This window comes from Haladaptatus sp. R4, assembly GCF_001625445.1.
Lineage (GTDB): Archaea > Halobacteriota > Halobacteria > Halobacteriales > Haladaptataceae > Haladaptatus.
In genome coordinates this window covers 779231-887987 of record NZ_LWHG01000021.1, presented here as the reverse complement: position 1 = coordinate 887987, position 108757 = coordinate 779231, and the positions used below count along the sequence as shown (strand labels likewise).

The window sequence follows — 108757 nt, the reverse complement described above, 5'->3', positions numbered from 1 at the left end:
TTGCTGTCCGGTATCGCGCTGACGGTCGCCGTCGTCATCGTCGTGTTTGCTGGGTATCGTCGCGGGAAGAACCCGGATACGCTCGTCGGTCCGCTCGTGACGACGACGGGCGACGTGTTCGGCATCTCGTTTCTCCTGCTCGCGGTCAAGATAGTCCTCGCACTCGGGGGTGGATAGATGCCGACGCGCTGGACGGTTCGAGCCATCATGCGAGCGATGCTGCCGGTGTTGCTCGTTCTCACGGTCGTCGAACTCGGGAGCGGACTCGTCCTCGGGTCGTTCCAGCAGACGCTCCTCCAGTATCCCACGCTGCTCGCGCTGGTGCCAGTGACGATCGGCACCGCGGGCAACCTCGGTAGCATCCTCGCCGCTCGCCTCTCGACGGCGTTCCATCTCGGAACGCTCTCGTTCGGTCGGGAGGACGAAGTGCTCGCGGGGAACGCCGTCGCCACGGTCGCCCTCGCGATCACGATTTTCCCCGTCGTCGGCTTCGGCGCGTGGGCGTTGACGTGGTTCATCGGCGGAACGGAACTCGGGTTGGGAACGGTCGTCCTCGTCTCGCTGACCAGCGGTATCGTCCTCGCGTTCGTCGCAGTGCTCGTCACGCTCGTCGCCACGTACGTCGCCTATCGGTTCGAACTCGACCCGGACGATGTGGTGATTCCGGTCGTCACGAACGCCTGTGACGTGCTCGGCGTGATCGTGTTGTTCGCCGTGGTGGAACTGCTGGTGTGAAAAATCGTTCCGCTACCGGTCCCGGTCGCTATTCGTCGCCGTCTATCGGTTTTCCGTCCTTCGTCGGCGGGGCGACGTAGTCCACAAACGATTCCACGTCCGGGTCGTGGACGTCCATCCGAACGTGAATCTCGCCGAGTTCGTCGGGGTTGCCGACGGCGAAGTTGACGACGCCTTGGAACGCCGCCTGCTTTTTCAGGTCGAACGAGAGGGTGTCCCCGTCCTGTCCGGAGAAGAACTCCCCGCGTGCCGTGTCGAGGATTTCCTGCCGGTGGAGCAGTTCTGAGAAGTGTTCGACGCTGTGGGCTTCCGCGACGAGTTCGCCCTCGTCCGACGTCACCTTCGCGCCGGGAAAGACGTTCTCGATCGCGTCCTCGATTCGTGCTCCGATTTCCGTGTCGTGCACGGGTGCCGTGATTCGAATATCGACGCTGTAAATCATGGTTCGTCAGTCGCCTCCACGTTTTCCAGTCCCGCCACTCCGTCCTCGAACAGCGCTCGGATCCGACGGCGAAACGCGTCGAGCGAGCGCGTGTTGTCGATGACGGCGTCGGACCGCGCCATCGCGCGGTCGAGTCCGAACCCGAGTTCCCGGTCGTCGCGTTCCCGAAGTCGTTCTTCGTCGGCGTCGGAGTGGTCGCGCCCGCGTTCCCCCAGGCGGTCGGCCCGAACCTCGAACGGCGCTTCGATGCTCACCAGTACGAAGTCGTCGCCGAACGCCTCCTCGAACCGTTCGACCTCCACGCCGGAGCGGATGCCGTCCACGAGGACGGTGTCCGCGCCCGTCAGCGCGTCGTCGATCTTCGGCAGCGACGCCTGCGCGATGGCGTCCGGGCCGTTCTCCTCGCGGAGCGCTTTGGCGATCTCGCCGTGGTGTTTCGCCGGATCGAGACCCCGGTCACGGCAGGCGGCGCGGATGACGTCACCCATCGTGACGACGGGAATCCCCATCTCCTCGGCGACGGTGGCGGCTTCGCCTTTGCCGCTCCCCGGAAGGCCGACGGTTCCGATTACTCGCATCGTCTTGGTTTTGTCGTGAACCGTGCTTAAGGTCTGTGTTTACGGGACAGAATCCCAATCCCTTATGAAGGCTGACGAATAACGGAATATCGAGGGCACGTAGCTCAGTCTGGATAGAGCGTCGGACTTCTAATCCGACGGCCGTGGGTTCGAATCCCATCGTGCTCGTGCAGCGAGGAGCAACGCGACGAGCAAACGAGTGCGAAAGGGGATTCGAATTAGACCAGTCACAGCCCGCGGAGTGAGAATCGGCGCACTGCGCCGATTCTCACGAGCAGGAATGTCTGGGCGTAGTTCGAATCCCATCGTGCTCGTCAACCTTTTCCTGCGCTCACTTCGTTCGCTGGCAAAATGTTGATGAAAAGCTCTGTCGTTCGAAAATCGAAGAGCTGATGACGAGAGAGCTTTGCTCTTTCGAACCACGTCACCCCCTCCGGGGGTTCCTTGGCCCGCTCGCTTCGCTCACGGTTCTTTTTCTTGAGAATACCGCCACGTCACCAAACGTCACCGCACACAGCAACACAACCGCTTCCGAATCGCAACGACCCCTCACAACCGCTTCCGCACCGCGACAACCCCTCACAACCGCTTCCGCACCGCGACAACCATCGAACTACCGCGAATCCTGTCCAGCATCAACCCGGAATCCACATCACCGAAAAAGCAGGTCACGGAGTGGAGAGGAGGCCGGGAGGGCTATGGGTCGTGACGTCGTGGCCTAGTCGAGCATGGAGTACGAAATCACGAACCAGCCAGCGTTCGCCGAACTCGTACTGACACTGGAGGCAGGTGAGGAAGTACGGGCCGAGTCAGGGGCGCTGGTTAGCTACTCGGGAACGGTGGAACTCTCGCCGAGAACGGACGAGACGCCGGAGCACGCTTCCCTCGGCGAAGGGACGCCGTTTTCCACGACGTTCGCCGCGGATCAACCCGGAACCGTCCGCCTCGCGCCGCCGTTTCCGGGCGACATCTTTCGCTACGAACTGCGGGACGAATCGCTGTACGTCCAGTCCTGTTCGTTTCTCGCCGCGGAATCGGGTATCGACTTCCAGACGACGTTCGACGGCGAGGAGACGTTCGTGAAATGTGCCGGGGATTTCCTCCTCGAACTGTCGGGCGCGGGTCTCGCGTTCCTATCGAGCTACGGGTCCGTCTCGGTGGTGAGTCTCGACCCCGGCGAGCGATACGTCGTGGACACGGGGCACGTCGTCGCGTTCGAAGGCCCCGTCGATTTCGACGTCCACCAGGTCGATGGACTCCGATCACCCGGCGACGGGCGGGGTGGTCTCCTCGCCGAGTTCGAAGGTCCGGGAACGATCTGGTTACAGTCGAGGAGTCCGGTGGCGCTGCTGTCGTGGCTGCTCCCGAACATGCCGGGCGAGCACTCACAGCGATAGTTGTAACTGTCAACGACAAGAGGCGGAATTTGCGCCCCGCACGACGCTTATTTATGGGGAGGTAGAACGGGTGAGTATGCGAGAGGATTTCCTCTTACTCAACCCGGGTCCGGTACCCCTCGCTCGCGACGTTCGACAAGCGATGAGCGAACCGATGGTCTCACACCGTTCTGCGGAGTTCGAATCCGTCTACGAGGACGCCCAGAACGGCCTCGATTACGTCTTCGAGCGTTCGTCGCTCGACGGGACGCCGACGACGGAGTCCGACGGTACCAGCCTCATCTTCAACGGAACCGCGACGATGGCGATGGAAGCCGCCGTTGCCAACCTCGCAGGCGCAGACGACGAGGTGGTTTCGGTCGTGAACGGCAAGTTCGGCCGTCGCTTCAAGCGAATCGCCGACCGCTACGCGAACGTGACGCCGGTGGCGTTCGACTGGGGCCAATCCATCGACCCCGAGGCGGTCGCGGAGGCCGTCACCGACGACACGAAGGTCGTGACGATGGTCCACAACGAGACGAGCACCGGCCTGCTGAACCCCGTCGCCGAAGTCGGTGAAATCGCGGCCGAACACGACGCCTACTTCGTCGTGGACGGGGTGACCTCCCTCGGCGGCGACGAGTTCCTCATCGACGAGTGGAACGTCGACGTCGCGGTCACGGACGCCCAAAAGGCCCTCGCGGCCCCGCCGGGAACGAGCGCGATGTACGCCACGCCCCGCGCACAGGAGGCGTTCGACGGCGAAAGCGCACCCTTCTACGAGGATTTGGAGTGGCACCTCCGAAAGGCCGACTCCCACCAGACGCCGTTCACGAGCGCGGTTCCGCTGTTCCGCGGCCTCGCGCTCGCCGTCGGCCACATCGAGGACGAGGGAATGCCCGAGCGCATCGCCCGCCACCGCCGTCAGTCCAGCGCGTTCCGCGCGGCGTTCACGACGATGGGTCTCTCGATGTTCCCCGAGCGAAACGACGCCTCGGAGTACTCGAACACCCTCACCGCCGTCTCGCTCCCGGCGTCCGTCCGGGAGAACCCGACCGACTTCTTCGACGCCGTCACCGAACGTGGTGCGAGCATCAGCGGCGGGCAGGCCCACCTCGGCGGCGAAATCTTCCGCGTGAGCAACATGGGCAACCTCTCCGACGAACAGATCCTCCGCGGCGTCCGCACCATCGGAGAAGCGTTTCTCGAAGTCGGCGCGGACGTGGACGTCGAAGCCGGAATGGCCGCGGCCCGCGAACAACTCCGCTAGCGAACCGTACTCGATCTATTTTCCGTCGACTCGTTCGTCTTCGTCGTGAGTGCAACTCCCGAGTCGTGGATGTTGCAACGCCAAAATCGAGGTGCTCCCGTAGCGAACGAGAAGAGGAATTGAAACGTCAAAAATCGCTATCCGTCGTTCACGACCGAAGCCGCGATTCGTCGCCGGTGCCGTCGGTCAGCGCGCTCGCGACGGCACCTTTCAGGACGACTTCGTCGCCGAGGGTCGTCACCTGCACGTCCGGAACGTTGTTGAGCAGGTGGTTGCCGACGCGTTCCCGGATCGGGTCCACGACGAGTTCCTCGTTGTTGAGGACGACAGCGCCGCCGAGGTAGACGACGATGGGCGCGTAGGCTTGGACGACGTTCGCCACGCCGACGGTGTTCCAGTGGGCGACCTGTTCGATGACGTGGTCGGCGAAGGCGTCGAGACCGGCATACTCGAACACGTCCTTTGCCGAGAAGTCGGGGTCGTCGAGTGGGAGGGACGTCTCCACGCTCTCGTCTTCTTTCGCCAACATGCGGGCGTACTCGGGGATGTTGTTCCCCGAGCAGTAAGCTTCCCAGTGGCCGTCCTTGCCACAGCCACAGGTTCGCCCGCCGTGGGGATCGACCAGCATGTGTCCTACTTCGCCCGCGTTGCCGTCCCACCCGGTGAGGACGTTTCCATCGACGCTGACTCCGGCACCGATACCGCTCGAAATAGTGATGTAGACCATGTCGTCGGGGTTGCGGTCGCTGTAGAATCGTTGTCCGATAGCGCCCGCATTGGTGTCGTTGTGGAGGAATATCCGGTCGCTCCCGATGAGTTTGCTCACCGGTCCGGTCAGCGGAATTCGACCGATGGTGTCCGGCAAGTTTGCCGGGCCATCGACCGCTCCCTCCGCGAGGTCGAGCGGACCGATACTGCCGATTCCCGCCGCCCGGAGTTCCCTCGGATCGACGCCCGCGTTCGTACACGCCCCTCGAATACTTTCGAGCACTGCCTCGGTAACCGCAATGCCGTTCGGTCCTCGTGGCGTGCCACGGTCGTACGTGCCGATGACGTTACCGTCCCCGTCGGCAACCGCCGCCCTGACGTTGGTCGCCCCGAGGTCTACACCCGCGTAGTAGGCCATTCAGGTGAACTAACGTCGTCCGTCCCACTTAACTACAGGCATTTACTCGTGGACGAGTTCTCCCGACTCGACAGGTCCGGGTGTCAATTCTGACGGGTCGGGTTGTCGAAGTTAACTGGTTCGGCGTCGTGTATCGATGCATGACCGAGGACTCCCCCGACGACCTCTCGGACGACCGTCTCGACCTCGACGACGAAACCGAGTCCGCGCTGCACCAACTCGAACTCGGTATCGAGGGACTTCGTAAGGCACACGGCTACCTCGTCCAGTTTCACCACGTCACCGGCCACGCGATGGAGCACTTCAGTGAGGCCGAAAACGACCTCCGTGACGCTGGTCACGACGACATCGCCGACCACATCCGCGACGAAATCCTTCCGTGTGGCGTTCTCGGCGGCGACCGCTGGACCTACGAACTGGTCGAATCCTTCGAGACGGGATTCCTCCACGATATCGAATCGTTCGAACGCGCCACCCGCGAGGAGATCGCGGACGGAGAGCGTCACGTCCGCGAGCGACGGATGCAACGGGAGTGGCAGGAACGCGCCGAGGAATAACTGACGACGATCCGGAGATGCTAACCGAACGCTCACCGATACTTGGATCGGGTGCGGTCAGGTGACTGTGACCCGCTCAAAAGAGCCGAAAATTCTCGGGGGCGCTCAGTCCTCGCGCACGAACGTCACGGGACAAGGTGCCGAGAGCATGACTTCCTGTGCGGTGCTGCCGAAGACGGCCTTCCCGGTCGGCGAGCGTTTGCGGCCGCCGACGAAGATGCTGTCGGCGTTCACGTCCTCGGCGAGTTCGACGATGGTTTCGCCGTGGTGGCCGATGGACCCACGAACCGAGTAACCGATGTCTTCGGCGTCGAGCGCATCCGAGAGCGATCGGATCGTCGCGTGTCGCGCCGCCACTTCGTCGGAGTTCGGTTGCCCGGCCGGGTCGTAGTCGAGTTGCTCGACCACGTCCTCGAACTCGTCGTCGGTGAATACGTGCGCGAGCACGACTGTCGCACCTGTCGGTCCCGCCACGTCGATGACGGCGTCAGCGAGTTTTCCGGTACGGTCCGCGTCGCCCGGTCCTACGGCGAGAAGAATCGTCTCAATTCCCATGGTATCAGGTCTCCATGCAGAATATTAAAGATAGGGGGGTTCACTCATAATTGGAGAAGGTCGCGCCTCGGACGGAATCCCGACCCCATTGGCATCAAACTAATCCGACCCGTCGACATCAAACTAATTGGGACTGCACCGCGAAGGTCGCCCATGATAACACCCAACCTCGATGGGCGGGTCGCGCTGGTGACCGGTAGTTCGAAGGGCGTCGGCCGGGAACTCCTCCTTTCACTCGCCGACTGCGGGGCCGACGTGGCCGTTCACTACCACTCCAGCAAGGACGTCGCCGAGGACGTCGCCGACACCGCCCGCACGCACGACGTCGAAGCAATAACCGTCAACGGCGACGTCACCGACCCGAACGAAGTGGACGACCTCTTCGGGACCATCGAAGCCGAACTCGGGAGCGTCGACGTGTTGGTGAACAACGTCGGCCCGTTCGCGCCCGACCACTGGGAGGACATCTCCTTCGACCGCTGGAACGCCGTGTTGAACGGCAACATCAACGGGACCTACCTCTGTTCGAAGCGGGCGCTCCCGGAGATGCGAGCGTCGGGATTCGGTCGCATCGTCAACATCGGCTACGCGAGCGCCGAGAAGGGACTCATCAGCCCCAAAAACGCCCCGTACTTCATGGCCAAGGCGAGCGTCCTGATGTTCACCCGAATGCTCGCGGCGGACACGCAGGACGACGGCGTGACGGTCAACGCGATTTCTCCTTACGTGGTCGAGAACTCCGACGTGTTCCCGGACGATTTACCCCGCGACCGCCCCGCCGAATTCGAGGACATGGCACAGGCGCTGCGATTCTTCGTCGACGACGACAGCGACTACCTGAGCGGCGTGAACGTCGAAGTCGACGGCGGTTGGTTGCCGGAGAAAGTCTGACTCCGATTTCGGACTCAGTTCCCTTCCAACGCGTCGATGGCGATTGCGGCCGCGACGAGTGCGGTCTTGGATACCGCGTTCGACTCCTCGACGCTGATATCGTACACGTCGCGGAGCGAAAACCGTCCCTCGATTTTTCCGATGGAGTTCCCGTCCGGTCCCGAGATGGTATATTTGTGTGGCAGGAACGAGAACCACGTCGAGAACGACCGGAGCGCTTCGATTATCGCGCTTCTGGATTCGACTTCCGCGACATCGGTTCCGTCGGGCGTCTTTATCGTCCAGTGATGATGGAAGATAGTGAAGTCCTTCGAGAGGACGATAACCGGTTCGTCGGTTCGTTCGTCCACGAGGACGTAATCCCCGGCGATGTCGAGGACGTTCTTCGCCTTCACGCGGAACACCGTGTTCCCGTCCGCGTCGAAGAACGGGAACTGCTCTTTCATCTTGAACAGCTTTTGTTTCGATTTCAGGACGAGATTCCCGCCCTCGTCGTACACCTTGTACTTGTTCCGAAAGTAGCTCTGTTTGACCGTGTATTCGTCGTCGTCGAGGGTCACGCCGCCGATGTCGTGTCGCTGCGTTGGGGGTTCCATTGACCGCCATTTCTCACGTTCTCATATTTAAACTTGAGGCCGGAGGGTCGGGAAGGGAGCAGAACGGAGGGTGGACGGGATCACTCCCCGCCGTCGGTCTGTGCATCCGCCCCTTCGGTCTCCCCTCCGTCACCCACGTCCTCGATTTCCGACCGGCGCTGGATCGCTCGTTCGATGAACTCCCTCGGGAGGTCTTCGATCTCCCCGGCTTGCACGTGCCAGAGGTTCGCATAGAGACCTCCGAGCGTCAGCAGGTCGTCGTGGGTGCCGCGCTCGACGACCGTCCCTTCGTCCAAGACGACGATTTCCTCGGCGTCCTTCACCGTCGAGAGGCGGTGGGCGATGGCAAACGTCGTCTTCTCGGCCATCAGCGAGGCGAGACTACGCTGGATGAGCGCCTCCGTCTCGGTATCGACGTGGCTCGTCGCCTCGTCCAACACGAGGATGGCGGGGTCCTTGAGAATCGTCCGCGCGATGGACAACCGCTGGCGTTGGCCACCGGAGAGTTTCACGCCGCGCTCGCCGACCATCGTGTCGTAGCCGTCGGGCAGGTTGCTGATGAACTCGTGTGCCTCGGCGGCCTTCGCGGCTTCCTCTATTTCCTCGTCGCTCGCGTCGAACGAACCATACGAGATGTTCTCTCTTACCGACCCGTAGAACAGGAACGGCTCCTGACTGACGTAGCCGATGGCCCGCCGCAGACTGCGGAGGTTCACGTCGCGGATGTCGGTTCCGTCGATGCGAATGGCTCCCTCGTCCACGTCGTACATCCGCAAGAGGAGTTTGAGGACGGTCGATTTTCCGGCTCCCGTGGGGCCAACGAGGGCGAGCATGTGCCCCCGCTCGGCGCGCAGGTCGATTCCCTCCACGACTTCCTCGTCGCCGTAGCCGAAGCTCACGTCGTCGTACTCGACGGTGCCGTCGGTCACGGTCATATCGGGAGCATCGGACGTTTCGTCCAACGTCCCGCGTTCGTTCATCAGGGTGTACACGCGGTCGCTCGACGCCTCCGCGCGCTGGTAGATGTTGATGATCTGACCGAACTGCGCCATCGGCCAGATGAACTGCTGGCTCAGGATGACGAAGGTGACGAACACGCCCGGTTCGAGCGCGCCGGTGAGCGGTCCCGGCGCGCCGGAGAGGAGCCAGAACCCGCCGATGCCGAACGTGACGGCGTAGCCGATGCCGGTCAGCAGGCTCAGGCCGGGAAAGAACGTGATGCGGGTCGTGATTGCGTCCCAATTCGTATCGTAGTACTCCTGTGACGCCTCCTCGATGCGCCCTGATTCGTACCTCTCGGCCGTCTCGGATTTGATGACGCGAATGCCGCCGAGGTTGTTCTCCAGTCGGGAGTTGAGCGCGCCGACGCTGGCCCGCATCGCGGCGTACTTCGGCTGGATGGTCCGCACGAACAGGTACGTGAAGGCCGCCAGCAGCGGCACCGGCAGGAGTGCAACGACCGCCAGCGACGGGTTCAGCGTGAACAGAATGCCGCCGATGCCGACGATCATGACGCCGATGCGGAGCGCCGAACTCAGCCCGTCGTTCAGAAACGTCTCCAGTTGGTTCACGTCGTTGTTCAGAATGGACATCAGTTCGCCCGTCTGTTTGCCGTCGAAGAACGTCATGTCCAGCAACTGCATCCGGTCGTAGGTGTCCACCCGGAGTTCGTGCTGGACGCCCTGCGCGAACGCGTTCCAGCCCCAGCCTTCCACCCACGAGAATAGCGCCCCCACCAGAAACGACGCGAGGACGATACCGATGGAGAGCCAGAGCTGTCCGGTCGGCGTGGTCGGGAGCCACGCCGAGGGAATCGGCCCGAGACGGAACGCCTGTTTGTTCAGGAATATCGCGTCGATGGCGATGCCGAGGACGACCGGCGGTAGGAGGCCCGAGAGGCGTCCGAGCACCGTCCCGACGAATCCCGCGACGAACTGCGGGAAGTAGCCGCGGCCGTACTCCGCGAACAACCGCCACATCGTGTGTCGCTCCTCGTCCCCGTCGAATCGTGTGGTGTCGTTAGTCGTGCTGAATGAAATCACCTGATCCGAACAGAGTAGGCGCTCAGCGGTTTTGTGTGTTTAGATGGTGGACGTGAGTGTCGGGGTGGACGTGAGTGTCGGGGTGGACGTGAGTGTCGGGATGGAGTGTGCGAGTGATGGCTTTTGATTCCACTTTCACTTTCACTCCGCTTTAATCTGCAACCGACAGGCATACCCTCATTCGGTCGCTGTCTGAGTCTAGATGAGCAAGGACTACATCGAAGTGCGGGGGGCCGAGGAGCACAACCTCAAAGACCTCGACGTGAAGATTCCGCGCGAGGAGTTCAACGTCGTCACCGGCCTGTCCGGGTCGGGGAAGTCCTCGCTCGCCTTCGAGACGGTGTACGCTGAGGGACAGCGACGCTACATCGAGAGCCTGTCGGCTTACGCCCGGAACTTCCTCGGGCAGATGGACAAGCCGCAGGTCGAGAACGTCGAAGGCCTGTCACCCGCCATCTCCATCGACCAGAAGAACGCGGCGAACAACCCGCGTTCGACGGTCGGAACCGTGACCGAACTACACGACTATCTGCGACTGCTGTATGCGCGCGTCGGCACGCCACACTGTCCGCAGTGTGGCCGCGAAGTCGGCGAACAGAGCGCCCAGAACATGGTCCGCCGTGTGTTGGGCTTGCCCGAGGGAACCAAGGCGAAAATCGCCGCGCCGGTCGTCCGCGACCAGAAGGGCGCGTTCGCCGACCTGTTCGACGAACTCGTCTCGGACGGCTACTCCCGCGTGGAAGTGGACGGCGAGGAGTTCGACCTTACCCTCGACCGCCCGGAACTCGACAAGAACTACGACCACACCATCGACGTGATCGTCGATAGGGTGAAGGTCAGCCCGGAAGCGCGAAGCCGCATCACCGACAGCGTGGAGACCGCGCTGGAGGAGGCCGAGGGCGTCATGAAACTCATCGTTCCGGACCCTCCCGAGGACGTGAACCTCGGTTCGGAGTCCCGCTCGACGGGCGATCTGGCCGGAGACGGCGACGAGCGACTCGTCGTGGAGTTCTCCGAGGAACTCGCCTGCACGCACTGTGGCATCGACTTCCGGGAAATCGAGACGCGGAGCTTCTCGTTCAACAGCCCGCACGGGGCGTGTCCCGAGTGTGAGGGTATCGGCGAGACGAAGGAAATCGACGAGGACCTCGTCGTAGAGGATCCGAGCAAACAGTTGAAACACGTCTTCGAGCCGTGGAGCTACCAGCGGACCTACTACCGCCGACAGCTCGATTCCGTGGCGAAACACTTCGACGTTAGCCTGACGACCCCGTTCGAGGACCTCGACGAGGACGTCCGGCAGGGATTCCTCTACGGCACCGACGAGGACGTGCTGTTCAAGTGGAACACGAAGAACGGCATCCGACGCAAGGAGGAACCGTTCGAGGGCGTCATCCCGAACCTCGAACGACGGTACATCGAGACCGACAGCGACCGGGCGCGGAACCACATCGAGGAGTACATGGCCGTGACGGAGTGTCCGGCTTGTGACGGCACGCGACTGCGCCCGGAGAGCAGGTCGGTGTACGTCGATGGCACGTCGATCTCGGAAGTCAACGGGATGTCCATCGGGGACGCGTTGGAGCACTTCGAGAACCTCGAAGCCAACCTCACGGAACGGCAGAACCGCATCGCCGAGGAGATTCTCAAGGAGATTCGCGCTCGACTCGGCTTCATGGAGGAGGTCGGCTTGCAGTACCTCACCCTCGACCGGGAGGCTTCGACGCTCTCGGGCGGCGAGAGTCAACGGATTCGGTTGGCGACCCAAATCGGGTCGGGACTGGTCGGCGTGCTGTACGTGCTGGACGAACCCTCGATCGGACTCCACCAGCGCGACAACGACCGCCTGCTGAACACGCTGTGTGAACTCCGCGACCTGGGGAACACCCTCATCGTGGTCGAACACGACGAGGAAACGATGCGACGGGCGGACAACGTCATCGACATCGGTCCCGGTCCGGGACGGCGCGGCGGCGAAATCGTCGTGCAGGGTGACGTGGACGAAGTGATGGCCCACGAGGACAGCATCACGGGCGACTACCTCGCTGGCCGAAAGGAGATTCCCGTTCCCGACGAACGACGCGAGAGCGAGGACGACATCACGATTCGCGGTGCACGCCAGCACAACCTCAAAAACCTCGACGTGGACATCCCGGTCGGGAAATTTACCGCCGTCACGGGCGTTTCCGGGTCGGGCAAATCCACGTTGATGCACGACATCCTCTACAAAGGATTGGCCCGCGAGATGAACGACAACACCTCGGTGGACCCCGGCGAGCACGATTCCATCGAGGGGATGGAACACATCGAGAAGGTGCGACTCATCGACCAGTCGCCCATCGGTCGGACGCCGCGCTCGAACCCGGCGACGTACACGGGCGTGTTCGACTACATCCGGGAATCGTTCGCCGAGACGAAGCTTTCCAAACAGCGCGGCTACGAGAAGGGGCGCTTCTCGTTCAACGTGAAGGGCGGGCGCTGTGAGGAATGTGGCGGACAGGGAACCGTCAAGATCGAGATGAACTTTCTCTCGGACGTGTACGTCCCGTGCGAGGAGTGCGGCGGCGCACGCTACAACGACGAGACGCTGGACGTGACCTACCGCGGTGCGACCATCGCGGAGGTGCTCGACATGTCCGTCGAGGAGGCCCACGAGTTCTTCGAACACGACTCGCGCATTCGCCGTCGTCTGAAACTGTTGAAGGACGTCGGTCTCGATTACATGAAACTCGGCCAACCGTCCACGACGCTCTCGGGCGGGGAAGCCCAGCGCGTGAAACTCGCCGAGGAACTCGGCAAGAAGGACGCGGGTGAGACGCTGTATCTGCTGGACGAACCGACGACCGGTCTCCACCACGAGGACGAGCGCAAACTGGTCTCGGTGCTTCAGCGACTGACGGACAAGGGGAACACCATCGCCGTCATCGAGCACGAACTCGACCTCGTGAAGAACGCGGACCACGTCATCGACCTCGGTCCGGAGGGCGGCGAGAAGGGCGGTCAAGTCGTCGCGACCGGCACGCCGGAGGAAATCGCGCGGACAGAGGAGTCCTACACTGGCCGGTATCTTCGGGATAAACTCCCTGCGATCGACCTCGATGGTCCACGTGCCGACAGGCCTGCACCGGCAGCGATGGACGACTGAAAATCGGCGCGTAACCACTGTTTCTCCCTCGATAATGGCGTCCTTACCGCAGAGAATCGAACGCTTATACCTCTCAATCGTAATTAGTTTGAAAACTCCTGGCGGCTAAGCACTGGATAACAAAGTGTCGTCCGCGGTAACAACGCAGTCGTGTTACGTCCGGGTGGCGGTGGTATAGCCGAAACAACCGATTGCGACTTACCGGTGGCATGAGTTCGACTGATGGAACCCCACAAGAACTGTCCGAAGACCTCATCTTCGACGTTCTGAAAAATCGACGACGACGATACACGCTCCACTATCTGAAACAACAGGGGCGACCAGTGGAACTCAGCGAACTCGCCGAACAGGTGGCCGCGTGGGAGAACGACACCACGGTGGAAGGCCTGTCCGCGAACGAGCGCAAATCGGTGTATACGTCGCTGTACCAGACTCATCTTCCGAAGCTTTCGGATGCCGGTATCGTGGAGTACAACCAGAGTCGAGGTATCGTGGAACTCTCCGATAACGCCGCTCAACTGGAGGGGTACTTGCGTCCGCAGGACGAGTTCCCGTGGATTCGCTACTACCTCGGTCTCGCGATAGTGAGCGCGGTCCTCGTATTGGCCGATTTCCTCGGTATCCCGCCGTTTTCGGCCATCCCCGACAAAATCTGGGGTGTCCTCATCGTCGCCCTCTTCGCGTTTTCGGCGTTGGTTCATTACCTTCGCCGTCGGCAACTCGGGACGGGCGAACGGCCGCCGTCGGCACGGTAACGACCCGAAACGAGAAACAAGCTATTTGACGGACGGGCCGTAATCGAGGATAATGCACGATTTCGTGGTAGTCGGTGCGGGGCCCGCTGGGTCGCGGTTTTCACGACGGGCTGCGAACGCGGGACACGACGTTCTCGTTCTCGAACGTGGACGAGTGGGGACGCCACTCGCGTGTTCCGGCCACGTCAGTACCGACATTTGGAACTTTACTCCCGATGGAGCACGCGACGAGCTTCTGCAAAACGAAGTCTACGGGGCTCGGTTCCACGTCGATGGACCGGGTTCGGCGGACCATCCGTTCTACAAGAAGGAAGTCATCTCCAACGTCATCGACCGGGTCGGTCTCGACCGGACGCTCGCCCGCGCCGCCGAGGATGCCGGAGTCGATCTGCGCGAGAACCACAGCGTCTCGGGGGTCGAGGAACACGGCGAATACGTCGATGTTACCGCGAACACGCCGGACGGAACCGAGACGTTTCGCGGGAAGATGGTGGTCGGCTGTGACGGCCCCGCCTCCCGCGTCCGACGGGAACTCCACCTGCCGGAACCGGACGAGAAGCTCCAGGGCGTGCTCGGTTTCACGACCGAAGACGACGGCGGCGATTTCGTCGACGTTCACCTCACCGCGCCCAAATTCTTCGCGTGGCGAATTCCCCGTGGAGCGGAGGGCGTCGAGTACGGTCTGGCCGCGCCGCCGGGCGAGAGCGCCCGCGAGTTGTTCGACCGATTTACGGCGGACTACGGCGTCGAAATCGGGAATTTCTGCGCCGGGATGATTCCCATCGGTCCGGCACCGCGCGTCACCGCACATCGAGGGTTCCTCATCGGCGACGCCGCCGCGCAGACGAAGCCGTTCACCGGCGGTGGAATCCTCTATGGGATGACTTCGGCCGATCACGCCGCCGAAACGGTCGATCCCGACGACCCCGGAACGCTCGCCGATTACGAACGCGCGTGGCGGCGGGAACTAAAGAACGAGATCCGACTGGGCCACTGGGTGCGGCGGGCGTACTCGCTCCCGAAACCGCTCCAAACGGTCGGTCTCTCGGCGATGGAGGGCGAAATCGGCGTCCACATGGACAAACCCTCGTCGTTCTTCTCGACGGATCACCTCCGGACGTTGCTGAAACGCACCTCGTAGGCACGGACTACCCGAAATAGCGTGTGATGCCGTCTCGATCCTGCCCCGATTTTCCGTTTTCATAATCCCCGTAACGACACGCTGGTTTCCCGTGGAACAGCGAGCGACGGATCGTACCGTCGTCCGCTTCCGATTCGTCGTGACGAACGTGCGGTAAACTGGTAGTTTCGCCTCCGATATCTAAATACACGGTCTATTAACTATTAATTTACAAAATTACTAGAGAAAATATTTTAAATGAGTTCTTCTTTTGGATGAATGGAACATGCCATCCAGACGTAACTTACTCAAGACGATCGGTGCGGCAGGCACGGCGGGACTCGGTGCGGTTGCGTTCAGTGGAACTGCGGCGGCCAAGCCGACGGTCCATTGGCAACCGGCCGATTCGAGCAACTACACGGCGGCGGACCGTGGTGCGGGACTGATCGACTGGGTCATCATCCACACCGTGCAGGGGTCGGCGAGCAGCGCGGCCAACTGGTTCCAGGACCCCGATGCGGACGTCAGCGCACACTACATCGTCGCCGAGGACGGCTACAAATATCAGAGCGTCAGCGACATCAACATCGCGTGGCACGCCGGTGACTGGGACTACAACAAGTACTCCGTCGGCATCGAACACGGCGGCTACGTCAGCGGGACCTACGAGGAAGCGCAGTACGAGGCGTCGGCCAAACTGGCCAGTTGGCTCTGTGACCAGTACGGCGTGCCGAAACAGCACCCGACGAGCGTCCCGAGCGACGCCGCGAACCCGGCCAACGGCGGTATCATCGGGCACTCACAGGTCCCCTCCAGCAGTCACACCGACCCCGGTTCGAACTGGGATTGGGACCACTACATCGACCTCGTCAATTCCTACTGAAGTGAGCAGTCGAACGACCCGTTTTTTCACCGCTCGTCCCGGGCCATCCGTTCGAATCGCCGGACGAGATACCGAATCGACACGCCGAACGAGAGGACTCCAAGAAAGAGGAAGGCGACGAAACGAAGTCCGATCCCGTCGCTGACTCCCACGACGAGCGCCTTCACCGGCCAGTAGAGCGGCACGATTCCGACGGCGTACTGCCACGGTTCGGGGAGCAACGCGATTCCCGCGACCGGCACGATCAACAACAGGCCGAGCAGTTTGTTGATGACCACACCCTCGATGGAGTCGCGTGGCAGCCCCGCGAACAGGAACGCGATGGCTGGTCCAGCGAGCGCGACGACGACCGTAACGGCCACGAGCACGAGCGACGGTACCCGGACGAGGCCGAACAGCATCACGGTCGGAATCGTCACAACCGCACCGACGAGATACGCGGTCGCGCCGCGGTAGCGAAGGTAGCCACGGCCGGTCAGGGGCGTCGTCCAGAGCGCGGCCAGCACGCCTTGCTCGCGGTCTTCGAGCACGAAGAAGCCGACCACGAACCCGTAGATGTAGGGCGGGAACGTGATGACGAATCCGAGCACCAGCGGATAGTACGGAACGAGCGAGATGGTCGGGAGATAGTGCCCGTTGAGGAAGGGGAGTGCAACGTGAGCGAGCAAGGCGAGCAGTAGCGGGCCGGTTCCCGCGACGAGGAGAAGCGGGTCACGGAACCACTTCTTCCCGTCCGTGAGCGCCAAGCCGCCGACGGGCCCCAGATCACGAACCGCTCCGAGGCGGGACGATTTCGATCCGTTCGATCCGTTCGTTTCGCTCCGCGACGGACGGTGCTGTACGATGTGGCGATGGAACTCACGCTCCGCCACGGCGAACGCGAGGAGGCTTCCGAGCGACAGGTAGCCCACCGCGTACACGAACTCCACCGACCCAATCCCGTGAAATGCGCCGTCGATGAGTATCAGGGCGGGGCGGACGGGAAGCAGGTAGAAAACCGGCGTGTCGAAGAGACCGAAGAACGACAGCAGCGGTGCGTACAGTACCGCGCCGTACAAAAGCGCGCTCAGGAAGTAGTCGTTTATCGAGTCGAACCGGGCGACGCTGACGAATCCGACGAGGACGAAGGGAATCGACGTGAGCGCCACGCCGAGCATCAGCAGCGGAACGTTCACGCCGCTCGGATGCACGACGAGGGCGAGCACCGTCGCCACGACGACCGCGAGGAGGGTCAGGGACGCGACTTTGGAGACGAGGTAGCCCCGGACGCCGAGCGGCGAAACGACGAGGGCGTCGAGGACGCCCTCGCGTTTCTCGATGAGGACGAGCGCGGCGATGAAGTAGAAACCGAGGACGGCCGGGTCGGAGAGGACGACGAACACCAGCGCACGCCGTGTTACCGCCGCTGGCAACCCGAAACCGACGAACGCGACGACGTAGAACGCCGTCAGCACTGCGTAGACGGTGTAGAAGCCGTATCGACGCTGAAGCCGTACGTCCCACCGAATCATCGCGGCGACTGGATTCACTCTAACCGTTCCCCCGTCACTTCGAGGAAGACGGTCTCCAGTGTGGCTTCCTCGGTGTGGAGCGTTTCGATGTCGTTCTCCGCGAGCAGCGACCGGAACTCCGGGTTCCCGTTCAACCCGTCGAGCGCGAACCGCGCGGTTCGCGGGCGGTTCCCATCGTGGTACTCCACCCGAACCGTCCGCGACCCGTACTCCCGTTTCAACGCCTCGGGTTCCCCGACGAGCGGAATCCGGCCGTTCACGATGAACGCTACCCGGTCACAGAGTTGGTCAGCGACGGTCATGTCGTGGGTCGTCAGGAACACCGTCGTGCCGGCGTCGCGGAGGTCGGCGATGGCCGTCTTGATCCGCTTCGCGTTGCCGGGGTCGATACCGCTCGTCGGTTCGTCCAGAAAGACGAGTTCGGGGTCGTGCAGGAGTGCGCGGATGAAGTTGAGACGCATCGCCATCCCCTTCGAATAGGTGCCCACGCGCCGGTCGATGGCGTCCGCAAGCCCGACGAGCGAGAACAGTTCCTCGATATCCCTCGTTTCGGTCCGGTGGAGCGACGCGAACAGTTCGAGGTTCTCGCGGCCGGTGAGTTTGGGATACTGGTTGGGGGATTCGGCCGAAACCCCGATTCGGTCGTAGTAGGTACCGTCCCAGTCGCGGACCTCCCGGTCGAACACGCGGACGGACCCGCGGTAGTCGTCCAGCAGTCCGGTGAGGATTTTCTGGGTCGTGCTCTTTCCCGCCCCGCTGGGACCGAGGAAGCCGAATATCTCGCCCGAATCGACCGCGAAAGAGAGGTCACGAAGCGTGTCGTTCTCGGCGTTCGGGTACGCGAAATCGAGGCTGTCAACGCGAATCATCGGTAGTGAGTAGGATGGAAAATCGACCGCTGGAACGGCGATTGTCGTGTGTCATTCGTCGAATGGTGGTTGGGTCGTCGGCTCCGAGTACATAGACGGTCACATGTAGCCTTATTTATATCGGGTGCGGAAGGAGAGCCGATGGCCTCCATTCGATTTCGCGTGACCGTGCCCGAGCGGCTATGGATCGGAAAGATATCGCGCGAATACGACACCGCGGAATTCCGCATCCTCTCCGGTATCGGCGGCGACGAGCGTGCGAGTGCGCTCGTGGAAACGACCGGCGTCCCGGTGGACGTCCTGCGGGAGAGCGCGGAACGCGACCCCTCCATCGACTCGTTTCGGGTCGTCATGCACGGCGACGGAAAGACCGTGTTCCGGAACGAGGCCACGTCGCACGAGACGTACGACATCTTCCGCGACACCGGGACGATGCCGGAGTATATCCGGTGACGGTCCGGAACGGGTCCGTGGACGTGACCGTCACGGAAACGCGGGAGCGGGTCGTCGAACTGAAACGGGCGCTGGAGGGGATGGGTGCCACCGTCGAAATCGTCGCCGTTCGGACGACGGGCGATTCGAGCGGATTGCTCACCGAGCGCCAGGCGGAAATCGTGGACCTCGCCGTGGAGGAGGGGTACTACGAGATGCCACGACGCTGTTCGATAACGCGGCTGGCGGAACTGCTCGACGTGTCGAAATCGACCGTGAGCGGGGTGCTCCATCGGGCGGAGTCGAGACTCGTGCACGAGTATTCGGCCGCGTCGGCGGAGTCGTGAACGGAAAAATCGAAAACGAATTGGCGTCTATTCCAGGTCGTACAGCGCGCCGTACTTCTCGTTCACGTAGTCGAGGAAGTAGTCGGCGGTGAAGCTCTCGCCGGTCGCGTGTTCGATGAGGTCGTCGGTGGTGTACAGACACCCGTACTGGTGGATGTTGGTGGTCAGCCAGTCGTGGAAATCGTCGAACTCGCCCGCTCGAATCTGGTCGTCGAGGTCGTCGATGTCCTCGTCGGCTTTCGCGTACAGTTGCGCGGCGAGGACGCTTCCGAGCGAGTAGGTCGGGAAGTAGCCGAAACTGCCGTGGCTCCAGTGGATGTCCTGTAGGCACCCCTCGGCGTCGGTGTCGGGGCGGATGCCGAGGTACTCCTCGTACTTGTCGTTCCAGAGTTCGGGCACTTCGTCAACCTCTATTTCGCCGCGGATGAGTTGCTTCTCGATTTCGAAGCGTACCACGATGTGCATGTGGTAGGTCAGTTCGTCCGCCTCGACGCGGATGAGGTTGTCCTCGTGGACGCGGTTCGCGGCCTCGTAGATTTCCTCGACGGAGACGTCCTCCGCGTCGGAGAAGCGCTCCTTGACGAGCGGGAGGAAGTTCTCCCAGAACGCACGCGACCGGCCGACGTTGTTCTCCCAGACGCGGGACTGGGATTCGTGGACCGTCAGGTCGCGCGCCTGACCGAGCGGCGTGCCGTACTGGTCGTCAGGCAGTCCCTGCGTGTAGGTTGCGTGGCCGAACTCGTGGACCGTGCTCATCAGCGCGCCGAGCGGGTCGCTCTCGTCGAAGCGCGTCGTCACGCGGGCGTCGAACTGCGTTCCGCTGGAGAACGGGTGCGGCGCGGTGTCGAGACGGCCGCGGTTCCAGTCGTAGCCGAGCGTGTCGAGCACGTCGCGCGAGAGCTCTTCCTGAATTTCGGCGTCGTAGGTGCCCTGGAACGGCGTGGCGAGTTCCACGTCGCTCTCGCGCACGGCGTCGATGAGCGGGACGAGTTCGTCGCGGAGTTGCTCCAGCGTCTCCTCGGCCGTGTCGATGCCGAGGTAGGGTTCGTACTCCTCGAACAGCACCTCGTAGGGGTCCTTGTCCGGGTCGATGTGCTCGGCGTACTCGCGCTCCAGTTCGACCAGTTTTTCGAGCGTCGGCGCGAAAATCGAGAAGTCGTCCTCCTCGCGCGCTTGTTTCCACTTCGGTAGGGCTTCGGACGTGGTGCGCGAAATCTCCTCGACCAGTTCGCCGGGGACGCGGGTCGCCCGTTCGTACTCCCGCCGAACCTCGCGGACGACGGCGGCCTGCTCGTCGTCCAAGTCCTCCGATTCGAGTGTGTCGAGCATCTCCCCCATCTCGTCGTCGGTCAACAGTTCGTGCGAAATCGCGGACAGCGCCGAGCGCTGTTGTGACCGGGCGGGTGTGCCACCTTCGGGCATCACGACTTCTTGGTCCCAGCCGAGAATTCCAGCGGCGTTCTGGACGTTCGAAATTCGCTTTACTTCCCCGAGAAACTCCTCGTACGTGGATTCTGTGGTGGCTTCAGTTGCCATCGTCGGATGTTTGGTGTCACCGATTATCAATGAATGGGTTTCGGTACGAAACTAGGGATGACGAGCGATAGCGAGGAGTCTTCGGGACTCGTTTCTCGGTCGCTACGATTACGGAACAATCACAATCACGTCTCCGTCCTACCGTTCGTAGGAGGCGACGGTCTTGCCGTATCCGGCGATCACCGAATTGTCGCGGATGAGGGGCCGCATGGTGGACCGGTCGGGGAGATCGTATTTGGCGAGTCGTTTACCGCCGGTGGCAAAGACGGAGAGATATTTTCGGAGTTCCCTTTTTCCGCGATCGGTTTCGACTTCATCCACGGTCTCGACGCCGATGGCGTCCTCGGTGACGGTGAGGGGGGTTCCGTAGTTGACGCGGGTGCGCCAGCGCTCCGCACCGGACGCGTGATAGGCGACGAGATACGTCTCGGTTGCGAACATGTTCCGGTGGTGGGTCGAGTAGAGGGTGAGGAGGGTGTAAACGGTCGAGTCGGCGACCGCGGGGACGCCGTTCACGGAGGCGATCCAGTGGCTCTCGGCGAGCCAGAGATGTGTTCCGTCCGTCGAGTCGAGTGCGACCAATCCCCTGTCGGTCGCGACGAACACCGTCCCGTCGTGGTACGTCAATCGCGCATCGCCTCCGACGTGGGTCTTCCAAATCGTCGCACCGTCGTTCGCCGAGTAGGCTCTGACGATGCCCGAAGGGGATGCGGCGAAAACGTGATCGCCGTCGGTGGCTATCGACGCTTGCATGCTGCCGAACGGACGAATCCACCGGACCCGTTCGGCCTCCAAATCGATGGCGAAGACGGTGTATTTCTCGAATTCGTCGTTGTAGCCGATGCCGAACAACCGCGACCCCGAGACGACCGGTTCGTAGCGACCGAGTGACAAGTAACCGCTGTGAATCTGCACCGGGTCGCCGCCGTCGAGCGGAATGGAGCGGATGGTTCCATCGGATTCGACGAACGCCCGGTCGTCGTAAACGACGGGGGCGGTGGTGATTCTCGACAGGTCGGCGAGTCGTTCGTAGTCGCCCGAAAATCGAAGGTGGCCGAGTTCGCCGTCCGGGGTGAGCGTCGTCGCCAGAACGAGGCCGTGATCGGCGATGGATCTAGCCCGCGCTGGCATCCCGTCGAGTTCGACGGACCAGTTCGGCCGTTGCCGATCCGGTTGCGCTTCGAGCGTGTTACAGCCAGCACTCACCACCGACAAACCGAGGCCGATAGCACCCAGAAAGTTTCGTCGGGACGAACGGCCGCCCATACTAATACGTTCGAAAGCGAGAACTAAAGCGTTCCGACGCCGCTCTAACGTTTTTCTACCAGCACCGCGAACGAAGAGGCATGCTCCGGGTCGCCATCATCAGCGACACGCACATCCCGTCGCGTGCGAATCGAATCCCTGACTGGGTACGAACCCGAATCCTTCGGGCGGACCACACGATTCACGCGGGGGACTTCGATTCGGCCGACGCGCTGGCGTCGATACACGAACTGACGGACGGGAACTACACTGCCGTGGGGGGAAACACCGACCCGAAATCGCTTCGACTACCCGACGTAACGACCCTCGACATCGGCGGCGTCACGTTCGTCGTCACGCACGGGACCGGCCCGAAACGCGGGTACGAATCCCGGGTCGCACGAATCGTTCGCGAGGCGGTTGACGGCAACCTCGATTCGTCCGTCGTCGGTGTCGCCGGGCACACCCACCGACCGATGGACGAGGAGGTCGATGGCGTTCGCCTGCTGAATCCGGGGAGTGCGACGGGTGCCGTCCCGGCGGACACGGCGACGATGTTCGTCGCGACGGTCGAAGGCGGTGCCTGCTCGGTACAACGATACGAAAGTTGACCGGTTTTGCGCCTTCCGGGCGGGTTTTTATCGGCGCGCACCAACGACCGGGCATGAACGTTTTCGCAGTTCCGGGGATTCCCGAGGTCGAACCCGGCGACGACATCGCCGCGCTCGTCGCGGAGCGAGTCGACCTCGAACCCGGCGACGTGTTGTTGGTCGCGAGCACCATCGTCTCGAAAGCCGAAGGACGAACGGCGACCATGGACGACTTCCCGACGAGTCCTCGGGCGGAGGAAATCGCCGGTCGCCTCTCCGAACTCTCCGGCGAGGAGAAGGACCCACGGTTCGCACAGGCCGTCATCGAGGAGAGCACCGAACTCATCATGGAAGCGCCGTTCCTGCTCACCTCGACGCGGTTCGGCCACATCGGCGTGAACGCGGGCATCGACCGTTCGAACACGGGCGATGCCGACCTGTTGTTGCTCCCGAAGCGACCGAACGAGAGCGCCGCCCGGATTCGCTCCGGCCTCCCGGTCGACGTGCCCGTCGTCGTCACCGACACCTGCGGGCGACCGTTCCGACACGGCCAGCGCGGCGTCGCCATCGGTTGGGACGGCATTTCGGCGAGTCGCGACTGGCGGGGTGAACACGACAGGGACGGCCACGAACTCGAAGTGACGGTGGAATCCGTCGTGGACGAACTCGCCTCGGCGGCCAACCTCGTCAGCGGCGAGGGCGACGACGGCCTCCCAGTCGTCGTCGTCCGCGATTGGGAGTTCGGCGACCACGGCGGAAGCGACAACCTGTTCCGGTCGGTCGATGGCGATTTCGTCCGGCAGGCGCTCCGGAGGTGGGAATTTGCGGGCGATTGAGATCACACCCGAAGACCCGATTTCCGAACTGGTCGAACTCGGCGAGACGGCGGAGAATGCGGGGTTCGACACGCTGTTCGCCAGCAGTCACTACAACAACCGCGACCCCTTCACGGTCCTCTCGCGGATCGCCGACGCCACCGAGGACATCCGCCTCGGACCGGGCGTCGTCAACCCGTACGAGAGCCATCCCGTCACGCTCGCTTCACGTACCGCAACGCTGGACGAAGCGAGCGACGGCCGGGCTGTGTTCGGCGTCGGCGCGGGCGACCGCTCCACGCTCCGGAACCTCGGTATCGACCGCGACCGACCGCTTCGTCGCGTGCTGGAGACGATGAAGGTCTCGAAGCGACTCTGGGCGGGCGAGCGCGTGACCCACGAGGGGACGTTCACCGCGCGGGACGCCGGACTGAACTACGACGCAGGGGAGATTCCTGCGTACGTCGGCGCGCAGGGACCGCACATGCTCCGGATGAGCGCAAAACACGCCGACGGCGCGCTGGTCAACGCCTCGCACCCGCGGGATTTCGAGTGGGCGAGCGAGCGCATCGCGGAAGGGTTGGACGAACGCCCCGACGAGCGGGGTGAGTTCGACTTCGCGGCGTACGCCTGCGTGAGCGTGGCCGAAGACGGCGAAGCGGCGCGCGAAGCGGCCCGCCCACCAGTGGCGTTCATCGCGGGCGGTGCGGCAGGGCCGGTGCTCGACAGACACGGAATCGACGGCGAGTTGGCGTCCGAAATCGGCGAGAAGATCGGCGCGGGGAATTTTTCGGCGGCGTTCGACGCCGTCACGCCCGCGATGATAGACGCCTTCTGTATCGCCGGGGAACCCGAAGCCGTGGCTGACAGAATTGCCGCCGTGCTCGACTACACCGACAGTTTCGTCGCCGGGTCGCCGCTCGGTCCGGATCGAAAAGAAGCGATATCGCTCACTGCGGCGGCGCTTGACCGGGCGAATCGGCGGTGATCACGCCGCCTATCGCGCCGATGACGAGGTAAATCCCCAGAAGGACGGAGAAGCCGACGAAGATCGCCCCGAACAGGAGCAAAATCGCGGGGATGGGGTTTGCCGATGCCGTTGCGACGTCGCCGAACAGGCGAATCAGTTCGCTGATGTTCGAGATGAGTCCTGCCATACGTGCCACTGCGTACCGGGGGTACTTGGTTGCTCCGTCACGCTTACGGCTTGGGGCTTCGTAGGCGGGACCGTGCCGAAGGATACGTCGCTCTCGGAGTTCGCAGGGACAACGGACGACCCGGACGAACCGGACGAGCGGATCACGGACGAATCGAGAGAGGGGGAGCAGGTGGACGACGAACCGGTAACTGAAGAGCGATCCGAAGGAGAACCGGTCGAAACCGACAGAACCGACGGAACCGACGGAACCGACGAGACCGACGGAACCGACGAGGACGTATCCGAACTGGACTCCGACGACGTCGAACCCGCCAGAGCGACGTACGATTGGACGCCTGACGGCGCGGACTGTGCGTGTTGTGGGTCCAGCGTCGAGAAACGCTGGCGCGACGAGGACGGGATGGTCTGTGCCGACTGCAAGGAATGGTGAGCAGCAGTGGAACTTCTGGATATCGTCCGGTCAACTAGCGACCTCTCTTCTCTCCGAACACAGCAATTTCGGAAACATGATGGATCGAATAAAATCGATCTCTTCCGTTGAGCTCCTTGAAACATCAATGCACAAAGTATTCAAGGGTAACCTGGACACCTCTTGGCGTAGCGACAAAAGTTACAAAGGTACGCTCCGATAGTACGCGTAACGAGGGAGACGCCCCCCTAGCGTCCCCACTTCCCAAAAGGACCCGTTTCGACCAATCGCGCATTCATAGCATGAAGGAAGCTAACAAAGATCCAGAGCAGACCCCCGTAGAGCGGCCGACCAACGAGTTCGCGGACCCTCTCTCGGTACAGGACGCGGCGGACCTGTCAGGACGTATCATCGACAACATCGAACACGTTATCGTCGGGCAACACGACGCCGCCGAGCATATTTTGACGACGATCCTCGCGCGCGGCCACCTCCTTCTCGAAGACGTTCCCGGCGTCGGCAAGACGATGCTCGCCCGGTCGTTGGCGCGCTCCATCGACTGTTCGTTCAAACGCGTGCAGTTCACGCCCGACCTCCTCCCCTCGGACGTGACCGGCGTCAACATTTTCAACCAGAAAACGAACGAGTTCGAGTTCCAACCCGGCCCGATCTTCGGCAACGTCGTCCTCGCCGACGAGATCAATCGCGCACCGCCGAAGACCCAATCCGCCCTGTTGGAAGCGATGGAGGAAGAGCAGGTGACCATCGACGGGAAGACCCACGACGTTCCCAACCCGTTCACGGTCATCGCGACGCAGAACGCCATCGAACAGGACCGGACGTACGAACTCCCGGTCGCCGAGATCGACCGTTTCATGAAGAAGCTCTCGCTCGGCTACCCCAATCCGCAGGACGAATCGGAAGTCCTCCGGCGCGTCGTCGGCGAACATCCGATTCGCCGACTCGACCCCGTCGCCAGCGCGAGCGACATCCGACGGGCGAGGGCGACGATCACGAAGGTAACGGTGAAAAAGCCGGTCCGAGAGTACGTCACCCGACTCGCGAACTACACCCGCGACCACTGCCAACTCGGTGTCAGCCCCCGAGGGTCGATTTCGCTGCTCCGTGCGGCCCAAGCGCGGGCCGTTCTCGACAGTCGGGAGTACGTCATCCCGGACGACGTGAAGACGGAAGCCGAAGTCGTGCTCTCCCACCGCGTACGGGGTGACACGGGCGTCATGGGCGGTGAAGAAGGGCGGACGATGATTCGGAACGCCCTCGACAACGTCCCGGTGGAGTGAGATGCTGACGCGACGTGCATGGGTGTTCATCACCGTCAGTGTCGCCGGATTCGCGCTGGCCGCCTCGTTCGGCGCTCGGTCGCTGAACGCCGTGGTCGCCCCGCTTCTCGTGGCGATACTCGTCGGCTTCATCCAGTTGAAGCGGACGAAACGCCCACAACTCGACGTGTCCGCGCCGAACGTCGGGTCCCGGGAGGAAGCGGTGACGATAACGCTCGATTTCGACGCGCCGGACCCGTTCGCGGGAACCGTCGATCTGGAACTCGCCGACGGACTGGAGTACGATGGCGGCCCCATCGAGACCAGCATCGGCGAGACGGCGGTCGAGTTCGACGTCCGCCTCACGAAGCGTGGCGAGCAGGCTATCGGCCCGGTGCGAGTCGTGGCCGAAGACGTGTTCGGCCTGTTCGAGCGGACGTTCACCCATCAGATCCGGGAGTCCATTCTCGTCTTCCCCCGGGTAGAACCGGTCGACGGCGTGACGACCGCACGCGCGCTCGAAGACAGTCACACGAACGCGGCACGACGCGAGTTCGACCAACTGCGAGAGTACCAGGCGGGTGATCCGCTTCGGGACATCCACTGGAAGTCGAGCGCGAAGCGGCCGGTCGGGGAGATGTTCGTTCGGCAGTTCGAACCGCAGGAGGAGAGTCAACAGATACGGATCGTGGCGGAGGCGAACGCGGGTCGTGTCGATGCCGTCGCGGACGCGACGGCGAGTATCGCGGCGGCCCTGCTCGATATCGGGGTCTCCGTCGGGGTGACCACGCCCGACGGTCACGTCGGACCCGATGGTAGTACCGACCAGCGAACGCGGATTCTCACCGTCCTCGCACACATGGAGAGCGGACAGGTGCACGAACGCGAGCGAGCGCACGCGGACCTGCTCGTTCGCGGACTGACCGACCAACGGGACGTGACGATTCGGTGGGGCCGTGACACCATGTCGTTCGACGAATTCACGTCGCGACGGGGACGGACGAGCGCCCTCGACGGGGTGCGGGCCGACGGAGGTGAGAAGCCGTGAGCACGGCACGCGGTTTCGCTATCGGCGACGTGACGATTCCGTATCAGGGCCTCGCCATCGCTTCGACGGCGGTTCTCATCGGGTCGTCGCTGAAGGTCCTCTACGACATCACGAACATCGCGGGGGATACGGATACCCTGCTTCTGCTCGTGGCTGGTGCCTTCATCGGCGCGACGCTCCTGGCCCGGGTCGTCCCCGAATGGGTCGCCTGTGGCATCGGCGCGCTATTGCTCGCTGGCGGGATGTTCGGCTACTACACGACGATTCCGGGAGGGGTGGACGTCTTCTCTCAGACGGGTCACATCGCCGCCGACAACATTGCCCTGTTGACCGGCCTATCGATTCTGGAGATGCGAAAGGTCGGAACGTGGGCGTTGGGCGTCGCACCGGCAACCGTGTTCGTCCCGTGGTATCTCGTCTTCCGACGGCGATACATGCTCGCCGCTGCGGCAGGTGGCGCGGCACTCGGATTCTTCGTCCTCACGGGCGACGCCGGGTCGTTCGTGACGCTCATCGGGATGCTCGGCGCACTCGGCATCGTCGCCTTCGGGACGATGGCTCGCTACGGCGGGACCGTCGGACAGATAGACGTGCTGGTCGTCGCGCTCATCGTGATGGTACTGCTGTCCGCCACGATGAGCGTCGTCCCCGGCGGTCGAGCGAGTCCGATTCTCCCCAGTCAGAGCGGTGGTGGCTCGGGCGGTAGCGGCGGTCTCATCAGCAACAGCGCACAACTTTCGATTCAGGGGAGTATCGAACTCTCGCCGAAGGTGCAGTACACCGTGACGGCGAACCACGGGAGTTACTGGAAGGTCGCATCCTACGACCGGTACACCGGAAACGACTGGATACGGACCGGGAAGAGCCAATCCTATCACTCGCAGTCGTCGCTCGGTCAGTCCTACACGGTGCGACAGACGTTCACCGTCGAGACGAATCAGGTGGACGCGATGCCAGCAGCGTGGAAGCCCATCAAAGTCATCGGCTCACAACAGCAATCGAACACGCGAATCAGCAGCGCTGGGAGCCTCTCGCCGACGCAACCGTTGACGAACGGCAGTTCGTACAGCGTCGTCAGCGAAGTTCCGTCGGCGTCCCCGTCCGGTCTGAACAAGGCCGGTACGGCGTATCCGAGCGATATCGAGGACCAGTACACCCGCCTCCCCGGCAGTACGCCACAGCGGTTGACGACGAAAACCGACGAGATAACCGCCGACGCGAAAACGCCGTATCAGAAAGCCACCGCCATCGAACAGTGGTTGGAGGAGAACAAGGAATACTCGCTCCACGTGAAGCGGCCAGACGGCAACATCGCCGACTCGTTCGTCTTCGATATGGAAAAGGGCTACTGTGTCTACTACGCGACGGCGATGACCGCCATGCTCCGGACACAGGGAATTCCCGCACGGTTCGTCACGGGCTACACGGAGGGACAGCGGACGGACGAGGACACGTGGGTCGTCCGCGGTCTCGACTCGCACGCGTGGGTCGAGGTGTACTTCCCGGACACCGGGTGGGTTCGTTTCGACCCGACCCCGTCCACACAGCGCTCGAACGCCGAACAGCAAATCGTGGACGAGGCACGGCAGAACGGCAAATCGGGCGTCGATACGGAGGGAAGCCAGAACGGAACGTGGACGCCGGAGACGACGACCACCACCACGACATCCGACACGACGACCACCACGACCACGACGAGTAGCCCGGAGAATGGGTCGAACGTCTCCACCGGTCCGAACGGCCGTGGCAACGTCGGCGATAAACTCGGCACCAGTGGACCGACGACGACAACGACGACAACGACGAACGCGAGCGCCCTCGGGGGCGGCGGCGGTGGTATCCCCATCGAACTACCTTCGAAATCACAGTCGCTCTACGGCGGCTTGTTGTTCGTCGGGTTGTTGCTCACGGCACGACGGATGGGTCTCATCGAGTGGGCGTACCGAACCGTGTGGATGCGCTGGCAACCGCGTGAGGACCCCGGAACCGACGTCGAGCGCGCGTTCGACAGGCTGGAGTACTATCTATCACGCAAGCATCGCAAACGTCGCCCGGGCGAGACGCCGCGCGAGTATCTCGCCTCGCTCTCGCACGTCGGCATCGACGAGCGGGCACGACGTGTCGGATCGCTGTACGAACGGGCACAGTACGCGGGCGAGGTGACACGCGAGAATGCAGATGAAGCGGTATCTCTCGTAAACGAGATCGTTCGCGGGTCCACGCCGGACGGGACGAGCGGGTAACGACCGTTCGATATGGCAACATACCCGACAATGTTTAATAGGTTGGTTTCGTAGCCCCATGCGTAATGTCGGAAGTCTGCTCGACGTGCGGGCTGCCTCAGGAGCTTTGCGTCTGTGAAGACGTCGCAAAAGAATCCCAGCAGATCACCATCCGCATCGACGAGCGCCGTTATGGAAAAGAGGTAACGATAATCGAAGGATTTGACCCCAAGGACGTGGACGTAGATAGTCTCTCCTCGGACCTGAAGTCGAAGTTCGCCTGCGGTGGTACGGTCGAGAAGGGTCAGATAGAGCTTCAAGGAAACCATACCGGACGCGTCGAGGATTTCCTCCGCGACCGCGGGTTCAACGTCGCCTGACGAGCGCCTGTTGGTCGGATATCACCATACTACACCCATTTTTCGCAGTCTTCGAACGCGAGCGACAGCCCTCCGCAACGAAGCTCAGAACGGGGCGTCCTGTTCCCGTTCGGTGCTGTCTGACGATTCGAGTTCGTACTCCCAGTCGGTCAGCCCACCGGCCATGCTCTCGACCGGCACGTCTCCGGAGACGCCCTCGTAGGAGCCGATGAGTCGGGCGGCCTGGACGCTCGATTTTCCGAGCGGGCAGACGGTGACGACGCGGTCGGCATCGTTCAGTTCGCTGACTCGGCGGGGAAGCATGTGGAACGGGATGTTTTCGCTTCCCGGAATGTGACCGCCGTCGAACTGCGGTTCCGGTCGGATATCGACGATACGAACGTCCTCCTCGGACTCGATAAGGTCGTGAACGTCTTCGGTAGAGATTTCGCCGTCCATCGACGGGGGATATGGGAGCGGGCCGAATAAGCGACCCGGTCGGGGTATCTAAATCAACCCTTCCTCGCGGGCGAGCAGGAGCGGCGGCAATCCCCACCCGCAGGTCGGACCGGTTCGGACCGCGTCGATGGCGTCCGAGACGGGTACCGTCCGAACGTCGATGAACTCGTCGGATTCGAGGTGCTGGTCGCCCGCCATCAGATCCGAGGCGAAGACGACGGCCCGCTGTTTTCGCATGCCCGCCGACGGGTAGTACGTTTCGAGCAGTTCGACGTCACCCGCTCGATAGCCGGTTTCCTCGTACAGTTCCCGTTTCGCGGCGCTCTCGTAGGATTCGCCGGGTTCCATCCGCCCGGCGGGACAGGAGAGTACTCGCTCACCGAGTCGCGGTCGGTACTCCTCGATGAGGACGAGTTCGTCGCCGGTTCGGGCGACGATGGCCACGGCGTCCGGCGGGTCGAACCAGCAGCTTCGAACCGTCTTTCCGTCCGGTCGTTCGAGGGTGTCGTATCCGACCGCGTGGCCGAGAAGCGACACCCCGCGTCGCGCGTGGAGTTTCCAGTTCATTGATCGAGCAGGCCGTCCGTTTCGGCGAGCAGGAGCGCCTCGATGGTCGCGTCGTTGGCCGGGTCCTCGCGGGCGGCGGCCAGCGCATCCTCGACCGGAACCGTTCGCACCGAGAGGAATTCGTTGTCGTCCAGATCACGCTCCGTCGGGGTCAGTCCCTCGGCGAAGACGATGCCTCGCTCGTGGCGAAGCGCACCCGTGGCGACCCAGAACGTTTCGAGCAACGAGAGACCGGCGGCCTCGAAGCCGGTTTCCTCGCGGAGTTCGCGTCCCGCGGCGGCCGTGTAGGATTCGCCGTCCTCCACGATTCCAGCAGGGCACTCCAAACAAGTCTCCCCGATGACGGGGCGGTACTGCTCGACGAAAACTACTTGCCCGTCTTCGATTGCGAGGATGACGACCGCGGGTGGAAGGTCGGCCCAGTAGTACTTCTTCGTCGTCCCGTCGGGTTGTTCCACGAGGTCGTAGCCGCCGGTGTACCACCCGGTTTCGTACTCGGCTTTCGATTCGAGTACCGGCCAGTCGTGGTCGCGCCAGTCGTCGGTCATGGTCGTCACTGAGGGAGCGTGTCGTTAAAATCGAACTGATACCCCGTCAGTCGTGGTGTGCGGAGTTATCCTGCGGGTCGTAGCCGAGGACCTCGCGCGCTCGGTCGATGGAGTAGTACTTCCGGTCGTTGTCCGAGATGCCGTAGACGATTTCGTAGCCGTAATCGGCCGACAGACAGCAGTCGAACAGGTGGGCACAGTCGCGGTAGGAAAGCCACATCGCTTGCCCGCGTTCGTAATCTATCGGCGGGTGGCCTTCGGTCAGATTACCGATTCGGACACAGGCCACGCTGATGTCGAACTCGTCGTGGTAGTATCGACCGAGCGTTTCCCCGGCGGCCTTGCTGACGCCGTAGAGGTTGCTCGGACGGGGAAGTTCGGTGCCGTCCAGTCGGAACTCGTCGTGTGTCCGATAGAGGTCGGGGGTACGCTCCTCCGTCTCGTAGGCACCGACGGCGTGGTTCGAGGAGGCGAACACGAACTTATCGACGCCAGCGTCCACCGCCGCTTGGAGGACGGTGTGTGTCCCGTCGATGTTGTTGCCGAGCACGCTGTTCCACGGCGCTTCCGGACGGGGGTCCCCGGCGAGGTGGATAATCGCCCCCGCACCGTCCACTGCCTCGTAAACGGCATCGTAGTCGGTGATATCGGCGACGAAAAACTCGTCAGACGGTTCCGCCGCTGGCGGTTCCCTGTCGAGCAATCGCCACTCGTATTTCGATTCGAGGTCGCCGAGAATCGCCGTCCCGACGCGGCCCTCGGAACCCGTGAGCAGAACGGGATCGTCCATTCAGTCGGCTAGAGGCACAACCTCGATAAGAACCATGCGATTTTGCGGCGCGAGACTGGGACCGTTCGTGCCGCGATAGATCTTCCTACGCGAGACGGGCGAACGCGAGATTCCCGTTGACGTTCTCGATGTACACCTGCACCTCGTCGCCCTTCTGTGCGCCCGGAACGAAAATCGTGTACTTGCCGCGTTCGGCGACGCCGTCGCCCTTGCGTCCGGTGCCGGTGATCTTGACCTCGTAGGTTCGACCCTCCTCGACGGCATCGCGCTGTTGGGTTCGGTTCGTCGTGCTTCGTTTCGTGACGGGACGGAACGCACCACAGGCGTCACAGCGGAGCATGAGGTTGCGGTTCTCGCGCACGAGACGGGTGTCCGGAAGGCCACACTCCGAACAGATGACGAACTCCTCGACGTACTCGTCCAGCGCGGTTTCGAAGTCGGATACCGAGAAGGACCCGCTGTAGCGAGCCTGTCCGTCCTCGTACTTCCCGCTGGTTCCGAGTTCGCGCTGAACGGAACTATGGACGTGCTCGCCATCACGCGAAAGCGCGTCGGCGATGTCGTCCAAATTGGTCAGTCGTGTGAACGACCCGTCCTTCTGTACGGCCGGGTCCGGATAGCTGAATCGCTCGTCGCTCGTCTCCAACTCCGGAACGGCGTCCATGCCTCTGTCGAGTGCAGAACTGTAATCCATGTGTTTTGGTGAGAGGTGAACACGTAAATGTGCTCCGTGTTCCATGTCATCACGAACTTTAACCCCCAACGCCTCTCCCGAGGTATGGAACCGACGACCCGAGACGCGGCCTGTTTCGAAGCGGGAATCAAGTTCGGCGCGCTCTATCACCAGTTCGCCGGAACGCCGGTCAGCCCCGACAGCGCCGACAGCCTCGAACGCGCAATCGAGGAGAGCATCGAGAATCAGCCGTTCTGCGAATCGGTCGAAGTGGACATCCTGACCGAGAAACTCGCGGACGAAATCGACCACGGCTATACTGAATTAACGGGTAAATACCTCGAAGTCGAAATCATCATCGACCACGAGGACACCGAAGTCGTGACCCGGATGGAAATGGAGGACGGCTACCCGCTGATGAAAATCGAGTCGGTTCGGGAGAAGTGAGAAGAAAAATCGATTTCCGCCCTGTTGGCCCGCGAGCGACGAAGGAGCGAGCGGGCCGACGACTGAATGGAACTGGCTGACTCACACTGCGAGTCAGCCAGCGAAATGAAGGAGGAGTGCTTTTGGTCCAGGTTTTACAGGGAGACGGCCAGCGGGCGGCCAAATTGGCCGCCCGCTGGCTTTCGACCGTCGTAAAACCTGGCGTTTCACTTCCGGTTTCGGGTTATCTTTTAAATGCGATCCCGTCTAATCAAGTGACATGAGCCAATCCTCGTTCGATGACGAACTGTTCGGAGAAGCGGCGAACGAAATGCGGGAAGACGTGGAGGAGAACCTCGCGGCCGCCCGCGAGGAACTGCCACCCGTCGAAGCGGTCTGGGAGACCGACGCCGAGAACACGCTCGGGGCGCTCAACGCGCTTCGGTCGGCGCTCGACGTTGGCGACGCCGCCGAGCACCTGCACGACGCGAAGAAGTGGTACGCGATGGGACAGCGCGCGGACGCATTCGAGGACGCCGACGATCTCGAAGCCGAAATCGAGACCATCGAGAGCGCCATCTCGGACATCGAGGACGCCCGCGAGCAGGTCGGCGAACTGGCGAGCACGATTCCGAGCCTGAAGGGGTCGCTGGAGGAACTACACGCCGAAGACGAGGAAGTCGAAGAAGAGGAGGAAGAGGAGGAAGAAGAGGAAGAAGCGGAAGAAGCGGCCGACGAGGAAGTCGAAGAAGAAGAGGACGAGGAGTAAGGAGAAAACTACTCGTGCTCGGGGCGGTGCACGTCGCGTGATTCGACCGCCGTGAGAAGCTTCACGAGCGACCGCGTCGCCAGTTCCAACAGTTCTTCGCCGCGCTCCTCGTCGCCTGCCTCCGGGTCGCCGACGACGCCGTTTTCCGTGAACTCCGCGCTGTCGAAGGCGAGATTGGTGTAGGACACCCATTCGCCCCAGCCGTCGCTGGCACCCTCGCGTGCCTCTTCGATCCTGTCCTCGTGGACGAGTTCAGGGCGGGTGTGACGGAGGAACGCGGTTTCGAGCGGTCCGGCGTGGCCCATGTCGCTCCGGTGATCGCCGACGGCTTCGAACCACGTGAACGGGACGGCGTAGGCCTCGTCGTGGCGGGTGATCGTTCCGGCGACTTCACGGAGCGCGGCCACGTTGCCGCCGTGTCCGTTGACGATGACCACGCGGTCCCAGCCGTGATGGGCGAGGCTGGCGACCGTTTCGCGGACGTATTGGCGGAAGGTATCCTCCGACACCCAGAGCGTCCCCGTGAACTGTCGGTGTTCCTCGCTCACGCCGACGGGGATCGGGGGGGCGACGACCACTTCGCCGTCGTACGCCTCCGCGCCCGCGTTCGCAACCGCTTCGGCGTTCAACCAGTCGGTGCCGAGCGGTGCGTGCGGGCCGTGTTGTTCGGTGCTTCCGACGGGGAGGAGCGCGAGGTCGGTGTCCACGCCGTCGGCGTCGGTCCACGTCGCGTCGGAGAGATGCATACCGAATCCGTGTACGGGAGTCGTCTTGTAGCCGCCGGATCAGGAATCGGGGCCAGAAGGACTTACTAACTCACCGATGTCGTTCTTTTCATGTCCGACCGAGAGCGTGAGCAAGGTATCGAACTGGGGGAACTGAGCGAGAAACTCGACGACCACGACTATCCCGCGGACGTGGACGAACTCGTCTCGGAATACGGCGAGTACGAAATAGAGTATCCGAGGGGGTCCGAAACGTTCGAAGAGGTTATCGGTCCGCTCGACGAGACGTACGAGTCCGCGGATGACGTCCGACAATCGATATTGAACATGGCCGATAGCGACGCAGTGGGTCGTCAACGCTACTCCGACCGTGGCGCGGGCGGGGCGGAAACGACGGAACAAGACCCGGACCAAGAGTCGTTCTGAGGTCTCACGGGAGCCGAACAAGCAGTAGTTTCCGATGATCAGGTCTCGGTTACGGGAGTCGTAATCGCCTGTTACTACCGTTTTTCACGTCGAATCCGGATGAACGGACGACTGGCTTATTCGTCGCAGTCACGACCCACCGACAACTGATGAACGAATACAGACGTGCAGGTCTCGACCGGAAATTCCACCCGCGACGACGGGTGAAATCATGACAGGGGAACGGTCCGCTGCCGAAACCGTTTCCTCGCACTTGGGGGACCAAAAACTGGTCGTCGCATCGAATCGCCAACCGTACAGCCACGAACGTGAGGACGGGGACATCGTCGTCAACCGCCCGGCGGGCGGTCTCACGTCGGCACTCGACCCCATGATGCAATCCGCTGGCGGAACGTGGGTCGCCTGGGGGAGCGGCGACGCGGACTTCGACGTGGCCGACGCGGACGGACGCGTCAGCGTTCCGCCGGAGTCTCCGGCCTACGAGATTCGGCGCGTCCCGCTTTCCGATGAACAGGTCGAGGGCTACTACTACGGCTACAGCAACCAAGTTCTCTGGCCTATCTGTCACATCGACCCGGAGAAGATGAACGCCGAGGAAGGGTTCTGGAACCACTACCAGCAGGCGAACCGCGCCTTCGCTGACGCCATCATCGACGAGACGGACACCGATTCCGTGATCTGGTTTCAGGATTACCATCTCGGGTTGGCTCCCCGGCACGTCCGCGAGGAACGTCCCGATACGTTCTGCATGCAGTTCTGGCACATCACGTGGCCGTCGTGGGACGTCTTCCAAACGTGTCCACAGTACGAGCAACTGCTCGATGGCTTGCTCGCAAACGACCTCCTCGGCTTCCACACGGAGCGCTACTGCCAGAACTTCCTCGATTGTGCCGCGATGCTTCCCGACATCCGGGTCGATAGGGCGACCCGGAGCGTCGTCTACGATGGAAGACGGACGTTCGTCCGACCCTTCCCGCTCGGTATCGATGCAGTCGAGAGAGAGGAACTCGCCGAGTCCACGGAGGCGACCGCGTTTTGGAACGAGTTCCGCGAGGAGTACGCCGTCGGCGACACGCTCGCCATCGGCGTCGAACGCCTCGACTACACCAAGGGGATTCCCGAACGACTCTCGGCGTTGGAGCGCTTCTGGGAGCGACACCCCGAATGGCGTGGCGAGTTCACCTACGTCCAGAAAGCGTCCGAGAGTCGGAGTCAAATCGGTGCGTATCGGGAGCTACAGGGTCACGTCGAGTCGGAAATCGAGCGTATCGACGACCGCTTCGGTACCGACGATTGGTCACCCATCGTCTACCTGAATGAGCACCTCCCGAAGGAAGGCCTCGCGGCGCTCTACCGTGAAGCCGACCTCGGCATCGTCACCCCTCGCCGGGACGGCATGAACCTCGTGGCGAAGGAGTTCATCGCCTCGCAGGTGGGGGAACCGGGTGTCCTCCTGCTGAGCGAGTTGGCGGGAGCGAACGGGGAACTCGGCGACGAGGCGGTATCGGTACATCCACACGACACCAAAGGGTTCGCCGACGCTATCGAGGAAGCACTTTCGCTTCCCCAAGCGGATCGTGAACGCAGGATGTATGGCCTCAAAAAACAAGTGCGATCGAACGATGTATACGCATGGATGAACGCTCAGTTCAGGACTATCGAAGCGATTCGTCGCGGTCGTGAAATCGCAGCGGAGTCACCACGAGGACGATGAACGACGACGTACCTGATCCGCTTCGGCACCACCTCTATGCGCTGGTCACGCGATTGCGGGATGCCGACGGAATGCTCGCCATGTTCGACTTCGACGGATCGCTCGCACCGATCGAGGACCACCCCGACGAGGTGACGCTTCCACCGGCGACGCGTGTCGTGATAGAGACCCTTCGGGATACTCCGGACGTCGAGGTCGGTATCGTCAGCGGTCGGGGGCTGGACGACCTCCGAGAACGGGTCGACGTCGACGGTATCTCCTACGCCGGGAATCACGGCTTGGAACTCTTCTCCGATGGCGAACGCCGTACTCACTCTGTCGCCGAGGACGCGGCCGACGATATCGCCCGTCTCTGCTCCACCCTCGATTCCAGACTCGACACGGTCGACGGTGCGTTCGTCGAGGACAAGGGTGTCACCGCGTCGGTTCACTACCGACTCGCCGACGACGACCGAGTCCCCGAAGTTCGTGACTTCGTGCGCGATGCCGTTCGCGGTGTCGAGGACGTCCGTGTCACGACCGGAAAGCAGGTCATCGAATTGCGCCCCGACGTCGAGTGGCACAAGGGCCGAGCCATTCGGTGGTTGTACGACCGCCGCGTTCCGAACGCGGAGACGTGGTTGCCGCTGTACGTCGGCGACGACCGAACCGACGAGGACGCGTTCGACGTCCTGCCCGAGTCGGGACTCGGCGTCAAAGTCGGACACGAACCGCCGACGGTCGCGAGCTATCGCGTCGCCGACCCGGCCGCAGTGCGGACAACGCTCGCATGGTTGGCCGAATACGGCGTCGAATTTTTGGAGACCCCTCCGGCGACGAGTACGGCATCGCCACGGGGGTGAGGAAACCCCGCGTTACCCGATTCGAAACGACCACCCGAACCACCCGAACCATCTGAACGGTCACGCCGGTTTATTCACGATTTTCGAGTAGATTCTCCGGATGGTGTCTCACGAGAACACGGACGACCCCGAGGAACGAATTCCGGGGGACGAATCCGAATCCGGGAGCGAATCCGAACGAGGTGAGGAACACGACGCGCCGAACGCAGAGGCGGACACGAACGAGCACGAACCGCATCCGGAGCAACCGACGCCACCGCATCCACCCGACGGACCCTCCCGATCCGACGCCGACCGACGCGCCGACAGGGAGTACGAACGACCGGCGGAACGACCGTCGTACCGAGGGCGATACGAAAACAGGGTTCCGGAAGGCGAACCCGAGGAAACGGAGATGGGCGCACGAGAACGGCGGGAACGGGAACTACGCGAACGGCGGGAAATGCACGAAGCGCGGGAGCGACGGGAACGGGACGAAGACGACGCCGGTGCAGTGCCCGAATCCAGTCGGGACGACACGGGGCGGGAATCGAACACGGGGGACGTGCCGAAGTACGGCGGTCCCCGTGACCCGAATTGGAGACGACAGCGCGAGCTAGCGAAAGCACGACGTCGACGACGGGACGAGGAGATCCGGCGATACGAACGACGGGCGGACGTGGCGCTCTCCCGGCAGCGGGACCTCGCGGTCGAGAAAGGCGGAAAGCGGTATCGGCACGGACGGCAGTAGGAACGGACGGCAGTAGGAACGGACAGCAGCAGGGCGGATGTGGCGCTCTCAGTCGTCGGCGTCGGTACGTGCGGTTCTGCGGGCGGCGCGGTCGATGAACTCCTGTGGGAGTTCGTCGATCTCCCCGGCCTGCACGCCCCAGAGGTGGGCGTAGAGACCGTCGTTGCCGATGAGGTCGTCGTGTCGTCCCCGCTCGACGATTTTGCCGCCTTCGAGGACGACGATCTTGTCCGCGTCCTTGATCGTCGAGAGACGGTGGGCGATGGCGAAGGTGGTGCGGTCCTCGGTGAGTTTGTCGAGGCTGCGCTGGATGAGCATCTCCGTCTCGGTGTCCACGTCGCTGGTCGCCTCGTCCAGAATGAGGATTTCAGGGTCCTTCAGGATGGCACGGGCGATGGAGATACGCTGACGTTGCCCGCCGGAGAGTTTCACGCCGCGCTCGCCGACTTTGGTGTCGTAGCCGTCGGGGAGGCCGCTGATGAACTCGTGTGCTTCGGCGGCTTTCGCGGCTTCTACGATATCCTCGTCGCTCGCGTCGAACGTCCCGTATTCGATGTTCTCCTTGACCGTTCCGTAGAACAGGAACGTGTTCTGGCTGACGTAGCCGATGTTCCGACGGATGCTCGGAAGGCTCACGTCGCGGATGTCGGTTCCGTCGATGCGAATGGCTCCCTCGTCCACGTCGTACATCCGCAAGAGGAGTTTGAGGACGGTCGATTTTCCGGCTCCCGTGGGGCCGACGAGGGCGAGCGTGTCCCCACCCTCGACTTCGAACGAGATATCCTCCACGATGGTCTCGTCGTCGTAGCCGAACGTCACGTCGTCGTAGACGACTTCTCCCTCTCCGACGGCGAGGTCCTCCGCGTCGGGGTCCTCCTGAATCCGACTCGGTTCGTCCATCAACCCGAAAATGCGAGCACTGGACGCGTAGGCGCGTTGGTACATGTTGATGATGGACCCGAACTGCGCCATCGGCCAGATGAACCGCTGGGTGAGCAGCATGAAGGTGACGAACTGACCGGGGTCTAGGTCTCCCGAGAAGAACCACGGCGCTTCGCCGTTGAACACCCACAGACCGCCGACGATGAACGTCAAGGCGAAGCCGAGTCCCGAGAGGATTTGGAGCGCCGGGAAGAACTTGATCCGGGTGATGATGGCGTCCCAGTTCGCGCCGAAGTAGTCGCTCGACACGTCTTCGACGCGGTCGGATTCGAAGGTCTCCGTGTTGCTCGTCTTGATGACCTGAATCCCGCCGAGGTTGTTCTCCAGTCGGGAGTTGACCTGTCCGACCGAGGAGCGCACGTCGGCGTACTTCGGCTGGATGATCTGGATGAACTTGTAGGTGAACAGCGCGATGAGCGGTACGGGAACGAGTGCGACGAACGCGAGTTGCCAGTTGATGGTGAAGAGGATAGCCGCGATGGCGACGACCATCACGCCCAGGCGGAACGCGGAGTTCATCCCGTCGTTCAGGAAGCGCTCCAGACGATTCACGTCGTTCGAGAGGATGGACATCATCTCTCCCGTCTGCTTATCCGAGAAGAACTCCATGTCCAACCGCTGCATCTTGTCGTACGTGTCGGTTCGAACCGAATGCTGGATGTTCTGGGCGAACGAGTTCCAACCCCAGTTTCGTCCCCAGTGGAACATCGCCCCCACTCCGAACGCGATGGCTATGATGACAACTGAGAACCAGAATTGGCCCTGTGTCGTCGCGGGAATTATTTGCCGTGCCGTATCAATGGAGAGAAAGGGAACCTGTCCAGCCAAGGCCTTCGAGTAGGGAATCGGTTTATCCTTCTCGATAAGTGAATCGAGGGCGACGCCCAGTATTATCGGGGGCAGGAGGTTGAGAATCCGAGCGAAGAGACTGGAGAGGACTCCGACGACGAAGGCGAACCGGTTTTCGCCCCCGTATTCGAAGAACAGACGCCGCATCGGATTGTCGGCGTTCTCCCGCTGTTCTTCGAACGGGTCGTCTTCGTCCGTGTGTGTGCTCATTATTCTATCTGAAGGGACACTGGATTGATAAGAGTTTCCTACGAACCGAAACACCGTTTGGACCGGTCAACGGGCCGTGGTAGATTGCGGCCGGTTACCGAATAAGGGTTCGGGACGGTTCATCCGCGACTGATCGTTTGCTATCGTTCGCCTCGGGAGAACAGAAACTCTCAGAGCTTTCGGCTTTCGATATCGGGGTCGATGCCCGCCTCGTCCAGATCCATTCGGACTCGTTCGCGGAGCGGCCCGGGGACCGTTCCGCGCCCGACGGGCACCGCCACGTCGCCGTCCCCTTTCACCTTCCAGTAGATGACGCATTCGCTGGGCTGATAGTATTCGATGCTGTAGAACTCGTCCGCGCCGCGGTAGTGTACTCGTGCGGCGAACCCGTCCACTTTCCAACCGTCCTGCTCGTCGAGGGCCGAGAGCGAGTCGTCCATAGTTGCGGATTGCTAGCGACGGTGGTAGTCGTTACGAAACCGAGAAAGTAACAGTTATTCCCCCGGAGCGATTTTTTCGGGATACGGGTTCGTGGTCTAGTTGGTTATGACGCGGCCCTTACAAGGCCGAGGTCGGTGGTTCGAATCCGCCCGAACCCATCGAATTTTGCGAGGAACGGACGTGACGAGTAAATTCGTTCGTGAGGGCGATTGGAAGTAGACCGGGCACGCGCAACGTAGTGAGCATGTCTGGGCGTAGTTCGAATCCGCCCGAACCCATCCACATTCTGCACGCTTTTGAGCCAACGGATTTGTACCCTACAGGGCTTCTATCCGTTATTTTCTACTTTTGGACTCGGAGACTAGTTTCAGCCACTTCGGAGTTCAACCACTCGATCTCCTCGGGTCGCTTCTGTCTTGCCTTCACTGCGGGCCGACGGTGTGGTAGAAGGTAATCAATCGCCGATTGCGCGACTTACTAGGGACGAACAAATGAAGACGAAACGGTGCGACGAATAAGCGAACCAGATATTGTAGATTTCGAGTCATTGAGGAGGGGCCTCATTGTTATCGAAGAGGAACTGGGAGAACACTACTAAGAATCAGAATTCATCGATAGGCTACTCTGTTGCCGTTTTAGTTATTGAGCGCCCCAATGGAATCGAGGTAGTCTCGCACTTCAATGACGAACGATCGATAGCGTTCGAGATCCTGCAACGCATTGTAAACAGTGTCGTGGTCGATAATTCGACCATACGTATGGGAAAGAACGTTCCGGAATCGGGCACCTTGTGCCATCTGTTCGGCTGTCGAAGACGAAAGTACGCTAATCTCACCGAGCGATCGCATTGATTCGGGATTGCTTGCCGGGGGGTGTCTCCGTTCGTATTTGACGATTTCTTCACCGATATCGATCGACGCTTCGGTCATCTTCACGAACCGCCGCTCGACGATATCGCGGGTATCCGAGTCCACCTTGTACGCCTCTCGGCTCATTCGCTGTTTACGAGCGAGTACGCCGAGGCTTTCCTCGATAGTCTCGACAGCAGTCAAAATTCGACTGAGACTATCCGCCGGAAATTCATCGGAAGTCATCCGTCGTCCCTCGGCCCATCGGTCGCAGTAACAGCAGTACCACCGAGATGCTCGTCGATTTTGGCAAGCGCGGTATTGAACCGATCACGCGGTGACAGCTCTTCGGACTTCGAATCTGCCACCTGGTTGCGAAGCTCGGCGGCGTGTGTTTGGTCGCCGACGAGCAACACCCCGTGTTCGAAGACGGCTTCCGCGACCGCCGGTGAGAGCACGTGAACGTCCACCAAATCCACGTCGTCAGTTTCGAGCGTGTCACTCAGGTCGGCACTCAAACCGAAAAATGCCTCGTTGTATGCGGGATCGTCCCGCTGGGTCGTCTCCAGTTCGACTGCGATGTCGATATCGCTCTCTGAATGCGGCGTTCCTGTCGCGTGCGAACCGAAGAGGGCGGCGAAGCGCACCGAATGCTCTCGGAGAACCGATTGAATCCGGTCAATCGGGAGGGAGTCATTGATGGCAGCCGTTTCGACGGTTCTCATCGGAGAACAGTACGAACTCACAGCATATAAAAACCAAGCAACAGCAGAATGACGGCATTCGTGACAGTGGCAGGCCAGAAGCTGTTATCACAAGTTGCTGGCAATTGCCACAGATGTTGCTGTGTTCTTCGACCGACCGGCACTGTTAGTAGGATTCGACCGCATAGGTACAACTGAGTATGGCAAGTAGTACTCGGGACCCAGAAGTTGTACGCGTGTCGCAGAAGGGTCAAGCGACGATTCCGAAAGCGCTCCGCGAGAAATTCGGTATCGAAACACCCGGGGAAGTGTTCGTCTACGAAGAGGGCGAACGTATCATCATCGAACCCATTCCATCGTTCGACGAACTCCACGGTATCCACGCTGGTGAACACGAACCCGGCGAAGTACTGGAGAAGGTCCGTGAGCAAAAGGACGAAGAACGACGCCGGGAGGAAGACCGTGTCGAGCGCCTTCGACCATCCGAAGACGCGGATAACGACGCATGAGCGACGCGTACGTCTTCGACACCGAGGCGATTATCGCGTTTCTCTACGACGAACCCGGACACGCTGTCGTCGCCAACTTGCTCAGCGATGTCGAAACCGACGCCGAAGGCTACCTCACCGAGGCGAACGCCAGCGAGGTGTTCTACCTCGTTGCGCGCTTCGAGGGCACCGACGACGATACACCGACCACCACCTCGCTCCGCACGGCGGATCGTGATATTCGCGCCCTCGAACGTCGTGGGTTAGCAATCGAGCGCACTGACTGGCGACTCACCGGCGAGGTGAAAGCCGACGGCCACATCTCGCTTGCCGACGCCAACGCAGTTGCGCTGGCCCACGAACGGGATGCGACGCTCGTCGCTGGTGCAGACGACGATTTTGAGGAGCTTCCGCTCGATGTCGATGTGTTTCGGTTCCGGAATCACGGCGTCTGAAAACGCCGTCGTTTGGCTCGCTCTCGAAATTGCATCGTCGGTAATGGCTGTCTTCGAATAGCAGAACCTATTGCAAGATTACCTCCTTGAACACCCACTAATTGCATTTGGGAAAGATAGATTCATGCATAGTGGGATATAAGAGATGATACGTGCATGGAAGGGAGTCAGTTAGTAGATAACGCTCCGGGGACGCTCGTTTCGTACGGACGAGAATCCTATTACAAGCCCGACCCACTTCCACCGTCACGGGAGCTGGAACTCGACGAGGAGTTCTACGAGACGCTCGCGGACGCGACGTTCTGGCTCGGCCAACTCAGTGGCATCAGCCGTGAACTTGATTTCCCACCCGTCCTCTATACCTCCCTCCTTCGAAAGGAGGCGATGGAGTCCGCCGAAATCGAGGGAGCGGACATCGACTACAACGCCCTCTACAGTCTCGAAACACGCGCGCTGGACGACACGACCGACGCCACTGCGCTCAGCTCAGGAACACCGACTGCCGATACGAAGGATACGCGTGAGGTGCTGAACTACGAACAAGCCGTTAAAGACGGCATCCAGGCCATCGACGACGGAGAGATGCTTAGCGTTGACCTGCTGCACGCACTTCACGAAACGCTCCTCACCGGTGTGCCTGACGACCGCGTCGACACCAATACCATCGGAGCGTACAAGACCCACCCGAATCACCTCGGGGATTTCCTCCCGGCAGTTCCCGCCGTCGTCGAGGGTCTCATGGACGCCCTGATGACGTACTATCGGACGGGCGGTGTCTACCACCCGCTCATCGACATCGCGCTCTTCCACTATCAGTTCGAAACGATCCATCCCTACGGTGACGGAAACGGTCGACTCGGACGTCTCCTCATCACGCTCCAACTGTACGATCACGACTACCTCCAGCGGCCGAATCTCTACCTGAGCGAGTACTTCAACCGAAACAAGCCTGCCTACGTCGACCGGATGACCGCCGTGCGGACGGACGGCGACTGGGAGGCGTGGCTCTCGTTCTTCATCGAAGGAATCGCCAAGCAAGCCGAAGAATCCGTCACCCGTACGCTCGCACTGGACGAGCTGCGGCGGCGATACGAGGACGAGTACGGCGGCCTCGCGTACACGAAGAACCAACTCGCCTGCACGCTCTTCGAGCAGCCGTACCTCACGACTAAGACCGTCACGAAACTGTTCGACGTCGAGCCATCGACGGCGTCCCGTTCGATTGCTGCCTTGGAGGAGGAGGGTGTTCTCGAAGAAGTAACTGGAAAAGCGCGGAACAAGGAGTATCGTGCGAAGGAGATCTTCGATATTCTCGAACGGCCACCGCAGACCTATTGAGCCAAACTCTGGTCTTATCGGGAATGGACCGAGAAATCGTCCGTTCTCACGTTGTCGGTCGTCGTCGAACAAAAAATCCAGAGGGTTAACCTCGGAGAGAGCATACCCATCCCTCATGACAATCACCACGGAATTCGTTATCCGTTCGCCCTCGCTTCCGCTCGTTGATCTCGCCGAATCGATTCCCTCGAACCAAGTCGAGTGCGTTCACGGGCTTTGTCGGGAACGAACCGCTCGCGTATTCGTCGTCTATCTCGATCCGAACGACGACGTCTCCGAAGACGAGCTTTTGGCTTTCGACGAGGTCGTAGAGACGACTCCACTCGGACGTGCGAGCGGCAAGGACGTCTATCAACTCACCATCGAACTGGAGGACGTCGTCTCGGATGCGTTCGCTCCCGAACGGTTCACTGCGAGCCAAGTCGAACCGACGGTCGTCATGCCCGACGGGTGGTACGAAGAGAAGCTCTTTCAGAACTACAATGCGTTCAACGGGATGCGAACCCGTTGTGAAGAGTATGGAATCGAGGTCGAACTGATCTCAATCTCCCAGAATCCCCCCGAGGATGACGAGTCGTCCGAGTACGGGCTGACCGAGCGGCAAGAAGAGGCACTCCAGTTGGCGATTGGTCGGGGGTATTACGAAGCCCCGCGCCAGGTCAGCACCGAGGAACTCGCCGAGGAGATGGGAATCTCACAACCCTCGATGTCGAGCCTGCTCCGTCGCGCCGAGCGTCAACTCCTCACCTCGGCGCTCGGTTCACAGCCGCAGATAGACGCCCTCTCCAAATAGAATCACACTCACACACCCTCTCGTCGTTGGTATCGTTACTATTCGCAGAATCGGGCTCAACAGCGGAGGTATTTAAATGCCCTTTCTGAATAGCATAACTCCGAAATCCACGACGTGCCTTTCTTCATTTGATGTCGACAGAATTCGGTTCGGAGTTGGACGGACAGGTCGCAATCGTCACCGGGGCATCGTCCGGAATCGGAGGTGCAACCGCTAAATCACTCGCTTCCCGAGGAGCGAGCGTCGTGCTCGCGGCCCGACGGGAAGACGAACTCACGGAACTCGCAGACCAAATCGAGAGCGATGGCGGCCAAGCGCTCGTCGTTGCAACCGATATTACGGAAGACGACGACATCGACAACGTAGTCGAGGCCACCCTCGACGAGTACGGTCGCATCGATATCCTCGTGAACAACGCCGGTCTCATGCCGCTCGCACACATCGCACAGGCGGACCGTGAAACGCTTCAGACGACGATCGACGTGAACCTCAGCGGGCTCATCAAACTCACGCACGCCGTCGTTCCGACGATGCTGGAACAGGAGAGCGGGCACATCGTCAACCTCTCCTCCGTCGTCGGTCGATTCCTTCAGCCGAACAGTTCCCACTACAACGCGACGAAGGCTGGCGTCAAGATGTTCGGTGACTCGCTCCGTCTCGACGTCGCCGAGGCCGGAATCCACGTCGCCACGATCGAACCGGGCGCGGTCGACACCGAACTCCTCGAACACATCCCCGACGACGAGGTCCAGGCGGGGGTCAAGGAGCACGTCGGGTCGATGGAAGCACTCGCACCCGAGGACATCGCTCGGACGATCACGTTCGTCGTCACACAACCGGAGCGCGTCGATATCAACGAAGTTCTGATTCGACCGCTCGACCAGGTTCAACCGTAATTCGATCTTTGCGAATCGGCGGCGGGCTCGTCGGTGACCGTGTCGGTCGGCGTCGGACGTTTATAACGAGTGTAGTTCTCGCGGCTGTATTCGTTTTCGCGCTCCCATTTGTCCACTCAAATACGATGATCTACGTGGTGCTCGTTGGTCTCGGTGCCAGTCTCGGACCTCTCGCTTCGCTGTGGTCGCCGATCATCCTCACCCGCTTCGGACCTGAGAATGCGACCGCGACTGTCGGCTTGCTCAATATCTCGATAGCTCAGTCGGCTTTCCTCGGTCCACTCGCCGTCAGTGTACTCGATCGCGTGACCGGCGGGTACGTCGCTCCGCTCGTCGCAGTGAGCGTCGTTACCGTCCTCGGTGCCGGGTTTTTCTATCGGGGCACGAGTTCGGAAGGCGAGTGAGCCAGATCGGACTTTACGGCGGTCAATACTTAAAGGGGCTTTTCGGATAGCACCAATTCCAAGTTAAATGCTACCCAAAGCAAGACTGGGTATCAGACATGGAAATCACAGACAGCCGTTCACTACCGTCTGCCGAAGGCCCGGATGAATACTTCACGGGGGACACTCGAATCGATCCCCTGTTCGACCCGCAGGACGACGCCCGCGCAGCGGCGGCGAGCGTTACCTTCGAACCTGGCGCGCGGACCGCGTGGCACACCCATCCGCTGGGGCAGCGACTCGTCATCACGAGCGGATGCGGTCTCGTTCAGCGCGAGGATGGCCCGATCGAGCAGGTTCGCGCGGGCGACGTCGTCTGGTTCCCGCCGGGCGAGAAGCACTGGCACGGGGCGTCACCGGACAAGGCGATGACGCACATCGCGATTCAGGAGGAACTCGACGGAGAGGTCGTTACGTGGATGGAACACGTCACCGACGACGAATACGAAGGGAACGAATAGTTCGACCGAACACGGGCCGCGGGAACCGAGAGTTACTCGCGGGTACGATGGCGCTCGGTCTCGGCGTGGCGACGCTTTTCGGGAGTGATTTTCCCTGTCGGCGGGAGTTCACTCCTTCCAACCGTGAAGAACTGCTGATAGCCGATGCTCGCCAACAGCGCGAGGAAGGGGAGCGGGTACAGCCAGTAGGCGCGGTACGCCCGGACGAGCAACGGAATCGACATCGAAAGTGCGAGGAACGTCGTCGTCACGAGGGGGGCGTTGGTCGAACGGATCACCCGGTTCGAACCGCGTTCGGTCGCGGCCAAGTGGACGATGATCGTCGCGGGGACGATGAGAAACAGGTGCTTGATGACGCCGTGATACAGCGCCGCCATCCATCGGCGTGTATCGCCGATAATCGACGGAACGACGGGGTTCGTCGTGTACTTCTCCGCGGCACCGAACGACCAGTAGAGCGCACCGTGGAAGGATTGTGCTCCCCAGACGACGTACACGAACCCGAACGAGACGACGAGGACGGCGACCCCACCGGCGACGAATCGGACGAGCCATTGGAGACTCGAATCCCGGTCGAGATATCGGAGACGGTCGTACACGAGTGCCGGGATGGCGAACACCGCATGCTGGGAGAACAGTCCCGCCGCTGCGATCGTGGCACCGCGTGCGAGCGGGTGTTCGACCCACAGCGAGAGGAGGATGCCAGCGATCGCAAACGAGCGCACGTTTATCACCGTGCCACCGGTGGCTGGAACGCTCGTCAGGAACAACAGTCCGGCGATGAGTCCGACGCGGGGAGCGCCTCGGTCGGCACAGATTCGCCAGAGGAGGATCGCCGAAACGCCGTTGACGATACCGATCAGGAGGAAAAAGACCAGCAAGTACTGCCCCGTCGATGCGACCGTGACGTTGAGCAGTTCGAACAGCGGCGGTTTGTTGTCTACGGCCGGTCGGACGTAAATCGGTTTCCCGGCGAGCACGGCGTTCGCAAGCGGCCGCCAGCAACACCGAACGTCGATGTGGGGTTGCTGTTCGCCGTAGAGGATTCGAAAATACCGACCGAACGTTTCGAAGAGGCCCAAGAGCAGGAATCCCGAAACGCCGAGCGTGGAGGAGTCGAGCGTTTCGCGTTCGAATGATAAAACGTGCATGGGAAAGAGGGCGGGACTGGTGACGCGAGAGTTGGTTGGAGACACATTCTCGGACGTGCAGTCCTGTTTGCATATTCACAGTAAGCAATGGATTATATACTTTATCTTGTTGTGCTACTACAAGTCGGGAAAAAATAACGAATGGGGTATCCGTGGATGGAACGGTTGCATCGGGTGGGAATGGATCGCAGGAGAGCACCGAGAGTAGAGACAGAAAAGAGGGGGCAGGGCACTCGCTTGTACGTCAGTTGGACAGCAGTCGGCCTGTAAATCGGCCTCCTCGGGCGTGCGCTAGGCTTCCCATGAGAGGTCGACGCCGAAGTCGGACCATATCCACGCGTTATCGTTCTCGGGGTCGTATAATTCGACCCCGCCGTCGATTTCGCGTTCCAGGCAGTCGTCCCATTTCTTGGTGTTCTCTTGCACCATGTGGGTATGTCGAATTGCAGTACCGTATTGGTATAAGTTTTCTCCCAACTGCGCGTTTCTCCGCTTTCTATCCTCCTAAGTATTACATCTTCGAACAAGATTGGGTGTTTTCTGCCATCACCTCGTCTAATCCGGCTCAGAATTTGAAAGTGAATTTCCACAATCGGGACATTTATCATCAACAATCGTCACCTGCGCGTCGCATGCCGGACAAAACTCCAGATAGCAGGCCCGTTCTCCCATGACAGTATCTACCACGACAGTGCGTAAATGGCTTGTGTCGCCTGCCGATGCAGGTGTGAGGGATTCTGGTCGATTCGTCTTCCCTCCGGCGGATTTCGAAATCCTTTTTTGTACCATCCGCCTTTTCCAGAATGAGCCGCCTTAGCTCAGACTGGGAGAGCACTCGACTGAAGATCGAGCTGTTCCCGTTCAAATCCGGGAGGCGGCATTTTTCTGCGAACAATGTGAAGCAGTGAAAATGCTCACGACCGGTTTGAACCCTGCAAGTCACAGCGCGCAGTGAGCGGAGCGAACGAGCAGGACTGTCTTGCTCCGGTTCAAATCCGGGAGGCGGCATAGTTCTTTCACACGATTTCCATTCGAGCTACCGCACTCGACTGAAGATCGAGCTGTTCCCGTCCCCGCGAGCGGAGTCCTCGTGAGCGAAGCGAACGAGGGCAGGGAAGACGCGGTTTGTCTTCCCGAGCGAGTGGGGGCACGGCGAGCTTTGCTCGCCGGAGGTTCAACTCCGAGAGGCGGCATTTTTCTGCGAACAATGTGAAGGAGCGAAGCGACTGAATCGTGAGCGGAAAATCTGCATCCGAGCGGATTTGAATCCTACCAGTCGCGCGCAGCGAAGCGAGCACGTCTGGTTTTTCTGGATGTAGTATCAATCGATGAGATATTTCTCGGGTTTCGTAGTGGGACAGTAGTATGGAACCTCCCGAAGGAATTCCCGGATTTGGTAGCGGCTGGTCGATAGTTGGTGCGTATATTAGAGGTATCCAAGGTCAGCTAGCCGGTCGTGAATGTCGATGTCATCAACTTGTCTCAACTCTTGGCTTGGGAAGTCGGATTTCAGTTCGTCGCACTTGGCCTTGTTATCGACCAATCGGAGCTCTTTCGGGTCGGATTCGAAATGATAGAGTTCCGATTCCCAGTCTCGATTGGGATATTCGACGTATTTGTAACCGTCGTATCTGACCCCACGCTGCCAGTTCGCCTCCCCTCGGAGACTCGCACCGCAGGCTCGAATGTATGCTGGTCGGTCCTGTATGGAATCTGCTGGCAGTAAGGATTCACCGATGAGTGAAGGTGACGATTCGATCCCGAAGTAGTCTAGCAGCGTCGGGAGTACGTCGATTTGTCGACATTGTGTGTCCACAGTTGCACTCTCTACGTCGGATCCGACGAGCACAAGCGGAACGTTGGACATAAAATCGAGAACCGTTTCTCCATGCCCTCCTTCGAGGTAGTGGTCGCGGAAATCGGGGGCAAACCGGTCCATGAATCTGTTGATGTGCCGTTCCAACCGTCGTGTGTCGATGCCTCGTTCATATCGCGCCGTATCGCGGAGTCTCTTCAAGGCGGTTTGGGTCGCGGTGGTTCGACTGGTAAGAGATTCACCGTGGTCGCCGTGGAGAACGATGAGCGTATCATCGGGTATCTCATTGACGAACGATTCCAGCGCTCGGTCAAGCGCACTGAGCATTCGTGCATACGGTGTATCACCATAGGTTGGCTCGTCGAATTGTTCCGGCACATCGATCGGAGTATGAATTTCCCAGAGATGAAGGTAGAGTGCAAACGGTTCGGACAGAGATTCGAGATTCTCCACAGCCGTTTCGTGCCAGTCGTTAGTGAGAAGTTCGTCCTTGTCTCGGTACCAGAAGTGGTCGAAGCCGCGTTGTATCCCTGTTTCTTCGACTAACGGTCCGGTGGCCATTGCAGCAGTCTCAAAACCAGCATCGCCGAACAGTTCGGCTAACGTGGATACCTCGGGATCGAGGCCGCACTGTCTCAGAGAGTTGACACCGTTGTATTCGGAGTACGTCCCCGTCAATATGCTTGCGACCGATGGTGTCGTCGTCGTCGCCGTCGAGAACAGTTCAGTGTATATCGTCCCTCTGTCGAGCAATGAATCGATAAATGGCGTGTCACTATGGTTTTCCGAGAGGAAATCTCGCCGGAGGCAATCGATACAGATAAACAGCAGATTTTGATCCATGACTCTCGTATAGTACGGCTCCGTATAATATTGTTGAAGCGGACAGTCATCATATTGTCATTCTAAATTACTGATTCTAGCCATATCTCCTACGAACCGACGAATGTCACGTCGTTCATACCCGGCGACTGACTTGCTCGGAGATAATTGGCCTCCGAGCCATCTATCCATCTTTGGACAACTGTGTTTCCGTGGCTTCGGAAGGTATCTTCCTCGACCACAGTTCGAAGCTACCGTTTTTTGCTCGATGCGGGTCAATTATCGTGTATGGACTCTGGGGTATCCCTCACCAGAACGAATATCGATGGATACGAAGACGAGTTGCGCGAACTGCTTTTGGACTACTTCGCCAGCGCGGACGAACAGGGGAGGGAGTGGTTCGACGATGATGATTTCGGTGCCGACGCCGAACGGCTCGTGGCCGACGACATCGGGCGACTCGAATCGACGACGCTGACCGAACCGCTCTTTCTGGCGCTGGACGACGGCCGAATCGTCGGATCGGTGCAACTGAAGCGATTGGACGAGACGACCGGGGAGGTGAAACGACTCTACGTGAAACCGGCCGACCGGGGTCAGGGAATCGGTCGGAGACTCGTGGACGAAGTATTGGTGGAAGCGGTTTCGGACGGCTTCGAGACGCTCCGGTTGGGTGTGGCCCCGTACCACGAGCGCGCCCAGTCGTTGTATCGCGACCTCGGGTTCGAGTTCACCGAACCGTACGGGAAATCCCAGACTCCGGCGGAAATCCGGGACGACTGGAACTTCATGGCGCTCTCGATCGTGGACTGACGGCACGTGATTCGTTCGACGACGAAATGGGGTCATCTGGTGCCGACCAGCGAGTAAAACAGGAACACGAGGCCCAGGCCGACGAGTGCCGACTCGCTCGTGTGAAGGGCGAGTATTTCGGTCGCGTCGAGTTCCTGTGTCCGCTTTACGAGCAGTTCGTAAACGAGGTCGATCAACGAGCCGAACGCGATGAGACCGAATCCGAGTACCGCGTATCGGAACGACCCTCCTCCCACCCGTTGGGATGCTCTGTAACTCAGATACGCGAGTATGGTGCCGATGAGGAAGACGAACACGTTCGTCAGGACGAACGCCCAAAATATCGTTCCGTTCACCATGAGTACCTTCCTCTGGATCGGGCGGAACGCATGTCAGTTGTCCCCCGTCTCCGACTGTCCAAGCTTGGTCCACGCGGAAACGAACCGGTCGATGAGGTCCTCCTCGAACCGGATAGTGACGACGAACTCGTCACCGCGGATGTCGAAGCAGATACGGTCCATGTTCGTCCGGTAGGTGTTGTAGTGGTTTCCCCCATTGTCGATGACCATCCGCTGTTCGAGGAGGTCGTACTCCTGAAGTTTGTTTATCCGCCGATAGACGGTCGGCTTCGACGCATCACACTCCCGAGCGAGTTGCCCTGCGGACATGGCTGTCGAACTGCTCAAGAGGAGGATGTCCCTCGCGGTCTCGCTGGCGAGAACGTCGAAGATGTCGTCCGGCCCCCACTCCTTACTCACGGACGAAAGTACGGTCCCGCGGGATAAAAATGTCAGCTGTACCGTTCGTCAATTCCTCGGCGTTACGAGCCACGTTGTCACCCGATTTCGGGTTCCGAAACTGTGGGTCCGTTTTAATCCCGTGGGGGACCATAGGTGTCTATACTGCAGGACGAGTTGGGAATCGAACGAATTCGTCTCGATGCTCGACTCGCTGATGAACGATAAGTGAGAACCATGAAAGAGTCACCAACCGAGATACCTTCCGATTCGACCGAGATATCGAAACAACGCGACTACGAACGCACCATCGACGCCAACGAGTCCGTCTGCGAAGCCGTGGTATCAGCAATCACTGCGTTGGAAAACGTCGATATAGCTGATCTCGAACCGCTGTACTCTGCCGTCGATGGGGATGCTCTCGAACGGGTAACCTCGTCGAATTCGGTATCGTACGTTTCGTTCGACTACGTCGGATACCGGGTCGAAGTACACGACGGGTCGCGCGTGGTCATCTCCCTCAAGGAGTGAACTATCGTACTCAAGGAGTGAACTATCGTATTCGGTTGTTGCTGTGAACGACCGTCGAACACCCCTCTTTCTTACCGCATTTGAAAGGAACTTTTACTTTCGATTCGAAACACCCTCTGTGGACTCCCGTTTCCCGAACCCGGCTCGATTGATCATTCTCGGCATCGGTCTCTCGCTCTCCCGTCTCGGCCTCGTCGAACCGAAAAACGTGCGGCGAACGACGGATCTGGCGTGGCCCCGTATCGTTACCGGTATCGCTCGCATGTCGAAAAACGCCGTCGACGTGGCGTTCGTCGGCATCGCTATCGGTCCCGCGGCCATCGCTGGTGTCGGCTTCGCTTCGCCGTTCTGGGGGATGGCGTTCTCGCTCGGCGGGGGATTCGCGGGCGGAACGATCGCACTCGTTTCACAGCGCTACGGGGCGGGAGCGTACGAGGAAATGGGCCAAGCGATTCGGTCGAGCGCGGCGCTCGTCTTGTTGGTTTCTCTCCCCGTCGCGGCCGTCTTCTGGTTGTTTTCCTCGGAACTCATCTCGTTGATCACCGACAAACCGGCCATCGTCCGATTGGGCACGACGTATCTTCACATCATCTCGGTGGGTGTCCCACTCGCGTCGCTCAACCTCGTCGCGAGTCGGATCTACATCGGTGCCGACGACGCGTGGACCCCGATGGTGATCCGTGCGGGCGGTGCCGTGAGCAACATCGTTCTGAGCGCCGTCTTCGTCTTCGGGTTCGGATGGGGTGTCGCCGGTGCGGCGTGGGGGACCCTCCTCTCGAACATCGTCGTGACAGTCGCGTTCGTCGTCGGCGTCGTCGCCGGTCGCCTTCCGGGAATGGGTGACCTCCCCGTGAAGGTGGACCCCTTCGGAACGTATCTCGACGTGGAAACGTTTCGGCAGTTGGTCCACATCGGCCTTCCGGTCGTCGGTCGGAACATGGTGTGGACGGTCGCCAAATTCCCGATGCTGGCCATCGTGAACCTGTTCGGTCCGAGCGTCGCCGCCGCCTACGTGATCAGTCGACGGATTTGGGGTCTGATGAACACGCCCGGATGGGGATTCGGGCTGGCATCGAGCAGCCTCGTCGGGCAGGAACTCGGGGTCGGGAACGAACGAACCGCCGAGACGTACGCCCGCGACGTCGTCCTCTTCTCGGTAGCCACGTACTTCGTCGCGGCCGCCATCGTGTTCGCGTTCGCCAAACCCATCGTGCTTCTGTTCGTCTCCGACCCAGGTGATCCGTCGGTATCGACGGCGGTTTCGCTCGTGTACGTCTCCTGTTTCGCCATTCTGGCGCAGGGTGTCAACGGTGCGGTTGCCGGTCCGCTTGACGCCAGCGGTGACACCCGCTGGCCCTTCTTCGCCCAAGCGGCCGGGATGTTCCTCTGTTCGATTCCGGCGGCGTATCTCGGTGCGACGATACCGGCGATCGGAATCGCCGGACTGTATCTGTCGTACATCGCCGAAACGACGGTTCCCGCGGTGCTCAACTATCACCGGTTCTCGACCGGTCGGTGGAAGGTCATCAGTCGAAACTTCCGACCGGAAGCGACGTATGCCGACGACTGAACGGTCGCGATGCCGTCGTCGGAGACTCTTTTACCCGTTGCGACCGTAGTTCCCTCGAAAACCGGGGGGACTCATGATGCACATCTTCCGTCCAGTGCGGGCGTTCCTCGCCCGGCAGCGACATCCGGTCGTCCTGTTCACGTACGGACTCGCAGCGCTCGCGTGGCTCCTTCTCGTGACCCGTAGCGTTCCCATGCCCGGGGCAGACATGGTCATGCGGATGTCGGCACCGGGGATGCCGGAGGCCATGGCCCTGTCGGGCGGACTCCTCGGCGTCGGTCTCTACCTGCTCGTGTGGGGGGCGATGATAACGGCGATGATGTACCCGTCGTCAGCAAACGCGTTTCGGGCGTACTACGAGGCAAATCGGGACACGACGAGCGGCCGGAGGAAGACAGCCGTCGTCGCCACGATGGCCACGTACACGTTCGTCTGGGTTCTCACCGGTTTGGTGCCGCTCGGCGTCGCCCTGGTGATTCCCATCGCCACCCTCACACCCGGAAACTGGACGCTCCTCCTGGCAGTCACGTTGTTGTTGCTATCGGCCTATCAACTCACCTCGCTCAAGCGCCACCACTTGGATCACTGTCGTTCACCCGAGCGCGATTTTGCGGGTGGAACGAGTGGGATTCCGAACGCGGTTCGGTCGGGGTGGCGACTGGCACTCGACAGCATCGGCTGTTGCTGGGCGTTGATGGCGCTCATGATCGTCGTCGGGTCGATGAACCTGCTTTGGATGGCCGCCCTCACCGTGCTGATCTCGGCCGAAATACTGGCACCCGGCGGGGAACGACTGGCCAAGGGCATCGGCGTGTTGTCCGGTCTCGGTGGAATCGGTGTGGTGATCGTGGGAGCGATGTGACGACTCGGGCTTGCATATTCGCCCACAAACCGTAACCATGGTCCGCTCGAACCCTCTGTCATGAGACTATCCACACCAGTTCTCGCCCTCGGAGTCGTACTGTTCTTCCTCCCGATCCCCGGGACGTTCATCGCCGGTGCGCTCGTTCTCATCGCGGGTGCGGTCGCGCGATGGCTCGGCGAATAACGCCGTTGTTCGTGGTAACACCACTCTCGGAAGTATTATCTATGGGGCACCACTCCATACAATAGCAATGGCGAAAGGCAAAGTTGATTTCTTCAACGACACTGGCGGCTACGGTTTCATCTCGACGGACGACGCGGACGACGACGTTTTCTTCCACATGGAGGACGTGGGTGGCGCTGACCTCGAAGAGGGACAGGAAATCGAATTCGATATCGAACAGGCCCCGAAAGGCCCCCGAGCGAAGAACGTCACCCGTCTGTAATCGGGCGACACTTTTGCGAGCACTACTGTAACATCCATATTTTCTGCACACAGAACGGCTAGCGACGCGACCGGTTCGTGTGTGATTCACCCGTCGAATAGCCCGACCGTTTGCACATCAAACCCGACCGTTTTTGCGCATCAAACCCGACCGTTTTTGCGCATCAAACCGCCACGGTTTTCACTATACAGCACAATATTCACCCTATCGTAGAAACGGCGAGCTACGTCATCGACCCATGACAACCAACGAATCAGACGAACCATCGAACAACAGTGGTACAGAGATCGGAGCGGGATTGTTCGAGGAGAACATGGGTCCGAGTTCGGCGCTCGCACACATGTATCGTGGAGAAATCCACCGCATGAAGTTCTGGCGCGAGCGCCTCGACCGGACGAGCAATTGGGCGATAACGTTGATGGCGGCCATCCTGACGTGGGCGTTTTCGAACCGGACCAATCCCCATTACATCGTCCTCCTCGCTATCATCACGGTGAGCATCTTCCTGCTCATCGAGGCCCGCAGGTACCGCGCCTACGACATCTGGCGGTCTCGGGTCCGCATGCTCCAGCAGAACGTCTTCGCGTTGGCGCTCGACGACTCGAAAGGCGTGGTGGATGAGGACTGGCGGCAAAAGCTGAGCGAGGACTACCGGAAACCGAAAATGAAGGTGTCCCTGGAGGAGGCGCTGGCCCACCGACTGCGTCGGGTGTACGCCCCGTTGTTTTGCATTCTGCTCCTCGCGTGGGTGTTCCAGTTGACGGCCTACACGCCGTCGGCGAAGTGGCCCCACTCGGCGGCGATCGAAATGGTTCCCGGTACGGTCGTCACCGGTCTCGTCGTGGCCTTCTACGCGGGAATATTCGTCATCGCCTATCGTCCTCGGACGTGGCACATCAACGGCGAAATCCTGCCGAGCGACGTGACCGGATGGGACTACTCGCGGGACTGATACCCCTTCTTCGCCGTGAAATCACCCCGATTGTGGATTTTCGATGTGAACGGGAATTCTACCGTCAGGTGGGAGAGCGGCGTTTGGAAAGGGAAAGCAACGGTTGGAGAGGGAAAGCGACGGTTGGAAAACGCGGGCCCCGAACTGAACGCGTTCACTCCACGAAACCGGCCCGTTCGATTTCAATCCCTTTCCCTCGATAGCCGCGCGAGCAGCGTCTCGACGGTTTCGGCGAGCAAGGTGGTGCCGAACAGCGCGACCAGCACCGCCCCCGCGGCGTCGAAAATCAGGTCGAGGATGGTGTCGCTCAGGCCGTACTGGATGAGGACGGGTTTCACGCCGATGAATCCGGCGCTCGCTCGCGCCGTGAACTCCAGCACTTCCCAGATCACACCGGCGGCGAGCGTGAACAGGAGGGCGTAGACGAACATGAATCGCGGCGGGAAGTAGACGGCGTCGGAGTGTTCGTCGAAGGCCCGTGCAGTCGCGTAGCCGACGCCAGCGACGAGCGTCGCCGAGAGCAGGTGCGTGAGGTGGTCCCACCACCAGACCTCGTCGTATAACCCGAGCATGCCGATGGCGTGGAGGAAGACGGCGACGGTGATCCACAGCGTCAGCGTCGGACTGAGCGAGAGGCGGTAGTCCCGCTTCAGCACGCCGGGGAGGAACGTCACCCCGAGCGCGAAGCTCCCGTTTATCAGCACCCCGACATTCCGCGTCACGAGGCCGACGAACGCGACGCTGGCGATGGCGAACTGCAGGAATCGGACGAGGCGATACGAGGAGAGATCGATCTCCATCGTTGCTCGATAGGTGACGTGGGCAGTAAACGCTGGCTATCCGTTCGTCTCCCGTAAATATGCTTCGTGATACCATACAACAGGCCGACAGGTGTTTATGCAAACATTGCCTATCGATGTTACTCATGATGGCAACGACCCACGCCCTCGTCGGCGTGCTACTCGGGAGCGTCTCGCTCTTCGTCGCGCCGGAGTTGGCTCCGGTCGCGGTTCTCGCGGGATTCGCTGGCGGCGTGTTTCCGGACTTGGACCTGTACTCGGGTCACCGGAAGACCCTGCACTTCCCGGTATACTTCTCGATCGCGGCGGTTGCAACGCTGGCGATCGCAGCGGTCGTGCCGACAGCGTTGACGTTCGCCGTCGGGTTCTTCCTCCTCGCGGCGGCGGCGCACTCCGTTTCGGACGCGTTCGGCGGCGGCTTGGAACTCAAGCCGTGGCTCGGCCAGTCCGAGCGTGCGGTGTACGACCACTTCCGCGGTCAGTGGATTTCCCCGCGTCGCTGGATTCGCTACGACGGTGCGCCGGAGGACTTCGCGCTCGGATTCGCGGTCGCACTGCCCAGCCTCGTGCTCTACGACGGAACGATTCAAACGCTCGTGGTCGCCGCAGTCCTGATTTCGGGCGTCTACGCGCTTCTACGCAAGCCTCTCGTGCGAATCGCGGAATGGATGGTCGGGCAGATTCCCGACCACCTGCTGGCGTACGTTCCCGACCGCTTCGTCGGGGATTTCGTCTAGCCAGCGGCGAACGCGCTTCGAAGGGTTTATTCACGCCCTGACCCACAGATTCGGTAGTAACCATGTCCGACAAACCTGCCTCGATGTACCGGGCCATCGACAAGCCTTCGTACACACGACGCGAATACATCACCGGAATTCCGGGTTCGAAGATCGCACAGCACAAGATGGGCGAAGTGGACAGCAACGAGGACGACTACCCAGTTCAGATCTCGCTTATCGTCGAAGAGGAGTGCCAGATTCGCCACGGCGCACTCGAAGCCTCCCGCCTTTCGGCGAACCGCTTCCTTCTCAAGAACATCGGCGAAACCGGCTACAAGATGATCCTCCGCAAGTTCCCCCACCAGGTCCTGCGCGAGAACAAGCAGGCGACCGGTGCGGGTGCGGACCGTGTTTCCGACGGAATGCGACAGGCGTTCGGTAAGCCGGTCGGAACGGCAGCACGAATCGCCAACGGCGATCGAGTGTTCACCGCGTGGTGTACCGTGGACGACGCACCCCTCGTGAAGGACGCGTTCCGCCGTGCGTACAACAAGATTTCGCCGCCGTGCCGCGTCATCGTGGAACGTGGCGAAGAAGAACTCGTCAGCTAAATCCGATTCGTTGTTTTCGCCAGTCACGCGCAAGAATCGAACGCGCTGTTCTTCTGTTTCCCGACCCGCTCAGCGTCGTGCTTCCAGTTCTTCGCGCAAATCCGCCGGTTCCATATCTTTCATCGAGAGCAGGACGAGCAGGTGGTAGATGACGTCCGATCCCTCGTAGGCGATTTCCTCGTGGTCGTCGTCCTTGGCCGCGAGGATGAGTTCCGTCATCTCCTCGCCCAACTTTTCGAGGACGGCGTTTTCGCCCTTCTCGTGGGTGAATAGCGATGCGGTGTAGGAATCTTCCGGAAGCGTTTCCTTTCTGTCTTCGATGACCTCGAACAGGTCGTCCAGCGTGTCGTTCATGGACCGATTTGAGCTACGTCCCGAATGTCTTGAAGGTCGTCGAACTGTGCTCGCTCTTGGTGTCCGTGTTCGAACACTTCGTCGGCGACTTCGATCGGCGTGTTGGTGCGGGAGGCCAACGCAAGCGAATCGCTGGGACGGGCGTCCACGACTTCGTGGCCGCGTGGCGTCTGGATGTGAAGGTCGGCGATGTAGGTGTTGTCGTCCAGTTCGGTGACGACGACGCGTTCGACGCGTCCGCCGAGTTCCTCCATCACGTCGAGGAGCAAGTCGTGCGTCAGTGGCCGCCCGATGTCCTCGGCTTCCATCCCACGGGCGATGCTGATTCCCTCCTCGAATCGGATAAAAATCGGGAGCACGTCGTCGCCGTGGTCGGGCGAGAGGACGACGACTGGAAGCGGCCCCTCTCCCGTCGGGGCGACACGTACTGCATCGATTGAAACGTCCATGGGGAGCAGAAGGTTCCCAGCGGCAAAAACTTGCTTACCGTCGGCGAAAATCGCTACTCGTCGCGGAAAAACGCGAGTTCGTGAATTCGGTCGTCGGGCGTCAACTCCGGATGGAACGACGTGCCGACGACCGGCCCGTCCTGCACCGCGACCGGTCGTCCGTCCCACTCGGCGAGGACGGTCGCCGACCCGACCTCGCTGATGAGCGGCGCACGGATGAACACGGCGGGGAACGGGTCGTCGAGTCCGGTCACGTCGAGCGGCGCTTCGAAACTGTCCTTCTGGCGGCCGAACGCGTTTCGCTCGACGTTCACGTCGAGTAGGCCGAGGTTTTCGACCCGCTCGTCACCGGCGTCCTCGGCGGCGACGATGAGACCGGCACACGTCGCGAGAATCGGTTTCCCGGCCTCGACGTGGGCCTGTATCTCGGGGGCGATTCCTTCCGATTGGAGGAGTCGGGAGATAGCGGTCGATTCGCCGCCCGGCATGCAGAGAAGGTCACAGTCGGGGACGATACCGGACTGTCGGATTTCGGTGACGGAAACGGACTTCCCGTGGGCGGTTCCGGCCCGTCGAATCGCGTCGGCGTGTTCGCTCACGTCGCCTTGAACGGCGATGACGCCAGCGTTGAGACTCATGGCCGATTCTTCGAAGCAGGTCGGGAAAAGGGCCTCGTTATATCGCGAGGTAGTTCAGGACCAAGATTGCGACGCCGAAGAAGACGCCGAACGCGACGACCGATCTGGGGTCGATTCGAATCGCGTTCCGGTCTTCGGCATCGAAATATCGAACGAGTCCGGCGCTGGACATCAGCCCACCGGAGTTTTGACCACTGCTCATAAGTTGGGTTCCGGGAGCGGACGGGGTAAACCTTTCGCAACGAGAACGTTTTCCGGCCGTGGACGGGACGGGGTGAAACCGAAGCGGGAACGGGTTGCCACCCGTTCACATCATCCCCTAATCCATTTATCGGATACGGGAAACGTTCGTTTATGGACGAACAGATCGCGTCGGCGCTCGGCGACGCGTTTTCCGGACGGGACGTGGAAGCGGTACACCCCTCCGGCCCGTCGTGGAACGAGCAGAACCGGACGGTCGATATCGAATTTTTGGACGGGGAACGGGTGTATCTGAAGATGGCCAACGACGCTGACGGAACTCGAATCGCGCGCGAACGGGGCGTCATCGACTACCTCGGTGCCAATCGCGTCGTCCCCGTCCCGGACGTGCTGGCGAGCGAGACGACGGGAGACGTTCCGTACCTCGTGACGGCACCGGTGGACGGGGAGAACCTGCTCGGCCTGTGGTCGGACGCGAGCGTGAGCGAGCGGGCGGAACTGGCTCGACGGGTCGGAATCGCCCTGGCGACCGTCCACTCCTGCCGGTTCGAGAACCACGGCCACGTCGTCGGTGGCGACGAGGACGGACTCGAACTCGAAACGGAACCGTGGACGGACGTGCTGGTCGGACGGATGACCGAGATGCGCGAGATCGCGTCCTCCGACCGCTTCGATCACTATTTCGACGAGGTTGTCGAAGCCGTCGAATCGAATCGGGAACTGTTGGATGACACACCCGTCGTGCTCCTCCACGGCGACCCCGCCCGTCCGAACTGCTTTTTGTGCGAGGACGGAATCGGCTTTCTCGACTGGGAGATAGCACACGTCGGCGACCCGGTTCGGGACGTGGAGCGGACCCGAAACCTGCAAATCGAATCGCTCCGCTCCGACGGTTCGGAGGAAGTCGTTGCCGCGTTCTACGACGGCTATCGGGAGCGGGCCGGTGGTCTCCCGGACGGAATCGAGGACCGACGGCCGGTATACGACGTCGTTCGATTTCTCGACCACACCGGCGTGTTCGACAAATGGGCCGCGTTCCTCGACGAGGACACGGAGGAACTCGCCGACTGGACGAAGGGCGAAATGGAGCGACGGCTGGCGAAAATTCGGTGACGGCGGTCCGCCGACTGCGGCTTGCTGGCGGCGGTTCGCTGACGATTGGGTGATGACAACTGGCGGCAGAGGTGGTTGCGGAAGAAACCCTTATGCACGCGGCGAGTGAACTTCACAACAGAAACGCATGACCGTGAAATTACTCGACTTCTACGCAGATTGGTGTGGTCCGTGCAAAACGCAAGATCCGATTCTTGAGGACTTGGAGGAGGACTGGGACGAAAGCGTCGAATTCGAGAAAGTTGACGTGGACGAGCATCAGGATATCGCCAACGAGTATCAGGTTCGCTCGATTCCCACCATCGTCATCGAGGACGACGAGGGCGTCGTCGAACGCTTCGTCGGCGTCACCCAGCGCGACGACTTGGAGCGCGTTCTCGAAGAAGCGGGCGCGTAAGTCCGTCGAAAATCAGTTTTTGTCGCGTGCGAACTCGACCAGCGAACGCTATTCGAACCGAATGCCGACGTCGTGCAGCCCCTCGTTTTCGAGCGCGAGGTTGATGAGCAGCGGCGTCACGCTCTCGACTTCCGCGCTGTTCGCGATGCCACCGGCGTCGAGCGCTCTCAGTCCCTCGATTTCCTCGGCGAGTCGCCGAATCATCTCCTTTGCGTCCTCGTCGTCGCCGACGATCAGCGTGTCCTGTTCGATGTCGAGTTCGAGGTCGGCAAGCCTGTCGGCCGAGAGGCCGTGGAACGCGCCGACGACCGGAATCCCGTCGGGTGCGGTGTCCGCGACGAGTTCCGTGATGCTCCCGACTTTCGGCGGCTTGTAGTGAAAGCCGGAGTCGTCGCGGTTCATCCCGACGGCGGGCGTGACGAGCACGTCCACGTCGTCGAGTCGGTCGGCGACGGATTCGACCGTGTCGCGGATGTGGAACGGCGGGACCGCGAGGACGACGATGTCCCCGCGCTCGGCGGCCATGCCGTTCTTGAAGCCGTTGATGGAGCGCGAGACGCCGAGGCTGTCGAGTTCGGTTTCGTACTCTTCGGCCTTCGCGCGGGCTTTCGCGGGGTCGCGCGAACCGATCACGATTTCGTGGTCGGTGTCGAACGCCCAGCGAAGCGCGAGCGCCTGTCCGATGTCGCCGGTTCCTCCCAAGAGTGAGATTCGCATACAGGGGTGTCTTCCGGCGGGCGGTTAAGTTCTCCGAAACCCGCACTTATCGGGGGCAACCGACGAACTCCCGCACGGTTTCGCCCTCGGTCCGTGAACGATGGTGAGGCCGAAACGCCTTTGCGTCCCCGGGTTACGAACCCCTACAGAATTTCCGCCGCCACAACCGCTTTTTCCCTTCTACCCTTTGCAGAATATACGATGACATACGACGCCGACAGCGACGGAATTCCGAAACTGGGTATCGGGACGTGGGAGAACACGGACGGCAACGAGTGTGCACACAGCGTCGAGTACGCCCTCGATTTGGGCTACGAACACGTCGATACCGCCCAGGCCTACGGCAACGAGGAACACGTCGGGCAGGGAATCACCGACTCGTCGGTGGACCGCGAGGACTTCTTCCTCGCCACGAAGGTTTGGGCCGACAACCTCGAACACGATGACGTGCTCGAAACGACCGAGGAGAGTCTGAAAAAGCTCGGAACGGACTACGTGGACCTGCTCTACATCCACTGGCCCGCCCGCGAGTACGACCCCGAGGAGACGCTCGCGGCGTTCGACGAACTGTACGACGAGGGCAAAATCGAACACGTCGGCGTGAGCAACTTCCAACCGGAGCAGTTGGACGAGGCGGCCGAAATCCTCGACGCGCCCATCTACGCGAATCAGGTCGAGATGCACCCGCTTCTGCCGCAGGACGAACTCGTCGAGTACGCACAGGAGAACGACATCACGCTCGTCGCGTACTCGCCGCTCGCCCGTGGCAAGGTGTTCGACGTGCCCGAACTGACCGAGATTGCGGAGAAACACGGCGTCAGCGAAGCGCAAGTCAGCCTCGCGTGGATCACGTCGAAGGACAACGTCGTCGCCATCCCGAAGGCAACTAGTGAAAACCACATCGAGGACAACTACGCCGCCCTCGACCTCGAACTGGACGACGAGGACATCGAAAAGATCGACGACATCGACAAGACGGAGCGGCAGGTCGACCCCGACTTCGGGCCGTGGAACTGAACCGCTGAAATCGACACGTAGCTGAAACGAACTCGTTTTTCGACCCCGCATCGGGGAAACTATGAGCTCCGAGGTTCATCTCCGGAATATGACCGACCTCGTGACATTCGGCGAGACCATGTTGCGCCTCTCGCCACCCGACCGCGAACGAATCGAGAGCACGTCCACCCTCGAACTCCGTGCCGCAGGTGCGGAGAGCAACGTCGCCATCGCCGCCCATCGCATCGGAGCGGAGACGATGTGGACGTCGAAACTCCCCGACTCGCCGCTCGGACGCCGCGTCGCCGCCGGACTCCGCCAGTACGGCATCGAGACCGAAATCGAGTGGAGCGACGAGGGCCGACAGGGAACGTACTATCTGGAGTTCGGAACCGACCGCGCGGGACCAACGCCATTTACGACCGCGCCGACGCCGCCGTCACGACGGCGACGCCGACGACGTGCCGCTCGACCGGATTCGGGATGCCAGCATGTTCTACACCAGCGGCATCACGCCCGCGCTGTCCGACACGCTCGAATCCACCGTGGACGAGGTGCTCGCGGAAGCACAGGACGCCGGGACGACCACCGCGTTCGACGTGAACTACCGCTCGAAACTCTGGTCGCCCGCCGAGGCGCGCGCGTCGCTCACCGAACTGTTCCCCCGAATCGACGTGCTCGTCACCGCCGAGCGCGACGCCCGAACCGTCCTCGATCAGTCGGGCGACGCCGCGGACATCGCCCGCGACCTCGCCGACGAGTGGGACTTCGACACCGTCATCGTCACCCTCGGAGCGAACGGCGCGCTGGCGCTCCACGACGGCGAAATCCACGAACAGCCCTCGTTCGAGACCGACACCGTGGACCCCATCGGCACCGGCGACTCCTTCGTCGGCGCGTTCCTCGCCCGCAGGCTGGCGGGCGAACCGGTCCCGACCGCGCTCGAATACGGCGCTGCGACCGCCGCGCTCAAACGGACCATCCCGGGCGACGTGGCCGTCGTAACGCGGGAGGAAGTGGAGAACGTGATGGACACCGAAGGGCGGGAGATTTCGAGATAACGAGCGAGACGGACGGATTCGTCGCTGAACGGTATTTCGGGCCATCACCGGAGTTGTTGACGGAGTTCTCGTTTTGCACCTGTTCTGTTTTACTGTGAAATGTGCCCTCAGTCGGACTAATCTACTCACCTCTGTCGATCGTTGGGACTACTCGGTAGGTTACTGCCGCTCCCTCCGTGGGTGATCGAATCCGGACAACGATATGAGAGGGTGGATCGGGATCAGGAGGAGCCACGAGGATTCGGCGAGCCGGATACTGAGGAAAGAGATTCCTATTGAGACGATGAACACCATCGGGACGGCCCCGACTCGACGACCGATGTATTGGACCGCCCGGGTGTCGATTGCCGGTTGGACGAGGTCCTTGATCTCGGTGGTGTAGTACCAAATTCCAAGCAGCATCATCCCCGCGATAGCCATGTGGCATGCGTACCAGATGACGACCAGTCTTCGGCCGCTATAGCGGCCGAGGAGCGCCGACGAGAACGGGACGAGCGAGACGAACAGCAAGAAGAGCAAGTTCAGCGAGAGGAGCCGCCGGGAACAGCTCTCGATGTACGTGAAGAGGCGGTGGTGGGTGAGCCAGAACGTCCCGATAGCAAGGAAACTGAGTCCGAAACTCACGAACTGCGGCAAGAGCGCGAGCAGTTCTTCGGCGAGCACGGCGTTTGGCTGCGTGGCTGGTACTTCGGGGACGCCGATATCGATCACGAGGAGTGTAATCGCAATGGCGAAAACGGCATCGCTGAAGAATACGAGCCGCTCGGGGTCCTGTTCTCTGACGAACCAATCCGGATAATTCGGTTCTACGAGCGTCAGTAACCGACCAAAGAGATTCATATCCGGAATCTCAAATCGAACTGACTAAACTACTCTGAATAAGACGGTTTCCTCGCTTCGGTTCACCTGTCCCCCGCTACTACTGACGCCGCAGCTTCCACGGTGACGGCAGGGTCCGTCGTACCTCTTTTTTTGAAACCAGGGGCCGCTGGTCAGTCGGCAGTCAGTCCTTTCGCGAGTGCGGGAATGAGGAGGTCGTAGAGGGTTGAACTATCCGACGCCTCGGCGTCCGTATCGTGGATCTGTTCCGTGAAGTGGACGACCGCTTCGAGCGCTTCCAGGATATAGAACAGTTGATCGACGGTGAGATCGTGGAACCCCTCTCCCGTCTGTTCCCGGAGGGCGTCGAGGATCGGCCGAAGCCGGGAGACGGATCGCTCGTGCTCGGCATCCAATTCGTCCTGGTCGAACCGTCGGTCATGTGACTTCATGAGATCGTGCGTGTCGGCTTCGGAGAAGAGGTCGTCCTCGACCTCGCGCGTCCACGTCGAGAAGAGCCGTTCCAGCGCTTCTATTGGATCGGTCACTCCTTCGAGTTCGTCTTCGATGCGGTCGAAGCGGCGATCGTGCTCGCGGAGGAATAGTTCGAGGAAGAACTCGGACTTCGAGTCGAAGAACCGGTAGAACGTCCCCTCGGCGATGCCGACTGGCTCCGTGATGTCCCCAATCGTCGTCTTCTTGAACCCGTACACGCTGAGGAGTTTGCGTCCGGTATCGAGGAGTTCACTCCGAATCTCATCTCGCTCCTCGTCGGTGAAATTTCGCATGGTCGGACATCGACGCTATGAATATATGAGGATTATGCTCATGGTTTTGAACCTATGAGCGTAATCTATATACATTCATAGGCTCATGGCTGAGGTATGGAACGAAACAAAACCGATGCCTTGGTGGCAGACAGTGTCCACGTGACGTACGCGGACGGCACGGACGCGGTCCGCGGCGTCGACCTCCGGATTCCGAAGGGTGAATTCTTCGGATTCCTCGGACCGAACGGAGCAGGGAAGACGACGACGATCAAGACGCTAACGACGCTGCTCCGTCCGACGTCAGGGACTGTGACGGTCAACGGTCATGATACCGTGACGGAGTCGCGGGCGGTCCGGAAGTCGATCGGCTATATGGCCCAGGAGACGAGCGTAGATCCCCTCCTCACCGCCCGCGAGAACATTCGGTTCGCGTGTGAGGCATACGGCGTCCCGAAGAACGAGCGCGACGAGCGCGCGGACGAACTCCTCTCTCTCGTCGATCTAGCCGATGTCGCCGACAAGGGGGCCGAGAAGTTTTCCGGCGGGATGAAGAAGCGACTCGACATCGCGACGGCGCTCGTCCATCGCCCCTCGCTCGTGTTCCTCGACGAACCGACCACCGGTCTCGACCCGAAGGCCCGGATCGACCTCTGGGAGTACTTCCGCGAGATAAACGAGCGAGGAACGACGGTCTTCCTCACGACGCAGTACTTGGAGGAAGCCGACCAGCTCTGCGACCGACTCTCCGTCATTCAGGACGGGAAGATCGTCGCAACTGACTCGCCGCAAGCGCTCAAATCGCGCGTCGGCGGCGATATCCTTGACGTTACCTTCGAGGAGACCAGCGACGACGAGCTCGCGCGTGCCCGCCAAGTTGTTCGAGAGTCTGGTATCCTCGATAACGCGACGGTCGAGACGGCCGCCGACGGAATCAGTGTCACCGCCGCAAACGCGCGGCGTGAGGGCACCGACCTGCTGGTCACGCTCCGCGACGCCGGGTTCATCGTGGTCGGGTTCGACATCCGCTCGCCCACCCTCGACGATGTCTTCCTCGCCATCACCGGAGAACACGCCGAGGACGGTGTCACCGAGGAGACGGCTACTTCCGCTGAGAGCGCTGCGACAGAGGTGCGCCCATGAGCACAATCAACGAGGGACTCTCCGCTCCGGGGAACGGCTTCCTCAGCGATACTTGGGTAATCCTCAAACGATGGTTGGTGATCAAGTCGCGCGATCCGATGGTCCTAATCTTCACGCTCTTCCAGCCAGTCGTCTTCCTCGTGCTGTTCTCGCAGGTGTTCGGCGGGGCGACCAGCAGCGCGTGGTCGGGGTCACTCGGCGGGGACGTTGATTACGTCACGTATCTCATCCCGGCCATCGTCATCCAATCCGCATTCTTCGCCGCTGGTCACTCCGGCGTCGGCCTTACCGATGACATGGAGACCGGAATGCTCGATAAGATCTTCGCCTCACCGATCCATCGAGGCGCGGTCATCCTCGGGAAGACGCTCGCGGAGGTCGCACAGATAGTCGTGCAGACGCTCATCATCCTCGTGCTCGGCTACGTCCTCGTGTGGCTCGGCAACGGTGGCACAGTAGGAACGTACGTCGCCACGGGTTTCCTCGGCGCGCTCGGCATTATCGCCGTCGCGATGGTGTTCGCGGTCTGGTTTGCGGCCCTCTCGAACATTATCGCCGCCGCGACCGGGGACGGCGAAGGGACCGCCACAGCGATGATGCTGCTCCAGTTCCCGATGCTGTTCCTCTCCAGCGCGTTCCTCCCGCTTGACGCACTCCCTGACTGGGTACAGATCGTCGCGAAGTTCAACCCCTTCACCTACGGGACCGATGCCGCCCGTGCCCTCATGCTCGGGCCGCACGTCTCAAGTACGATTACTCTCTCCAGCTTCGACGGGGTCTGGAGTACTGTCGTTCCCGCAGTTGTCATCCTCGGTGTCCTCGACATCGTACTTGGTGTAATCGCGGTTCGCGTCCTGACACGGACGCTCCAGCCATAGGGACTTCCCCTTGAGGATCTCCTCGCGGTTCTGTACCGGGTCCCTCGGCTTGAGCTGAGATTTTCACCTGAGGACGTGAATCACACGGAACTCCCCGGTCGAACAGGCTGACGATGTTGTCTCCCGAAACCAGTCGTTTTCTCCCTCGCCTAAACCACTAACCTCCCCGACGACTAATCGACCCGTATGGCAACGCACGTCGTCATCGTCGGGGCGTATGGAAGCGCGGGGGTCGCCGTCGCACAGAGCTTGGCCGAGGACCCGAGCGTCCGGTTGACGCTCATCGACGACGGCGACCCCCGCGGTGGGCTGTGCATTCTGCGCGGCTGCATGCCGTCGAAGGAGGTGCTGTCGGCGGCGGCCCATCGGTATCAGGCGCGCCACGACCCGCGGCTTTCGGGGACGCCCGAGGTGGATTTGGAGTCGGTGGTGGACCTGAAGGACGACCACGTCTTGGGCTTCGCGGAGCATCGCCGCGCGGCGGTGCACGACCTCGCGGAGGAGGAGAACGTGGAGTTCATCCACGACACCGCGCGGTTCGTCGACGACCATACGGTCGAAGTCGGTGATCGAGAAATCGAGGCGGACTACGTCGTCGTCGCCACGGGGTCGAAAGTAAACGTTCCCGACCTCCCGGGGATGGACGAAGTGGAGTACATGACCAGCGCGGACGTGCTGGACGCGACGGCGTTCCCCGACTCGGGAATCGTGATGGGGTTCGGCTACACCGGTCTCGAACTCGTGCCGTACCTCAGCGAGGCGGCCGGAATGGACCTCACCGTGATCGAACACGACCCGCGGCCGCTGGACGAGGGCGACGCGCCGTTCGGAGACGAAATCCTGGACATGTACCGCGAGGAGTTCGACATCGAAATTCTGACCGAGACGGAGGAACGGCGCGTCGAGTCCACGGGCGACGGGGTTCGATTACACGTCGAGCAAAGCGGCGAAACGAAACCCGTCGATGCGGACGAACTGATCCTCTTCACGGGACGAAGGCCGAACCTCGACGGACTCGGATTGGAGGACACCCCGCTGTCACCGGACGAGGGATGGGTCGAGGAGACCATGCAGGCCCGCGACGACCCGCGGACGTTCGTCGTCGGGGACGCGAACGGCAAGGAGCCGATTCTCCACGTCGCCAAGGAACAGGGCTTCAAAGCGGCCGAGAACATCCTCGCACACGCTCGCGGCGACGACCTCGAACCGTACGAGAACGTCCATCATCACGTCATCTTCTCCGGCGTCGGCGTGTATCCCTTCGCCAGAGTGGGCCTCTCGGAGGATGCGGCGGAGACCGAGGGCAAGGAGTACGTCGCCGTCTCCCGGCAGGCGTCGGACGACGGCGTGTTCAAGACCAAGCAAGCGTCGAGGGGGTTGGCAAAGCTCGTCGTTGATGCCGAAGCCGGGACCGTTCTCGGCTATCAGGGCCTCCACTACCACGCCGACGTGATGGCGAAGACGATGCAGGTCGTCGTGGAGCGCGGGATGGACGTGCGCGATATCCCGGACCGGGCGTACCACCCGACGACCCCCGAGATTCTGGACGGACTGATTCGGGACGCGAGCGAGAAGGTCGGGACGAACCGGTAGTTCACTGCGTCGATCGGTTCGACGAACACCTCGCATGCGGATCGGTCGAAGTCCCGTTTCTCCGGACGGGACCGCCCGCTGAACCTATCTGAGAGGTAAGGCTAAAAACCGGGGTGACATAGAAATAGATATGAAGGCCAAGCGGGAGTATCGGCGCCGTCCGGACACCGAGGTCCAAGTACTCGATGCCCTCGTGGACCGGAGCGAGGACGGAATGACGGTCTTCGAACTGCGGTCACACGTCGAGGCGGGTATCGACGAGTTGGAGGACGCGCTCGCAAACCTGAAACGGGACGGTCTCATCGAAGCGACGATGCGGAACGGGCGGACGCTCATCAAACCGGACACGAAGGTCGTTCCGGACCCCGAGGAGGAACCCGACGAACCGTCGTTCGTGGACAAGATCATCGAACGCCTGCCGCTGTAGTTTCGGACCACCGTTCCGGATTCGGCTTCGTGCTCCGGATTCGGCTTCGTGCTCCGTAATCGGTTCCGTGCCCCGCTTTCGATTTCACATGTCGTAGTCACTACCCAGCGTTCCGCATCCGACGTTTTTACTCCCCCGCGCACCCGACTACGAGTATGAGCCTCGAAACCGTACACGAAGACCACGGGGCGACGTTCTGTTCGGTCGGCAACCGCCGGGTGCCGCGCGACTACGGCAGACCCGAGCGGGCACACCGTGCAGTCAGGAACGGCGTCGGACTCACGGAGATGCCCTACGGCGTCCTCGTGGTCTCCGGCGACGATCGGATAGAGTACGTCGACAACGTCGTCTCGAACCGGATTCCGCGCGAGGACGGACAGGGAACCTACGCCCTCCTGCTCGACCCACAGGGGCGAATCGAACTCGACATGTACGTCTACTGTGCGGACGAACAACTCCTGCTCTTTCTCCCGCCCGGCGAAGCGACCCCGCTCGCCGAGCAGTGGCGCGAGAAGATATTCATCGAGGACGTGGAGATATCCGTCGCCACCGACCGGTTCGCCATCTTCGGCGTCCACGGTCCCTACGCGACCGAAAAGGTCGCCAGCGTGCTGAACGACGTGAGTACGCCGGACGAGCGCCTCTCGTTCAACAGGGGAAAGATGGCCGACGTGGGCGTGACGGTCATCCGCACCGACGCGCCGACGGGCGAGGAGGGCTACGAAGTCGTCTGTACGACCGGAACGACGACCGACGAGATGGACAGGGAATGGTCGAACGTCGAACTCGTCTTCGACACCCTGATCACGCGCGGGATGAACGCCGCTCCCTTCGGCCGGACGACGTGGGAAACCCTGACGCTCGAAGCGGGAACGCCGCTGTTCGAAGACGAACTGGCGGGCGAAATCCCGAACGTGCTCGGCCTGCGGAACGCGCTCGACTTCGAGAAGGGTTGTTACGTCGGACAGGAAGTCGTCTCGCGCGTCGAAAACCGCGGACGACCGAGTCGCAGGCTGGCGGGTCTGTTCCCCGACTCCCTCCCCGAAAGCGGCGCGGCGGTCTTCGACGGCGACGAATCCGTCGGCGAAGTCACCCGCGCCGTCGACAGTCCGTCCCTCGACCGACCCGCCGCGATGGCGCTGGTGGAGTACGACGTGGGGATGGATTCGGAACTGACCGTCCGCGTCGATGGAGACGAGGTGGCCGCGGAGATAGTTCCCCTGCCGCTCGTGGACGGGAGCGATCCGTCCGGACGTGCGCCGCAGTACGACTGAACGACGATTAAACGACGATCGACCGACGATTTTCTCAACGCCAGTGAATCGAACGCGACGACTGACCCCTTGTTCGTGGGTATTCGAATTTCCAGTAACACCACTGCGTACCCGTTGTGATCGTTCACAGCCATCTTCCTCAGCTCTGTTTCTGTCACTCACAGAGGGAAACGGTTTTCAACCACTTAGTAATATCACTAGGTGGTATGCACGGATTCGACGGCTTTGCGGACGTCAGCGAGGCGGAGGTCACACGAGCAATCGGCACCGCGTGGAGCGAAGAGTTCACCGAGTTCACCGACACCGAGGTCATCATCGTCGGCGGCGGGCCCGTCCGGGTTGGTCGCGGCGAAGGAACTCGCCGAGCGCGGCGTGGACACGATGGTCGTGGAGAAGAACAACTACCTCGGCGGGGGCTTTTGGCTCGGCGGGTTCCTGATGAACAAGGTGACGGTTCGCGACCCGTCACAGGACGTGTTGGACGAACTCGGAGTTCCATACGAGGAGTCGGACGAGGCCGAGGGTCTCTACGTCGCGAACGGCCCGCACGCCTGTTCCGCGCTCATCGAGTCGGCTTGCGCCGCCGGAGTGAAAATGCAGAACATGACCGAGTTCACCGACGTGGTCGTCCGCGAAGGCCACCGCGTCGGCGGCATCGTGATGAACTGGACGCCGGTCCACGCGCTCCCGCGCGAACTCACCTGTGTTGACCCCATCGCGGTGGAGTCCGACCTCGTCATCGACGCGACGGGCCACGAGGCGGTGGTCGTCTCGAAACTCCAAGAGCGCGGCGTCCTCGACGCGCCTGGTCTGGAGCACGCACAGGAGCACAACACCGGCATGGACAAATCCGGAGAGGGCGAGTACGGCGCGCCCGGCCACGACTCGCCGGGTCACGACTCCATGTGGGTCGCAAAGAGCGAGGACGAAGTCGTCGAACACGCCGGGAAGGTTCACGACGGGTTGATTTCCACGGGTCTCGCCACCGCGACGACTCACGGACTCACCCGCATGGGACCGACCTTCGGCGCGATGTTGTTGTCGGGTAAGCGCTCCGCGCAGGTCGCGCTGGACGAGTTGGAAGTCGGCGGCACGGTGGAGATGACGGGCAGTCCGTCACCCGCTGACGACTGAACCGAATCGAACGACGTCACCCGTTTATTCGAACGCGACCGGTCGAAACCGTTGTTCTCGATATATCGGTCTTCACGGCGAGAATCATCACTTGGCCGATTCGCATTCGCAAACTCGCTCCCGTTCGACGCGTGTCTATGCTATTCCCTCTGACCCCGGATTCGTCCATCGAACTCGGGATCGAATACGCCATATTCAATTTTTCCACTCCTAGAAATGTATATATGGTACAAACGTGTGTGTACTGACATGGCATACGGGGAAATATCGGACGAAAATTGGTCAAATTTGCAGAAATCTGGTGGCGTACTCTCACAGGTGTTCGACGAAACGACGAGTCGCATCGAACCGGGGGTCAAACACATAGAGATCGCGGAGTACGCTGAGACGCGAATACGTGAACTCGGCGGCGAACCGGCGTTCCCCGTCAACATCAACATCGATGAGGAAGCGTCCCACGCGATTCTAGGAGCGGACGACGACAGCACGTTTGGCGATGCGGACCTCGTCACGCTCGATATGGGCGTCCACGTCGATGGCTGGTGCTCCGATGCCGCCGTGACGGTCGACCTCTCGGGAGAACACGGCGACCTCGTCGCTGCCAGTGATGCCGCTCTCGATGCTGCGCTCGACAGCATCGAAGCAGGGGTTCACACCGGTACCGTCGGCCACGCTATAGAGCGAACGATCCGGGAGTCCGGATTTCGTCCGATAGTAAACTTGAGCGGACACGGACTCGGCCACTACGAGGCCCACACCGACCCGAGTCTCCCCAACGTCGGCAGTGACGAAGGAACCGAACTCGCCGAGGGTGACGTTTTGGCCGTCGAAACGTTCGCCACTACCGGCCGCGGCCGCGTAACGGAGGGGAGCGAGGAACGAATTTTCCGCCTCGACGACGACCGTCCGGTGCGGGACCGACGTGCCCGGGAACTGCTCGACACCCTCCGCGAAACCCGACAAAGTCTCCCGTTCACGACGAGGTGGTACGATATTCCGGGTCTCGATGTAACCGTCAAACGACTCGTGAACCGAGGGGTACTCAGGGCTGACCCGGTTCTCAAAGAGAAATCAGGCGCATTGGTTAGCCAGTCGGAGCACACCGTCGTCGTGACGGCGGACGGGTGTGAAGTAACGACACAGTGACCGTCGGATGCGATAGTCGGACGATACCCAATGTTCGTCAGGTACCGGCGTCATTCCGGGACGTATTCACGCGTTACGGACGCGATTTTAGAATCGACACAATATTTGAACAGTTGTTCATCTATTCAACTATTTTGCGAGGCGGGCGAATTCGTACGGTCGACCCCCGTCGTGGACGACCCCTATCGACTCTCCGCCACTCGTCCACCCGTGATTCGCACCACGCCCAGCGCGTGCTCGCTATCCTGAACATCGACTGCTCCCGCCGACAGCGCCCGCCGCGACTCCTCGATTCGTTCGTCCAGCACGTACCACGGCGGTTTTTCGAACGCGCTGATATCGCCGGGTGTGGAGGCGAGAACGAGTCCCTTGAAAGCCAGATTCACGGGCCACGAGTAGGTCCGTGAACTCCGCCCGGCGTCGAGGAGCGCGAGATGGCCGTCGGGACGGATTCCGTCCAGCCAGCGGGTGACGGTGCCGTGCGGGTCGCCGAGCATCCCGATGACGAACGTGGCGAGGACGGCGTCGACGTCCTCGCGGGGCGAGGACGTCGCCGCGTCGGCCTGCACGACGTGGACGTTCTCCCAGCCTTCGCGGTCGATTCTGTCCCGTGCCTGTTCGAGCATCCCCCGCGTGAAATCGACGCCGACGACGCGACCTGCCGGGCCGACGCGCTCCCGCAGATGGGGAAAGTTCGCGCCGGTCCCACAGCCCATCTCGATCACCGTATCGCCGGGCGAGAGGTGGAGTTCGTCGGCGACTCGACTTCGGAGTTCGGAGAGGCCGGGCGTCGCCACTGCAAGGAGGTCGTATAACTGCGCCCACCGTCCGTAGAACTGTTGTGCGGCAGTCGTTCCACGCCGTGACATGCATGGTCGTACGACGGAGTCCGATAAAAGAAATCGGGCTGTCACCACGAACGCCGGAAGTGTGAACGTGATTCGACACGAGGACCGACGAGGCGTGATTCGTACTAATCTCGTTTGGGAAATTCGAAGTATCAAATCTATTCAATCGAACGGATAGATCCGAATACGGACTGATCAGAAAACGTCCACAGGGCTAAAGTAATTCGAGGTTCGTACTTATACTACGTGACAGTCGCGATGACAGACTCCGGTGATTGAGGACTGTCATCAAAGCCAACTGTTCGGAGGATGGGACGGTTTCGGAGACAGTATTGGACACACTACGAGGCGCCCCCATCCGTCATCGAAACATAACGGGTCCACTCGGAACGACGGACACGACGAAACGAAACTTCGAAACCACGAACGAGTGATACGTCGGCCGGACCCGAAGCTACAGGCGTAGTTCGAAGAAAAATGTCACCTCGTGTACCCCTACCCGAGGTAAATAGAGAGTAATGCCGGATTGGTATATACTTTGTGTGTGCCACTTCGGCGCGCGGACATAAACGACCCGCACAAGCAACCAGGACAAACACAGAATGAACGGGACAATACAAAACGAAACCATGCAATCACCGTCTGACTCCGGAGAGATTCCCGCTGATTGGGAGCGATCACCCATCAGAGGCGACGAGATCCAACTCCAGCATCGGGACGGAGATATCGCCGTGAAGGCAGTCAGAGCGTCGATTGCGGACGAATGGGAACTCGAACTGGAGGACAGCATCGGAAACAGATACACCACGATTCGACCGGTCGGCCGCGTCGCAACGCGCGACCGTGCCGTCTCGGCACTTCTCTCGCTCGCGGAGACCGTCAACGACATCCGTCGTGAGCGGGAGGACGTTCGACCGGACGACATCGTCCGCGAAGTACAGCGCAGCGAGCGGGTTCCGGTTTAAACGATTTCCCGCGCGATTTCAGCCACTTCTTCCGCGGAGTCCCCGAGAACGTAGACGATGGGCTCGATACCGTAGCCGCCGGTCTGATAGAGCACCGTCGCGTCCGGCGTCCCGTCGAGCGCCGTCTCGATTGCCGTGCCGAGGTCGTCGTACTCGGCGTCGAACTCGGCGGTCGCACGGCCGGTCGATTCGAGTCGTTCCACGATTTCGGGCGCGTACCTGATGTTGAGCGCGGCGTGGACGTCCGCTCCCTCGTTCCGGGCCGCGAGGAGGATGGAGGCGACGTGCCCGCTGACGCCGAACTCGGGGTCGGCCGGAATCGTCGCCCGTCCCTTCACGTCGAAGATGCGACCGGGAATCCCGGCCACGTCGTCGATGCTCTCGGCGTTGGGGAGACATTCACAGAGGTTCGACCCGACCGCCGGAATGAGCGACGTGAAGCCGCTCGTTCCCTCCACGATGTGCACGCCGCGGCGCATGGACGAGAGGACGCGTTCGGTCGCCCGTAGTTCGTCGTCCGGGTCGTGAACGTTGAAGTCGCCGCCGTACCCCGCCAGTTCGGGCATCACCTCCTCGTGAAGCTGTGCGATGAGGTCGCGGTCCTCAAGCCGTCGGATGAGCACTTCGACCTCCACGAGCGCCTGTAACTGGCTCATGCTCTCGGTCGCCAACCCCTCGCCGATTTCGTCTACGAGGCGGGCGACCCGTTCGTCCTCTCGAACCCGCTCGTTTCCCGCCACGTCGCCGTGCGCGTACTTCGAAACCGCGCTCTGGCTGATGCCGAGGGCGTCCGCGACCTCGCTCTGGGTCAGGCCGCGCTCCCGAAGGTCCTCGGCGAGCATCGACCGAAACGTCGGGAGGAACTCCTCGACGACGACTTCCTCCGCGAACCTCACAGTTGGTCACCGCCGAACTCGTGGTCGCTGCCGATTCGGGACGCCTGCGGTCCGGCTTGGTCCTGATATTTCGAGCCGCGTTCGGACCCGTAGGGTCGGTCCGAGGGGTTCTTGAGTTCCGTGAAGATGAGCTGGGAGATTCGGGTTCCCGGCTTGAGCGCGACCGGCGCGGTGCCGAGGTTCGACAGTTCGAGCGTGATCTGGCCGCGATAGCCGGGGTCCACGACGCCAGCAGTGGCGTGGACGACGACCGCGAGTCGCCCGAGCGACGAGCGTCCCTCGACGTGTGCCAGCAGGTCCGACGGGATTTCGACGCGCTCCTTCGTCGTTCCGAGGACGAAATCGCCCGGATGAAGGATGAACTCGTCGCCCTCGTCCACGATGGTTTCGGTGACGTAACTGTCCACCTCGTCCTCGCTGTCGGGATGGATGCAGGGAATGTTGGTACGTTGGAATTCGAGGAACTCCTCGCCGAGTCGGAGGTCGATGCTCGCCGGTTGAATCTGGAGGTCGGGTTCGTCTATCGGTTCGACGACCAGTTCCCCCGATTCGAGCCGTTCGTGAATGTCCGCGTCCGAGAGTATCATTGTCGAAAACAGGGGAAGGGGTACCTAAAGGCTCTCCGGTCAATGGGCGTTCGTCGGGGGGATTCTCGGGACACGAATCGGAACTAGCCGAGCGCTCCCATAACGAACAGCAAAACCGCGACGATTCCGGCGGCCGCCGCCGCTTCACCGGTCGGGAGCCGTCGGGCGTGTTTCAACCCGTACGTCCAGACGACACCTTGCCAGAACGCTCCGAGGGCGGAGACGAGTAGCGTCCCTCCACGGGCTTTCGCGATGAGCGACTGGAGTTGGTCCGTCAGGAGTTCGACGTCGCTTCCCGAAAGGTCGGCGTGCCGGAGCGCGATGTAGAACAGTCCGAGACCGACGAGCGCCTGCACCAGCGACGGCAGCATTCCCCATCCAGCGACCGCCAGCGTGTTGGAAAACGACCCCTCGCCGTCGAAGAGGGCGGAGGTGACGTGCAGTCCGACCGCGGTTAGCGGCCATCCGACGATGATACCGACGAAGACGAGCGGGACCTTCTTCTGGAACTCCTTCCAGAGGAGGTTGCCGACGACGACGGTTTTCGTCTTCGGTTGTGAACAGCCATCGGACACCGGATTGTCCTGATAGAACTCATCGTTGCAGAACACGTCGGCGGGGCGATTCGGGTTGTCTATCTGCGTCGTCCCGGTCATTCGTTGGCTCAGCGACCATCCAATAACTCCGAAGATCGCCGTCGAAAGAAGCGCGACGACGAGGACGACGGCGAACGCGCTTCCCAGACTCGGTCGCGGCGTTCGTTCCTCGAAGAACGTGTCGGGGCGAAAGAGGGCATCCGAAAGCATACATTCGCATATTTGTCATGTATAATAAGCTTTCTCGAATCGAGTAGGAGCGCTTTAGTTCGCCACACCACCATCCAGAGGTATGAAACAGGCCATCGTCGCTCGCACCGACATCGGAATGGGGAAAGGAAAACTCGCCGCGCAGGTGGCTCACGCGTCGCTGTCGGCGTACGAGGATACCGGAGACCGGGCACGAAAACGGTGGAAGGGCGAGGGTCAGAAGAAGGTCGTCCTGAAGGCGGGAAGCGAGGAGGAACTGTTCCGTCTCGCGGAGAAAGCACGGGTGGAAGGACTTCCGAACGCTATCATCCGCGACGCCGGACACACGCAACTCGACCCCGGTACCGCCACTGCCCTCGCCGTCGGCCCCGCCGACGACGACCTCGTGGACAAGGTCACCGGCGACCTTTCGCTGTTCTGAGAACCCTCCGAAATATATCAAATCCGAAATCTTTTGCCGACACGGTCGCTTCTCTCTGCTAGGGCATGTACTCTGTTGCCACGTGTCACATTGTCAAACGCAACGTTGGCAGAGACTTCGCGGCCATTCCGTTCGATACCGATGGATAAATCGACCGTCCGTGCCGTTCTCGACACGCTCCCCGACGTTTTCTACGTTTTCGATGCAAACGGCAGGCTCGTCGAGTGGAACGACCGACTGACGACCGTCACCGACTACGACGACGACGAACTCCGGGGCATGGCTCCGTTGGATTTCATCCCGGAAGCGGACGCGGAGATGATCGCCGAGGCGATCGACATGGTGTTGTCGGGGACGAGCGCGGAGACGCGCCAGTCCGCACTCGTGACCAAGGACGGCGACCACGTCCCGTACGAGTTCAACGCGACGCGGATCACGACCGAGGATGGAACGGTCGCCGGATTCGCGGGAACGGGCAGAAACCTCTCCAAGCGACGGAAACGCGAGCGTGAACTCCGACAGCAGCGTGACGAACTGGAAACGCTGAACCGCATCAACGAACTCGTCCGCGAGGTCATCCACGAACTCGTCGACGCGGCGACGCGCGAGGAAATCGAGGAGGTGGTCTGCTCCCGGTTGGCCGATTCCGATCTCTATCGGTTCGCGTGGGTCGGCGAACACGATATCGTCGAGGACAGTATCATCTCCCGCGCACACGCTGGCGACGATGGAGCGTTCCACGAACTCGTGGGCGAGGTCGAAGCGACGAACAATGTTTGGGAACGACCCGCGACGACGGCGTTTCGGACGGAACGACACGTCGTCGTCCGTGATTTTTCCGAGACCCCTGCCCTCACCGAACGCCTTCGAAAGGAAGGGAGGGAACAGGGACTTCGGTCCGGAATCGCCGTTCCGCTTTCGTACGGGGAGACGACCTACGGGGTGTTGGTCGTCTACGCGACGCGTGCGAACGCTTTCAGCGAGCGCGAGGCCGCCGGGTTCGATGTACTGGGCGAACTCGTCGGGTTCGCCATCAACGCCGCCGAGAGCAAGAAACTCCTCGCGACCGACAGACCGGTCGTGGAACTGGCGTTTCGTGTCACGGACGATGAAGCACTGCTGGTCGATCTCTCGCGCCGAATCGACTGCACGCTTACCCTCGATGGCACCGTCCCGGCGTCCGACGGTCGCTATCTCTACTACGTTCGCGTCGAAGACGCATCGCCGGAACGGGTGGCCGAAACCGCCACGACGGTCCCGAAAATCGACGAGGCACGCATCGTCTGGGTGCACGACCACGAGGGACTGCTCGTGCTGACCGTTTCCTCGTCGCTGGTCGAGAGTTTCATCGAATCCAGCGCGAAGGTGCAGACGGCACGCGCACACGACGGGAGGGAAGATATCGTCGTGGAAGTCCCGAAGGGAACCGATATTCGGACGTTGATGTCGTCGATTCGCTCCTCGCATCCCGACACCGAACTCCTCGCGAAACACGATCTCGAACGAACCGAACGCTCCGAACAGGATTTCAGGGACGCGCTCTCGACCGAGTTGACGACGAGACAGCGCTCGGCGTTTCGAGCCGCGTATCTGGCCGGCTACTACGACTGGCCGCGCGAGAGTACGGCCGAACAAATCGCCGAGTCGATGGGTATCGCACCCGCGACGCTCCACCAACATCTCCGAAAGGCCGAACGGAAACTCGCATCGTCGTTTTTCGACGAATCTCCGGACTGAACTCCGGACATCTATGCACGATATTGCGGTATGGTAACCACTCTCACTCAACCAACGTACGTAGGTAGCGCGTACTTGTCCCCCAAGTACTAGTACACGGTTGATGATGGAGAGACACACGAAAACCGAGACATCGCCGAGAGAACGAACCGAACTATCGGCAGAGGTGCTGTTCGACGTGCTGAGCAGTTCCTACCGCCGATACGTCCTCTCGTATCTCGCAGATGCGACGTCACCGACCGAAATCGGTGACCTCGCGTACCACGTCGCGGCGTGGGATGCGGATTCCAGCATCACCGAAATTCCAGACGACGACGCCGACGAGGCGGAGATTTTGCTGTACCACGTCCATCTGCCGAAACTCGCGGCCGCCGGTCTCGTCACGTACGACACCGAATCGGGAATCGTCTTTCCCGGTGAGTCCATGGATTCGGTGACGGATCGCATCAGCATCGTCGAGTAGGGTTTTTTAATTCCGTTCGGGCACAACCTCCGGACGAATGCGCGAGGCACATCCCATCGAGAGAGTGGTCGGCATGGAGTATTACGTCAGCGACGCGGACGGCGTGGGGGGAACGCTCCGCGAGACGAACGAGGATTTCCGGGTGCGGGAAATCGAGCGGTTCGACGCGGAGCCGATGGACTCCGATACGGGGTCGTACCCGTATCTCGTCGTCCGTGCGACCCTGCACGGGTGGGATACGAACGATTTTGCCCGGAGTCTGTCCAGCGCGCTCGGTATCAGCCGGGAGCGCGTGTCGTGGGCCGGGACGAAGGACAAGCGCGCGGTGACGACCCAACTGTTCAGCCTCCGGAAAGTCGATCCGGAGGACCTCCCGGAGATGCGAGCCGTCGAACTGGAACCCGTCGGGCGAGCGGGCCGTGAACTCCTGTTCGGCGACCTCGTGGGCAACGAGTTCGAGATCACGGTTTCGGACCCCGACCGCCCCGAAAACGCGGACGACATCGCCGACCAACTGTGCGAGTTCGCCGGAGGCGAGGATTCCCTCGCCGTTCCCAACTTCTTCGGACAGCAGCGATTCGGAAGCCTGCGGCCCATCACGCACGAGGTCGGCCTCCACGTCGTCCACGAGGAGTGGGAGGACGCGGTGATGGCCTACGTCGGCAACCCGTTCGAGACGGAACCCGACGACACGCGCGAGGCCCGTCAGCGCGTCGAAGACCGCGCACCCGATTGGGACGCCGTCCTCGACGCCCTGCCGAACCGACTTGGGTTCGAGCGCTCGATGGCTCACCGACTCGTGGAAAACGGCGGAACGGACCCCGAGGATTTCCGGGACGCGCTCGAATCGCTCCCGACGAACCTTCAGCGGTTGCTCGTCAACGCCGCCCAGTCGTACGTGTTCAACCGCATCCTGAGCGAGCGGCTTCGGCGTGGGCTTCCGTTCGACAAACCGGTCGCCGGAGACGTGGTCTGTTTCGCCGAGGAAATAGACGGCTTCACCGTTCCCGACATGGACCGCCAGCAGACCGTGAGCGAAAAGCGCGTTCGGACCATCGAACGCCACTGTCGGCGCGGGCGGGCGTTCGTCACCGCACCGCTGGTCGGCACCGAGACGGAACTCGCCGAGGGGGAGCAGGGCGACATCGAACGCGAAATCCTCGACGACCTCGACCTCGAACCGCACGATTTCAACCTGCCCGGCGAGTTCCACTCGACCGGTACCCGCCGTGCGATACTGCTCGGCTCCGAGTTCTCGCTCACTCACGACCCGCTCTCGTTCGAATTCTCGCTTCCATCCGGCTCGTACGCCACGGTCTTCTTACGCGAATTCCTGAAGGCGAACCCGTTGGAGATGGGATAACAAGCTGGAGATGGGATAGCGGGGCGGCCCCGGCCGCGTGTATAATCCTTCACCGTACTTCGCTCCACGGCTCCGAGGGCATATGGTGAACCCCGGCGTGACTCCATCGATGGCCGGTCGCAAGGGAAGGGTGATTTCGATACTGCTCGCCGCGGTCGTTTTCGTCTCGACGACGGTCACGCCCGTCCTCGCGGAGGGCGACGACGCGCCGATGGTGACCGGACTCCCCGCCGGAGTCGTCTTCATCGCCGGAGCGGCGTTGTTGGTGTACAGCGTCGAGAAACTCATCGGATTTCTTACCAAGGCCGCCGTCGGTCTCGACCTCTCCCTGTTCGTCCTCGCAATCCTCTTCACCGGCATCGAGTTCGACGACGTGGTCTTCGGGGTCGCGACCAACGTCGAAAACTTGGACGGCGTCGCGCTCGGCGTCGTGTTCGGCACCGCGCTATCGCTGACCGGAATCACGCTCGCGCTGGCCGCCATCTTCACGCCCTTCGAGGTGGACGTTCCCCGCGACTACCTCGTCCTGTTCGCGCTGTCGCCGTTCGTGATGGTGCCGTTCGTGCTGTCCGGGAGCGTGACGCCCTCCGATGGCGTCGTCCTCATCGCCCTGTTCGTCCTCGTCTTCGGCTACATCGTGTACCGGGAATCGAGTCGCAACACTCCCGTCTTCCGGGATACGGAGGTACGGGAGATGCTGGACGGTGGTGTCGTCCGCCCCGCCGCCGACGACATTCCGTTCGTCCCCGACCGCGAACTTCCGGGAATCGCGTGGTTGGGTCTCTCGGTCGTGGCGCTCGTCGGTCTCGTCATCGGTGCCTCGGCCATGTCGATGGGGACGGAGGGAATCGTCACGACTACGGCATCGAGGACACCGTGTTCGGGGCGACCGTCGCGACGGCCGTGTTGACCGTCGAGGACCTCTTTTTGACCATCGAACCCGTCCGGCGCGGCGCGCCCGAAATTGGCGTCGGCAACGTCGTCGGGAGCGTCCTCTTTTCGGTGACGGGGAAAATCGGGGTCATCGCGTTGGCGGGGAGCATCGGCATCGGGTCGTCCGTCCTCGTCTGGCACCTGCCCGTGTTCGTCGTCGGGACCGTGCTCGCGGCGTACTTCATCCACACCGGTCGTCTCCGGCCGTGGCAGGGGTACGTCCTGCTCGGCCTGTACGTCGCCTACTGGGTCGTCAGCTTCGTCGTCTTCGGCGGCGCGCCGATAGAAATGTAGATTCAGTTTCCTCTCGAAGTTGTCTTCTATCCGATATTTATCTTTCTCTCACCGACCTCGATTCCGAAACGCCGACGTTAAACGCCGCGATTGGCAATGAACGCGCATGAACTGTCGGCAGTGTGCGTCCTCGCTCGAACGACCGGGCGACTACTGCCTGGTCTGCCGGACGCAGAACGCCGACTCCGTCGTCCTCACCGTCGCCCGCGACCACGCCGAACTCACGATGCTCCGGGACGAAACCGTCGTGGGGAAGACCGGCGTCCGGACCACGCCGGAGGACGGTGAAAACGAGGTCGTCGAACTTCGCAACTTCGCGGGGCGCATCGCCGACGAAGTCCGCCGAAAACACCCCGAGGAGGTGTACGCGGCGGGCAACCGCGACGTGATTCGGGCGATTCGGGCGAAACTCCACCACGACTTCTATCGCGTCGGGGACGAGGACCCGGTCGAGGAGGTGCTCGCCGCCGAGGGGAGCGCTCGCTCGAAGTCGTGGACCTCGACCCGAGCGAGAAACTCGGCGGCTCACACACCACGCTCATCGGCAACCACGACGGCATGCGGGTGATTCGGGAAGTCGCTTGCCACCCGCACGTCAAGAAGGTCATCCCCGGTCCCATCAGCGCCGGGGGGTCGAGTTCGGACTCCGGCGTCCGCGCCAAGGCGACCCGCGCCGACGAGAACGGCAACGTCCGTATCCTCCTCCGCGACGGCTCCAGCGTGCAGGAAAACCGCGTCGTCACCACCGCGATGGACCGCGAACTCGGCGAGCGGATTCGGGAGGATCTGAACGAGGCGCTACGGGAGAGCGGATTTCAGTAGCCCACGAACCGGATTTCGGTTTTCGTTCGACGCGTCCGTCGGTTGGTCTCGCACAACCTTGTCTAACCGGCGCGTGGTGCTGTGCGCGGTTGCGTTGCGGTCTCATCGACGTCTGTACTTGCTGTCACGGCGAAACGATCAGCGACTCTTCGCCAGCGTGCAGCCGTAACTTTTGTAGTCGAATCTCCCGATTACATTCAACTACACCCGTTTCTGACGCAGCCCCAGCCCTTTTGGGCCTGCGTAATTATATGTAATTACATGGCCTCACGCTACGACGCGATACTCACGGCGATTCCGACGCTATCGGGCGGTGGATACGTGGCCGGGCAGTTCACGTCGTTCCCGATGGCCATCCTCGGTCTGCTCGGGGCGCTGTTGGTCGTCGGGTACGCGTTGGCTCGACCGCCGGTCTGAACTCAAAGGGTTTATCTGTCCTCTCGGGTTATTTCTCGGTACTATGGCCGAAGACTCTAAATCACGAACCGGCAGTGCCGGTCGGTTCGGAGCGCGATACGGTCGCGTCGCGCGCAAGCGCATCTCCGAAATCGAAGCGGACATGAACGAGAACCACACCTGCCCGGACTGCGGAAGCGACACCGTGGACCGACAGGGAACGGGCATCTGGGAGTGCGGTCGGTGCGGCTACACGTTCGCCGGTGGTACCTACCGCCCGCAGACGCCCGCCGGACAGACCGTCAAGCGCTCCATCCGCGCCGCATTGGCTGACGACGAATAATGAGCTACAAGTGTTCGCGCTGCAAGCGGGATGTCGAACTGGACGAGTACGGCGGCGTCCGCTGTCCGTACTGTGGCCACCGCGTTCTGCTGAAGGAACGGAGCCGCGACGTCAAGGAAGTTCACGTCCGGTAACGCCCGTGTCTCACGACGCGTTTCTCGAATTCGATTACGACTCCGAGGAGCGTGCCGTCACGGTGTTCCGAAGCGTCGAGCAGGAGATCGGCGAGATCGACGACGAGCGCTCGCGGACGACCGTCGAACGGGACGGGAAGACGATGCTGGTTACCGTCGAAGCGGCGGACCTCGTCGCCCTCCGCGCGGCCCTGAACACGTGGCAGACGCTGATCGGGGTCGCCGAAACGGTCGCCGGAACCGCCGACTGAACGGGTAAAATTCGACCGTCTGATCAGTTGACTGTCAGTCTAGCTTTTTCGGATATGTTTTTTGCCGTATCGACGCATTTGTATTCATCGGGTTCCTTACGATAGCACCGTGTTCCGAAGTAGTCCGGGAACGAAGTGCGTATCGTGGCGTCGAACCACCCCTGCCGGGGGGCGATAGTCGTGTTCGACCGACTCAACCCATTCGGGAGTAAAAAGGATAGCACGGGTGGAACGGATTTCAAACGAGGCCACCGCATCGAGATCCGATGTCCCGAGACGATGACGCCGATCGCCACGGAGCACACCGACCCCGACGACTGGGATTCGAACGTTCCGGAGGGAGAGGGAGTTGCAACCTACGACTGTCCCGCGTGTGGCGGTCAGCACCGGTATCTCTGGGGGCCGCCGGTACCGCTCTGTTTGGACGACGATAACGACGACGACGAACTCGTCCTGTTCGAGGGCGAGTAGACGACGGTTCGAGAACCCCGTTTCAGTTTTCGCTCCATACGCTATCTTCCGGCGTTCGCGTGAGCGTTCCGTCTTCGTCCCACGTTTCGACTACCTCGTCGAGGCCTTCCCGATAGCTTCGATACCGTGGTTTCCAGTCGAACGTCTCCCGGAATCGATCGTTGGTGGTCGGCATCGATGTCGTCAGCAACTCGACCGAGTTCTTCCCAACGAGCGGACGCGCAAGCCAGCCCGGTATCCGTCGCGGCGTCGGGGCGCCGAGTCGTTCTGCGAACGCGGTGAACAGCGTGGCGACCGTCACCGGTTCGTCGTCTGTAACGTGCCAGAGACCGCTCTCGTTCGATTCGGCCGCCGTGGCGAACGCCCGCGCCGCGTCTTCGACGTGGAGTATCGAGAGCGTCGCGTCCCGTCTACCGAGGAGTCCGCCGCCGAGAATCGGGAACTCCCCGTTCAGCAGTCCTTCCCCCATCTGTCGAGTGTGCGCCGAGTCGGCCGAGTAGAACCAACCACAGCGAAGGATTCCGACCTCGAATCCGTACTCCTCTCCACCTCGGCGAACGACGCGCTCCGCTTCGAGCGCGGAGCGCGTGACCCGGTCGGGATGCGGCGGCGAGTCCTCGTCGAATCGACCGCCGTCGGGTTGGCGGGCGACCCAGACGATACTCTGGAGTAGCAGGCGCTTCGCGTCGATTTCGTCGGCGACCGCCACGAGGTTCCGCGCGCCTTCGACGCGCACTAAATCGTTCCGCGTCCACTCCTCGTCGGTCGGTTTCAGACTCGTCGGAATGGCAGTCGCGACGTGAATCAGCACGTCACAGCCGTCGGCCGCCTCCACCAGCGATTCCCGGTCGAGAACGTCCCCACGCCGAGGTTCCCCACCGTTCTCCGCAACGAGTTCGTCGCCGCGCTCGTCCCGCGCGAGGCCGACGACGTGATGGTTCCGTGCCGAGAGTTCCGCGACGAGACGACGGCCGAGGACACCGGTCGCACCGGCGACGAAGACGTTCATACTCGATGTCACGACCGCCCCGCCAATACGGGTTTTGCCGCGTGTGCCGGATGGTTCTCCCGTTTCGGACCCGGTGACGACTACGAACTATGTTCGCCCGGTTCGAGTACCGGTCGAAACGACGGCGGAGCGTGCCGGGCGTAACCCGTCCAAAGTCCTTCTGGCTCTCTCCGCGCGAGTAAAAGCGGGGCTTTTTCAGTCCAGACGACAAGGGACGGGTATGCAGGGTAATCTTCCACCGGAAGCACAGGAGAAGCTCGAACAGCTGCAGGACCTTCAGGATACGGCACAGCAGGTCGCCGTGCAGAAGAATCAGGCCGAAACACAGCTCACTGAATCGGAGAACGCGCTCGAAGAACTCGAAGACATCGACGAGGACGCGACGATGTTCCGCGAAGTCGGCGAACTGTTCGTCAAGACCGGCTACGACGAGGCTCAGGAGGACCTCGAAGACAAGGTCGACAGCCTCGAAATCCGCGTCGAGACGCTGAACAAGCAGGAAGAGCGTGTCCGAACCCAGTTCGAGAAGCTGCAGGGCGAACTCCAAGAGATGCTCGGCGGCGGCGCGGGCGGCCCGTCCGGCCCGACCGGTCCCGGCGGCGCTGGCGGCGCGTAAGCGATGCCCAGCGACGAAGCGGTCGTCCTGACTGCCTCGGAAGCGGCCGAGGACCTCATATTCGAACGAATCAAGCAGTCGAACGTCAAGGATTTCGACGTGACGGTCACGTTCGAGGAGGGTATCCTCGAAGTGGACGTGTACGTCAACGCTCCGAACGCGGATCGGGACGAGGAGAAGGTGGCGAACGATGCTGCACTGGCCGCCCGCGCGGCGGTTGACGAACTGTTCGCCGAGACGGAAGCCGAGGAATCGGCATAACGTCACTCTCCCGACTTGCTTATTCAAGCCGAATTATTATAATAGATAGTGCAAAAGGAACACTGTGACGAGTCACCAGTCACTGGCCCGCCCGGAGGGCGACCGCCGAAAACGGCGGAACCGGCGCGCTTTCCTCGCGCCGTGAGACAGCGCCTTCGGGGCTGACCCGCCCACCCGCCACCCATCGGGACAACCGATGACCGGGACACATTTCCCTCGGGCGAACCGGCAGCAATCGAGTGGCAAACGCCCTCCCAGCCGGGAGACAGCGAGGACCGACACGATCGACTGCACGCCGGGACACGCCGAACATGGTGACCCGAAAACCCTCGGCGGAGACGCTGGGGGGGAGTAGGCTCGCGTTCGGACGCACGGGGATGGTACGGTTTTCGGGGAGTTTACGAGGATAGATTCGCTGCTGTTTCGGCTTTCGGACCGTTTTCGGCACATCGGGTGTACAAAAAGTGACTACTCCGCCCTTGGCTTGAGGTTGCCGTGGGCGTGAAAGACGCCGTCCGGATCGTAGTCGGCTTTGACTTTCGCCAGTCGCGTCGCGTTCTCCCCGAACGGGACCTCCGAGGACTCCTCTTCGAGGCCGGGGAAGTTGACGTACTGCCCTCGGGCCTCGGGGAACCCCTCCATCTCGTCGATCGATTCGCGCACCCACGAGATGGCTGCCTCGGTCTCCCTGGGGTCGTCCCAGTTCGCCTCGAAGTTGAGTCCGTACGGCGCGTCGCGGTGTGCGAACGCCGTCTCCGTCTCCCCGACGCGGGAGACGCGCCGCCGCCCTGCCAGATGTCCACGGTCGAGAGCGCCACCGGACACCGCTCGGCGCAGGCGACGACGGCGTCGATCACGTCGTCGTTCAACGCGTCCAGATACAGCGACTTCCAGTAGTAGAACCGCCCGCTCGGGTAGTCCTCGTCCAGCATCGTCTGGAGTTCGACGTAGGAAATCGTCCCGCTGAAATCCGCGACCGGTTCCGCGAACGCACGAACCGTTTGCAGTTCCTCCTCGCCTTTCTCCGGCGTTCCCGCGTAGCATCCGAGGACGGCGATTGCCGGGTCCCCCCACGACGCTTCGGGGAACTCGGGCAGTTCCGGAACCCACGCGTAGAACGGGAGCAGGCTCACCTCGTCCGGAGCGTCCGGCGCGTATTCGCGGAACGAACGGAGGACGTCGGGTGCCTCCGCGCCGTCGAACCAGACGAAGCACGTGGCGACGTCCGGCCCGACCGGATGGCAGTCGTACTCGAACGCCGTGACGACGCCGAAGTTGCCCCCGCCGCCGCGGAGCGCCCAGAACAGTTCCTCGTGTGAGTCCTCGCTCGCCGTGAGGAACTCCCCGTCGGCGGTCACCACGTCGGCGGAAACGAGGTTGTCACACGAGAGGCCGTACTTCCGCCGGAGGTGTCCCATCCCGCCGCCGAGGGTCAGCCCCGCGATTCCGGTGTCCGAGACGACGCCGCCCGGAACCGCCAGTCCGAACGCTTGCGTCTCGCGGTCGACGTCCCCCCACGTCGCCCCGGCACCGACGCGAACGCGTCCCGCTTCGGGCGTGACGTGCACCCAGTTCATCGGTTCGAGGCTCGATGACGAGGCCGTCGTCGACCACCGCCCGTCCGGCGACGCCGTGACCGCCGCCGCGTACCGCAATCGGATAGTCGTGGTCGCGGGCGAAATTCACGGCCGCCCGAACGTCCGCGACGCCCTCACAGCGAGCCACCATCGCCGGACGCTTGTTTATCATCCCGTTCCAGACCCGGCGAGCATCGTCGTACGCCGGTTCGTCCTCCGGCGTGACGAGGTCGCCTTTGAGTTCCGCTCGAAGCGTTTCCACTCCGATTTCTGCCGTTTCGGTCGCCATTTTTCCCTCCCCCAATCAGAGTAGGCGAGCGGCGTCGATAAATGCGACTGCAATCGTTCGATATCCTCAGGCGAGGAAGAAGACGAGAACGGCGATGGCCGTCACGGCGAGGATAACCGCACCAGCGAGCGCCGCGCCCATGGCGATGACGGCGTTCGCGTGACTGGCCAGCGTCTCGGTGCGGTCGTTGCCGAAGACGGTGACCTCCGCGTACTCGCTCTCCATTCCGGCCTCCACGGGTTCGAGGTCGGCGGTGGCGTCGTCGACCAATCGCGTGACGAGACCGATGAGTTCGTCGTGGTCGATTGCGCCGCCGACCTGATTCGAGGACTCGACCATGTTCACGATGTGCGTGTCCGTGGTCATCACTTCCACCTCGTCCGCCTCCACGGTTTCCACGATTCTGTCACGGAGGCCGGGTTCCATGTTGTTACCGTCCACGAGGACGTAGGCCGTCCGCTGGTCCGCAACGTCGAGCACCGCGACGCGGACGCCGAGCGGGCCGATACCGTCCGCTGGCAGCCACTCCGTTTTGTCCCACGCGACACCGAGTTTCGGACGGCCGCGTTTCGTCATCCCGAGTTCCTTCGCCGTTCCTTTCGCGGCCTGAATCATGTGGAACGAGCGCTCGCTGCCGGGGTAGATGTGGCCGATGTCCTCGCCTTGAAGCCCGTTGTTGCAGTTGTGTGCGTCCACCAGCATCACGTCGTCCAACCCGCTCGATCGGGCCTCGGCGGCGGCGGCGAGACCGACCGCGTACTCCACGTCGTCGGCGTACTCCGGGGAGTAGGTGGCGACGAGGAGCGCGTCGTCGCCGAACGCCTGTCCGAGCAGTTTGGCGTCACCTTCCTGCGTTCGAACGCTCCGACTGGCGTCGTCGCTGTACTCGATCCGTTCGTAGGCTTCTTGGGCCGTTTCGAGGAGGGTATCGACCTCGCGCTCGGTGACGAGGTTGAAATCGTGTCCGGCGGTGGCGTGCGGCGGGAACGCGAGTCCCTCCGACTGGGCGGCGACGCGGCGGGGGAGGTTGCCGCCGCCGATTTCGCCCATCGGACCCGGGTGAATCATCGGGAGGACGAACCGTGCCTTCTCGCTGCCGCCCTCCCGACGAAAGGAGAGGACGGTGACGGGGACGACGGCTTGTTGTCCCATCTGCTCGAAGAAGTCCTCCAGTTCCCGGGTTCCCTCCGCGATGTGACCGATGAATCCCCGAAGGAAGTCGAGCGCGCTGACGCCGAGACTGCGCCGCCACGGGCGGTCGATGACGACGAGAAAGCCGTACACCGCGAGGGCGTACATCCCGCTGATGATCCCGAGCACGATGAAATCGCGCGGCGTGATGATACCGAGTGCGGCCGGTGCCTTGTCCCCCCGTGCGAGGAATTTCTGCACCAGCGGTCCGCCGACTTCGAAGACGCGAATCGTCTCGCTGTAGATGAAAAAGAGGACGGCGGCGGTGCCGGTTTGGATCCCGGCCGGAATCAGGGAGACCAGAAACGACGTTCGCGAGACGGCCATCACGATGAGCAACCGAAATGCAAAGACGGACGCGAGGCTGAAGAGGAGCACGTCGAAGACGAACTGCTGATCCAGTTTCGTGAGCGCGGCGATGATACCCGCTATCGACAGGACGGCGACGACGATGATCTCACACGTCAGCGCGAGCAGCGACGACCGATTGTAGGTCAACTGGCCGCTCAGGCGGCGGTCAACCGGCGTCGTGAAGACGCTCGCGATGACTGTCGGCACCCCGATGAAGAAGATGCCTTCCCACGCGTCCTGCAGGATATACTGGGAGTCGAATGCCCCGACACCCGCAATCGCGGCGATGAGGAGCGCAAACGCGATGCTCGCGTACCACTGCGGGGCACGGAAGATGTACCGGGACAGGCTCGCCAGGTCGCTCTGGGTCGCTGTCATTGGCGAAAAGCTACGCCGCGAAGAGTTAAAGGATGCTACTCGCAGAGATCCTGGAAGTTTTCGAACACTTCCTCGCCCTCTTCGGTATGTGCGACCTCAGGATGCCACTGCACGCCGTACAGGTCGCGGTCGGTGTCGCTCATCGACTCGATACCGCACACATCGCTGGCCCCGGTGCGCTCGAACCCGGTCGGAACCTGCTTCACTTCGTCGGCGTGGCTGGCCCACACGCGGGTTTCCGGCGCGAGCGATCCGACGAGCGGGTCGTTCTCGTTGTCAATTTCGACGGTCACGTCGGCGTAGCCGCCGTACTCGCCCTCGCCCACTTCGCCGTCGAGGACGTGTGCCATCACTTGCATGCCCAAGCAGATACCGAGCACCGGAATATCGAGTTCGAGGTACTCCGCGCAGTTTCCGATGTCGTCCATCGACGGGCCGCCCGAGAGGACGAGGCCGTCCGCGTCGATATCCTCCGGCGGCGTATCGTTGTCGATGAGTTCGGTGTCGATTCCCATGTCACGGAGCGCCCGGTGTTCGAGGTGGGTGAACTGTCCGTGGTTGTCCACGACGAGGATTTTCGTCATTGGCGGGCGATATGGAGGGCGCGAATAAAAACACCTCGTCACCGTCGCGACGCGACGGCACCGATTCTCGTCAGCGACGGATCACTATCGCCGCCCCGAGGAGCACGAGTGCGGCGATGAGACCGCTCACACCGGGATGTTTGAACACGATGTTCGGTCCCGGCAACGTGTTGTCGTCGGTCGTTCCGTGTGTCGTCCCGCTCGGCTTCGAGTGCGTGGTCGTCTGCTGTGTCGTCGTCTTCTGCTGCGTCGTCGGGGTTTGCACGTCGAGCGTTCCCGCTTTCACCCCGTTGACGGCTACCTCCTGTTTCCCGGACGAGGTCGCCTCGTAGCTGTAGGTGACCTTCTTCGTCGCCCCCGCTCCGACCTGCACCCGTTTTCTGTCACCGACGGAGTCACCGACCGCGAGGACGGTCGGAATCTCCCCGGCACCGTCGCCCGTGTTTTTGAGCGTCGCGGTGACCGTCACGGTGTCCCCCTTCGAGACCTGTTGTTTGTCGAGCGACGCGCCCGTGACCCGGATGTTCGACTTCGTCTTCTTCACCGTCACGGGAACCGTCGTACCGGCGTGGCGGCCGTTGTTATCCTCAACCGTCACGTGAGCGATGTAGTTTCCGGGGGTTTCGTAGACGTGCGTGGTCGTGGGACGGGTCGTCGTCTGATCGACCGTTCCGTCGTTGTCGAAGTCCCAGTGGTACTTCGTCGGCGAGCCACCCGAATCGCTCGTTTGACTCGCGTCGAAGGAAACGGGATTTCCGGCACCGGCCGTGCCGCTGACGCCCACGACGGGGTTGAGCGACTCACCACACGTTCCGGCGTGGATGCTCACGGGTTCGTCCATATCGAGTTGTTTCGAATCGGGGTTCGAAACGCTGCCCGTGAGGAAGGACCACGACGTGACGTTCTCGTGCGCTTCCGAGGGGTTGTACAGTGCCGCGTCCCGGTTCCACGAGGGCGTGACGGTGATGTTCGAGTCACCCGGCAGACCGCGGAAGACGCCGCCGTCGGTGCGCGACCCGGCCCACATCCAGTCCAACTCGTTGCGGGACCACTTGTCGTCCCGGTGCGGATACGTATCGTCCATCAGCACCCACTTGCCCGAACTCGGCAGGCCGCTGAATTTGAACGTCACCGTGCTGATCGGGAGACTGCCGCCGGTCCGGCTTTTGTTCATCCGGTCGTGAATCATCACGAGACTTATCACGCCGCTCGGGGCCTGATAGAGGAACATCGTGCTCCCGTTCTCGTGCGTGACGGATTTCGTCCCGAAGGAGCCGTAGGCCCAACTGCTCTTGTTCGTGTACGGGGACTCGTAATCGTAGAAGTCGACGACGTTCTTGCTGCCGTGAATCGGCGACACCTGCGTACACGATCCGCCCTGCTCGACGGCGTAGGTGCTGTGATGATTCGTCGGCGCGTCGGGGAGAGGGCCGTTGGGAATTCCCGGTGGGGGGAGCGCGACGGCGGTCCCGACCGAGCAGAGGACGAGGAGGGCGATAAGCACGGGGCGAAGCTTCATTGCACCGGTCGCCTCCGAATGCGATACTGCGTCTGTGTGGCTGGATACGTCATAATCACGATTCTCCGATAGCACGCGATGTGCGTGCTCTACCGATTTCCGAGACAGTCGTGATTGCCTTTGTTATGGGCCACCTGCGGGCCGCTTAGGCCGTTCCTTCGGCGAAAACCGCGTTTTGGGATCGAGGGGTGACCCGTCTCGCGAAGGGAATCGCGACGGCGAACCACACCGCACAGTACTAGCGTTCCGCCAACAGCGCGGGCAGGTCATCGACGGAGTCGATGACCGCCGCCGCGTCCGCCGATTCGTACTTCCGACGCCCGGAGTCGCCCGTCAATCCTCCGGTCAGCACGCCGACGCCGAAGTACTCACGGTCGGGGTCGGCTTCCGCGGCGTTCACGGCCGTCTGGATGTCGTCCAGCGTGTCCCCAACGAAGACGACTCGTTCGGCGTCGAACCGCTCGGCGAGGGTCACCAGCGCGTGCGGGTGCGGTTTGCCCTGCTCCCAGTCGTCCATCGTGAACCGGCGGTCGTCCGAAACGTCCAGTCCGACGCGTTCGAGGGCGATGTCCGCCTCGGCACTCGGCCTGCCCGTCACGACGCCGACGGGATAGTTCGCGGTGAGCGTTTCTACCGTCTCGGCCGAGATGAGGACCGGTTCGTCGTTGATGTACCCTCGCGTGTCCAGCGTCGGGTCGTCCCCTTCGAGGTCGGCGTACAGGTCCGCGCCGAGGTACAGTTGCTGGAACACCTCGCGGAGCGTCGCGGGGTCCCATTCGGTGCGCACTCGGTCGTGGTCGTCCTCGGGCAGTTCCTCCTCGACCACCCGTTCTGCGGCGTCCAATCCGCCCCCGTTCGCGGCGATTCGGTCGGTGAACTCCTCGATGGTGTCATCGAGGCTCTCACGGGACGCGAGGACGTACAGCGCCACCGCGTAGGTGAGTTCCCAGTCGTTGTTGAATCCCGATGCGTCCTTGAACGACTGGATGGCGTCCTTGGGCACCGTGTCGTCGTAGACCCGCTCGACGGATTCGAGTATCGCCCGCCGGTAGGAGTTTGCCACGTCCACGAGCACCCCGTCGATATCCAGCACGACAGCGTCGGCGTTCATACCATCGCGTTCGTCCGCGGCGATAAGGATGTGCCGAATCGAGGGAGAACCCATCGTCGATCACCACCCGCGGTAACGCGTGACTGTCGAACCGACTATGGTCGTTCGCTCTCATGGTCCGTGCATGGATCACGACGAACTCCAGCGACTTTACGGGAGCGACGAATTTTATTGGGGGACCGATCCCAACGGGTTGGTGGAGACGGTACTGGAGTTCGCACCCGAACGAACGGCACCCGCAGCGGTCGATATCGGGAGCGGCGAGGGTCGGGACGCGGTGTATCTCGCCGAACAGGGATACGGCGTTCTCGCGGTCGATCCCGTGCCGAACGGGCTACGAAAGGCCGAACGACTCGCCGAGGAGCGCGACGTCCACATTCAGACCCGCGCGGCCGACATCAACGACCTCGATTTCCCCGCGATGGACGTCGTCTACTCCTGCGGTGCGCTCCAGTATCTCCGCCCGGACAACCGCGAATCGCAGTTCGAGCGGTTCAAAACCGCGACCACGGACGGCGGGATTCACGTCCTGTTCGCCTTCGTGGACCATCCCGAGATTCCGACCGCACCCGACTGGGGTGACAACGAATTCTTCTACGAACAGGGCGAACTCGGAAGCTACTACGACGACTGGGAACTGTTGAAGGAAGACGAGTTCGTTTTCGACGACGAGTCCGGCGGGGAACCACATCAGCACGCCGCGGAAACCATCGTCGTGGCGAAACCCGAAGCGTAGACGGTCATCGTCGTCGTCGTTCGTCCCTTCGAACGTTTTTCAGCCGAATAGTCAATATATCTGCACGGTGTCAAGGAATTAACTAAATTCCCGCCCTCCCTTCGAGTGCAGATGGAACGATACACCCTCCGAGTCATCGGCATGAGTTGCAAGAGCTGTGAAAACATCGTCCGAAGCGAGGTGACGGGACTGCGGGGCGTGAGCAGCGTCGATCCGGACGCACGAGCCAACGAAGTCGTCGTTCAGGGGGAACCAGCGACGGAATCCCGCGTTCGACAGGCCATCACCGAAATCGGCTACGACGTAGCGGAGTAAGCGCCAGGAACGAAGAACGGATATTTTTATACTCACTCGCGCGCCCAGAACAGCGTCTCGCCCGGAATCGTCTCCCGCCGAACCGGCACGGACGGCCCGTCGCCGCCGAGGGTCGTGAAGACGAAGTCGGCGTCACACTCCTTCGCGACGGCGAGGGCGGGTCGGTGGAGTTCCGGCGGCAAGTTCCGGGCGTACAGCAGGTCGGACCCCGAATACAGTTCCAGTTTCGGCTTCGTCACGTCGTCCAGATGAAATCCGACGCCGTCGGGCACTCGTCGTGGGACGATATCGGTCGCGGTGACGGCGACACCGGCCGCCGCGAGTTCGCCCGCGACGTCCGGTCGATTTCCGATTCCGATCTCGACGGCGCGCTGATAGTTGGCGAGCCGCATAACGATTTCGTCACGGGGTTTCGGGTCCACGGCGGGATGTTTATGCATCGTCCGCTCATAGAAGTTGCCATGTTGATTGACATCGTCCCCGTGGGGGACGTCACGGGGCGGGTCAAACGCGAGGCTTCAGCGGCCCTTCGGACGATTTACGATTGCGACGTAATGGTGCACGAGCGACAGGAAATTCCCTCCGGGACCCACGACCCGAACCGCGACCAGTATCGCGCCGAGGGGTTCATCGAGCTAGCCAGTCGTATCGGGACGGGTGAGAAAAACATCGCCATCACCCCGGAGGACCTCTTCTATCGTCGCCGGAACTACGTATTCGGCCTCGCGTATCTCGACGGACGCGGCAGCGTCATCTCCACCTATCGACTGGAACCCACGAAGGACGGCCTCTCCTCCGACGGCGGTATCACGACCAAACCGACCGAAGAGGTGTTCTCCGACCGGGTTCGAAAGGAAGTCGTCCACGAAATCGGGCACACCCTCGGTCTCGAACACTGCGACAACAACCGCTGTGTGATGAACTTCTCCCCGACCGTCCGCGAAGTGGACGTCAAAGAGGAGAACCTCTGCGGTACCTGTCAGCGTCAAGTGCTCTGAACGAGTTCCCGCATTATTCTCGATTCCGCGTTTCGCAGATGTGTCGAGGCCGTACTCGGCGCACAGTCGAGTTTTTCACCCACCGCTTCGACACCGGACTCACGCGGGACATCGTAGTAGCCGACTTCGACTGCCGTTTCGAGTGCCGACCGCTGACGCTCGGTCAATCTTGCCCACAGTCCCATCCACGGCGAGTCGTACTCGCCGACCTGTTCGACCGAGACGTCGATGTCGGTATCCATCTCCGCCATCGCGGTTCGCATGTCGCCAGCCCTCCCCACGAGTTCCATGCACATCGCACCGTCGCTTGTGTACGTGATGGGGGGAATCACGAGAATGCTCGTCCCCGCGAACGCGGTTCGAAAGTCGCTATCCACGTCGCGCTTTTCGTGTTCGATGTACGCGTAAAACGAGGTTCCGTCGAGCGGCGTCAACTCGTAGTCGAGAATCAGCGACGCGTTTGCGACCGCCTCGTCGTACGCTTCGAGTTCGCCGACGATTCGAAAGAGGACGTAATCCCGGTCGGAGTGCGATAGGTTCCAGTTCAGCAGTTCCGCCCGCTCCATCGACTCGTGGTCCATGATGAACGACTGCATTGGGTTTCGCATCTCCCGTGGATGGCGGAGCGTGAGCCGAACGTATTTCATACGGAAAGATACGTCTCTGCTTATAAAATCTCTAGTGAATTCGACAGAATCGACTTCGGATTGGCGCGACCACGTTCGTTCATGACCGCGTCAAAATTCACGGCGAACCGACCGGCGGAGTTTCCGCTTCCGCCGGGACCGAAATCGTATCCCGGTATCGGAAACACGCTCGGATTTCTCCGCGACCCGTTCGCGTTCTACGACGGACTAGCCCAGTACGGCGACGTGGTGTCGTACTCGGTTGCGGGCGAGGATTTCTGCACCGTCCTCCACCCCGACTACGTCGAGCAGGTGCTCGTGACCGAGGAATCGAAGTTCGGCAAGAGCGAGTTCATTCGGGACGGCGGAGCGAAGTTCGTCGGAAACGGACTCGTCGTGAGCGAAGGCGAGTTCTGGCGACGCCAGCGGACGATGATGCAACCCGCGTTCTACCGCGAGCGAATCGACACCTACACCGAACCGATGGTCGATTTCCCCGCCGAAACGGCCGATTCGTGGGACGACGGCGAGACGATTCGACTCCGCGAGACGATGGCGGAGTTGACGCTTCGAATCCTCTCGAAAGCGCTGTTCGACCACGACATCCGTGACGAACGCTCCCCAGTTCGTGACGCCGCAATCGGTATCACTCGGGCCATCAACGAGAAGAGCGACGCAGGGTCGGTCGGTTCGCTGATTCCCGAGTGGATTCCGACCGCTACCAACCGTCGGTATCGACGCGCAATAGCGCGGTTCGACGACGCCATCCACACCCTCATCGAGGAACGGCGCGACGACCCGGGGGACGATTTCCTCTCGATGCTCCTCCACGCGACGGACGAGAACGGCGAGAAGATGTCGCCCAAAGCGCTCCGCGACGAGATGGCGACGTTCCTCTTCGCGGGCCACGAAACGACCGCGCTGGCGCTGACTTACTGTTGGTATCTGCTCTCGACGAACCCCGACGTTCGCCGAAAGCTCCACGACGAACTCGATTCCGTGTTGGACGGTCGGCGGCCGACGATGGCCGACCTCGAAAATCTCGAATACACCGACAAAGTCGTCACCGAAGCGCTCCGTCGGTACTCGCCCGCCTACGTCATCTTCCGCGAGACGACCGAGGACGCGGTGGTTGGTGGCTACACGATTCCCGAAGGGACTTCGTTGACGCTTCCGCAGTTCGTGATTCACAATGACGGTCGGTGGTACGACGACCCCGACGAGTTCAGACCCGAACGCTGGACGGCAGAAATGAAAGCCGACCTTCCAGACTACGCCTACTTCCCGTTCGGCGGCGGGCCGCGTCACTGCATCGGAATGCGGTTTGCGAACGCGGAACTCAGACTCGTGTTGGCGACGATAGCACAGCGAGTCGCGTTAGACCGACGCTCCGAAAACGGTCTCGACGTGCGGATGGGAACGACGCTCGAACCCACGGAACCGATAGAAATGTCGGTTCGAACCCGTTAGCGCAGGCGTTCGATGACGGCCCCGACGAGCGCCAACAGGCCGAAGAGCATCGTGACCAACTGTTGTGCGAGGTCGTTCGGCAGGACGTACTTGGCCATCGCGACGCCCCAATCGACCCGTTCGTTCACGACGGACGTTCCCTCGGTGCGATTCGGAATCCCGAGTTGACTGGCCGTCGGACCGTTGCTTCCCTCGCCTGGCACTCGGTCCGCCTCGTAGGGAAGCGACCCGGTTTTGATGGCCCAGACGACTTTCCCGTTTTGGTCGATTTCCACGACGCGGTCGTTGTACGAGTCGGTGATGAGCGTGTGGCCGTTGGACAGGCGGTCGGCGTCACGGGGCCAGTCGAACATGCCGCTCCCTCCGTACGTCCAAGTGGTCGTGTTGTTTCGAATCTCGACCACGCGGTCGTGTTCGCTGTCGGCCACGAGCAGGGTGTCGTTGGCCAGCGTGTCGGGGTTGTGCTGTTCGTATAGGATCTTCCCGGATTTCGAGTACGAATTCGGCCCGACCACGGGGGTGACAGTGACCGATCCGTTCCCCTGCACGTGCAGGTCCGCGACCGTATCGAAGTTGCGGAGGCTGATCCGGAAGACGCCCGGTCGGATGCGGTCCACGTCGTTGACGTGCGTCCAGTCCCCTTCCTTGTCCATCCCGTCCGGGAATTCGTAGGTGTCGGTGGCGTTCCACTGCCAGACGATCTGTTTGTCGCGGTTCACGGCGAACACGCGGTTGTTGCCCATATCGACCATCACCCAGCGGTCCTCGCCGTCGACGACGTAGTGGTCGGCGTCGTGGAGTTCGTGGTGCTGGAGTTTGGCGTCGTACCACGAGTAGTTCCACAGGGTCTTCTTCGTGCTCTTCTCCACGATTCGGAGCGAATCACGAACGCAGTTTTCGTACCCGTCGTTCCGGTACTTCGCGGGACAGTTTTCGTCGGGAATCTCTTCGGCGGTTGCGATCTGTACCCGGTTCGGTCCGAGCGCTTCGATGTCGAACACGTCGTCCGCTTTCGTGTACTGCCAGACGATCTTTCCTGCGGGGTTGACCTCGATGGCGCGTCCCTCGTGTTGGTAGCCCTGCAACGCGATGTAGGTGTTGTTGGCCGGGCGCTGCTGATCGACGGTCAGGTGGGGGCCGTCGGGCGCGGTGAGCGCCCCGACTCCTGCGGTGGCGAACAGAACGACCGTGAGGGCGGCGAACAACTTTGCGCGGTTGTCCGAGAGAGAAAGCCACGAGGAGAGCGTGGAAATCACTACTCCTCCCTACGCAGACGGGGGAAAAAGGGATTCGGTTTCGGGTCAGTTCGTCGCGGAATCCAACAGTTTGGTTACCTTGTCCGTCTTGAGAGCGGCGACCGTTTGACCGTCGATGATCAACATCGGCGTGCTGTTGACGCCCGCTTTCTGGGCCGCCTGATCGGTCTTCTGTAGCTCCGATTCGTATTTTTTCGACTCTATCTGTGACTTGATCTCGTCCCGGTGTTTCACGCCCGCTTTCTTCATGAACGAGAGCAGTTTGTCCGTCGTCGCCCACTGCTTCTGTTCGGAAGGCTGGTTGGAGAACACCTGCTCGTAGTACTTCCAGAACGACTGCGGATCGACGTTCCACACCGCGAGTCCCGCCTCGGAGGCGCGTGGTGCGTCCGCCCCGAGGAACGGTTTGCCGTTGTAGTACGCGAGCGACCGGAATTCGAGGTCGATCTTCCCCGGTTCGACGTAGTCGGACATCACCGTGTGCAGAAAGCCCGTGCTGAACTGCGCGCAGTACGGACACTTCCAGTTGCTGAAGTACTGCACCGTCGTATCGGCGTTGCCCGTTCCCGCAATCGCGTACGTGTGTTTGCCCGGATTATCGGGAATCGGGGCGTCCGCGACATTGTAGTCGCCGTTCGAATCGCCGCTCTGACCGAGACTGAGACACCCGCCGAGGGCGGCTACGCCGGTCACGCCGGTCGCCTGGAGAAGTCGTCGCCGTGAGAGACCCATTTTCGTACCCTTCGGACTTCTGGATTGAGTACCTTTCGTCTGTTCTCGGGGGATGGGTCCCGTCGCTCTGCGTCGGGTCGTTTGTCACCAGTCGCACGGAGCGACCGCCGCTGATGCGGATCGAAAACGCGTGAGATGAAAGAAACGCGACTCTAGCTGTAGTAGTACTCGCCCTCGTTCTTCTGTTGGCGGTCGAGTTGGCTGCCGGGTTTGTTGATGCGCGGGCGACCCACGTTCTCGTCGCGGCGGAACGTGATGTCGAGGTTGGCGAGGAAGTCGTTCATGCCGTCGCGCATTCCCTTCGGGCGTCCGGCGTGACCGTGCTCGGCGGGTTCGCCGTCGAACACCATCAGGCGGTCCGAGAGCAGGTCGATCATGTACGTGTCGTGGTCGATGACCAACACGGTGGCGTCCTGAATCTCGGCGTAGCGGCGGATGGCGCGCGTCGCGCGGACGCGCTGTTCGACGTCGAGGTACGCCGATGGCTCGTCCAGCAGGTAGAGATCGGCGGGTTTCGACAGACAGGCCGCGATGGCGACTCGCTGGCGCTCGCCGCCGGAGAGGTCGGTCAGGTCCTGCTCCATGATGCGTTCGAGTTGGAGCGGTTGGGAGATTTCCGTGTCCCAGTAGGAGGTCCCCATGTCGTCGGTCAGCGACGACAGGAAGACGTCCACGCGCATCGGTTGGTCGATCTCGATGTACTGAGGTTTGTACGAGATATCCAGCGCGAAGTCAACGTCGCCCTCGTCCGGTTCGAGTCGCCCTGCGAGCAGTCGCGCGAACGTCGATTTCCCGATGCCGTTCGGACCGACGATGCCCAACACTTCGTTCTCGTAGATCGTCCCGCCCTCCACGTCGAGCGAGAACTCGCCCTCGCCGTACGATTTTCTGAGGTCCGGGTACTCCACGAGCGGGTCGGCCGTGACCGTCTCGCGCGGGGCGTGTGCGTCGAACTCGATGGCGTTCGGGCGGATCCGCATATTCTCGTTGTTGAGATAGCCCTTGAGGTACTCGTTGATGCCGTTGCGGACCGATTTCGGCGTCGTGATGACACCGTACGCGCCGGGCTCGCCGTACGCGACGTGGAGGTTGTCGGCCACCAAGTCGAGGATGGCGAGGTCGTGTTCGACCACGAGCATGGAGCGACCCTGCTCGTTTGCCATCTCCTGTAGCAGGCGGGCGACCGTGACGCGCTGGCTGATGTCGAGATACGGCGTGATTTCGTCGAGGAAGTAGAAGTCCGCGTCCCGAGCGAGTGCCGCCGTCAGCGCGACGCGTTGGAGTTCACCGCCGGACAGGCTGTCGATGTCCTGTTCCATGACGTGCTCGATTTCGAGGCGGGAAAGGAGGTCGTCCAGCACGCCGCGCTCGTCGGTTCGGGTGAGCAACTCGGCGGTGCTCCCGTCGAATCGGTCCGGAATCTTGTCCACGTACTGCGGTTTTCGGGCGACGGTCACGTCGCCGTCTCGCACATCGCCGAGGTAGTCCTGTAGTTCCGTCCCGCGATAGCGTTCGAGGATGGTGTCCCATCCCGGCGGGTCGTCGAACTGGCCGAGGTTCGGCGCGAGTTCGCCCGCCAGAATCTTCACCGCGGTCGTTTTCCCGCTCCCGTTCGGACCGAGAATACCCGTGACCTGCCCTTCCTGTGGAACCGGCAGTCCGTAGAGCGAAAAGGCGTTTTCCCCGTAACGGTGGACGGGGTCCTCCTGCAGTTCGCTCGGTAGGTTGATGATCTCGATGGCGTCGAACGGACACTTCTCGACACAGATACCGCACGTCTCGCCGAGACAGATCTCCTCGCTGATGTGGACCTGGTCGGGCTGTCCTTCGGTCGTGTCCTCGCCGCGGAGCGTGATGCACTCCTTGCCCGTCCGGTTCGGCGGGCAGAAGTTCTTACACTCGTAGTTGCAACGGTCGGGTGAGCACCGCTCAAGGTCCACGACCGCGATACTGTCGTCTGCCATTCTCAGATCCTCACTTGGTTAATCAGGAGAATTCCCCACGTAATGAACCAGAGCGAGAACGTCATGAACGCCACGAAGAGCGCGTCTTTCACACCGTCCAGTTCGTAACCGATGAGATACAGCAGTGGCAGTTGCACTACCACGAACGCGAGCATAATGACCAATCCCATCTGATCCTTCGCCGCCGTGGCCGTGGTCCCCGCCACCATGGCGGAGGCCACTCCGGCGATGATTCCTGCAATCGACGCGAGCGACGTAATAGTAATACTACGGAGATGGGACGCCCGTTGCTCAGATGCCTTTTCAGTCGCCATGCGTGGCAATCGGGTATCCTACCTCAAAAGATGTTCGCTTGTCCATATCCCTCGCCGTTTCTCCAGAGGCGACTCCGTCACGCGGGAGAACGCCGTTTCGTAGGGAAGCCGAAGTGGGACGAAACCCTCGGGAGAACGACCCCCGAATACAGACGGTGGATGACTTTTACGATGTGTATGTGAAACAGTATCAATGCCGACGCTGCGCTGTCGGCAAAAACGCTTCGAGACCCGTTTCGTCCCCCGAAAACGACCGTCGTAGTGGCCACGCGTGCCCTTTCCGTGTCACTCCGTCTCAATAGTTTTATGGCGATGGGGTGTTTCGATTCGTAACGATGATGAGCCAAACTGAACGGGAGGAAATCGACGACCTACCACCCAGTGCGAAATTAGTTTTCAAAGTTCTCGAATACAAGGGATCGCTGACGCAGAAACAGATCGTGGACGAATCGATGCTGTCAGCACGGACGGTCCGCTACGCGCTCGAACGACTCGAAGACATCGGCGTCGTGGACGAAGACATCTACTTCGCCGACGCGCGACAGAACCTCTACGAAATCAACGTCCCGACCGAGGCGGAGACGGACCAGTCCGTCGACGCCCAGTGTGCCGAATAACCCCGCTCATCTCTCCCAATTTTCGTTTTTCCTTTTGCCGACTGCGATGGTTCGATTCGCTCGCCGCTACCCGCATCCATTAGTTCTCACGCACGAACGACACGGTATGAACGTGTTCGTTATCGGCGGTACCGGACTCATCAGCACCGGCATCGTCACGCAACTCGTCGCGGACGACCGGTCCGTGACGGTCTTCACGCGCGGGAACCACGACGGCGACGGCGAACTGCCGGAGACCGTGACGCACGTACAGGGGGACCGACACGACACGGACGCCCTCGAAGCGGCGGTCGCGGACGCCGACCCGGACGCGCTGGTCGACATGGTCTGTTTCTCGCCCGAGACGGCGCGGAAGACCGTCGATGCGGTCGCGCCCCACATCGACCAGTACGTCTTCTGTAGCACCGTCGATGTCTACCACCGCCCACCGGAGCGCAACCCGATAACCGAGGACGCCGACAGACACCCGAACGTGAGCGACTACGGTCGCAACAAGGCCGACGCCGAGGACGTGTTCATGGGCGCTCACGAGGACGGGAAGTTCGAAACGACCGTCATCCGTCCGTGGAGCACCTACGGCGAGGGCGGCGGCGTCCTCCACACCTTCGGCGACGACACGTACTACCTCGACCGCCTTCGGGCGGGAAAACCTATCGTCGTCCACGGCGACGGCACCTCGATTTGGGGACCCTGCCACCGTGACGACGTGGCCCGCGCGTTCGTGAACGCCGTCGGCAACGAGGCCGCGTACGGCGAGGCCTACCACGTCACCAGCGAGGAGTTCATCACGTGGAACCAGTACCACCGCCGCGTCGCCAGCGCCATCGGCGCGCCCGAACCGGAACTCGTCCACATCCCGACCGACGTGCTCACGTCGGTGTCCCGGAGCGGACCGGCATGCTCCGCGATCACTTCCAGTTCGCCACGACGTTCGACAACGGCAAGGCGAAACGCGATCTGAACCACGAGTACACGGTCGACTTCGAGACCGGCGTCGCCCGGACCGTCGAGTGGTTGGAGGAGAACGACGAGATAGACGACTGGGACGAAGAACCGTTCGAGGACGCGCTCATCGAGGAGTGGCGCGTGGCGACCTCGGACGTGGTCGCAGAGCTAGCGGAGTATCGGTAAAACGGATAAAAACCGGGTCCCTGAATCGATCACGACTAAAAACAGAGGTGCACAGACGAACGATCACTCGCCTTCTTCGACTTCGAAGATTTCGTCGGCGACGAGTCCGTGTGCCTCCCGGTGAACCTTCTCGCCTGCTTCTTTGTTCGGTGCCTCGAAGAGGCAGAAGACCACTCCCTCGTCCTCGCCTGCCCAATAGGTCTTGTACTCCACCCCGTGTTCCTCCTGGGTCTCGATGTCCTGCTCGTGTGCCCTCGCCACGTCTTCGGCGGTCCCTTCTACCCCCCGGTGTACGTCCATGTATAGTGGCATGGCAGCTTGTATCTAGCACACACACCAGAATAAATATTTTTGATTGATACGTTTACTGATGGACGATAGCTACTCGAACGGATATTCTTGAGATAGCACCACGACGGCTCGTGAAAATTGCGTAAATCGACGCGGATGGCTGATTTCCCACGAGCAAATAGTGACTGAACGCTGTCCAATTACGCCGAAACGACGGTAATCTGGCGTTCCCGGTCGATGGCGTACTCCAGTTCCTCCGCGATGGCGCTGCCGCGGGAAACCTGAATATCGCCGCCGCGGCCGACCGTCGCGGTGAACAGGTACTCGCCGTCGGCCTGCACCTCGACGGTCTCCCCGGCGTGGCCGTCGAGCGGGATGATGACGTGACGCGACGTGATTTCGGGGGTAACGACGTTCCCCTTTGGAGCCACCGCCGTCGTCCCGACCGAGGACGGTTTCTCGTCGTGGGTCCGCACGTCGATGTCGATGCCGAGGCGGTTCTCGATGTCGTCGATGCGCCCGCCGCCCTTGCCGATGACGTAGGAGATGTCGTTTTCGTCCACGTAGACGACGGCCTTGTTCTGGCCTTGGAGGTCGACGTCGACGTGCCCGCGCGAGACGGACTGTATTTCGCGCTCGATCTCCTGTCGGGCGAGTCGGGAGACGCCGGTCTCCTTCTCGTCACCGTCCTCCAAAGGGACCGTGACGACCTGCCGGTTGAAGGTGTAAATCTCGTACTCCGGTGTTCCGGTCTCGAACTCCTCCACGAGGATGACGGGGCGGGCGAGGTCCTCCTCGGTCATGCCCGCGGGCACCTTGACCTCCGTCCGAACGTCGTACACCTTCTCGATCTGCCCGGCCTCGATGTAGACGACGGTGTCCACGATCTGCGGAATCATGCCGAGTTCGACCCGGCCGATGAGTCGCTGGAGCGCGTCGATGGGGCGAGTGGCGTGAACGACGCCGACCATGCCGACGCCCGCGAGACGCATGTCGGCGAACACCTCGAAGTCGTTCGTCTTCCGCACCTCGTCGTAGATGGTGTAGTCCGGCCGCACCATCAGCAGGGAGTCGGCGGTCTTCTCCATCTCGCCAGCCAGTTCGGTGTACTGGGTGACCTCCGGGCCGACCTGCAGGTCGCGGGGTTTCTCCATCGTCTTCACGGCGAAGTCGTTGTCCGCGAGGAACTCCGCGACGGCCTGTGCGAAGGTGGATTTCCCGGCACCGGGCGCACCGGAGATGAGAACGCCGCGCTGGCGTTCGAGGAGTCGCCCGCGGAGTTCGTCCGCGTGCTCGTAGTCGTCCAGCGAGGTCTTGACGATGGGTCGGACCGCCGTGATCTCCCACGCGTCAGCGAACGGCGGTTCCGCGATGGCGATACGGTAGTCGCGGAACTGGACGATGGTCATGCCCGGTTCGTCGATCTCGATGAAGCCCTCGTTGCTCTGTTTCGCGCTCTGGATGATCTCCTGTGCGTACTCCTTGAGATCCTCGTCGGTCGAGGGGTCGTCGCGGATCTTCTGATAGTGCATGTCGCCGATCTCGCCGCGCTTGGCCATCGGCGGCATCCGCGACCGGAGGTGGACGCTCATCGTCTGCTCGTCGAAGAAATCCTCGATACTGAGTCGGCCGACGTCCTCGGTCTTCGGCGCGATGTACTCCACGTCCAACCCCTTGGCCTTCGCCACCTCGCTCTGCACGAGGTCGCTCGTGACGAAGGTGGCGTCGTGTTCCTCGGCCAGTTCGCGGATGAGTGCGTCTATCTCGCCGCGGTGGGCGTACCCCTGCTCTTCGGGTCCGGGGCGCACCCCGACGTAATCGAGGTCGATGTCGCCCGCGTCCGCGAAGTCCGCGAGTCGCTGCAGTTCCGACAGACCGTCCCATCCGCTCTCCTCTCCTTTGTTCGCCTGCGATTCGAGTTCGCTAACGACGGCTTCGGGGATGAGAACCGTCGCCCCGGCAAAGTCACCGTCACCGACTTTCTGGGAAACTCGGCCATCGACGACGGCGCTCGTATCCGGCACTACGTTCATGTCTCTCGGTTCGTGCGGTAGCCTGATAAGGGTTTCAGCGTGTGAGTCATGCTTTTGGTAGTCGGTAACGTATGTGGGTCGATGCGTCACGCCCACCTCGTTCTCACCGTCGACGCCGAGACGCGCGACCGAATCGAAGCCGACCTCACGGACGAAACAGTCGAGGAGTGGCTTCTCGACGCCGTCGAGCGGAAACTCGACGCTACGCGGAGTACGAATACGTCGATGACTGTGGAATCTGACGGTTCCGCCGTTCGCTTCCGAGTTTCGTCACTTGCTGCCAAAGCCACTTGCTATCGCAAGCGCCAAAATTAGAAGGATAACAGAACAAAATGCGCGAGATGGTAGCACTCACGTCCGCGAGTCTCGACGAAACGTTCGAGACGCTTTCGGACGAACAACGGCGACGACTGTTGTACTACCTCTCCGAATCATCGGATGGTACCGCGACGGTCGAAGAACTGATCGAACTACTCGGGGGGAATGCACAGCAAACCGAAATACGTCTTCGACACGTTCACATTCCGTATCTCCGGGACACCGCGATGGTCGATTACGACGATCGGACTGAGACGGTTCGATATCGGGAAACCCCGTTTTTGGAACGAATCATCGAATGCTGTCCCGACGAGTTCACCTCGTGAAACTACCGCTCCCGACGTGAGTTCCGGATCCGTTCTTGCCGAGTTGCTGGATACTAAGCCCCCCGCCGAACAGATGGGTGTATGGACGAACTGGTCGAGTTGACCCGCGACCTCGTCTCGATTCCGAGTCACGAGGACGAGACGGCGGCGGGGGACCGTATCGAGGAATGGCTCCGGTCGGAGACGGACGCCGACGTCACCCGCGACGGAAAAGGAAACGTGATCGCTCGAAGAGCGACTGGCTCCCAGACGCAGTCCGGCGGAACGACGGACGACGGAACGACCGATACGTCCCTCGCGTTCGTCGGCCACCACGACGTCGTTCCGCCGGACGACTCCCAGACCGACGGCGGCGACTACGTGGTCGAAGAGCGCGATGGACGCCTGTACGGGCGCGGCGCGGCGGACATGAAAGGTTCCGTCGCCGCCTCGATGCTCGCGTTCCGCGACGCCGACCCGACCTGCGACCTCGTCTTCGCAAGCTTCGTCGGCGAGGAAATCGGCGGGACCGGTGCACGCTACGCCATCGACCACGACTTCGCGCCGGACTGTGCTATCATCGCCGAAGGCTCCACGAACTATTCGAAAGCGGACGTCACGGACGTCGTCGTCGCCCACCGGGGCCGTCGGGCGAGCACCATCACGGCACACGGAACGGCCGCCCAC

At 61.6% G+C, this 108757-nt stretch carries 125 protein-coding genes, 3 tRNA genes and 5 pseudogenes (2 of these 133 cut by a window edge); 80 read left to right on the top strand and 53 right to left on the bottom strand.

The window, feature by feature from the left end:
* Both A4G99_RS14125 and A4G99_RS14120 read left to right on the top strand, forming a co-directional pair.
* Positions 1–177: the 3' portion of a magnesium transporter gene (locus A4G99_RS14125; protein WP_066144819.1), read on the top strand. Its footprint begins 402 nt before the window's first position; the window shows 177 of its 579 coding nt (coding positions 403–579); the start codon falls outside the window, past its left edge; its stop codon occupies positions 175–177.
* Positions 178–735 carry a magnesium transporter gene (locus tag A4G99_RS14120; protein ID WP_066144817.1) on the top strand — a complete coding sequence of 186 codons (558 nt, stop codon included), beginning with the start codon at positions 178–180 and terminating at the stop codon, positions 733–735.
* Positions 736–763: 28 nt separating this feature from the next.
* Here A4G99_RS14120 and A4G99_RS14115 read toward each other — a convergent pair whose 3' ends face one another.
* Entirely contained in the window at positions 764–1177 is a 414-nt protein-coding gene (locus tag A4G99_RS14115; RefSeq protein ID WP_066144815.1) for an RNA-binding domain-containing protein, read from the bottom strand.
* Positions 1174–1755: an AAA family ATPase gene (locus A4G99_RS14110; protein WP_066144813.1), complete on the bottom strand. Its 582-nt coding sequence runs from the start codon at positions 1753–1755 to the stop codon at positions 1174–1176. The genes A4G99_RS14115 and A4G99_RS14110 overlap by 4 nt, the downstream gene beginning before the upstream one ends.
* Positions 1756–1848: 93 nt before the next feature.
* Between A4G99_RS14110 and A4G99_RS14105 the strand changes: the two genes are divergently transcribed.
* The 3 genes from A4G99_RS14105 to A4G99_RS14095 all read left to right on the top strand — a co-directional run bounded on the left by A4G99_RS14105 (position 1849) and on the right by A4G99_RS14095 (position 4401).
* Positions 1849–1923: transfer RNA gene (locus tag A4G99_RS14105), tRNA-Arg, on the top strand.
* A gap of 560 nt (positions 1924–2483) precedes the next feature.
* On the top strand, positions 2484–3152 hold the full coding sequence (locus A4G99_RS14100; RefSeq protein WP_066144812.1) for a TIGR00266 family protein: 669 nt from the start codon (positions 2484–2486) through the stop codon (positions 3150–3152).
* Positions 3153–3228: 76 nt separating this feature from the next.
* Positions 3229–4401 (top strand): alanine--glyoxylate aminotransferase family protein, encoded by a 1173-nt coding sequence (locus A4G99_RS14095; RefSeq protein ID WP_066144810.1) that lies wholly within the window; start codon positions 3229–3231, stop codon positions 4399–4401.
* Positions 4402–4549: 148 nt separating this feature from the next.
* Here A4G99_RS14095 and A4G99_RS14090 read toward each other — a convergent pair whose 3' ends face one another.
* Positions 4550–5527: an ROK family protein gene (locus A4G99_RS14090; protein ID WP_066144808.1), complete on the bottom strand. Its 978-nt coding sequence runs from the start codon at positions 5525–5527 to the stop codon at positions 4550–4552.
* A gap of 140 nt (positions 5528–5667) precedes the next feature.
* On the opposite strand from A4G99_RS14090, the gene A4G99_RS14085 reads away from it, so the two are divergent.
* Positions 5668–6084 carry a hypothetical protein gene (locus tag A4G99_RS14085; RefSeq protein WP_066144806.1) on the top strand — a complete coding sequence of 139 codons (417 nt, stop codon included), beginning with the start codon at positions 5668–5670 and terminating at the stop codon, positions 6082–6084.
* Between the two features lie 105 nt (positions 6085–6189).
* Here A4G99_RS14085 and A4G99_RS14080 read toward each other — a convergent pair whose 3' ends face one another.
* Positions 6190–6639 carry a universal stress protein gene (locus A4G99_RS14080; RefSeq protein ID WP_066144805.1) on the bottom strand — a complete coding sequence of 150 codons (450 nt, stop codon included), beginning with the start codon at positions 6637–6639 and terminating at the stop codon, positions 6190–6192.
* A gap of 153 nt (positions 6640–6792) precedes the next feature.
* Here A4G99_RS14080 and A4G99_RS14075 point away from each other — a divergent pair, with 153 nt between their 5' ends.
* Positions 6793–7530, top strand: coding sequence for an SDR family NAD(P)-dependent oxidoreductase (locus A4G99_RS14075; protein WP_066144803.1), 738 nt, complete (start codon positions 6793–6795; stop codon positions 7528–7530).
* A gap of 14 nt (positions 7531–7544) precedes the next feature.
* On the opposite strand, the gene A4G99_RS14070 is transcribed toward A4G99_RS14075, so the two are convergent.
* Both A4G99_RS14070 and A4G99_RS14065 read right to left on the bottom strand, forming a co-directional pair.
* Complete coding sequence (locus A4G99_RS14070) at positions 7545–8126, bottom strand: LURP-one-related/scramblase family protein (RefSeq protein WP_066144801.1); 582 nt, start codon at positions 8124–8126, stop codon at positions 7545–7547.
* Between the two features lie 80 nt (positions 8127–8206).
* Complete coding sequence (locus A4G99_RS14065; RefSeq protein ID WP_394337458.1) at positions 8207–10165, bottom strand: ABC transporter ATP-binding protein; 1959 nt, start codon at positions 10163–10165, stop codon at positions 8207–8209.
* 205 nt (positions 10166–10370) lie between these two features.
* On the opposite strand from A4G99_RS14065, the gene uvrA reads away from it, so the two are divergent.
* The 4 genes from uvrA to A4G99_RS14045 all read left to right on the top strand — a co-directional run bounded on the left by uvrA (position 10371) and on the right by A4G99_RS14045 (position 16071).
* Positions 10371–13313, top strand: coding sequence for an excinuclease ABC subunit UvrA (uvrA, locus tag A4G99_RS14060; protein WP_066144800.1), 2943 nt, complete (start codon positions 10371–10373; stop codon positions 13311–13313).
* Between the two features lie 209 nt (positions 13314–13522).
* Positions 13523–14068: a hypothetical protein gene (locus A4G99_RS14055; RefSeq protein WP_066144798.1), complete on the top strand. Its 546-nt coding sequence runs from the start codon at positions 13523–13525 to the stop codon at positions 14066–14068.
* 52 nt (positions 14069–14120) lie between these two features.
* Positions 14121–15209, top strand: a complete 1089-nt coding sequence (locus A4G99_RS14050; protein ID WP_066144795.1) for a geranylgeranyl reductase family protein — start codon at positions 14121–14123, stop codon at positions 15207–15209.
* Positions 15210–15474: 265 nt separating this feature from the next.
* Entirely contained in the window at positions 15475–16071 is a 597-nt protein-coding gene (locus A4G99_RS14045) for an N-acetylmuramoyl-L-alanine amidase (protein WP_066144792.1), read from the top strand.
* Between the two features lie 26 nt (positions 16072–16097).
* Here A4G99_RS14045 and A4G99_RS14040 read toward each other — a convergent pair whose 3' ends face one another.
* Together A4G99_RS14040 and A4G99_RS14035 are read right to left on the bottom strand one after the other, a co-directional pair.
* The gene (locus tag A4G99_RS14040; protein WP_082837819.1) at positions 16098–17600 is read right to left on the bottom strand and encodes a hypothetical protein; all 1503 of its coding nucleotides are present in this window, start codon (positions 17598–17600) and stop codon (positions 16098–16100) included.
* Positions 17597–18451 (bottom strand): ABC transporter ATP-binding protein, encoded by an 855-nt coding sequence (locus A4G99_RS14035; protein WP_066144789.1) that lies wholly within the window; start codon positions 18449–18451, stop codon positions 17597–17599. Before A4G99_RS14035 ends, A4G99_RS14040 begins: the two co-directional genes overlap by 4 nt.
* A 141-nt stretch (positions 18452–18592) precedes the next feature.
* Here A4G99_RS14035 and A4G99_RS25985 point away from each other — a divergent pair, with 141 nt between their 5' ends.
* Together A4G99_RS25985 and A4G99_RS25980 are read left to right on the top strand one after the other, a co-directional pair.
* Positions 18593–18904: a hypothetical protein gene (locus A4G99_RS25985; RefSeq protein WP_066144786.1), complete on the top strand. Its 312-nt coding sequence runs from the start codon at positions 18593–18595 to the stop codon at positions 18902–18904.
* Complete coding sequence (locus tag A4G99_RS25980; RefSeq protein ID WP_066144783.1) at positions 18901–19230, top strand: helix-turn-helix domain-containing protein; 330 nt, start codon at positions 18901–18903, stop codon at positions 19228–19230. The genes A4G99_RS25985 and A4G99_RS25980 overlap by 4 nt, the downstream gene beginning before the upstream one ends.
* Positions 19231–19257: 27 nt before the next feature.
* On the opposite strand, the gene A4G99_RS14020 is transcribed toward A4G99_RS25980, so the two are convergent.
* Together A4G99_RS14020 and A4G99_RS14015 are read right to left on the bottom strand one after the other, a co-directional pair.
* Entirely contained in the window at positions 19258–20766 is a 1509-nt protein-coding gene (locus tag A4G99_RS14020; protein WP_066145265.1) for a carboxypeptidase M32, read from the bottom strand.
* Between the two features lie 138 nt (positions 20767–20904).
* Positions 20905–22032 carry a PQQ-binding-like beta-propeller repeat protein gene (locus A4G99_RS14015; protein ID WP_066144780.1) on the bottom strand — a complete coding sequence of 376 codons (1128 nt, stop codon included), beginning with the start codon at positions 22030–22032 and terminating at the stop codon, positions 20905–20907.
* 80 nt (positions 22033–22112) lie between these two features.
* On the opposite strand from A4G99_RS14015, the gene A4G99_RS14010 reads away from it, so the two are divergent.
* From A4G99_RS14010 to A4G99_RS14000, 3 genes are read left to right on the top strand one after another with little or no spacing between them, the layout of a single operon-like run.
* Positions 22113–22622, top strand: coding sequence for a metallophosphoesterase family protein (locus tag A4G99_RS14010; protein WP_066144777.1), 510 nt, complete (start codon positions 22113–22115; stop codon positions 22620–22622).
* Between the two features lie 53 nt (positions 22623–22675).
* Positions 22676–23437, top strand: coding sequence for a coenzyme F420-0:L-glutamate ligase (locus A4G99_RS14005; RefSeq protein WP_066144774.1), 762 nt, complete (start codon positions 22676–22678; stop codon positions 23435–23437).
* Positions 23424–24404 (top strand): 5,10-methylenetetrahydromethanopterin reductase, encoded by a 981-nt coding sequence (locus A4G99_RS14000; protein ID WP_066144771.1) that lies wholly within the window; start codon positions 23424–23426, stop codon positions 24402–24404. The genes A4G99_RS14005 and A4G99_RS14000 overlap by 14 nt, the downstream gene beginning before the upstream one ends.
* Here the strand turns inward: A4G99_RS14000 and A4G99_RS13995 are convergent.
* A complete protein-coding gene (locus A4G99_RS13995; protein ID WP_066144768.1) occupies positions 24367–24573 on the bottom strand; it encodes a hypothetical protein in 207 nt (68 codons plus the stop codon). The two genes, A4G99_RS14000 and A4G99_RS13995, sit on opposite strands and share 38 nt — an antisense overlap.
* Positions 24574–24645: 72 nt before the next feature.
* On the opposite strand from A4G99_RS13995, the gene A4G99_RS13990 reads away from it, so the two are divergent.
* The 5 genes from A4G99_RS13990 (at position 24646) to yciH (ending at position 29914) form a co-directional block, all read left to right on the top strand.
* On the top strand, positions 24646–25005 hold the full coding sequence (locus A4G99_RS13990; RefSeq protein ID WP_190303761.1) for a hypothetical protein: 360 nt from the start codon (positions 24646–24648) through the stop codon (positions 25003–25005).
* A 281-nt stretch (positions 25006–25286) separates the two neighbouring features.
* A complete protein-coding gene (locus tag A4G99_RS13985) occupies positions 25287–26285 on the top strand; it encodes a MoxR family ATPase (RefSeq protein WP_066144765.1) in 999 nt (332 codons plus the stop codon).
* 1 nt (position 26286) lies between these two features.
* Positions 26287–27312, top strand: a complete 1026-nt coding sequence (locus A4G99_RS13980) for a DUF58 domain-containing protein (protein WP_066144762.1) — start codon at positions 26287–26289, stop codon at positions 27310–27312.
* Entirely contained in the window at positions 27309–29555 is a 2247-nt protein-coding gene (locus tag A4G99_RS13975) for a transglutaminaseTgpA domain-containing protein (protein WP_066144759.1), read from the top strand. Before A4G99_RS13980 ends, A4G99_RS13975 begins: the two co-directional genes overlap by 4 nt.
* A gap of 65 nt (positions 29556–29620) precedes the next feature.
* A complete protein-coding gene (gene yciH / locus A4G99_RS13970; RefSeq protein ID WP_066144754.1) occupies positions 29621–29914 on the top strand; it encodes a stress response translation initiation inhibitor YciH in 294 nt (97 codons plus the stop codon).
* Positions 29915–29998: 84 nt separating this feature from the next.
* Here the strand turns inward: yciH and A4G99_RS13965 are convergent, their stop codons facing one another.
* The 5 genes from A4G99_RS13965 to A4G99_RS13945 all read right to left on the bottom strand — a co-directional run bounded on the left by A4G99_RS13965 (position 29999) and on the right by A4G99_RS13945 (position 32951).
* A complete protein-coding gene (locus tag A4G99_RS13965; protein ID WP_066144752.1) occupies positions 29999–30352 on the bottom strand; it encodes a rhodanese-like domain-containing protein in 354 nt (117 codons plus the stop codon).
* A gap of 48 nt (positions 30353–30400) precedes the next feature.
* On the bottom strand, positions 30401–30919 hold the full coding sequence (locus A4G99_RS13960; protein ID WP_066144750.1) for an NUDIX hydrolase: 519 nt from the start codon (positions 30917–30919) through the stop codon (positions 30401–30403).
* The gene (locus A4G99_RS13955; protein ID WP_066145261.1) at positions 30916–31467 is read right to left on the bottom strand and encodes an NUDIX hydrolase; all 552 of its coding nucleotides are present in this window, start codon (positions 31465–31467) and stop codon (positions 30916–30918) included. The genes A4G99_RS13960 and A4G99_RS13955 overlap by 4 nt, the downstream gene beginning before the upstream one ends.
* Positions 31468–31513: 46 nt before the next feature.
* Positions 31514–32257 (bottom strand): NAD-dependent glucose-6-phosphate dehydrogenase Azf, encoded by a 744-nt coding sequence (gene azf, locus A4G99_RS13950; RefSeq protein WP_066144747.1) that lies wholly within the window; start codon positions 32255–32257, stop codon positions 31514–31516.
* Positions 32258–32342: 85 nt separating this feature from the next.
* Positions 32343–32951 (bottom strand): translation initiation factor IF-2 subunit beta, encoded by a 609-nt coding sequence (locus tag A4G99_RS13945; protein WP_066144744.1) that lies wholly within the window; start codon positions 32949–32951, stop codon positions 32343–32345.
* Positions 32952–33035: 84 nt separating this feature from the next.
* Here A4G99_RS13945 and A4G99_RS13940 point away from each other — a divergent pair, with 84 nt between their 5' ends.
* Complete coding sequence (locus tag A4G99_RS13940; protein WP_066144741.1) at positions 33036–33377, top strand: dihydroneopterin aldolase family protein; 342 nt, start codon at positions 33036–33038, stop codon at positions 33375–33377.
* A gap of 259 nt (positions 33378–33636) precedes the next feature.
* Positions 33637–34125: a DUF5790 family protein gene (locus A4G99_RS13935; RefSeq protein ID WP_066144738.1), complete on the top strand. Its 489-nt coding sequence runs from the start codon at positions 33637–33639 to the stop codon at positions 34123–34125.
* An 8-nt stretch (positions 34126–34133) separates the two neighbouring features.
* Here the strand turns inward: A4G99_RS13935 and A4G99_RS13930 are convergent, their stop codons facing one another.
* A complete protein-coding gene (locus A4G99_RS13930) occupies positions 34134–34871 on the bottom strand; it encodes a creatininase family protein (protein WP_066144735.1) in 738 nt (245 codons plus the stop codon).
* A 90-nt stretch (positions 34872–34961) separates the two neighbouring features.
* Here A4G99_RS13930 and A4G99_RS13925 point away from each other — a divergent pair, with 90 nt between their 5' ends.
* The 4 genes from A4G99_RS13925 (at position 34962) to A4G99_RS13910 (ending at position 38562) form a co-directional block, all read left to right on the top strand.
* Positions 34962–35276: a hypothetical protein gene (locus tag A4G99_RS13925; RefSeq protein WP_066144732.1), complete on the top strand. Its 315-nt coding sequence runs from the start codon at positions 34962–34964 to the stop codon at positions 35274–35276.
* A 211-nt stretch (positions 35277–35487) separates the two neighbouring features.
* Positions 35488–36990: a trehalose-6-phosphate synthase gene (locus tag A4G99_RS13920; protein ID WP_066144727.1), complete on the top strand. Its 1503-nt coding sequence runs from the start codon at positions 35488–35490 to the stop codon at positions 36988–36990.
* Positions 36987–37832 (top strand): trehalose-phosphatase, encoded by an 846-nt coding sequence (otsB, locus tag A4G99_RS13915; protein ID WP_066144724.1) that lies wholly within the window; start codon positions 36987–36989, stop codon positions 37830–37832. Before A4G99_RS13920 ends, otsB begins: the two co-directional genes overlap by 4 nt.
* A gap of 100 nt (positions 37833–37932) precedes the next feature.
* Positions 37933–38562, top strand: a complete 630-nt coding sequence (locus A4G99_RS13910) for a hypothetical protein (protein ID WP_066144719.1) — start codon at positions 37933–37935, stop codon at positions 38560–38562.
* A gap of 48 nt (positions 38563–38610) precedes the next feature.
* Here A4G99_RS13910 and A4G99_RS13905 read toward each other — a convergent pair whose 3' ends face one another.
* Both A4G99_RS13905 and A4G99_RS13900 read right to left on the bottom strand, forming a co-directional pair.
* Entirely contained in the window at positions 38611–40563 is a 1953-nt protein-coding gene (locus A4G99_RS13905) for an ABC transporter ATP-binding protein (RefSeq protein ID WP_066144716.1), read from the bottom strand.
* A gap of 170 nt (positions 40564–40733) precedes the next feature.
* Positions 40734–41003: a hypothetical protein gene (locus tag A4G99_RS13900; protein WP_066144713.1), complete on the bottom strand. Its 270-nt coding sequence runs from the start codon at positions 41001–41003 to the stop codon at positions 40734–40736.
* 85 nt (positions 41004–41088) lie between these two features.
* Between A4G99_RS13900 and A4G99_RS13895 the strand changes: the two genes are divergently transcribed.
* Positions 41089–41162: transfer RNA gene (locus A4G99_RS13895), tRNA-Val, on the top strand.
* 477 nt (positions 41163–41639) lie between these two features.
* Here the strand turns inward: A4G99_RS13895 and A4G99_RS13890 are convergent.
* The gene (locus A4G99_RS13890; protein ID WP_066144710.1) at positions 41640–42098 is read right to left on the bottom strand and encodes a DUF86 domain-containing protein; all 459 of its coding nucleotides are present in this window, start codon (positions 42096–42098) and stop codon (positions 41640–41642) included.
* Positions 42095–42577, bottom strand: coding sequence for a nucleotidyltransferase family protein (locus tag A4G99_RS13885; protein ID WP_066144708.1), 483 nt, complete (start codon positions 42575–42577; stop codon positions 42095–42097). Before A4G99_RS13885 ends, A4G99_RS13890 begins: the two co-directional genes overlap by 4 nt.
* 179 nt (positions 42578–42756) lie before the next feature.
* On the opposite strand from A4G99_RS13885, the gene A4G99_RS13880 reads away from it, so the two are divergent.
* The 7 genes from A4G99_RS13880 (at position 42757) to A4G99_RS13850 (ending at position 47430) form a co-directional block, all read left to right on the top strand.
* Positions 42757–43065 (top strand): AbrB/MazE/SpoVT family DNA-binding domain-containing protein, encoded by a 309-nt coding sequence (locus A4G99_RS13880; RefSeq protein WP_066144705.1) that lies wholly within the window; start codon positions 42757–42759, stop codon positions 43063–43065.
* Entirely contained in the window at positions 43062–43499 is a 438-nt protein-coding gene (locus A4G99_RS13875; RefSeq protein ID WP_066144702.1) for a PIN domain-containing protein, read from the top strand. Before A4G99_RS13880 ends, A4G99_RS13875 begins: the two co-directional genes overlap by 4 nt.
* Before the next feature lie 156 nt (positions 43500–43655).
* Entirely contained in the window at positions 43656–44837 is a 1182-nt protein-coding gene (locus tag A4G99_RS13870) for a Fic family protein (protein WP_082837817.1), read from the top strand.
* A gap of 115 nt (positions 44838–44952) precedes the next feature.
* Positions 44953–45630: a helix-turn-helix domain-containing protein gene (locus A4G99_RS13865; RefSeq protein ID WP_066144699.1), complete on the top strand. Its 678-nt coding sequence runs from the start codon at positions 44953–44955 to the stop codon at positions 45628–45630.
* Between the two features lie 131 nt (positions 45631–45761).
* The gene (locus A4G99_RS13860) at positions 45762–46526 is read left to right on the top strand and encodes an SDR family oxidoreductase (RefSeq protein ID WP_066144695.1); all 765 of its coding nucleotides are present in this window, start codon (positions 45762–45764) and stop codon (positions 46524–46526) included.
* An 8-nt stretch (positions 46527–46534) separates the two neighbouring features.
* Positions 46535–46930 carry an MFS transporter gene (locus A4G99_RS13855; RefSeq protein ID WP_190303760.1) on the top strand — a complete coding sequence of 132 codons (396 nt, stop codon included), beginning with the start codon at positions 46535–46537 and terminating at the stop codon, positions 46928–46930.
* Between the two features lie 98 nt (positions 46931–47028).
* Positions 47029–47430, top strand: a complete 402-nt coding sequence (locus A4G99_RS13850; RefSeq protein ID WP_066144689.1) for a cupin domain-containing protein — start codon at positions 47029–47031, stop codon at positions 47428–47430.
* A 32-nt stretch (positions 47431–47462) separates the two neighbouring features.
* On the opposite strand, the gene A4G99_RS13845 is transcribed toward A4G99_RS13850, so the two are convergent.
* Positions 47463–48581: a hypothetical protein gene (locus A4G99_RS13845; protein WP_082837815.1), complete on the bottom strand. Its 1119-nt coding sequence runs from the start codon at positions 48579–48581 to the stop codon at positions 47463–47465.
* 291 nt (positions 48582–48872) lie between these two features.
* A complete protein-coding gene (locus tag A4G99_RS25975) occupies positions 48873–49010 on the bottom strand; it encodes a hypothetical protein (protein ID WP_190303759.1) in 138 nt (45 codons plus the stop codon).
* A 378-nt stretch (positions 49011–49388) separates the two neighbouring features.
* Between A4G99_RS25975 and A4G99_RS13835 the strand changes: the two genes are divergently transcribed.
* Positions 49389–49461 (top strand) — tRNA-Phe (locus A4G99_RS13835).
* A 546-nt stretch (positions 49462–50007) separates the two neighbouring features.
* Here A4G99_RS13835 and A4G99_RS13830 read toward each other — a convergent pair.
* Complete coding sequence (locus tag A4G99_RS13830; protein ID WP_066144683.1) at positions 50008–51240, bottom strand: sulfatase; 1233 nt, start codon at positions 51238–51240, stop codon at positions 50008–50010.
* 267 nt (positions 51241–51507) lie between these two features.
* Between A4G99_RS13830 and A4G99_RS13825 the strand changes: the two genes are divergently transcribed.
* The gene (locus A4G99_RS13825) at positions 51508–52032 is read left to right on the top strand and encodes a GNAT family N-acetyltransferase (RefSeq protein WP_066144680.1); all 525 of its coding nucleotides are present in this window, start codon (positions 51508–51510) and stop codon (positions 52030–52032) included.
* 32 nt (positions 52033–52064) lie between these two features.
* On the opposite strand, the gene A4G99_RS13820 is transcribed toward A4G99_RS13825, so the two are convergent.
* Positions 52065–52370, bottom strand: coding sequence for a hypothetical protein (locus A4G99_RS13820; protein WP_066144677.1), 306 nt, complete (start codon positions 52368–52370; stop codon positions 52065–52067).
* Positions 52371–52403: 33 nt separating this feature from the next.
* The gene (locus A4G99_RS13815; protein WP_066144674.1) at positions 52404–52769 is read right to left on the bottom strand and encodes a helix-turn-helix domain-containing protein; all 366 of its coding nucleotides are present in this window, start codon (positions 52767–52769) and stop codon (positions 52404–52406) included.
* Between the two features lie 216 nt (positions 52770–52985).
* Between A4G99_RS13815 and A4G99_RS13810 the strand changes: the two genes are divergently transcribed.
* The 6 genes from A4G99_RS13810 (at position 52986) to A4G99_RS13790 (ending at position 57111) form a co-directional block, all read left to right on the top strand.
* Positions 52986–53279, top strand: coding sequence for a HalOD1 output domain-containing protein (locus A4G99_RS13810; RefSeq protein ID WP_066144670.1), 294 nt, complete (start codon positions 52986–52988; stop codon positions 53277–53279).
* Positions 53280–53397: 118 nt separating this feature from the next.
* Positions 53398–54849, top strand: a complete 1452-nt coding sequence (locus tag A4G99_RS13805; protein WP_066144667.1) for an MATE family efflux transporter — start codon at positions 53398–53400, stop codon at positions 54847–54849.
* A gap of 73 nt (positions 54850–54922) precedes the next feature.
* Positions 54923–55711: a DUF2182 domain-containing protein gene (locus A4G99_RS13800; protein WP_223301878.1), complete on the top strand. Its 789-nt coding sequence runs from the start codon at positions 54923–54925 to the stop codon at positions 55709–55711.
* Between the two features lie 60 nt (positions 55712–55771).
* Positions 55772–55897 (top strand): hypothetical protein, encoded by a 126-nt coding sequence (locus A4G99_RS28785; RefSeq protein WP_255359099.1) that lies wholly within the window; start codon positions 55772–55774, stop codon positions 55895–55897.
* A 67-nt stretch (positions 55898–55964) separates the two neighbouring features.
* Positions 55965–56159: a cold-shock protein gene (locus tag A4G99_RS13795; protein WP_007979825.1), complete on the top strand. Its 195-nt coding sequence runs from the start codon at positions 55965–55967 to the stop codon at positions 56157–56159.
* A gap of 238 nt (positions 56160–56397) precedes the next feature.
* Positions 56398–57111 (top strand): DUF2270 domain-containing protein, encoded by a 714-nt coding sequence (locus A4G99_RS13790; RefSeq protein ID WP_066144664.1) that lies wholly within the window; start codon positions 56398–56400, stop codon positions 57109–57111.
* Positions 57112–57293: 182 nt separating this feature from the next.
* On the opposite strand, the gene A4G99_RS13785 is transcribed toward A4G99_RS13790, so the two are convergent.
* Entirely contained in the window at positions 57294–57911 is a 618-nt protein-coding gene (locus A4G99_RS13785) for a hypothetical protein (RefSeq protein WP_066144661.1), read from the bottom strand.
* Between the two features lie 125 nt (positions 57912–58036).
* On the opposite strand from A4G99_RS13785, the gene A4G99_RS13780 reads away from it, so the two are divergent.
* Together A4G99_RS13780 and A4G99_RS13775 are read left to right on the top strand one after the other, a co-directional pair.
* Positions 58037–58648, top strand: coding sequence for a metal-dependent hydrolase (locus A4G99_RS13780; protein WP_190303758.1), 612 nt, complete (start codon positions 58037–58039; stop codon positions 58646–58648).
* Positions 58649–58710: 62 nt separating this feature from the next.
* Entirely contained in the window at positions 58711–59241 is a 531-nt protein-coding gene (locus tag A4G99_RS13775) for a 50S ribosomal protein L16 (RefSeq protein ID WP_066144656.1), read from the top strand.
* A gap of 69 nt (positions 59242–59310) precedes the next feature.
* Here the strand turns inward: A4G99_RS13775 and hisE are convergent, their stop codons facing one another.
* From hisE to A4G99_RS13755, 4 genes are read right to left on the bottom strand one after another with little or no spacing between them, the layout of a single operon-like run.
* The gene (gene hisE, locus A4G99_RS13770; protein ID WP_066144653.1) at positions 59311–59595 is read right to left on the bottom strand and encodes a phosphoribosyl-ATP diphosphatase; all 285 of its coding nucleotides are present in this window, start codon (positions 59593–59595) and stop codon (positions 59311–59313) included.
* A complete protein-coding gene (locus A4G99_RS13765) occupies positions 59592–60044 on the bottom strand; it encodes a bifunctional nuclease family protein (RefSeq protein WP_066144650.1) in 453 nt (150 codons plus the stop codon). The genes hisE and A4G99_RS13765 overlap by 4 nt, the downstream gene beginning before the upstream one ends.
* A gap of 53 nt (positions 60045–60097) precedes the next feature.
* Positions 60098–60682 (bottom strand): pyridoxal 5'-phosphate synthase glutaminase subunit PdxT, encoded by a 585-nt coding sequence (gene pdxT / locus A4G99_RS13760; RefSeq protein WP_066144647.1) that lies wholly within the window; start codon positions 60680–60682, stop codon positions 60098–60100.
* 37 nt (positions 60683–60719) lie between these two features.
* Complete coding sequence (locus A4G99_RS13755; RefSeq protein WP_066144645.1) at positions 60720–60884, bottom strand: preprotein translocase subunit Sec61beta; 165 nt, start codon at positions 60882–60884, stop codon at positions 60720–60722.
* 152 nt (positions 60885–61036) lie between these two features.
* On the opposite strand from A4G99_RS13755, the gene A4G99_RS13750 reads away from it, so the two are divergent.
* Positions 61037–61996: a phosphotransferase family protein gene (locus A4G99_RS13750; protein ID WP_066144641.1), complete on the top strand. Its 960-nt coding sequence runs from the start codon at positions 61037–61039 to the stop codon at positions 61994–61996.
* A 127-nt stretch (positions 61997–62123) separates the two neighbouring features.
* On the top strand, positions 62124–62393 hold the full coding sequence (trxA, locus tag A4G99_RS13745) for a thioredoxin (protein ID WP_066144638.1): 270 nt from the start codon (positions 62124–62126) through the stop codon (positions 62391–62393).
* 48 nt (positions 62394–62441) lie between these two features.
* Here the strand turns inward: trxA and npdG are convergent, their stop codons facing one another.
* Positions 62442–63110, bottom strand: a complete 669-nt coding sequence (gene npdG, locus A4G99_RS13740) for an NADPH-dependent F420 reductase (RefSeq protein WP_066144636.1) — start codon at positions 63108–63110, stop codon at positions 62442–62444.
* Between the two features lie 201 nt (positions 63111–63311).
* On the opposite strand from npdG, the gene A4G99_RS13735 reads away from it, so the two are divergent.
* Together A4G99_RS13735 and kdgK1 are read left to right on the top strand one after the other, a co-directional pair.
* A complete protein-coding gene (locus A4G99_RS13735; protein WP_066144633.1) occupies positions 63312–64127 on the top strand; it encodes an aldo/keto reductase in 816 nt (271 codons plus the stop codon).
* Between the two features lie 88 nt (positions 64128–64215).
* Positions 64216–65167, top strand: a pseudogene (gene kdgK1, locus A4G99_RS13730) (bifunctional 2-dehydro-3-deoxygluconokinase/2-dehydro-3-deoxygalactonokinase).
* A 159-nt stretch (positions 65168–65326) separates the two neighbouring features.
* Here the strand turns inward: kdgK1 and A4G99_RS13725 are convergent.
* On the bottom strand, positions 65327–66007 hold the full coding sequence (locus tag A4G99_RS13725) for a TMEM175 family protein (protein ID WP_066144630.1): 681 nt from the start codon (positions 66005–66007) through the stop codon (positions 65327–65329).
* A 152-nt stretch (positions 66008–66159) separates the two neighbouring features.
* The gene (locus A4G99_RS13720) at positions 66160–66774 is read right to left on the bottom strand and encodes a TetR/AcrR family transcriptional regulator (RefSeq protein WP_066144625.1); all 615 of its coding nucleotides are present in this window, start codon (positions 66772–66774) and stop codon (positions 66160–66162) included.
* Positions 66775–66870: 96 nt separating this feature from the next.
* Between A4G99_RS13720 and A4G99_RS13715 the strand changes: the two genes are divergently transcribed.
* The 7 genes and pseudogenes from A4G99_RS13715 (at position 66871) to map (ending at position 74348) form a co-directional block, all read left to right on the top strand.
* Entirely contained in the window at positions 66871–67896 is a 1026-nt protein-coding gene (locus A4G99_RS13715; protein ID WP_066144619.1) for an ATP-binding cassette domain-containing protein, read from the top strand.
* Positions 67893–68774, top strand: a complete 882-nt coding sequence (locus tag A4G99_RS13710; protein WP_066144616.1) for an ABC transporter permease — start codon at positions 67893–67895, stop codon at positions 68772–68774. Before A4G99_RS13715 ends, A4G99_RS13710 begins: the two co-directional genes overlap by 4 nt.
* A gap of 186 nt (positions 68775–68960) precedes the next feature.
* Positions 68961–70367, top strand: coding sequence for an NAD(P)/FAD-dependent oxidoreductase (locus A4G99_RS13705; RefSeq protein WP_066144613.1), 1407 nt, complete (start codon positions 68961–68963; stop codon positions 70365–70367).
* Between the two features lie 130 nt (positions 70368–70497).
* Complete coding sequence (locus tag A4G99_RS13700) at positions 70498–70794, top strand: DUF6432 family protein (RefSeq protein ID WP_066144610.1); 297 nt, start codon at positions 70498–70500, stop codon at positions 70792–70794.
* 155 nt (positions 70795–70949) lie between these two features.
* Positions 70950–72068 carry an aminomethyltransferase family protein gene (locus A4G99_RS13695; RefSeq protein ID WP_066144607.1) on the top strand — a complete coding sequence of 373 codons (1119 nt, stop codon included), beginning with the start codon at positions 70950–70952 and terminating at the stop codon, positions 72066–72068.
* A 206-nt stretch (positions 72069–72274) separates the two neighbouring features.
* Positions 72275–73202: pseudogene (locus A4G99_RS13690) on the top strand (sulfide-dependent adenosine diphosphate thiazole synthase).
* A 249-nt stretch (positions 73203–73451) separates the two neighbouring features.
* Positions 73452–74348, top strand: a complete 897-nt coding sequence (gene map, locus A4G99_RS13685; RefSeq protein WP_066144604.1) for a type II methionyl aminopeptidase — start codon at positions 73452–73454, stop codon at positions 74346–74348.
* Positions 74349–74530: 182 nt separating this feature from the next.
* Here the strand turns inward: map and A4G99_RS13680 are convergent, their stop codons facing one another.
* Positions 74531–75217, bottom strand: a complete 687-nt coding sequence (locus A4G99_RS13680) for a class I SAM-dependent methyltransferase (RefSeq protein WP_066144601.1) — start codon at positions 75215–75217, stop codon at positions 74531–74533.
* A gap of 608 nt (positions 75218–75825) precedes the next feature.
* Between A4G99_RS13680 and A4G99_RS13675 the strand changes: the two genes are divergently transcribed.
* Complete coding sequence (locus tag A4G99_RS13675) at positions 75826–76161, top strand: hypothetical protein (RefSeq protein ID WP_066145250.1); 336 nt, start codon at positions 75826–75828, stop codon at positions 76159–76161.
* On the opposite strand, the gene A4G99_RS13670 is transcribed toward A4G99_RS13675, so the two are convergent.
* From A4G99_RS13670 to A4G99_RS13660, 3 genes are all read right to left on the bottom strand, one after another.
* Complete coding sequence (locus A4G99_RS13670) at positions 76158–77057, bottom strand: thiamine-phosphate synthase family protein (protein ID WP_066144598.1); 900 nt, start codon at positions 77055–77057, stop codon at positions 76158–76160. The genes A4G99_RS13675 and A4G99_RS13670 overlap by 4 nt on opposite strands.
* Positions 77054–77644 carry a dCTP deaminase gene (gene dcd / locus A4G99_RS13665; RefSeq protein ID WP_066144595.1) on the bottom strand — a complete coding sequence of 197 codons (591 nt, stop codon included), beginning with the start codon at positions 77642–77644 and terminating at the stop codon, positions 77054–77056. The genes A4G99_RS13670 and dcd overlap by 4 nt, the downstream gene beginning before the upstream one ends.
* 83 nt (positions 77645–77727) lie before the next feature.
* A complete protein-coding gene (locus tag A4G99_RS13660) occupies positions 77728–78450 on the bottom strand; it encodes a Yip1 family protein (protein ID WP_066144592.1) in 723 nt (240 codons plus the stop codon).
* An 82-nt stretch (positions 78451–78532) separates the two neighbouring features.
* Here A4G99_RS13660 and pth2 point away from each other — a divergent pair, with 82 nt between their 5' ends.
* The 12 genes and pseudogenes from pth2 (at position 78533) to A4G99_RS13610 (ending at position 86078) form a co-directional block, all read left to right on the top strand.
* A complete protein-coding gene (pth2, locus tag A4G99_RS13655) occupies positions 78533–78871 on the top strand; it encodes a peptidyl-tRNA hydrolase Pth2 (protein WP_066144589.1) in 339 nt (112 codons plus the stop codon).
* A gap of 141 nt (positions 78872–79012) precedes the next feature.
* Positions 79013–80608 carry a bacterio-opsin activator domain-containing protein gene (locus A4G99_RS13650; RefSeq protein WP_066144586.1) on the top strand — a complete coding sequence of 532 codons (1596 nt, stop codon included), beginning with the start codon at positions 79013–79015 and terminating at the stop codon, positions 80606–80608.
* 103 nt (positions 80609–80711) lie between these two features.
* Positions 80712–81071: a hypothetical protein gene (locus A4G99_RS13645; protein WP_223301877.1), complete on the top strand. Its 360-nt coding sequence runs from the start codon at positions 80712–80714 to the stop codon at positions 81069–81071.
* Between the two features lie 37 nt (positions 81072–81108).
* The gene (truD, locus tag A4G99_RS13640; RefSeq protein WP_066144583.1) at positions 81109–82434 is read left to right on the top strand and encodes a tRNA pseudouridine(13) synthase TruD; all 1326 of its coding nucleotides are present in this window, start codon (positions 81109–81111) and stop codon (positions 82432–82434) included.
* Between the two features lie 82 nt (positions 82435–82516).
* A complete protein-coding gene (locus A4G99_RS27325; RefSeq protein ID WP_223301876.1) occupies positions 82517–83344 on the top strand; it encodes a hypothetical protein in 828 nt (275 codons plus the stop codon).
* Positions 83311–83661, top strand: a complete 351-nt coding sequence (locus tag A4G99_RS27320) for a hypothetical protein (RefSeq protein WP_255359098.1) — start codon at positions 83311–83313, stop codon at positions 83659–83661. The genes A4G99_RS27325 and A4G99_RS27320 overlap by 34 nt, the downstream gene beginning before the upstream one ends.
* Before the next feature lie 106 nt (positions 83662–83767).
* Positions 83768–84483 (top strand): annotated as a pseudogene (locus A4G99_RS13630) (DUF2103 domain-containing protein).
* 261 nt (positions 84484–84744) lie between these two features.
* Entirely contained in the window at positions 84745–84900 is a 156-nt protein-coding gene (locus tag A4G99_RS25970; protein WP_190303757.1) for a hypothetical protein, read from the top strand.
* A 43-nt stretch (positions 84901–84943) separates the two neighbouring features.
* On the top strand, positions 84944–85222 hold the full coding sequence (locus A4G99_RS13625) for a 50S ribosomal protein L37ae (protein WP_066144580.1): 279 nt from the start codon (positions 84944–84946) through the stop codon (positions 85220–85222).
* The gene (locus A4G99_RS13620) at positions 85222–85356 is read left to right on the top strand and encodes a DNA-directed RNA polymerase subunit P (RefSeq protein WP_066144577.1); all 135 of its coding nucleotides are present in this window, start codon (positions 85222–85224) and stop codon (positions 85354–85356) included. The genes A4G99_RS13625 and A4G99_RS13620 overlap by 1 nt, the downstream gene beginning before the upstream one ends.
* Positions 85357–85361: 5 nt before the next feature.
* Positions 85362–85607: a KEOPS complex subunit Pcc1 gene (locus tag A4G99_RS13615; RefSeq protein WP_066144573.1), complete on the top strand. Its 246-nt coding sequence runs from the start codon at positions 85362–85364 to the stop codon at positions 85605–85607.
* Positions 85608–85751: 144 nt separating this feature from the next.
* A complete protein-coding gene (locus A4G99_RS13610; protein WP_066145243.1) occupies positions 85752–86078 on the top strand; it encodes a hypothetical protein in 327 nt (108 codons plus the stop codon).
* Between the two features lie 22 nt (positions 86079–86100).
* Here the strand turns inward: A4G99_RS13610 and A4G99_RS13605 are convergent, their stop codons facing one another.
* Complete coding sequence (locus A4G99_RS13605) at positions 86101–87087, bottom strand: NAD(P)-dependent oxidoreductase (RefSeq protein WP_066144570.1); 987 nt, start codon at positions 87085–87087, stop codon at positions 86101–86103.
* A 220-nt stretch (positions 87088–87307) separates the two neighbouring features.
* Between A4G99_RS13605 and A4G99_RS13600 the strand changes: the two genes are divergently transcribed.
* Entirely contained in the window at positions 87308–87703 is a 396-nt protein-coding gene (locus A4G99_RS13600; protein WP_066144567.1) for a prefoldin subunit beta, read from the top strand.
* 3 nt (positions 87704–87706) lie between these two features.
* Positions 87707–87964, top strand: coding sequence for a DUF3194 domain-containing protein (locus tag A4G99_RS13595; protein WP_066144565.1), 258 nt, complete (start codon positions 87707–87709; stop codon positions 87962–87964).
* A 79-nt stretch (positions 87965–88043) separates the two neighbouring features.
* On the opposite strand, the gene A4G99_RS28780 is transcribed toward A4G99_RS13595, so the two are convergent.
* The 6 genes and pseudogenes from A4G99_RS28780 to A4G99_RS13570 all read right to left on the bottom strand — a co-directional run bounded on the left by A4G99_RS28780 (position 88044) and on the right by A4G99_RS13570 (position 94964).
* Complete coding sequence (locus A4G99_RS28780) at positions 88044–88175, bottom strand: hypothetical protein (RefSeq protein ID WP_255359097.1); 132 nt, start codon at positions 88173–88175, stop codon at positions 88044–88046.
* A gap of 257 nt (positions 88176–88432) precedes the next feature.
* Positions 88433–89830, bottom strand: a pseudogene (locus A4G99_RS29855) (FAD-binding oxidoreductase).
* A 66-nt stretch (positions 89831–89896) separates the two neighbouring features.
* Positions 89897–91750 carry a DUF2070 family protein gene (locus tag A4G99_RS13585; protein ID WP_066144563.1) on the bottom strand — a complete coding sequence of 618 codons (1854 nt, stop codon included), beginning with the start codon at positions 91748–91750 and terminating at the stop codon, positions 89897–89899.
* Between the two features lie 35 nt (positions 91751–91785).
* On the bottom strand, positions 91786–92334 hold the full coding sequence (locus A4G99_RS13580; protein ID WP_066144560.1) for a GMP synthase subunit A: 549 nt from the start codon (positions 92332–92334) through the stop codon (positions 91786–91788).
* 70 nt (positions 92335–92404) lie between these two features.
* The gene (locus A4G99_RS13575; protein ID WP_066144557.1) at positions 92405–93853 is read right to left on the bottom strand and encodes a PKD domain-containing protein; all 1449 of its coding nucleotides are present in this window, start codon (positions 93851–93853) and stop codon (positions 92405–92407) included.
* 238 nt (positions 93854–94091) lie between these two features.
* Positions 94092–94964: a TIGR01548 family HAD-type hydrolase gene (locus tag A4G99_RS13570; RefSeq protein ID WP_066145240.1), complete on the bottom strand. Its 873-nt coding sequence runs from the start codon at positions 94962–94964 to the stop codon at positions 94092–94094.
* 124 nt (positions 94965–95088) lie between these two features.
* Here A4G99_RS13570 and A4G99_RS13565 point away from each other — a divergent pair, with 124 nt between their 5' ends.
* Complete coding sequence (locus tag A4G99_RS13565) at positions 95089–95700, top strand: methyltransferase domain-containing protein (protein ID WP_066144554.1); 612 nt, start codon at positions 95089–95091, stop codon at positions 95698–95700.
* A 111-nt stretch (positions 95701–95811) separates the two neighbouring features.
* On the top strand, positions 95812–96015 hold the full coding sequence (locus A4G99_RS13560) for a heavy-metal-associated domain-containing protein (RefSeq protein ID WP_066144551.1): 204 nt from the start codon (positions 95812–95814) through the stop codon (positions 96013–96015).
* Positions 96016–96047: 32 nt separating this feature from the next.
* On the opposite strand, the gene A4G99_RS13555 is transcribed toward A4G99_RS13560, so the two are convergent.
* Positions 96048–96437 (bottom strand): UPF0146 family protein, encoded by a 390-nt coding sequence (locus tag A4G99_RS13555; RefSeq protein ID WP_082837844.1) that lies wholly within the window; start codon positions 96435–96437, stop codon positions 96048–96050.
* Positions 96438–96476: 39 nt separating this feature from the next.
* On the opposite strand from A4G99_RS13555, the gene A4G99_RS13550 reads away from it, so the two are divergent.
* On the top strand, positions 96477–97013 hold the full coding sequence (locus A4G99_RS13550) for an archaemetzincin family Zn-dependent metalloprotease (RefSeq protein WP_066144548.1): 537 nt from the start codon (positions 96477–96479) through the stop codon (positions 97011–97013).
* On the opposite strand, the gene A4G99_RS13545 is transcribed toward A4G99_RS13550, so the two are convergent.
* Positions 97001–97660: a helix-turn-helix domain-containing protein gene (locus A4G99_RS13545; protein ID WP_066144545.1), complete on the bottom strand. Its 660-nt coding sequence runs from the start codon at positions 97658–97660 to the stop codon at positions 97001–97003. The two genes, A4G99_RS13550 and A4G99_RS13545, sit on opposite strands and share 13 nt — an antisense overlap.
* Positions 97661–97741: 81 nt before the next feature.
* Here A4G99_RS13545 and A4G99_RS13540 point away from each other — a divergent pair, with 81 nt between their 5' ends.
* Positions 97742–99109, top strand: coding sequence for a cytochrome P450 (locus tag A4G99_RS13540; RefSeq protein WP_066144542.1), 1368 nt, complete (start codon positions 97742–97744; stop codon positions 99107–99109).
* On the opposite strand, the gene A4G99_RS13535 is transcribed toward A4G99_RS13540, so the two are convergent.
* The 4 genes from A4G99_RS13535 to A4G99_RS13520 form a co-directional block, all read right to left on the bottom strand.
* The gene (locus A4G99_RS13535) at positions 99106–100365 is read right to left on the bottom strand and encodes a hypothetical protein (protein WP_066144539.1); all 1260 of its coding nucleotides are present in this window, start codon (positions 100363–100365) and stop codon (positions 99106–99108) included. The genes A4G99_RS13540 and A4G99_RS13535 overlap by 4 nt on opposite strands.
* A 45-nt stretch (positions 100366–100410) precedes the next feature.
* Positions 100411–101097: a thioredoxin domain-containing protein gene (locus A4G99_RS13530; protein WP_066144534.1), complete on the bottom strand. Its 687-nt coding sequence runs from the start codon at positions 101095–101097 to the stop codon at positions 100411–100413.
* Positions 101098–101249: 152 nt separating this feature from the next.
* The gene (locus tag A4G99_RS13525) at positions 101250–103061 is read right to left on the bottom strand and encodes a ribosome biogenesis/translation initiation ATPase RLI (RefSeq protein ID WP_066144531.1); all 1812 of its coding nucleotides are present in this window, start codon (positions 103059–103061) and stop codon (positions 101250–101252) included.
* 2 nt (positions 103062–103063) lie between these two features.
* A complete protein-coding gene (locus tag A4G99_RS13520) occupies positions 103064–103375 on the bottom strand; it encodes a hypothetical protein (protein WP_066144526.1) in 312 nt (103 codons plus the stop codon).
* A gap of 338 nt (positions 103376–103713) precedes the next feature.
* On the opposite strand from A4G99_RS13520, the gene A4G99_RS13515 reads away from it, so the two are divergent.
* Entirely contained in the window at positions 103714–103992 is a 279-nt protein-coding gene (locus tag A4G99_RS13515) for a helix-turn-helix domain-containing protein (protein ID WP_066145234.1), read from the top strand.
* Positions 103993–104098: 106 nt separating this feature from the next.
* Positions 104099–105123: pseudogene (locus A4G99_RS13510) on the top strand (NAD-dependent epimerase/dehydratase family protein).
* A gap of 63 nt (positions 105124–105186) precedes the next feature.
* Here A4G99_RS13510 and A4G99_RS13505 read toward each other — a convergent pair.
* Both A4G99_RS13505 and A4G99_RS13500 read right to left on the bottom strand, forming a co-directional pair.
* The gene (locus tag A4G99_RS13505) at positions 105187–105435 is read right to left on the bottom strand and encodes a DUF4242 domain-containing protein (protein WP_150123107.1); all 249 of its coding nucleotides are present in this window, start codon (positions 105433–105435) and stop codon (positions 105187–105189) included.
* A 179-nt stretch (positions 105436–105614) separates the two neighbouring features.
* A complete protein-coding gene (locus tag A4G99_RS13500) occupies positions 105615–107447 on the bottom strand; it encodes a PINc/VapC family ATPase (RefSeq protein ID WP_066144521.1) in 1833 nt (610 codons plus the stop codon).
* Positions 107448–107528: 81 nt separating this feature from the next.
* Between A4G99_RS13500 and A4G99_RS25965 the strand changes: the two genes are divergently transcribed.
* The 3 genes from A4G99_RS25965 to A4G99_RS13490 all read left to right on the top strand — a co-directional run.
* The gene (locus A4G99_RS25965) at positions 107529–107762 is read left to right on the top strand and encodes a hypothetical protein (RefSeq protein ID WP_190303775.1); all 234 of its coding nucleotides are present in this window, start codon (positions 107529–107531) and stop codon (positions 107760–107762) included.
* Between the two features lie 26 nt (positions 107763–107788).
* The gene (locus A4G99_RS13495; protein ID WP_223301873.1) at positions 107789–108091 is read left to right on the top strand and encodes a hypothetical protein; all 303 of its coding nucleotides are present in this window, start codon (positions 107789–107791) and stop codon (positions 108089–108091) included.
* A gap of 81 nt (positions 108092–108172) precedes the next feature.
* Positions 108173–108757, top strand: partial view of a M20 family metallopeptidase gene (locus tag A4G99_RS13490; protein WP_066144515.1) — the 5' portion only. Its footprint extends 528 nt past the window's final position; 585 of the gene's 1113 nt are visible here — the first part of the coding sequence; the start codon lies at positions 108173–108175; its stop codon lies beyond the right edge, outside the window.

Excerpts from the sequence above, each read along its gene's own strand:
- A4G99_RS14120 (WP_066144817.1), top strand. The coding sequence starts at position 178 with ATGCCGACGCGCTGGACGGTTCGAGCCATCATGCGAGCGATGCTGCCG.
- A4G99_RS14115 (WP_066144815.1), bottom strand. The coding sequence starts at position 1,177 with ATGATTTACAGCGTCGATATTCGAATCACGGCACCCGTGCACGACACG.
- A4G99_RS14110 (WP_066144813.1), bottom strand. The coding sequence starts at position 1,755 with ATGCGAGTAATCGGAACCGTCGGCCTTCCGGGGAGCGGCAAAGGCGAA.
- A4G99_RS14100 (WP_066144812.1), top strand. The coding sequence starts at position 2,484 with ATGGAGTACGAAATCACGAACCAGCCAGCGTTCGCCGAACTCGTACTG.
- A4G99_RS14095 (WP_066144810.1), top strand. The coding sequence starts at position 3,229 with ATGCGAGAGGATTTCCTCTTACTCAACCCGGGTCCGGTACCCCTCGCT.
- A4G99_RS14090 (WP_066144808.1), bottom strand. The coding sequence starts at position 5,527 with ATGGCCTACTACGCGGGTGTAGACCTCGGGGCGACCAACGTCAGGGCG.
- A4G99_RS14085 (WP_066144806.1), top strand. The coding sequence starts at position 5,668 with ATGACCGAGGACTCCCCCGACGACCTCTCGGACGACCGTCTCGACCTC.
- A4G99_RS14080 (WP_066144805.1), bottom strand. The coding sequence starts at position 6,639 with ATGGGAATTGAGACGATTCTTCTCGCCGTAGGACCGGGCGACGCGGAC.
- A4G99_RS14075 (WP_066144803.1), top strand. The coding sequence starts at position 6,793 with ATGATAACACCCAACCTCGATGGGCGGGTCGCGCTGGTGACCGGTAGT.
- A4G99_RS14070 (WP_066144801.1), bottom strand. The coding sequence starts at position 8,126 with ATGGAACCCCCAACGCAGCGACACGACATCGGCGGCGTGACCCTCGAC.
- uvrA (WP_066144800.1), top strand. The coding sequence starts at position 10,371 with ATGAGCAAGGACTACATCGAAGTGCGGGGGGCCGAGGAGCACAACCTC.
- A4G99_RS14055 (WP_066144798.1), top strand. The coding sequence starts at position 13,523 with ATGAGTTCGACTGATGGAACCCCACAAGAACTGTCCGAAGACCTCATC.
- A4G99_RS14050 (WP_066144795.1), top strand. The coding sequence starts at position 14,121 with ATGCACGATTTCGTGGTAGTCGGTGCGGGGCCCGCTGGGTCGCGGTTT.
- A4G99_RS14045 (WP_066144792.1), top strand. The coding sequence starts at position 15,475 with ATGCCATCCAGACGTAACTTACTCAAGACGATCGGTGCGGCAGGCACG.
- A4G99_RS14035 (WP_066144789.1), bottom strand. The coding sequence starts at position 18,451 with ATGATTCGCGTTGACAGCCTCGATTTCGCGTACCCGAACGCCGAGAAC.
- A4G99_RS25985 (WP_066144786.1), top strand. The coding sequence starts at position 18,593 with ATGGCCTCCATTCGATTTCGCGTGACCGTGCCCGAGCGGCTATGGATC.
- A4G99_RS14020 (WP_066145265.1), bottom strand. The coding sequence starts at position 20,766 with ATGGCAACTGAAGCCACCACAGAATCCACGTACGAGGAGTTTCTCGGG.
- A4G99_RS14015 (WP_066144780.1), bottom strand. The coding sequence starts at position 22,032 with ATGGGCGGCCGTTCGTCCCGACGAAACTTTCTGGGTGCTATCGGCCTC.
- A4G99_RS14010 (WP_066144777.1), top strand. The coding sequence starts at position 22,113 with ATGCTCCGGGTCGCCATCATCAGCGACACGCACATCCCGTCGCGTGCG.
- A4G99_RS14005 (WP_066144774.1), top strand. The coding sequence starts at position 22,676 with ATGAACGTTTTCGCAGTTCCGGGGATTCCCGAGGTCGAACCCGGCGAC.
- A4G99_RS13995 (WP_066144768.1), bottom strand. The coding sequence starts at position 24,573 with ATGGCAGGACTCATCTCGAACATCAGCGAACTGATTCGCCTGTTCGGC.
- A4G99_RS13985 (WP_066144765.1), top strand. The coding sequence starts at position 25,287 with ATGAAGGAAGCTAACAAAGATCCAGAGCAGACCCCCGTAGAGCGGCCG.
- A4G99_RS13980 (WP_066144762.1), top strand. The coding sequence starts at position 26,287 with ATGCTGACGCGACGTGCATGGGTGTTCATCACCGTCAGTGTCGCCGGA.
- yciH (WP_066144754.1), top strand. The coding sequence starts at position 29,621 with ATGTCGGAAGTCTGCTCGACGTGCGGGCTGCCTCAGGAGCTTTGCGTC.
- A4G99_RS13965 (WP_066144752.1), bottom strand. The coding sequence starts at position 30,352 with ATGGACGGCGAAATCTCTACCGAAGACGTTCACGACCTTATCGAGTCC.
- A4G99_RS13960 (WP_066144750.1), bottom strand. The coding sequence starts at position 30,919 with ATGAACTGGAAACTCCACGCGCGACGCGGGGTGTCGCTTCTCGGCCAC.
- A4G99_RS13955 (WP_066145261.1), bottom strand. The coding sequence starts at position 31,467 with ATGACCGACGACTGGCGCGACCACGACTGGCCGGTACTCGAATCGAAA.
- azf (WP_066144747.1), bottom strand. The coding sequence starts at position 32,257 with ATGGACGATCCCGTTCTGCTCACGGGTTCCGAGGGCCGCGTCGGGACG.
- A4G99_RS13945 (WP_066144744.1), bottom strand. The coding sequence starts at position 32,951 with ATGGATTACAGTTCTGCACTCGACAGAGGCATGGACGCCGTTCCGGAG.
- A4G99_RS13940 (WP_066144741.1), top strand. The coding sequence starts at position 33,036 with ATGGAACCGACGACCCGAGACGCGGCCTGTTTCGAAGCGGGAATCAAG.
- A4G99_RS13935 (WP_066144738.1), top strand. The coding sequence starts at position 33,637 with ATGAGCCAATCCTCGTTCGATGACGAACTGTTCGGAGAAGCGGCGAAC.
- A4G99_RS13930 (WP_066144735.1), bottom strand. The coding sequence starts at position 34,871 with ATGCATCTCTCCGACGCGACGTGGACCGACGCCGACGGCGTGGACACC.
- A4G99_RS13925 (WP_066144732.1), top strand. The coding sequence starts at position 34,962 with ATGTCCGACCGAGAGCGTGAGCAAGGTATCGAACTGGGGGAACTGAGC.
- A4G99_RS13920 (WP_066144727.1), top strand. The coding sequence starts at position 35,488 with ATGACAGGGGAACGGTCCGCTGCCGAAACCGTTTCCTCGCACTTGGGG.
- otsB (WP_066144724.1), top strand. The coding sequence starts at position 36,987 with ATGAACGACGACGTACCTGATCCGCTTCGGCACCACCTCTATGCGCTG.
- A4G99_RS13910 (WP_066144719.1), top strand. The coding sequence starts at position 37,933 with ATGGTGTCTCACGAGAACACGGACGACCCCGAGGAACGAATTCCGGGG.
- A4G99_RS13905 (WP_066144716.1), bottom strand. The coding sequence starts at position 40,563 with ATGAGCACACACACGGACGAAGACGACCCGTTCGAAGAACAGCGGGAG.
- A4G99_RS13900 (WP_066144713.1), bottom strand. The coding sequence starts at position 41,003 with ATGGACGACTCGCTCTCGGCCCTCGACGAGCAGGACGGTTGGAAAGTG.
- A4G99_RS13890 (WP_066144710.1), bottom strand. The coding sequence starts at position 42,098 with ATGACTTCCGATGAATTTCCGGCGGATAGTCTCAGTCGAATTTTGACT.
- A4G99_RS13885 (WP_066144708.1), bottom strand. The coding sequence starts at position 42,577 with ATGAGAACCGTCGAAACGGCTGCCATCAATGACTCCCTCCCGATTGAC.
- A4G99_RS13880 (WP_066144705.1), top strand. The coding sequence starts at position 42,757 with ATGGCAAGTAGTACTCGGGACCCAGAAGTTGTACGCGTGTCGCAGAAG.
- A4G99_RS13875 (WP_066144702.1), top strand. The coding sequence starts at position 43,062 with ATGAGCGACGCGTACGTCTTCGACACCGAGGCGATTATCGCGTTTCTC.
- A4G99_RS13870 (WP_082837817.1), top strand. The coding sequence starts at position 43,656 with ATGGAAGGGAGTCAGTTAGTAGATAACGCTCCGGGGACGCTCGTTTCG.
- A4G99_RS13865 (WP_066144699.1), top strand. The coding sequence starts at position 44,953 with ATGACAATCACCACGGAATTCGTTATCCGTTCGCCCTCGCTTCCGCTC.
- A4G99_RS13860 (WP_066144695.1), top strand. The coding sequence starts at position 45,762 with ATGTCGACAGAATTCGGTTCGGAGTTGGACGGACAGGTCGCAATCGTC.
- A4G99_RS13850 (WP_066144689.1), top strand. The coding sequence starts at position 47,029 with ATGGAAATCACAGACAGCCGTTCACTACCGTCTGCCGAAGGCCCGGAT.
- A4G99_RS13845 (WP_082837815.1), bottom strand. The coding sequence starts at position 48,581 with ATGCACGTTTTATCATTCGAACGCGAAACGCTCGACTCCTCCACGCTC.
- A4G99_RS25975 (WP_190303759.1), bottom strand. The coding sequence starts at position 49,010 with ATGGTGCAAGAGAACACCAAGAAATGGGACGACTGCCTGGAACGCGAA.
- A4G99_RS13830 (WP_066144683.1), bottom strand. The coding sequence starts at position 51,240 with ATGGATCAAAATCTGCTGTTTATCTGTATCGATTGCCTCCGGCGAGAT.
- A4G99_RS13825 (WP_066144680.1), top strand. The coding sequence starts at position 51,508 with ATGGACTCTGGGGTATCCCTCACCAGAACGAATATCGATGGATACGAA.
- A4G99_RS13820 (WP_066144677.1), bottom strand. The coding sequence starts at position 52,370 with ATGGTGAACGGAACGATATTTTGGGCGTTCGTCCTGACGAACGTGTTC.
- A4G99_RS13810 (WP_066144670.1), top strand. The coding sequence starts at position 52,986 with ATGAAAGAGTCACCAACCGAGATACCTTCCGATTCGACCGAGATATCG.
- A4G99_RS13800 (WP_223301878.1), top strand. The coding sequence starts at position 54,923 with ATGATGCACATCTTCCGTCCAGTGCGGGCGTTCCTCGCCCGGCAGCGA.
- A4G99_RS28785 (WP_255359099.1), top strand. The coding sequence starts at position 55,772 with ATGAGACTATCCACACCAGTTCTCGCCCTCGGAGTCGTACTGTTCTTC.
- A4G99_RS13795 (WP_007979825.1), top strand. The coding sequence starts at position 55,965 with ATGGCGAAAGGCAAAGTTGATTTCTTCAACGACACTGGCGGCTACGGT.
- A4G99_RS13790 (WP_066144664.1), top strand. The coding sequence starts at position 56,398 with ATGACAACCAACGAATCAGACGAACCATCGAACAACAGTGGTACAGAG.
- A4G99_RS13785 (WP_066144661.1), bottom strand. The coding sequence starts at position 57,911 with ATGGAGATCGATCTCTCCTCGTATCGCCTCGTCCGATTCCTGCAGTTC.
- A4G99_RS13780 (WP_190303758.1), top strand. The coding sequence starts at position 58,037 with ATGATGGCAACGACCCACGCCCTCGTCGGCGTGCTACTCGGGAGCGTC.
- A4G99_RS13775 (WP_066144656.1), top strand. The coding sequence starts at position 58,711 with ATGTCCGACAAACCTGCCTCGATGTACCGGGCCATCGACAAGCCTTCG.
- hisE (WP_066144653.1), bottom strand. The coding sequence starts at position 59,595 with ATGAACGACACGCTGGACGACCTGTTCGAGGTCATCGAAGACAGAAAG.
- A4G99_RS13765 (WP_066144650.1), bottom strand. The coding sequence starts at position 60,044 with ATGGACGTTTCAATCGATGCAGTACGTGTCGCCCCGACGGGAGAGGGG.
- pdxT (WP_066144647.1), bottom strand. The coding sequence starts at position 60,682 with ATGAGTCTCAACGCTGGCGTCATCGCCGTTCAAGGCGACGTGAGCGAA.
- A4G99_RS13755 (WP_066144645.1), bottom strand. The coding sequence starts at position 60,884 with ATGAGCAGTGGTCAAAACTCCGGTGGGCTGATGTCCAGCGCCGGACTC.
- A4G99_RS13750 (WP_066144641.1), top strand. The coding sequence starts at position 61,037 with ATGGACGAACAGATCGCGTCGGCGCTCGGCGACGCGTTTTCCGGACGG.
- trxA (WP_066144638.1), top strand. The coding sequence starts at position 62,124 with ATGACCGTGAAATTACTCGACTTCTACGCAGATTGGTGTGGTCCGTGC.
- npdG (WP_066144636.1), bottom strand. The coding sequence starts at position 63,110 with ATGCGAATCTCACTCTTGGGAGGAACCGGCGACATCGGACAGGCGCTC.
- A4G99_RS13735 (WP_066144633.1), top strand. The coding sequence starts at position 63,312 with ATGACATACGACGCCGACAGCGACGGAATTCCGAAACTGGGTATCGGG.
- A4G99_RS13725 (WP_066144630.1), bottom strand. The coding sequence starts at position 66,007 with ATGAATCTCTTTGGTCGGTTACTGACGCTCGTAGAACCGAATTATCCG.
- A4G99_RS13720 (WP_066144625.1), bottom strand. The coding sequence starts at position 66,774 with ATGCGAAATTTCACCGACGAGGAGCGAGATGAGATTCGGAGTGAACTC.
- A4G99_RS13715 (WP_066144619.1), top strand. The coding sequence starts at position 66,871 with ATGGAACGAAACAAAACCGATGCCTTGGTGGCAGACAGTGTCCACGTG.
- A4G99_RS13710 (WP_066144616.1), top strand. The coding sequence starts at position 67,893 with ATGAGCACAATCAACGAGGGACTCTCCGCTCCGGGGAACGGCTTCCTC.
- A4G99_RS13705 (WP_066144613.1), top strand. The coding sequence starts at position 68,961 with ATGGCAACGCACGTCGTCATCGTCGGGGCGTATGGAAGCGCGGGGGTC.
- A4G99_RS13700 (WP_066144610.1), top strand. The coding sequence starts at position 70,498 with ATGAAGGCCAAGCGGGAGTATCGGCGCCGTCCGGACACCGAGGTCCAA.
- A4G99_RS13695 (WP_066144607.1), top strand. The coding sequence starts at position 70,950 with ATGAGCCTCGAAACCGTACACGAAGACCACGGGGCGACGTTCTGTTCG.
- map (WP_066144604.1), top strand. The coding sequence starts at position 73,452 with ATGGCATACGGGGAAATATCGGACGAAAATTGGTCAAATTTGCAGAAA.
- A4G99_RS13680 (WP_066144601.1), bottom strand. The coding sequence starts at position 75,217 with ATGTCACGGCGTGGAACGACTGCCGCACAACAGTTCTACGGACGGTGG.
- A4G99_RS13675 (WP_066145250.1), top strand. The coding sequence starts at position 75,826 with ATGCAATCACCGTCTGACTCCGGAGAGATTCCCGCTGATTGGGAGCGA.
- dcd (WP_066144595.1), bottom strand. The coding sequence starts at position 77,644 with ATGATACTCTCGGACGCGGACATTCACGAACGGCTCGAATCGGGGGAA.
- A4G99_RS13660 (WP_066144592.1), bottom strand. The coding sequence starts at position 78,450 with ATGCTTTCGGATGCCCTCTTTCGCCCCGACACGTTCTTCGAGGAACGA.
- pth2 (WP_066144589.1), top strand. The coding sequence starts at position 78,533 with ATGAAACAGGCCATCGTCGCTCGCACCGACATCGGAATGGGGAAAGGA.
- A4G99_RS13650 (WP_066144586.1), top strand. The coding sequence starts at position 79,013 with ATGGATAAATCGACCGTCCGTGCCGTTCTCGACACGCTCCCCGACGTT.
- A4G99_RS13645 (WP_223301877.1), top strand. The coding sequence starts at position 80,712 with ATGATGGAGAGACACACGAAAACCGAGACATCGCCGAGAGAACGAACC.
- truD (WP_066144583.1), top strand. The coding sequence starts at position 81,109 with ATGCGCGAGGCACATCCCATCGAGAGAGTGGTCGGCATGGAGTATTAC.
- A4G99_RS27325 (WP_223301876.1), top strand. The coding sequence starts at position 82,517 with ATGGTGAACCCCGGCGTGACTCCATCGATGGCCGGTCGCAAGGGAAGG.
- A4G99_RS25970 (WP_190303757.1), top strand. The coding sequence starts at position 84,745 with ATGGCCTCACGCTACGACGCGATACTCACGGCGATTCCGACGCTATCG.
- A4G99_RS13625 (WP_066144580.1), top strand. The coding sequence starts at position 84,944 with ATGGCCGAAGACTCTAAATCACGAACCGGCAGTGCCGGTCGGTTCGGA.
- A4G99_RS13620 (WP_066144577.1), top strand. The coding sequence starts at position 85,222 with ATGAGCTACAAGTGTTCGCGCTGCAAGCGGGATGTCGAACTGGACGAG.
- A4G99_RS13605 (WP_066144570.1), bottom strand. The coding sequence starts at position 87,087 with ATGAACGTCTTCGTCGCCGGTGCGACCGGTGTCCTCGGCCGTCGTCTC.
- A4G99_RS13600 (WP_066144567.1), top strand. The coding sequence starts at position 87,308 with ATGCAGGGTAATCTTCCACCGGAAGCACAGGAGAAGCTCGAACAGCTG.
- A4G99_RS13595 (WP_066144565.1), top strand. The coding sequence starts at position 87,707 with ATGCCCAGCGACGAAGCGGTCGTCCTGACTGCCTCGGAAGCGGCCGAG.
- A4G99_RS28780 (WP_255359097.1), bottom strand. The coding sequence starts at position 88,175 with ATGTGTCCCGGTCATCGGTTGTCCCGATGGGTGGCGGGTGGGCGGGTC.
- A4G99_RS13585 (WP_066144563.1), bottom strand. The coding sequence starts at position 91,750 with ATGACAGCGACCCAGAGCGACCTGGCGAGCCTGTCCCGGTACATCTTC.
- A4G99_RS13580 (WP_066144560.1), bottom strand. The coding sequence starts at position 92,334 with ATGACGAAAATCCTCGTCGTGGACAACCACGGACAGTTCACCCACCTC.
- A4G99_RS13575 (WP_066144557.1), bottom strand. The coding sequence starts at position 93,853 with ATGAAGCTTCGCCCCGTGCTTATCGCCCTCCTCGTCCTCTGCTCGGTC.
- A4G99_RS13570 (WP_066145240.1), bottom strand. The coding sequence starts at position 94,964 with ATGAACGCCGACGCTGTCGTGCTGGATATCGACGGGGTGCTCGTGGAC.
- A4G99_RS13565 (WP_066144554.1), top strand. The coding sequence starts at position 95,089 with ATGGATCACGACGAACTCCAGCGACTTTACGGGAGCGACGAATTTTAT.
- A4G99_RS13560 (WP_066144551.1), top strand. The coding sequence starts at position 95,812 with ATGGAACGATACACCCTCCGAGTCATCGGCATGAGTTGCAAGAGCTGT.
- A4G99_RS13550 (WP_066144548.1), top strand. The coding sequence starts at position 96,477 with ATGTTGATTGACATCGTCCCCGTGGGGGACGTCACGGGGCGGGTCAAA.
- A4G99_RS13545 (WP_066144545.1), bottom strand. The coding sequence starts at position 97,660 with ATGAAATACGTTCGGCTCACGCTCCGCCATCCACGGGAGATGCGAAAC.
- A4G99_RS13540 (WP_066144542.1), top strand. The coding sequence starts at position 97,742 with ATGACCGCGTCAAAATTCACGGCGAACCGACCGGCGGAGTTTCCGCTT.
- A4G99_RS13530 (WP_066144534.1), bottom strand. The coding sequence starts at position 101,097 with ATGGGTCTCTCACGGCGACGACTTCTCCAGGCGACCGGCGTGACCGGC.
- A4G99_RS13525 (WP_066144531.1), bottom strand. The coding sequence starts at position 103,061 with ATGGCAGACGACAGTATCGCGGTCGTGGACCTTGAGCGGTGCTCACCC.
- A4G99_RS13520 (WP_066144526.1), bottom strand. The coding sequence starts at position 103,375 with ATGGCGACTGAAAAGGCATCTGAGCAACGGGCGTCCCATCTCCGTAGT.
- A4G99_RS13515 (WP_066145234.1), top strand. The coding sequence starts at position 103,714 with ATGAGCCAAACTGAACGGGAGGAAATCGACGACCTACCACCCAGTGCG.
- A4G99_RS13505 (WP_150123107.1), bottom strand. The coding sequence starts at position 105,435 with ATGCCACTATACATGGACGTACACCGGGGGGTAGAAGGGACCGCCGAA.
- A4G99_RS13500 (WP_066144521.1), bottom strand. The coding sequence starts at position 107,447 with ATGAACGTAGTGCCGGATACGAGCGCCGTCGTCGATGGCCGAGTTTCC.
- A4G99_RS25965 (WP_190303775.1), top strand. The coding sequence starts at position 107,529 with ATGCGTCACGCCCACCTCGTTCTCACCGTCGACGCCGAGACGCGCGAC.
- A4G99_RS13495 (WP_223301873.1), top strand. The coding sequence starts at position 107,789 with ATGGTAGCACTCACGTCCGCGAGTCTCGACGAAACGTTCGAGACGCTT.